This is a genomic window from Spirosoma terrae (genome assembly GCF_010435915.1).
Taxonomy (GTDB): domain Bacteria; phylum Bacteroidota; class Bacteroidia; order Cytophagales; family Spirosomataceae; genus Spirosoma; species Spirosoma terrae.
Genome location: NZ_JAAFZH010000010.1, coordinates 57,672 through 173,014 on the forward strand (window position 1 = coordinate 57,672; position 115,343 = coordinate 173,014).

Annotated in this window: 101 protein-coding genes, 1 tRNA gene and 1 riboswitch (2 of these 103 cut by a window edge); of the genes, 38 read left to right on the top strand and 64 right to left on the bottom strand. The window is 46.3% G+C overall.

All coding sequences use genetic code 11. The annotated features are described in order from the left end of the window. Nucleotides 1-534: the 5' portion of a hypothetical protein gene (locus GK108_RS20045; protein ID WP_163952402.1), read on the bottom strand. 126 nt of this gene lie to the left of the window's left edge; 534 of the gene's 660 nt are visible here — the first part of the coding sequence; the start codon lies at nt 532-534; its stop codon lies beyond the left edge, outside the window. A gap of 279 nt (nt 535-813) precedes the next feature. On the opposite strand from GK108_RS20045, the gene GK108_RS20050 reads away from it, so the two are divergent. From GK108_RS20050 to GK108_RS20105, 12 genes are all read left to right on the top strand, one after another. Next, entirely contained in the window at nt 814-3,069 is a 2,256-nt protein-coding gene (locus GK108_RS20050; RefSeq protein WP_163952404.1) for a putative Ig domain-containing protein, read from the top strand. A gap of 28 nt (nt 3,070-3,097) precedes the next feature. Then, on the top strand, nt 3,098-3,475 hold the full coding sequence (locus GK108_RS20055) for a hypothetical protein (RefSeq protein ID WP_163952406.1): 378 nt from the start codon (nt 3,098-3,100) through the stop codon (nt 3,473-3,475). 3 nt (nt 3,476-3,478) lie between these two features. Continuing rightward, nucleotides 3,479-4,096, top strand: coding sequence for a hypothetical protein (locus tag GK108_RS20060; RefSeq protein WP_163952408.1), 618 nt, complete (start codon nt 3,479-3,481; stop codon nt 4,094-4,096). A gap of 41 nt (nt 4,097-4,137) precedes the next feature. After that, nucleotides 4,138-4,617: a hypothetical protein gene (locus tag GK108_RS20065; protein WP_163952410.1), complete on the top strand. Its 480-nt coding sequence runs from the start codon at nt 4,138-4,140 to the stop codon at nt 4,615-4,617. Beyond that, nucleotides 4,610-5,590 (top strand): hypothetical protein, encoded by a 981-nt coding sequence (locus tag GK108_RS20070; RefSeq protein ID WP_163952413.1) that lies wholly within the window; start codon nt 4,610-4,612, stop codon nt 5,588-5,590. The genes GK108_RS20065 and GK108_RS20070 overlap by 8 nt, the downstream gene beginning before the upstream one ends. Further along, nucleotides 5,587-5,847 (top strand): hypothetical protein, encoded by a 261-nt coding sequence (locus GK108_RS20075; protein WP_163952414.1) that lies wholly within the window; start codon nt 5,587-5,589, stop codon nt 5,845-5,847. Before GK108_RS20070 ends, GK108_RS20075 begins: the two co-directional genes overlap by 4 nt. A gap of 12 nt (nt 5,848-5,859) precedes the next feature. Next, entirely contained in the window at nt 5,860-6,588 is a 729-nt protein-coding gene (locus GK108_RS20080; protein WP_163952416.1) for a glycoside hydrolase family 19 protein, read from the top strand. Between the two features lie 62 nt (nt 6,589-6,650). Next, complete coding sequence (locus GK108_RS20085) at nt 6,651-7,376, top strand: terminase small subunit (protein ID WP_163952418.1); 726 nt, start codon at nt 6,651-6,653, stop codon at nt 7,374-7,376. Continuing rightward, nucleotides 7,373-8,947: a hypothetical protein gene (locus tag GK108_RS20090; protein ID WP_163952420.1), complete on the top strand. Its 1,575-nt coding sequence runs from the start codon at nt 7,373-7,375 to the stop codon at nt 8,945-8,947. The genes GK108_RS20085 and GK108_RS20090 overlap by 4 nt, the downstream gene beginning before the upstream one ends. A gap of 12 nt (nt 8,948-8,959) precedes the next feature. Continuing rightward, entirely contained in the window at nt 8,960-10,396 is a 1,437-nt protein-coding gene (locus tag GK108_RS20095; protein WP_163952422.1) for a phage portal protein, read from the top strand. Between the two features lie 11 nt (nt 10,397-10,407). Further along, on the top strand, nt 10,408-10,731 hold the full coding sequence (locus tag GK108_RS20100) for a hypothetical protein (protein WP_163952424.1): 324 nt from the start codon (nt 10,408-10,410) through the stop codon (nt 10,729-10,731). After that, the gene (locus tag GK108_RS20105) at nt 10,728-12,515 is read left to right on the top strand and encodes a hypothetical protein (RefSeq protein WP_163952426.1); all 1,788 of its coding nucleotides are present in this window, start codon (nt 10,728-10,730) and stop codon (nt 12,513-12,515) included. Before GK108_RS20100 ends, GK108_RS20105 begins: the two co-directional genes overlap by 4 nt. Here GK108_RS20105 and GK108_RS20110 read toward each other — a convergent pair. The 3 genes from GK108_RS20110 to GK108_RS20120 form a co-directional block, all read right to left on the bottom strand. Further along, nucleotides 12,502-12,780: a hypothetical protein gene (locus tag GK108_RS20110; RefSeq protein WP_163952428.1), complete on the bottom strand. Its 279-nt coding sequence runs from the start codon at nt 12,778-12,780 to the stop codon at nt 12,502-12,504. The two genes, GK108_RS20105 and GK108_RS20110, sit on opposite strands and share 14 nt — an antisense overlap. A gap of 260 nt (nt 12,781-13,040) precedes the next feature. Continuing rightward, entirely contained in the window at nt 13,041-13,328 is a 288-nt protein-coding gene (locus tag GK108_RS20115; RefSeq protein ID WP_163952430.1) for a hypothetical protein, read from the bottom strand. Between the two features lie 225 nt (nt 13,329-13,553). Further along, nucleotides 13,554-14,000 (bottom strand): LuxR C-terminal-related transcriptional regulator, encoded by a 447-nt coding sequence (locus GK108_RS20120; protein WP_163952432.1) that lies wholly within the window; start codon nt 13,998-14,000, stop codon nt 13,554-13,556. A gap of 615 nt (nt 14,001-14,615) precedes the next feature. Here GK108_RS20120 and GK108_RS20125 point away from each other — a divergent pair. Continuing rightward, the gene (locus tag GK108_RS20125; RefSeq protein WP_163952434.1) at nt 14,616-15,209 is read left to right on the top strand and encodes a hypothetical protein; all 594 of its coding nucleotides are present in this window, start codon (nt 14,616-14,618) and stop codon (nt 15,207-15,209) included. On the opposite strand, the gene GK108_RS20130 is transcribed toward GK108_RS20125, so the two are convergent. The 12 genes from GK108_RS20130 to GK108_RS20185 form a co-directional block, all read right to left on the bottom strand. After that, complete coding sequence (locus tag GK108_RS20130; RefSeq protein WP_163952435.1) at nt 15,206-17,104, bottom strand: NACHT domain-containing protein; 1,899 nt, start codon at nt 17,102-17,104, stop codon at nt 15,206-15,208. The two genes, GK108_RS20125 and GK108_RS20130, sit on opposite strands and share 4 nt — an antisense overlap. Before the next feature lie 221 nt (nt 17,105-17,325). Further along, a complete protein-coding gene (locus GK108_RS20135) occupies nt 17,326-17,697 on the bottom strand; it encodes a hypothetical protein (RefSeq protein ID WP_163952437.1) in 372 nt (123 codons plus the stop codon). Between the two features lie 3 nt (nt 17,698-17,700). Then, nucleotides 17,701-18,237 carry a hypothetical protein gene (locus GK108_RS20140; protein ID WP_163952439.1) on the bottom strand — a complete coding sequence of 179 codons (537 nt, stop codon included), beginning with the start codon at nt 18,235-18,237 and terminating at the stop codon, nt 17,701-17,703. A gap of 99 nt (nt 18,238-18,336) precedes the next feature. Then, a complete protein-coding gene (locus GK108_RS20145) occupies nt 18,337-19,215 on the bottom strand; it encodes a P-loop NTPase family protein (protein WP_163952440.1) in 879 nt (292 codons plus the stop codon). Continuing rightward, the gene (locus GK108_RS20150; protein WP_163952442.1) at nt 19,109-20,119 is read right to left on the bottom strand and encodes a hypothetical protein; all 1,011 of its coding nucleotides are present in this window, start codon (nt 20,117-20,119) and stop codon (nt 19,109-19,111) included. Before GK108_RS20150 ends, GK108_RS20145 begins: the two co-directional genes overlap by 107 nt. Nucleotides 20,120-20,207: 88 nt before the next feature. Then, entirely contained in the window at nt 20,208-20,933 is a 726-nt protein-coding gene (locus tag GK108_RS20155; protein ID WP_163952444.1) for a hypothetical protein, read from the bottom strand. A gap of 49 nt (nt 20,934-20,982) precedes the next feature. Next, entirely contained in the window at nt 20,983-21,357 is a 375-nt protein-coding gene (locus tag GK108_RS20160) for a hypothetical protein (RefSeq protein ID WP_163952446.1), read from the bottom strand. A 130-nt stretch (nt 21,358-21,487) separates the two neighbouring features. Then, nucleotides 21,488-22,153: a hypothetical protein gene (locus tag GK108_RS20165; RefSeq protein WP_163952447.1), complete on the bottom strand. Its 666-nt coding sequence runs from the start codon at nt 22,151-22,153 to the stop codon at nt 21,488-21,490. A 127-nt stretch (nt 22,154-22,280) separates the two neighbouring features. Next, nucleotides 22,281-22,532: a hypothetical protein gene (locus GK108_RS20170; RefSeq protein ID WP_163952449.1), complete on the bottom strand. Its 252-nt coding sequence runs from the start codon at nt 22,530-22,532 to the stop codon at nt 22,281-22,283. 135 nt (nt 22,533-22,667) lie between these two features. Continuing rightward, entirely contained in the window at nt 22,668-22,943 is a 276-nt protein-coding gene (locus tag GK108_RS20175; protein ID WP_163952450.1) for a helix-turn-helix domain-containing protein, read from the bottom strand. Then, complete coding sequence (locus GK108_RS20180; protein ID WP_163952452.1) at nt 22,940-23,137, bottom strand: hypothetical protein; 198 nt, start codon at nt 23,135-23,137, stop codon at nt 22,940-22,942. Before GK108_RS20180 ends, GK108_RS20175 begins: the two co-directional genes overlap by 4 nt. A gap of 14 nt (nt 23,138-23,151) precedes the next feature. Then, a complete protein-coding gene (locus GK108_RS20185; protein ID WP_163952454.1) occupies nt 23,152-23,406 on the bottom strand; it encodes a hypothetical protein in 255 nt (84 codons plus the stop codon). Nucleotides 23,407-23,503: 97 nt separating this feature from the next. Here GK108_RS20185 and GK108_RS20190 point away from each other — a divergent pair, with 97 nt between their 5' ends. The 7 genes from GK108_RS20190 (at nt 23,504) to GK108_RS20220 (ending at nt 30,285) form a co-directional block, all read left to right on the top strand. Continuing rightward, nucleotides 23,504-24,364 carry an XRE family transcriptional regulator gene (locus GK108_RS20190; RefSeq protein ID WP_163952456.1) on the top strand — a complete coding sequence of 287 codons (861 nt, stop codon included), beginning with the start codon at nt 23,504-23,506 and terminating at the stop codon, nt 24,362-24,364. 11 nt (nt 24,365-24,375) lie between these two features. Continuing rightward, the gene (locus GK108_RS20195) at nt 24,376-25,125 is read left to right on the top strand and encodes a hypothetical protein (RefSeq protein WP_163952458.1); all 750 of its coding nucleotides are present in this window, start codon (nt 24,376-24,378) and stop codon (nt 25,123-25,125) included. Nucleotides 25,126-25,203: 78 nt separating this feature from the next. Then, nucleotides 25,204-25,920, top strand: a complete 717-nt coding sequence (locus tag GK108_RS20200) for a hypothetical protein (RefSeq protein WP_163952459.1) — start codon at nt 25,204-25,206, stop codon at nt 25,918-25,920. A gap of 6 nt (nt 25,921-25,926) precedes the next feature. Beyond that, entirely contained in the window at nt 25,927-27,282 is a 1,356-nt protein-coding gene (locus GK108_RS20205) for a B12-binding domain-containing radical SAM protein (protein WP_163952461.1), read from the top strand. Nucleotides 27,283-27,356: 74 nt separating this feature from the next. After that, entirely contained in the window at nt 27,357-28,883 is a 1,527-nt protein-coding gene (locus GK108_RS20210; RefSeq protein WP_163952463.1) for an ATP-dependent nuclease, read from the top strand. A 24-nt stretch (nt 28,884-28,907) separates the two neighbouring features. Continuing rightward, nucleotides 28,908-29,384, top strand: coding sequence for a hypothetical protein (locus tag GK108_RS20215; protein WP_163952465.1), 477 nt, complete (start codon nt 28,908-28,910; stop codon nt 29,382-29,384). A gap of 1 nt (nt 29,385) precedes the next feature. Next, on the top strand, nt 29,386-30,285 hold the full coding sequence (locus tag GK108_RS20220) for a hypothetical protein (protein WP_163952467.1): 900 nt from the start codon (nt 29,386-29,388) through the stop codon (nt 30,283-30,285). Nucleotides 30,286-30,596: 311 nt separating this feature from the next. On the opposite strand, the gene GK108_RS20225 is transcribed toward GK108_RS20220, so the two are convergent. The 3 genes from GK108_RS20225 to mgtA all read right to left on the bottom strand — a co-directional run bounded on the left by GK108_RS20225 (nt 30,597) and on the right by mgtA (nt 35,552). Beyond that, the gene (locus tag GK108_RS20225; protein ID WP_163952469.1) at nt 30,597-31,376 is read right to left on the bottom strand and encodes a hypothetical protein; all 780 of its coding nucleotides are present in this window, start codon (nt 31,374-31,376) and stop codon (nt 30,597-30,599) included. Between the two features lie 21 nt (nt 31,377-31,397). After that, nucleotides 31,398-32,723 (bottom strand): site-specific integrase, encoded by a 1,326-nt coding sequence (locus tag GK108_RS20230; RefSeq protein WP_163952471.1) that lies wholly within the window; start codon nt 32,721-32,723, stop codon nt 31,398-31,400. Between the two features lie 228 nt (nt 32,724-32,951). Then, a complete protein-coding gene (gene mgtA / locus GK108_RS20235) occupies nt 32,952-35,552 on the bottom strand; it encodes a magnesium-translocating P-type ATPase (RefSeq protein WP_163952473.1) in 2,601 nt (866 codons plus the stop codon). Nucleotides 35,553-35,876: 324 nt separating this feature from the next. On the opposite strand from mgtA, the gene GK108_RS20240 reads away from it, so the two are divergent. From GK108_RS20240 to GK108_RS20250, 3 genes are all read left to right on the top strand, one after another. Then, complete coding sequence (locus GK108_RS20240) at nt 35,877-38,258, top strand: phosphoketolase family protein (RefSeq protein ID WP_163952475.1); 2,382 nt, start codon at nt 35,877-35,879, stop codon at nt 38,256-38,258. Nucleotides 38,259-38,352: 94 nt separating this feature from the next. After that, nucleotides 38,353-40,449: a phosphate acetyltransferase gene (pta, locus tag GK108_RS20245; RefSeq protein WP_163952477.1), complete on the top strand. Its 2,097-nt coding sequence runs from the start codon at nt 38,353-38,355 to the stop codon at nt 40,447-40,449. 50 nt (nt 40,450-40,499) lie between these two features. Further along, nucleotides 40,500-41,699 carry an acetate/propionate family kinase gene (locus GK108_RS20250; RefSeq protein WP_163952479.1) on the top strand — a complete coding sequence of 400 codons (1,200 nt, stop codon included), beginning with the start codon at nt 40,500-40,502 and terminating at the stop codon, nt 41,697-41,699. Between the two features lie 19 nt (nt 41,700-41,718). On the opposite strand, the gene GK108_RS20255 is transcribed toward GK108_RS20250, so the two are convergent. Beyond that, complete coding sequence (locus tag GK108_RS20255; RefSeq protein WP_163952481.1) at nt 41,719-42,021, bottom strand: winged helix-turn-helix transcriptional regulator; 303 nt, start codon at nt 42,019-42,021, stop codon at nt 41,719-41,721. A gap of 183 nt (nt 42,022-42,204) precedes the next feature. On the opposite strand from GK108_RS20255, the gene GK108_RS20260 reads away from it, so the two are divergent. Together GK108_RS20260 and GK108_RS20265 are read left to right on the top strand one after the other, a co-directional pair. Beyond that, nucleotides 42,205-43,116, top strand: a complete 912-nt coding sequence (locus GK108_RS20260) for a ClpXP adapter SpxH family protein (protein WP_163952483.1) — start codon at nt 42,205-42,207, stop codon at nt 43,114-43,116. Nucleotides 43,117-43,533: 417 nt separating this feature from the next. Beyond that, complete coding sequence (locus GK108_RS20265; RefSeq protein ID WP_163952485.1) at nt 43,534-43,734, top strand: hypothetical protein; 201 nt, start codon at nt 43,534-43,536, stop codon at nt 43,732-43,734. Nucleotides 43,735-43,783: 49 nt separating this feature from the next. Here the strand turns inward: GK108_RS20265 and GK108_RS20270 are convergent, their stop codons facing one another. Both GK108_RS20270 and GK108_RS20275 read right to left on the bottom strand, forming a co-directional pair. Next, nucleotides 43,784-45,586: a serine hydrolase domain-containing protein gene (locus tag GK108_RS20270; protein ID WP_163952487.1), complete on the bottom strand. Its 1,803-nt coding sequence runs from the start codon at nt 45,584-45,586 to the stop codon at nt 43,784-43,786. Nucleotides 45,587-45,725: 139 nt separating this feature from the next. Further along, the gene (locus tag GK108_RS20275; protein WP_163952490.1) at nt 45,726-47,273 is read right to left on the bottom strand and encodes a right-handed parallel beta-helix repeat-containing protein; all 1,548 of its coding nucleotides are present in this window, start codon (nt 47,271-47,273) and stop codon (nt 45,726-45,728) included. 489 nt (nt 47,274-47,762) lie between these two features. On the opposite strand from GK108_RS20275, the gene GK108_RS20280 reads away from it, so the two are divergent. Further along, nucleotides 47,763-48,155, top strand: coding sequence for a hypothetical protein (locus tag GK108_RS20280; RefSeq protein WP_163952492.1), 393 nt, complete (start codon nt 47,763-47,765; stop codon nt 48,153-48,155). On the opposite strand, the gene GK108_RS20285 is transcribed toward GK108_RS20280, so the two are convergent. The 24 genes from GK108_RS20285 to GK108_RS31560 all read right to left on the bottom strand — a co-directional run bounded on the left by GK108_RS20285 (nt 48,152) and on the right by GK108_RS31560 (nt 82,640). After that, nucleotides 48,152-48,694, bottom strand: a complete 543-nt coding sequence (locus tag GK108_RS20285) for an RNA polymerase sigma factor (protein ID WP_163952493.1) — start codon at nt 48,692-48,694, stop codon at nt 48,152-48,154. The genes GK108_RS20280 and GK108_RS20285 overlap by 4 nt on opposite strands. Nucleotides 48,695-49,066: 372 nt before the next feature. Continuing rightward, on the bottom strand, nt 49,067-49,873 hold the full coding sequence (locus GK108_RS20290; RefSeq protein ID WP_246225026.1) for an endonuclease/exonuclease/phosphatase family protein: 807 nt from the start codon (nt 49,871-49,873) through the stop codon (nt 49,067-49,069). Between the two features lie 54 nt (nt 49,874-49,927). Further along, nucleotides 49,928-51,256, bottom strand: coding sequence for a purple acid phosphatase family protein (locus GK108_RS20295; RefSeq protein ID WP_246225028.1), 1,329 nt, complete (start codon nt 51,254-51,256; stop codon nt 49,928-49,930). 12 nt (nt 51,257-51,268) lie between these two features. Continuing rightward, complete coding sequence (locus GK108_RS20300) at nt 51,269-52,999, bottom strand: RagB/SusD family nutrient uptake outer membrane protein (RefSeq protein ID WP_163952495.1); 1,731 nt, start codon at nt 52,997-52,999, stop codon at nt 51,269-51,271. Between the two features lie 21 nt (nt 53,000-53,020). Then, nucleotides 53,021-56,608, bottom strand: coding sequence for a SusC/RagA family TonB-linked outer membrane protein (locus GK108_RS20305; protein ID WP_163952497.1), 3,588 nt, complete (start codon nt 56,606-56,608; stop codon nt 53,021-53,023). Nucleotides 56,609-56,642: 34 nt separating this feature from the next. Continuing rightward, nucleotides 56,643-57,656: a FecR family protein gene (locus tag GK108_RS20310; protein ID WP_163952499.1), complete on the bottom strand. Its 1,014-nt coding sequence runs from the start codon at nt 57,654-57,656 to the stop codon at nt 56,643-56,645. A 202-nt stretch (nt 57,657-57,858) separates the two neighbouring features. Beyond that, nucleotides 57,859-58,440 (bottom strand): RNA polymerase sigma factor, encoded by a 582-nt coding sequence (locus GK108_RS20315; RefSeq protein ID WP_163952501.1) that lies wholly within the window; start codon nt 58,438-58,440, stop codon nt 57,859-57,861. Between the two features lie 222 nt (nt 58,441-58,662). Continuing rightward, complete coding sequence (locus tag GK108_RS20320) at nt 58,663-59,538, bottom strand: DUF1684 domain-containing protein (RefSeq protein ID WP_163952503.1); 876 nt, start codon at nt 59,536-59,538, stop codon at nt 58,663-58,665. Between the two features lie 34 nt (nt 59,539-59,572). Further along, nucleotides 59,573-61,294: a tetratricopeptide repeat protein gene (locus GK108_RS20325; RefSeq protein WP_163952505.1), complete on the bottom strand. Its 1,722-nt coding sequence runs from the start codon at nt 61,292-61,294 to the stop codon at nt 59,573-59,575. 64 nt (nt 61,295-61,358) lie between these two features. Further along, the gene (locus GK108_RS20330; protein ID WP_163952507.1) at nt 61,359-62,819 is read right to left on the bottom strand and encodes a RagB/SusD family nutrient uptake outer membrane protein; all 1,461 of its coding nucleotides are present in this window, start codon (nt 62,817-62,819) and stop codon (nt 61,359-61,361) included. 157 nt (nt 62,820-62,976) lie between these two features. Then, nucleotides 62,977-66,168, bottom strand: a complete 3,192-nt coding sequence (locus tag GK108_RS20335; RefSeq protein ID WP_163952509.1) for a SusC/RagA family TonB-linked outer membrane protein — start codon at nt 66,166-66,168, stop codon at nt 62,977-62,979. Nucleotides 66,169-66,414: 246 nt separating this feature from the next. Further along, nucleotides 66,415-66,512, bottom strand: a riboswitch (SAM riboswitch). Between the two features lie 281 nt (nt 66,513-66,793). Beyond that, complete coding sequence (locus GK108_RS20340) at nt 66,794-68,068, bottom strand: YeiH family protein (RefSeq protein WP_163952510.1); 1,275 nt, start codon at nt 68,066-68,068, stop codon at nt 66,794-66,796. A 50-nt stretch (nt 68,069-68,118) separates the two neighbouring features. Beyond that, complete coding sequence (locus GK108_RS20345) at nt 68,119-69,621, bottom strand: SLC13 family permease (protein ID WP_163952512.1); 1,503 nt, start codon at nt 69,619-69,621, stop codon at nt 68,119-68,121. 5 nt (nt 69,622-69,626) lie between these two features. Then, nucleotides 69,627-70,877 carry a sulfite dehydrogenase gene (gene soxC, locus GK108_RS20350; protein WP_163952514.1) on the bottom strand — a complete coding sequence of 417 codons (1,251 nt, stop codon included), beginning with the start codon at nt 70,875-70,877 and terminating at the stop codon, nt 69,627-69,629. A 1-nt stretch (nt 70,878) separates the two neighbouring features. Continuing rightward, a complete protein-coding gene (locus GK108_RS20355) occupies nt 70,879-71,484 on the bottom strand; it encodes a c-type cytochrome (protein WP_246225030.1) in 606 nt (201 codons plus the stop codon). Next, entirely contained in the window at nt 71,477-73,198 is a 1,722-nt protein-coding gene (locus tag GK108_RS20360; RefSeq protein WP_163952517.1) for a hypothetical protein, read from the bottom strand. Before GK108_RS20360 ends, GK108_RS20355 begins: the two co-directional genes overlap by 8 nt. A 13-nt stretch (nt 73,199-73,211) precedes the next feature. Then, nucleotides 73,212-74,594, bottom strand: coding sequence for a DoxX family protein (locus tag GK108_RS20365; RefSeq protein ID WP_163952519.1), 1,383 nt, complete (start codon nt 74,592-74,594; stop codon nt 73,212-73,214). A gap of 24 nt (nt 74,595-74,618) precedes the next feature. Beyond that, nucleotides 74,619-75,971, bottom strand: a complete 1,353-nt coding sequence (locus tag GK108_RS20370) for a RagB/SusD family nutrient uptake outer membrane protein (RefSeq protein WP_163952521.1) — start codon at nt 75,969-75,971, stop codon at nt 74,619-74,621. A gap of 60 nt (nt 75,972-76,031) precedes the next feature. Next, on the bottom strand, nt 76,032-79,073 hold the full coding sequence (locus tag GK108_RS20375) for a SusC/RagA family TonB-linked outer membrane protein (protein WP_163952523.1): 3,042 nt from the start codon (nt 79,071-79,073) through the stop codon (nt 76,032-76,034). 253 nt (nt 79,074-79,326) lie between these two features. Beyond that, nucleotides 79,327-80,145, bottom strand: coding sequence for a phytanoyl-CoA dioxygenase family protein (locus tag GK108_RS20380; RefSeq protein WP_163952525.1), 819 nt, complete (start codon nt 80,143-80,145; stop codon nt 79,327-79,329). Nucleotides 80,146-80,156: 11 nt separating this feature from the next. Further along, entirely contained in the window at nt 80,157-80,594 is a 438-nt protein-coding gene (locus GK108_RS20385) for a DUF4395 domain-containing protein (RefSeq protein WP_163952527.1), read from the bottom strand. Between the two features lie 505 nt (nt 80,595-81,099). Next, nucleotides 81,100-81,345, bottom strand: coding sequence for a hypothetical protein (locus GK108_RS20390; protein ID WP_163952530.1), 246 nt, complete (start codon nt 81,343-81,345; stop codon nt 81,100-81,102). Between the two features lie 653 nt (nt 81,346-81,998). After that, nucleotides 81,999-82,421: a hypothetical protein gene (locus GK108_RS20395; RefSeq protein WP_163952532.1), complete on the bottom strand. Its 423-nt coding sequence runs from the start codon at nt 82,419-82,421 to the stop codon at nt 81,999-82,001. Nucleotides 82,422-82,442: 21 nt separating this feature from the next. Then, entirely contained in the window at nt 82,443-82,640 is a 198-nt protein-coding gene (locus GK108_RS31560) for a YodC family protein (protein ID WP_163952534.1), read from the bottom strand. Nucleotides 82,641-83,094: 454 nt separating this feature from the next. Between GK108_RS31560 and GK108_RS20405 the strand changes: the two genes are divergently transcribed. From GK108_RS20405 to GK108_RS20415, 3 genes are all read left to right on the top strand, one after another. After that, the gene (locus GK108_RS20405) at nt 83,095-83,313 is read left to right on the top strand and encodes a hypothetical protein (RefSeq protein ID WP_163952536.1); all 219 of its coding nucleotides are present in this window, start codon (nt 83,095-83,097) and stop codon (nt 83,311-83,313) included. 275 nt (nt 83,314-83,588) lie between these two features. Then, nucleotides 83,589-83,933 carry a LytTR family DNA-binding domain-containing protein gene (locus GK108_RS20410; RefSeq protein ID WP_163952538.1) on the top strand — a complete coding sequence of 115 codons (345 nt, stop codon included), beginning with the start codon at nt 83,589-83,591 and terminating at the stop codon, nt 83,931-83,933. A 183-nt stretch (nt 83,934-84,116) separates the two neighbouring features. After that, nucleotides 84,117-84,383, top strand: a complete 267-nt coding sequence (locus tag GK108_RS20415) for a hypothetical protein (RefSeq protein WP_163952540.1) — start codon at nt 84,117-84,119, stop codon at nt 84,381-84,383. Between the two features lie 9 nt (nt 84,384-84,392). On the opposite strand, the gene GK108_RS20420 is transcribed toward GK108_RS20415, so the two are convergent. Beyond that, nucleotides 84,393-84,722, bottom strand: a complete 330-nt coding sequence (locus GK108_RS20420; protein ID WP_163952542.1) for a hypothetical protein — start codon at nt 84,720-84,722, stop codon at nt 84,393-84,395. A gap of 1,234 nt (nt 84,723-85,956) precedes the next feature. On the opposite strand from GK108_RS20420, the gene GK108_RS20425 reads away from it, so the two are divergent. Together GK108_RS20425 and GK108_RS31415 are read left to right on the top strand one after the other, a co-directional pair. Continuing rightward, complete coding sequence (locus tag GK108_RS20425; protein WP_163952544.1) at nt 85,957-86,490, top strand: TetR/AcrR family transcriptional regulator; 534 nt, start codon at nt 85,957-85,959, stop codon at nt 86,488-86,490. A gap of 148 nt (nt 86,491-86,638) precedes the next feature. Then, nucleotides 86,639-86,770 (top strand): hypothetical protein, encoded by a 132-nt coding sequence (locus GK108_RS31415; RefSeq protein ID WP_262887444.1) that lies wholly within the window; start codon nt 86,639-86,641, stop codon nt 86,768-86,770. A gap of 733 nt (nt 86,771-87,503) precedes the next feature. Here the strand turns inward: GK108_RS31415 and GK108_RS20435 are convergent. The 7 genes from GK108_RS20435 to GK108_RS20465 all read right to left on the bottom strand — a co-directional run bounded on the left by GK108_RS20435 (nt 87,504) and on the right by GK108_RS20465 (nt 93,510). Next, a tRNA-Ser gene (locus tag GK108_RS20435) sits at nt 87,504-87,590 on the bottom strand. 64 nt (nt 87,591-87,654) lie between these two features. Next, nucleotides 87,655-88,722, bottom strand: a complete 1,068-nt coding sequence (locus GK108_RS20440) for an asparaginase (protein WP_163952545.1) — start codon at nt 88,720-88,722, stop codon at nt 87,655-87,657. Between the two features lie 63 nt (nt 88,723-88,785). After that, complete coding sequence (locus GK108_RS20445) at nt 88,786-89,607, bottom strand: TatD family hydrolase (RefSeq protein ID WP_163952547.1); 822 nt, start codon at nt 89,605-89,607, stop codon at nt 88,786-88,788. Between the two features lie 56 nt (nt 89,608-89,663). Next, on the bottom strand, nt 89,664-90,668 hold the full coding sequence (locus GK108_RS20450) for a glycosyltransferase (RefSeq protein WP_163952549.1): 1,005 nt from the start codon (nt 90,666-90,668) through the stop codon (nt 89,664-89,666). After that, nucleotides 90,655-91,302 (bottom strand): polysaccharide deacetylase family protein, encoded by a 648-nt coding sequence (locus GK108_RS20455; RefSeq protein WP_163952551.1) that lies wholly within the window; start codon nt 91,300-91,302, stop codon nt 90,655-90,657. The genes GK108_RS20450 and GK108_RS20455 overlap by 14 nt, the downstream gene beginning before the upstream one ends. 130 nt (nt 91,303-91,432) lie before the next feature. Next, nucleotides 91,433-92,551: a glycosyltransferase gene (locus GK108_RS20460; RefSeq protein ID WP_163952553.1), complete on the bottom strand. Its 1,119-nt coding sequence runs from the start codon at nt 92,549-92,551 to the stop codon at nt 91,433-91,435. Next, the gene (locus GK108_RS20465; protein ID WP_163952731.1) at nt 92,548-93,510 is read right to left on the bottom strand and encodes a lysylphosphatidylglycerol synthase domain-containing protein; all 963 of its coding nucleotides are present in this window, start codon (nt 93,508-93,510) and stop codon (nt 92,548-92,550) included. Before GK108_RS20465 ends, GK108_RS20460 begins: the two co-directional genes overlap by 4 nt. Nucleotides 93,511-93,557: 47 nt before the next feature. On the opposite strand from GK108_RS20465, the gene ruvC reads away from it, so the two are divergent. After that, complete coding sequence (gene ruvC, locus GK108_RS20470; protein WP_163952555.1) at nt 93,558-94,163, top strand: crossover junction endodeoxyribonuclease RuvC; 606 nt, start codon at nt 93,558-93,560, stop codon at nt 94,161-94,163. A 36-nt stretch (nt 94,164-94,199) separates the two neighbouring features. Continuing rightward, nucleotides 94,200-94,655, top strand: coding sequence for a secondary thiamine-phosphate synthase enzyme YjbQ (locus GK108_RS20475; protein ID WP_163952557.1), 456 nt, complete (start codon nt 94,200-94,202; stop codon nt 94,653-94,655). Nucleotides 94,656-94,716: 61 nt separating this feature from the next. Here GK108_RS20475 and GK108_RS20480 read toward each other — a convergent pair whose 3' ends face one another. Then, nucleotides 94,717-96,759, bottom strand: a complete 2,043-nt coding sequence (locus tag GK108_RS20480; protein WP_163952559.1) for a thioredoxin domain-containing protein — start codon at nt 96,757-96,759, stop codon at nt 94,717-94,719. A 189-nt stretch (nt 96,760-96,948) separates the two neighbouring features. Beyond that, nucleotides 96,949-98,412, bottom strand: coding sequence for a BNR-4 repeat-containing protein (locus GK108_RS20485; RefSeq protein ID WP_163952561.1), 1,464 nt, complete (start codon nt 98,410-98,412; stop codon nt 96,949-96,951). A 280-nt stretch (nt 98,413-98,692) separates the two neighbouring features. On the opposite strand from GK108_RS20485, the gene GK108_RS20490 reads away from it, so the two are divergent. Then, on the top strand, nt 98,693-99,541 hold the full coding sequence (locus GK108_RS20490) for a hypothetical protein (RefSeq protein ID WP_163952564.1): 849 nt from the start codon (nt 98,693-98,695) through the stop codon (nt 99,539-99,541). Nucleotides 99,542-99,655: 114 nt separating this feature from the next. Here the strand turns inward: GK108_RS20490 and GK108_RS20495 are convergent, their stop codons facing one another. Together GK108_RS20495 and GK108_RS20500 are read right to left on the bottom strand one after the other, a co-directional pair. Then, complete coding sequence (locus GK108_RS20495) at nt 99,656-100,570, bottom strand: helix-turn-helix domain-containing protein (RefSeq protein WP_163952566.1); 915 nt, start codon at nt 100,568-100,570, stop codon at nt 99,656-99,658. A gap of 55 nt (nt 100,571-100,625) precedes the next feature. Continuing rightward, nucleotides 100,626-101,489, bottom strand: coding sequence for an SDR family oxidoreductase (locus tag GK108_RS20500; RefSeq protein ID WP_163952568.1), 864 nt, complete (start codon nt 101,487-101,489; stop codon nt 100,626-100,628). A gap of 360 nt (nt 101,490-101,849) precedes the next feature. Here GK108_RS20500 and GK108_RS20505 point away from each other — a divergent pair, with 360 nt between their 5' ends. Both GK108_RS20505 and GK108_RS20510 read left to right on the top strand, forming a co-directional pair. Next, nucleotides 101,850-102,656: a GntR family transcriptional regulator gene (locus tag GK108_RS20505; protein WP_163952571.1), complete on the top strand. Its 807-nt coding sequence runs from the start codon at nt 101,850-101,852 to the stop codon at nt 102,654-102,656. Nucleotides 102,657-102,757: 101 nt separating this feature from the next. After that, nucleotides 102,758-104,053, top strand: coding sequence for an esterase-like activity of phytase family protein (locus GK108_RS20510; protein WP_163952573.1), 1,296 nt, complete (start codon nt 102,758-102,760; stop codon nt 104,051-104,053). A gap of 82 nt (nt 104,054-104,135) precedes the next feature. On the opposite strand, the gene GK108_RS20515 is transcribed toward GK108_RS20510, so the two are convergent. Further along, on the bottom strand, nt 104,136-104,840 hold the full coding sequence (locus GK108_RS20515; protein WP_163952575.1) for an SGNH/GDSL hydrolase family protein: 705 nt from the start codon (nt 104,838-104,840) through the stop codon (nt 104,136-104,138). Nucleotides 104,841-104,918: 78 nt separating this feature from the next. On the opposite strand from GK108_RS20515, the gene parS reads away from it, so the two are divergent. Together parS and GK108_RS20525 are read left to right on the top strand one after the other, a co-directional pair. Beyond that, complete coding sequence (parS, locus tag GK108_RS20520) at nt 104,919-105,383, top strand: type II RES/Xre toxin-antitoxin system antitoxin (RefSeq protein ID WP_163952578.1); 465 nt, start codon at nt 104,919-104,921, stop codon at nt 105,381-105,383. A 12-nt stretch (nt 105,384-105,395) separates the two neighbouring features. After that, complete coding sequence (locus tag GK108_RS20525) at nt 105,396-105,857, top strand: RES family NAD+ phosphorylase (protein WP_163952580.1); 462 nt, start codon at nt 105,396-105,398, stop codon at nt 105,855-105,857. Nucleotides 105,858-105,867: 10 nt separating this feature from the next. On the opposite strand, the gene GK108_RS20530 is transcribed toward GK108_RS20525, so the two are convergent. The 5 genes from GK108_RS20530 to GK108_RS20550 form a co-directional block, all read right to left on the bottom strand. Further along, entirely contained in the window at nt 105,868-106,797 is a 930-nt protein-coding gene (locus tag GK108_RS20530; protein ID WP_163952582.1) for an alpha/beta hydrolase, read from the bottom strand. Next, a complete protein-coding gene (locus tag GK108_RS20535) occupies nt 106,794-109,607 on the bottom strand; it encodes a glycosyl hydrolase (RefSeq protein ID WP_163952584.1) in 2,814 nt (937 codons plus the stop codon). Before GK108_RS20535 ends, GK108_RS20530 begins: the two co-directional genes overlap by 4 nt. A gap of 9 nt (nt 109,608-109,616) precedes the next feature. Then, nucleotides 109,617-112,355 carry a glycosyl hydrolase gene (locus GK108_RS20540; protein WP_163952586.1) on the bottom strand — a complete coding sequence of 913 codons (2,739 nt, stop codon included), beginning with the start codon at nt 112,353-112,355 and terminating at the stop codon, nt 109,617-109,619. Nucleotides 112,356-112,466: 111 nt separating this feature from the next. Next, complete coding sequence (locus GK108_RS20545) at nt 112,467-115,007, bottom strand: hypothetical protein (protein WP_163952588.1); 2,541 nt, start codon at nt 115,005-115,007, stop codon at nt 112,467-112,469. Nucleotides 115,008-115,107: 100 nt separating this feature from the next. Next, nucleotides 115,108-115,343, bottom strand: the final stretch of a protein-coding gene (locus tag GK108_RS20550; protein ID WP_163952591.1) for a PVC-type heme-binding CxxCH protein. It continues 3,250 nt past the right edge of the window; 236 of the gene's 3,486 nt are visible here — the last part of the coding sequence; the start codon falls outside the window, past its right edge; its stop codon occupies nt 115,108-115,110.

Here is a 115,343-nt window from a genome sequence, read left to right on the forward strand (position 1 = left end):
CGATTTCAGATCTTCCGTGAGCTCACCCATGTAGTTTGTAAAGTCCTCCTCTTTATCGAATGTCATTCGATTGAAGGCTTTTAAAACCGTCTGTTTGTAGGCTTCTGGTGCATCTTTCAGCGCCGTTTCTAACTGACTTTTACGGGTATCCGTGGCTTTACCTGTTACAATCCCGTTGACCGTCCCCGCTAATGCTTGCACATTCGTTGACAGCGTGTTTACCGTCGTAAACAGCGACTTTGCCCATTCGGGTGTTTCAGCTGGAGCCTGTTGCTGTTGAGGTTCCGGCTTGGCTGGTTCCTCTTCTTTTTTGCCCCCTTCTGCCTTCGCTTTAGTCACCGCTGTGTTGACTCGCGTGTCAACTTCACTTTGAAAAGCTTTGAGCATGGGTTCGACTGCTTTGATAGCCCCCTCGATTTCGGATTCCTCTTTTACAGTTTGTTCCAGATAAGCTAGAACCCCCTGAATTGCCTTATCACTGAACCCTAAGTTTTTGTACGCTGCCAGCAATGCGGCTAAAAGTTTGTCCTTCATGATGTACGGTTGCTGTGTTTAAGTCCGTGGCAAATATATTTCAAAGTACTTCTATTTCAATTACTTTCTAATAAATTTACAGCTCATAACTATCTATCAATCAGATATTTACAGTGTTCTTAAAGCAAAAACACGCGCACTTTTGCACTCACTTTTAACCCTGCCGGATATGAACACAAATCACTGATTGACTTGGATTTACGGGATTGTATTTAGACAAGAATTAAGACAAAAAATTGGACATGTTTTTAGACAAAAAATTAGACGAAAAAAAACATCATGAAAGCACGACTTTTTAATTGGATCGGGGGATTATTTCTGTTTTTACTTGCTACGCCTTCGCTTTTAGCCCGATCCGTACCGGCTGATACGCTGCCCGCTGGCACAAAAATTAGCCTACAGATTCAATTACCAGGCGAAACCCAGACTACCCGGATTACCTATACGGTACCGGCTCCGGCTGACGTAGTTACGCCAATCCCGGAAATACCTAAGCCCGATAACAGCGTGTTTTACGTTGTTCGCTCAATTGAAACTCAGACAGCTGTAGTCAATCAGCCGTACACGTTTTCAGTACCAGAAAGTACTTACAATACAAGCCCTTCTAGTGTTGACGTGTCCGATTTGCCGCCGGGCTTACGCTGGAATTCTCAGACACGGACGATTTCAGGAACACCAACGCAGACCGATATACGTACCATTACCGTCAGTGCGTCAAAAGATGGTAAGCTGGTCCAAACCAAATTCATTTTGGATGTGGTCGATAGGTCTACGGGTGCCCCTGTCAAACCTCAACCGGATCGGGATGACAATACCGTTCCGCCCCCCGCACCTACAGCCTACGCTGAGAGAAAGACCGTACCATTTGTATTTTCCAGTAAACCGAACGTAATCAACCGGATGCAGGCTCAAACCATTCCAGATTATCAGGATGGTTGGCGCATGAAGACCAGTGATATTGTGGTGGGTGGTAACGATGGCAAGGTCGAAACACCAGACGAGCTCAGAAAGCGCGGCCATAGTGATTTCAACGCCCTGTGGTTTTATGGCGATGAGGGAATGCCATCATGGGGTTTACCCAAATCGACGGATCGGCTGTTCTACGAATACACGGGCAACTTTTGGGGACCGTGGCACCAGACCGCCTACCTCAGTGTAATTGATGATTTTGATAAGATTGTCAACACCACCCTTTCCAGAATGCCAGCCTGGAATACATCGACCCAAAATGGTCTTATTGATGGTGTGCCTACCGTGAAATTAGGCCATTTCAATATTGAGTACAATTGGTTTCTTCAGTCGGATTGGGACAAACTAAGTCAAGATCAGCGGAATGTTCAGTACTGGAATTATGCTTTAAATCGCCGTGAAAGCCTTCAGGATACGTATAACCGTGGAGGTATAGACGCGATTCAACAGGCACAACATCAGAAATGGCGCAACATTATTGCCATCAGTGTAATGTATTTGGATAGGAACAATCCGGGTATGAAACACTTCTATGGCGATATGCATGGGCTGACGGTTTTCAAGTCGCTTACAGGCTGGAATCATCCGCTATCGCCAACGGATTTTTTGACGGCGGATGTCAATAACGCGGGCCTTTACCCTGAAGCGAATGAAACCGCCAATCACGGGCTAATTACGCTCTGGAATGGTCAGGTCTATAACGTATCGGGCAACCTCAACTTAATCAATGGCCATCGGCACACATACCATTACGAATGGGAATTCTTCATGAAGCGAAAAGACTATGAAGAATACTTTTCCATTACGAAAGACTCTCCAGCTGATAAAAAGGACATCCGCCAGTGGTATGATAAGTTCTATCCGAATCTGGCAAGACCGTATGAACTGGTTTATCACATTTTGTCCAATTGGTCAATTGAGCAACGTAAGGGCTGGGCACACATGCCATTGGAGTTCCAGACTGAACCAATTTTTGAGCAGTTCATTCGGGATAAAGACAATTACCAGGTGCTAAATGGATCTTGGGTGCCGTGGACTCTCAACGCTCAAAACCAGCGCCCAACTAAGGTGCCTGTGCACCCTGAAATATCGGAGTATATAACCATCTACAGTCGTATGCACTATGATGGCAAATTCATGTGGGGTTTGGGTTGTTGCAGCCGGATCAATCCTGCTGAGGGACAAGGCGACAACGTGAACCCAAATGTTCACCAGGTTGCAAGAGAGGCCGAACAGTTGGCTTTGACCGAATTAGGCCAATATAATAACACAGTGTTTTTAGCCGATAAGCGCCAACATATTGGGGATATTCCCATCTATAACCCCAACACAAAGCAGTACGTTACTGGCAATCCAGACCAATTGTTAAAGGCCGCTGGTGGACCTGTTCCCTTAGTTACCGCTGTCGATTCGCCATCATCGGGTTGGGAACTATACGCTGTGTATTTCCCTCACGCCGAACGCAATCAAGAGTCAACAGTACGTTGGAAATCCCCTATCGATGGTGCCGAACTATCCGGTAATGCTCATGGCTGGTCGGTTCGTCTGTATGCCCGTAAACGTTAATTCTTTCCTTTCAAATCAATCAAATTTCATGAACGCAATCAAAGCATTCTTTCAAAAGGATAATGCCACGGCCAAACTATCTGGCTGGCTCATTCTACTGGCTTCATTGCTGACCTTAGCAGGCCAACATTTCCATTTTCCGCCCAAAACGTACCTGATCATGACGGTAGTTGCGGGATCATTAACGGCAATGGCCACCGTATTCAAGACCAGCAAAGTAATTACCTGGTCATTGCTATGGCTGCTGATTTATACGGTTGTCAACTACCTGTCCAACAATCTTACACAGGTATGGCCAGAGGCACAAACGATTGTGGCTTACATCGGTGGAGCAATCAAACTCATCACGGATTATTCGGCCCATCAGAGCGGTGACGAAACACCCCCAACTACGCTAACCAAATAAGTCATGATCTGGAAAATCTTAACTGGCGTTCTGGGTGTTGCCCTTCTATTTGTTCTGCTATTCTGGTTTGTACCAGACCTACGGAGTTGGGGGAAATCGCAAAACTCAACGAATAAGGAGCTATCCGACTCGTTGAAGTCCGAACGAACAAAATCGTTTAACCTGGCTAATGAGCAGGCGAAACTAAGTGCATCACTCGCACGGATTGAACGTGAATTTGAGGATGCTAGATGGCGTAACGCAACGGTTGTGCCGAACGTAAAACTAGAAGTTTCGGGCCTGTCTGCCATTGCTCAACGTCAATCCAACCTGGAAAACCTCATCTTATCTGGTTATCTGAAGCCCCCAGATACAGCGAAAGTAACGCCGGTTGTCACCTATAACGTACCGACAAATGAAGCGCTGACGATAAAGCTACGTGTGTGTGATAGTATGCAAGCTCGAAACAGCTACGTTGAACGTGGTTATGCTGCATTGAAAGAAGCGTATCGGTTGAGAGGTGATTCACTGAAAGAGTTGCGGGAATTCACAGATGACGGAAAGGATCTGGCTCAGCAAAAAGGCTGGTTCACTGGTCGAAATAAAAGGCTACGCCAACACGCAAAAACACCTCCTTTCTAATCTAATCGCCTATTCGTGTGAACCATATTACCCACTCAACAATGATGAAGACCTACGTAGTCCATGCAATGCCCGCTTATGTTGCCGCGTGGACTACGCAGGTTATGGCAACGGCGCTATTCCTGAACGTACCAAGTGAGTTTTGGGCGCAAGTAATGGCCGTGTTTGAGATTCCTGAACAGATCATTGTTGGCACATCGCCTTTGATTGGCGCAACTGTATCGACACTCGTTGAGGTACTGCAACGGGTCTATAATCAGGATAAACAACGACGTAGGGGCAAGCTTGATACAGAATACCACGATCCGACGGCTAAGTACTGGCCAGCTAAAATATTCGTGGGTACGATGTCAGGCTTATTCCTGATGAGCTGGTTTGCTCAGGCTGTTTTAGCCGTGATACCCAAAGCGCCCGAATGGACGATCGGGTTTATCGCTGGCTATGCAGGGTATTGGTTCGTGTCGAAAAAGCTGCCAAAGCTTTTGGAATCTGACGTTAAAAAAGATCAAGATCATGATTGATGCTATTCAGCTCGACTACTCGATGTATATTGAGATAGCCGGGCGTTTTATACAAATAGGCTTATACGTACTGTTTGTAACAGGTTGTTTTTTGCTATGGCGGTTTACGTGCCGGATGTCATGGGGGCATGACGTTATAGGCCGGATCGTGTTTATCATCCTTGTTTTAAACGGGCTGTTATTATGGAAACAACCTCATCGATTTACGTTGTTTCTCGTCATGCTATTAGGCCCGTTGACCTTTTGGCTATTCTTCAATGTGTTTTATTTCAGCAAATACCCTATACCAGCTGAGGTAATAAAGGAGTTGAAAAACCCCAAAATGCCGGGTTCATCTGTGTTCATTCCTAAGCTGGCATTAGCAAAGTATCTGTTGCGAGATAGCCCAGAATTATATCGGCCGTGGTGGTTTTCCCAGATATTCCGAAACGTTGCGCTGGGTGCAGGCGGGCTATTCCTGCTGTTATTTGGCTTCAGCGAGTCGATTGAAGGCTACACATGGGGGCTACAGCTGGCGGCTAAGGTTCGGCAGGAAACGACAGCCAAAACCGACAGTACGGTAAAAACCGCCGTAAAAGCCGCTGTCGATTCGACCAAAAAGACGTTCTACGCGGTCGCTGATACCATCAAACAGGGTCAGGAACAATTAAGCCAGAAAGTTGATAGTACCAGGCGGGAATCAGAGAAACGAGCCGATGAGGTAAAACGTGGCTTGAAGCGAACCAATGCTCGCTTTTCGCGTCCTATGCCGCTTATATTCAACAAACCCGAGCCGGTGGGCTTACCACAACCGGTGTTTCCACTCAAAACGGATCGGGTAAATAGGGCATGGTATATTCCCGATCAAGGCCGGGCAGATCCGGGCTACCCTTCACCGATTTGGACACGTTATAATTCCCAAGATTATAAAGAGCCGAACCCACTCCCTGAAAACCCTGACAGTTTAATCATCGCTAAACACTTCATGCCATGACATTATTCGGATTGATTGACTGGATTGTAATAAGCCTGATTGGATTGGCAATATGCTTTGTCGTGGTCTGCCTGATGCTAATGCTTTTGTACGATTTGTTCTCATTCAAACCGCCGATCAGTTACCGGCCTAGTACACGGTTTGAGGACAAAGAAGGTAACGTGCACATCGTTGAAGCGCCCAACCTATTCAACCGATATTGCTATGAGCGCGGATTAAAAACTAAATGGTATATCCGCTTTATCGTTGACCCTTAAACACTCAATACTATGAAAATCATAACATTGCCAATCCTGCTGGCTTGCGGTGCATCGCCCAAAACAGCGTCGCTTTACGTCGATCCGATTAACCGCTACGTCGATGAATACGCGGTAACAACCCATGTGCGGTTGAGCCACTTTCTATCACAGGTTCTTCATGAGTCCATACGTCTGACTGCAACAGTTGAAAACCTCAGCTATTCGGCTGAAGCCTTAGTACGTACGTGGCCATCGCGGTTCTATGCTGGTTCAGAAGTGAAATACGATTGGGTAGAAAAAAGAAAAGACCCAGAAACCGGTAAAACCTTAAATGTTTTACAACCCAGACAGGGCAAGCCTGCTGGCATGTATGCCCGTCAACCTGAGAAAATAGCGAACTACGTATATGCTAATAGGTTAGGGAATGGCACGGAAGAATCGGGCGATGGCTGGAAATACCGGGGTCGTGGTCCTATTCAGAATACGGGCAAAACCAAGTACATCCGGTACAAAAAGCTATTCGGCATTGATTACGTCAACCATCCTGAATACATGCAGCGGCCGGATGATGGTATGCACACGTCTTTTCAGTTTTGGGCAGATATGAACCTCAACGTCATTGCTGATAAAGACAACGTTGAGTTGACCACGCGGAAGGTGAACGGCGGAATTAATGGCCTGGCTGATCGTACAAAGCTATTGGCCATCTGTAAAAGTGCACTTCGACCGATTTTCTACGAATCTGATAAAGTTGCTTAATCAGAATGAACAGGTTGCAGTGCAAATAGGAAAAAGCTAAAAAGGTAACGTTAAGTAACGGTATGTCTGATCTGGAGCAGAAGTTTGTCGAAGAATATCCGAAGGATTGTAACGGCGCTAGGGCGGCTGTACGGGCTGGCTTTGCGAAAAGCCGCGCGAAACAAACTGCCTGGGATCTGTTGCAACGAAAGGACATCCGAGACGCTATAGAAGAACGTTTAAAGCTGTTTACGATTTCAGCCGATGAAGCCGCTAAGAATATCAGTGATATTGCCCGTACACGCCTGAACGACTTTATTAAGGTCCGAAAAGTACTTAAAACAGAAGTAGTACGTAGGCCGCTCCAATTCCTTATCGATAAAGCTAAAAAAGAACTGGAGTTAGAAAGCGCTATTCTATTTGAACTAGAATGGGATGGTGATGAGGATCGGGATAAAAAACGTCAGGAAGCTAAGGTTAAGGACATTGAACGTAGGATTCAACGATACACGATTGAATTACGGCATAATGCTAAAGCCTATCGGGACGTAGACGACGAACCTAAATGGGTTGAGCAAGCCTATTTTGATCTGGTTGAATTATCCCGAGCGTATGATGTTGGCAATATTCACGAATACTCTGTTGGTGAATTCGGACCGAAAATCAAGATGTATCCTGCTGATAAAGCGAATGAAATTATTCTAAAGCTTAACGGCAAGTTGGTAGATCGGACAGATCATACATCTAAGGGCGAGTCTGTCAATAAGGGTTTTTATGATTTCCTCAAAAAAGTAAACACCAAGAAATGACAGTAGAGGAGGAAATACAGGCAGAATCCGTGGTACGGTCTTTTACTGAAGACTGGAATTACTTTGCGTATGAGGTGTTAGGCGCACGGCTGGATAAAGAACAACAGGATATCCTTACCAGTGTTCAATTCAACCCGCGCACATCGGTAGCCAGTGGAACGGCACGGGGGAAGGACTACGTAACAGCTGTTGCATGTTTCTGCTTTATGTTTCTTACGCCAAAGTGGAATGAAGAAGGCGACCTCATCGATAACACGAAAGTAGCCCTCAGCGCTCCTACTGATCGACAGGTAAAAAACATTATGATGCCCGAAATTTCGCGGCTGTACAATAAAGCGAAACGTAACGGTGTCATTTTACCCGGCCGGTTGAATGTCTATGATATACGTACCGAGTATGAGGAATGGTTTTTGACTGGCTTCAAAGCGTCTGAACATAACCATGAAGCATGGTCAGGTTTCCACGCAGTAAACACCATGTTTGCCATTACGGAAGCATCTGGTATATCAGATGATACGTTTGGCGCTATTGAAGGGAACTTGCAGGGTAATTCTCGTATCCTCATCGTTTTCAACCCGAATAACACTGTTGGTTATGCAGCACGTAGCCAGAAACAGGATCGCTGGAGCAAGTTCAGGCTTAACTCGCTGACAGCTCCCAATGTCATCGAAAAACGTCAGGTGATACCCGGTCAGGTCGATTACGAATGGATAACTGACAAGTTGAAGTTATGGTGTGAGGAAATTGAAGCCGACCAGGTTGATATAGCTCAGGATGATTTCGAATTTGAAGGCCAGTGGTATCGACCTACTGATATTTTCCGAATAAAAGTACTGGGCAAGTTTCCCAAAGCTGGTAAAGATGTCCTCATCCCTCAACAGTGGATTGAAGCCGCACAGGAACGTTGGGTACGTTATCACAAAACGATTCGTGTTGATCCATATCCAAAACCGCTACGTTTAGGTGTTGACGTTGCCGGTATGGGTCGGGATAGTACGGTATTTGCTCACCGACATGGCAACATTGGAAAAGCCTTCACGAAAAGCAACTCAGGAGGTGAAGCTGACCACATGGAAGTAGCTGGGCGGATAGTTCACATTCTGAAGAACGACAAAAAAGCAACGGCCTTCATCGATACCATTGGCGAGGGCGCGGGCGTGTATTCCCGAACAAAAGAATTAGGTTATGAATCGCGGGCGCTGTCGTGTAAAAACAGTGAAGCCGCAACCGATAACAGCGGGGAACCTCTAACCGATATAACTGGCCAGCGAACATTTGCCAATATGCGGGCGTATCTGGGTTGGGCCGTTCGTGATTGGCTAAACCCGAAAAACTACCCGGACAACACGCCAGATGTGTATATGCCCATGCTTCCGCCTGGAGGTGGCTTTTTAGAAGAAGCGACTGAGATTAAATACAAATGGCTCTCTAATGGCTCGATCATCCTTGAAGATAAGGACGATGTGATTAAACGCCTAAAACGGTCGCCGGATGAGTTTGACGCTATGGCTAACACATTCTATCCGTTTGAGCCAACCTCAAAAGTGAAGGATTTATCAGGATATTTTTAATCATAAACGTGTATGACTCTCAAAGAACTTAAAGAATTACTGGCGAGCACAGGTGCTTCAAATAAAAGTATCAGTGATATTATAGCCAAATTGAAATCACGGCCGGAAGCTCTTGATCTAAAGACATTCCGGGAGCAGTATTCCCCGAAGGGCCATGATACGATGAGCACAGTAGAACGGCCGGATAAACAGATCAAAAAGCCAAACCCTGAAGACCCGGAAAAAACGATTGATGCTATAGAGAAAGTCAATCGACTTGCATTGCCAATGCAGAAGATTATCGTAAAACGGGCTGTCAGTTTCTTGTTTGGGAATCCGGTTAAGATTAACTCAGAAGCGAAGAAAGAGCAGGAAAAACAGGTATTAAACGCATTGAATCGAATTCTGAAGGACTGTAAAATCAATTCGTTCAACCGTCGGATTGCCAAAGACCTGTTTCGCTCGACTGAAATAGCAGAATGCTGGTACCCTGTTGAAAAACAGGAGAATCATAGTACCTACGGATTCGATACGAAATTCAAGATCCGTGTAATGGCCTTTAGCCCCTGGGATGGAAACGATTTGTATCCGTTGTTTGATGATACAGGGGATATGATTGCTTTTAGCCGCGCTTATACCCGTAAAGATGATGAGGGTAAGGAAGTCAAGTATTTCGAAACCTATACGGACGATGAAAAACTAGTCTGGGTACAAAAGGATGCAACATGGGAGGAACCTCAACGTACCCCGAATATCATTAAGAAAATCCCCGTCATCTATGGCAAACAGGATGGTGTAGAATGGGCCGACGTGCAAACGTGTATTGAACGGCTGGAATACCTGCTATCCAATTTTGCCGATACCAACGATTACCACGCATCGCCTAAAATCTTTGTTGAAGGGGAATTGACTGGTTTCAGCAAGAAAGGTGAATCCGGTGCTATCCTACAGGGAACATCTGGCACTAAAGCGTATTACCTCAGCTGGGATCATGCTACGGATGCTGTAAAGCTGGAGATAGAAACGCTGTTGCGATTTATCTACACATTCACCCAGACCCCGGATATTTCGTTCGACAGTGTGAAAGGGCTCAGGGAAATCAGCGGTGAAGCGTTGAAAATGCTGTTTTTGGATGCACATCTAAAGGTTCAGGAAAAACGGGAAGTTTTCGATGAGTATCTGGAGCGACGTACGAATATTATCAAAGCGTATTTAGGCTACGTAAATACCACACTAAAGACTTTTGCGGATAACATGGACATCGAATCAGAGGTGCAACCATTTATCATCAACGACGTAGCGGCTACGATCAAACAACTAACGGAAGCGACTGCGGGCAAAGCTATACTATCTCAGCGTACGGCCGTTGCTCAGTCAGGCTTGGTTGATAATGTTGATCAGGAAATGCAGTATCTACAGGAAGAACGCGACCAGGCCGCTGAACGTGATGTATTTGAACGCACTGTCTAAGTCTTAGTAACATGATAAACGAGTCAGACGAAAAGAAGTGCACGTACTACATTGATGTGATTGAACGTGCACCCAAACCAGGCGAGTATATGGTATGGGTTGGAAAAAAGGGGATCAATCAGGTACTAATGATCAAGTCGGTAAAAGCGGTTAAACATAAAGTGGTAACAGATACACAGGCTTATCATTTAAAACTACAGCCGATGAATTACTTAAAAGAACTGACCGTGATTGATGAAAAACGGCGCATGGGTGTTCCTGTCAGCTGTCGGGTTTGGGTACGAGGAGAAGAAGCCTGGCCTAGTTACTGGCATCCTAGAAGCAAAAAACGATGAGCTACCGTAAGTTTTCCCCGCAGGAATATAACGACCGGCAACTGAAGCGGGTAGAATCATTCACCCGTAAAATCGACCTCATCTATTACAGCGCCATTATCGAAGCGGCTCAGATTGCGGTTAATGTCGCTGTTGATACGGAAAAGCAGTTTTCCTTTGATGATTATTCCCAGACCACAGAGCGGGTAGAAAGCCTATTCCGGCGCATGGCGCTGGATATGCTATTCACAATTGAATCAGGACAGGATGAAGCCTGGTCGTTTTCAAATGATAAGAATGACGCACTTGTCGATTTAGTGTTTAGCAGTCCTATCCAGACCAACGAAACAACACCCGCTCTAACACCGCCACCCCACTATAAGGTCAGGAATCAGGAAGCATTAGCCGCGTTCAAAGAACGTACTATTGATGGATTAAACCTGTCGGATCGAGTCTGGAGATACACCGGCCAGTTCAAGACTGAATTAGAAATGGCCATCGACGTTGGATTAGGTGAGGGTAAATCCGCTCAGCAAATGAGCCGGGATATACGTAAATACCTCAACGACCCTGATATGTTGTTTCGCAAAGTGCGGAATAAACGGGGAAACCTGGTTCTATCCAAACGGGCAAAGAATTATCATCCTGGTCAGGGTGTCTACCGTAGCAGCTACAAAAATGCGATGCGATTGACCCGAACAGAAATCAATGCAGCCCACCGGGAATCGGATCATGTACGGTACCAGACATTAGATTTTGTCGTGGGTTTTGAGGTTCGGCGCTCGAATAATCCGGGTAATTGTGAGGTATGCGCTAAACTAAAAGGACGTTATCCTAAAACGTTCAAATTCGTTGGCTGGCACCCGCAATGCCGCTGTCATGTGGTGTCTATTCTGGCTACTCCGGAAGAGCTCAGGCAGCTGAACCAAATGATTCTTAATGGTGAAGATACTACGGCTTTCCGAAGTGTCAATGAGGTAAATGATGTTCCTGAGAATTTTAGAACGTGGGTTGAAGACAATCGAAAAAGGCTGGAAAACTCACCCAACAAACCTATTTTCATTCGAGACAACTTCACGGGTAAAGACTTTGCAAAGGCCAAATTCACGATTTCAGAGCCGGTAAAAAAGGCTTTTTTGGGAATCGATCTATCAACCCTTATTAAAGGTGATGTGCCTACGAATGCTGAAATGAAGGCCGTTATTATGGCATTTGCCAAGCAACATCCAGAGCATTTCGCCAATGGGTTGGAAAGTGTCAGTATTCTGAAAAGTAAATCGTATTTAATGCAGCATTCCAGGCTTTACAACCCGTCCACCAATCAATGGTCCTCCCAATCGAGTATTAGCCTTTCAACGCATAGCTTTTCTATAGGAGGGCAGCTGTTTAACCCTACAGAAGAACTTAGGGGAGCCTTTGCCGCAATGAAGGCAAACACTCCCCTAACCTTTAATCAGGAATATTCTGTAGAAGCGCTTTGGCATGAGATATTACATGCCAAATCAAATACCCCTCCTCGAAAGCTGAATGCATCCCGGTTGGAGCGTATGGAAACACTCAACCAGTTCACAGCCCGTCACACCTATGATGAGTTTCTAAAAGCATTCAATTCGAATGCCCTCCACAAACAACAGGTGCTCGAAAATGGCTATGGGTATAAAGGTTGGGTTAAAAGTTTCCGTGATGACCTTAAAAAGCTTGGTATCGCTGAAGAGAAAGCGGTAAAAGACTTGATGCCCGTGTTAATGGGCGATTACGCAGAAATATTGAAAAAGCTTAGGGACTATATGGCTACTCCTCAATAACCTGGTAATCCATACCTCGTTTGAATTCCGCTACTTTGTCGGGAACCTGTGACCAGTAGACCTCAGCTTTAGCCTCATCTCCACGATTTAAGTACAAAAGCCCTAAATCAAAAAGTGCTCCACCTGGGGTAATGGTAGCCCTGTAGCCTTCCTCAGTGTAAGGCTCAGGGAATACCAGATTATGGCGAACGTTAATCCATCGGTCCAATACCCCCAGCTCGTCTATTTCGTCTGGTGTAAGATTATGATCAAATACAGTTTCCATTACTTAAAGGTTTGCGTAGTACTCAGAATCATCAATAGTAACTTCAACATACACCCCATCATCATTTGAAGTCCAGGCAACATACTTCACGTTAAAAGATGATTGAAGAAATATTTTCTTTACAGGTAGCTTATCTGAATCATACTCAGAGCTAATCAACGAATACAGCCACTCCGATTGTATTATATGACCGATACTAGGTACTACAGGTAGTTCAAGGAAAACGGCGAAATCCGTATTGTATAACACAAATAGAATTCTCATCGATTAGGCTGTTTTAATTTGACTCCCAAAAGCACCTCTTTCGAGCATTCCCCTTTCACGTAGTCCACTGCCAGAACAGCAATAGCCCTACCCTGTAACGTTGTCAACTGATCAATACCATCATACGTTATACGATGCTGAGCCAGCACGTTTATTGATTCGCTATAGCCTTCTTTTACCGGCCGGTTAATTTTTTGATTAATTAACGGATCCGCTAATCGCTTTTGCAAATCCTGAATCGTTTGTTTTATCTGGCCTTCTGTTGGCGGCATGAGTGTTTCCATACTGAAATTTACGTTAAAGTTATCTGGAACCAGCTGCAACGGTCCCAGATAACCAGGCAATGTTTTAGGATTAAAGATTTTCTAAGTCGTTCTGTAGCTCCTGTACTTTGACTTCACAGTACTTCACATCTGGGCTATCAGTACACTGTTCGTCAGCTAATAGATTGGCTAGTCGTTCCCACTCATCAATCTGTGATAGAGTGAGTTTTATAATGGAGCTCTTGTTCATCGTAATTGCTCCATGTTATTCACAGCGAACTTAGGAATATCTTTCACGCTACCCAGCTTCAGTTTAGCCATAATGTGGGTTTTGTGATTGGTTAATGTTCGCAGCGATATGTTCAGTAAGTCAGCAATGCTTTGATTCTGGTGCCCCTGACCAATCAGTCGTAGCACCTCCAGTTCACGCTCGGTAAGCGTTGAAATCACGTCCCAATCTCCCTGACTGACAACACGCATGGTTGCACGTCGGCTACGTCGCTCATCCTCTTCATAAATCTCTTTTCGGATCGCCCAAATGTCAAGGTTGGAAATGGGATCAAGTAGCGTTTCGACCACGTAAAGCCACGGTTTGGCTAGTTCAGGATCATTGGCCTGATGTCGTTGGTAGTTGTCCAACGCTGTTTTTAGGACGAGTAACGTACGCCCGTCAAATTGGTGCAGTTGTCTCATGACCATTGGCAGTTTGCGCCAAAGCCACGTAATACGTAGTTTTGTCCGGTGAACATAATGAACTGTGTTTACAGCCCCTTTGCCTGATCCTCCACGATTGCAGCATTGGGGCTTTTTTATCTGAGAAATATACTTTAAATACAAGTACTTTGTGGGTAAAAATTAACTCAACTCATTAATCAATTCATTTCGGATCGCTTCAAGCTTTACCAATTCCTCATTGTTGAACCGCTTATACTGAACCATATTAAGCTTATTAGAAAATAAGCTTACACTGATACCTAACCGTCTGGCAATTTCAGCCTGCTTTATAGCCGGATGCTAAGCCAATCTAATTCAAGCATTATCATTTGTCTCTTTATTAGTACTGCAAAGGCAGGCAAATAAAAATATACTTATTGATTAAATGGTAGAAACTATTCATTATTAAATATAAAGCGCAGCTCTGCTCACAACTATAAACCTCAATCCATATATTCGTATTAAAAATCTATTTAAAGGTCTAATATTCAGATATAATAGACACAGTATTAAAAAAATGCAACAAGAGCTAAAATTTAATCTTTAGTTAAGATCCTGCCAAATAAAGTACAGAAAATTACCAAAAAAGACACAATGGAAAGAGACCAGAAAATAGCAAACCTCCTGAATAGAATTCAATATCATTCAATTAATGTCCCCTTCGATTTATCTATTTATTTAAGAGAATTAGGCGAAGATACAAATGAAATAGATGAAATATTAAAGCGTGTAATTGATGAAAATTTTATAATACCGGCTACGGCATATGGAAACAATTTTTATTATTTAACACATGCAGGAAAGCGAATGGGTTTATCAAACAGTTATGTAAATGATCAATTAAAAAAAGATCAGGAAATAATTAAATTAAAGGATCGTGAGAGAATATTAGCTGAGCGTGAGAATGAAGACCGAAAGTGGAAAAACCTTAATAACTACATAACAATTATAAGTGCTTTAGGAACATTAGCTATAGGTGTGTGGAATACATCCCTAAATAACGACATGGATGATGTATTGCAAAATCTAGATACAGTTAAACTGAAGTTAGATTCTTTAACATATAATATAGAAATTTTAAAAAAGAACTCAAAATCATCTACCATGGACTCTTCTAAAAAGAGTGAAATTAATAAAACTATGTCCACAATCAATAAAGAAAATAAGAAAAATTTGCCAGTGCATTAGGTAAAATCATATAAATATTCAGTATCCCTCCCAGAAACGATTTGTCTTATTTCATTTAGTTTATCAATTATGGCATCATAATTATAAACAAAATCCGAATTCACCAATTGATTAAAATACAAAAAATTATTTTTTGTATTTAATAAATTATCTTCTTTAAAATCATAGGAGTAAACTTTATCATGTTCCAAATATACATTTTCAAGTATAACGTTAGGCGGTTGATTATTTATAAAACTTAACATTTTTGGATATTGTTTCATAATTATCTTTAATAAACCAGTATTTTTCATTTGTTGGTTAATAAGTGAAACTAGCGTTAAGTCGTTAGGAAGAGAAAAAAAATATACTTTACATTCCTTATAATCTTCCAGTGAAATTAAATCTTCTTTAAGTAACACTTTAAATACTTTATTCTCATCACCATTAAATTCCGAATCAATAACAACTACTTTATTTGTTTTATAAAACAACTTACCTATTCTATCTTTTCTCATCTCCAGCGGAATATCACTAAGTATATTAATATACTTATTGGCAAAGACTTCAAATTCTAAACAGAACCAATATAAAAAAGTACATTCAAATACTTTAGGCTCTAACTCATAAAACAAATCAATTAAATTGTTAAATTGTTCTCGCCTAGGATGATGATAAATCTTATTCAGCAGAGGTTCTTGGTCATTATTAGCATCCAAATATAAAAATTTTGCAGCAAAATAATCCTGCAATGACTTATGTGACCATTTAATATCTGTGCCTTCTCTTTTAAATAAGGGTACAGTTTCTAAAAGATCGTCTATAAAATCTTTAGGTTTAAAACTAAGGTTGGGAATTTTGGCTAATATAATATTTAACAATTTATGCAGGTAATCTATTGAGTATTCGACCTTATTCTCTTTTGCTGACAAAAAAGCTAAATATCGCAGTACTTTCTCGAAATCATCTGAATGAAGCTGAGAATATTTTTCACGTCTATAGTAACCCTCTTTTGTAAGGTCGTGAGCTTCGAATACCGCATCATATATCTGTCGGTAAAACAATGTTTTTTTCAGTGGAATATCTTTTTTGTAATCAAAAGACTTAAACAATAAAGAAACTAATAGAGGGTTTCTCAAATATTCACTGATTGTATGGTCATTATCATCCAATATCTTACTAATAAGCATTGCAGCTATTGGACGATAACTATAAGCATCATATCGATGTAACAATGCAAATGCTTCTTCATTCTTAAGCGGATTAATCCTTGCTTTTAAAAATGTCCCATAGGATTGGAGGGAAGGTTCTGATCTAGAAGCAATGATAAGAAAGTTACCAGCACAAATATCAATAAATTCATGAAGATTTTTAGTTGTAAAATTTCGATTACTATTGGGTATTTCATCGTACCCATCAAATATAATTAATGATCCACCACTTTTCAGAATATTAATTATTGTAGTAGCTTCTAAGCCATTTTCCTCATTTTGATTTACTTGCCTTTGAATCTCCTGTATAATTGTATTGTCTTTATTAATATGACGTAATTCCACTAAATAAGCCATATCAATTGCTTTCTCTACAAATAAATTAAATATTTTTTTCACAACTGTTGATTTACCCATACCTGCGGTATCTTCAATTATTATCCGTTGGTGGTTAAGTAGCAGATTATGAAAACCATTTGAATTATCAATTTTATATTTATTCCCCCCTTGAATCAAAGTTAATGGTTCATAAAGCTTATCAAAATCTATTTGCATATTAGGAAAAGCTAACGTATCAATTGTTGAGAATTTCCGGTATCTCGTTTTTAAATAATTTTTAAAGGAAATATAGATAGGTGAATCAATCTTAACCGAAGGAAACCTTTTCTTCAATAAAGCATCAAAAATCGCATCAGGATTATTCATCTTAAAAAGTTTTTTGTTAAATTGATTGCTGGGCACTCTTGGTGAGTTAGCAAGTGTTTTCCTCCAATAAAATCAATCCTTGTTAATTCTGCTTAACTACTAATTAACGAATTTATTAAGGATATAAAAGCTCATTCCAATGGTCGTATACCGCTAAGATAAGTTATGCTGAATCATACCCCATTCCTTAATCTGCGTCTGGGCAGCTAAATATACTGAACTTAGTTCGATGATTTACGATACCCGAATGAATACTTAATAAAACCCAGATCGATGGCTCGCTTGTCGAGTGATTTGAAGACGTAGGCAAAGCCGAAACGCTCATCTTTTAGGGGGGATGGCTTACCCGTTTTCTGATACGCCCGTACGGTATCCCGGATTACAGTGAGCAATTCAGCATTCTCAATGCAGTTAATCAGCCGGACAAACTCATCGGGTTGAATAGTGGCCATATTCGGTTTCTCCAGCTTCGGCCCCGCTACCGCAATCAGCGTATCCATGATGCCGGTTCGAAACTCGATGTCCGTAATGGCTCCATTGGTAAAATCGTTGATGAGGCCGTCTATCTCATCAGTAAACTCTTCGATAGTCATGGCTTACCGGCGAAATGAGGTGTCGATTGGGAGACATTCGCCGGTGTATTCCCAGGCGTCGATTTTATACGCTTCAATCTCTTCGGCCGTCGCTAGTCGAAAACTACGGCCTCTAGCGAATTTGGCCCTACCTTGCAAATGCTCAGTGATGTGCGATTTGTCCATATAGTACTTATGGGCCGCTTCTTCACGGGATTCGAACATTTTTCCGTCGTTGAGGCAGATGATATACTCCTTGCGTTTGCGGGATTTGGTAACAGTCACCTCGACCTTGACTGGTTTGGGCACATCTACTGGCTGACCATCAACAGTGTAGGCCTGGGGGATTCGAAGCGTACGACCTAGGGCAGCATGCTTTTCAAGGGTTGCCACCAATCGGTGGGCAGGAATGTAGAACGTGGTATTGTTGATCAGATCACCCCCATAAGCCTGACAGGGAATCAGCCCCGAAACGTCGGTTGGAGGCAGGTGTTTTTGGCCCTGCGGGGTAAAGCCTTTTCCGTTGAATTTCGTAGTTGTTTTGAATATTTCGCGTGACATAAAACTTGATTTTAAAGGTGATTATGAACGATTTGGCATGAGCGCTCCCAAAGCAGGCAAGCCCGCTGACTGGAAGAATTAAGAAGTGGATTTGTAAGCTTAGGACCGACGGCGGGATTTGGCCGTAGGCGGAAATTCGATTACATTGAACATTTCATAAAACCGGTCTTCAATACGAGGTCCGTAGATTTTGCCGATTTCGTCCAGGGTATGATTGGAGGTAATATGGGTACGGAAATAGTTGCCGTACCGATGGCGATTATCAAGAATCTGAGCCATGACGTTTTGCCGTTTGGTGTAATGAACACCCTCATCCTCCTGTCCCAGATCATCATAAAAACGGCCTAACACCTCATGGCCAAAGGTTTTATCGGGATTGTCGGCCACGGTGTCCTGCGAATAATAGTCGATCACCTTTTGCCCCCCTTTCTTCTCGTCCGAGAATTCACCGACGATGACCTGACAGGTATGGGGCGTGTAACTGGCCAGTGGGTTGGTATCGCATAGCTCCATTAACTGCGTTTTACCCACACCCGTTGGCCCTGCCAGAAAAATACCTTTTCGAAACGAATAGCCGGGTTTCACCTCTTCAAAGCGCTCGTCTTTGGTAAAATACAGGGCGAGGATTTTTAAGACATTTTCATTGTCCTTATCCACGTCGAACCCCTTCCAGCCCAAATCTTTGGCCCGGGCCTGCCCCCGTTTGGTGATCCACTCCCGAAACTCTTTGGCCGTTAAGGTTGGGAATGTGCGGATGCCTTTGGCCTGTTTACTGTAAGCCAGCGAATAAAGCGCCTGTCCCTTTTCGCGCCGGGCCTTGAATACCAGCTTCTCCAGCTCCTCCTGAGTTAATTCGGGATATTGGGGCGGCTCAGAGGTCCACATCGCAAGTGCTGCCTTCTCCTCGGTAGTCAGGTTGACCGAGGGACGTAGGTCTAAGAGTGCCTTGTGTTCGTTTTCCAGAATGGTTGTTGCCATGGTTTTTTCGTTGATTTCGAGCCTGATTCTCTTTTTGTTGAGCAATTTCACCCCGTATCCAGTTGTTGCAGTGATACAGCAAATCGCGGTGTCGGCGGTCCCGGAGGTTGTAGGAGGCCCATTGGAGATGAACAAACTGGGCAATCCAACGTAGGGTTTCTTCATCGGTCAGATCGTTCTGGCTCCGGACGTACTTAAAAATCCGGTGATCGTTTTGCAGCTTCAGCGTAAACTCTTCCAGCTCGGCGGTATCGGCATCGGGCAAATCGTCAGGGGAAGGGGGCGGCCGGAACTCGGGACGGTCCGCCGCGCGGTTGGGGTCATTTTTTTCAGCGTTGACAGACTTCTGAATTTCACCAATCGTCAAAACGTCGTTTCCCTCCTTATTTTTTTTTATAGTTTGGGTTTCATTGTTTCCGGTTTGGTATTCTATATTATTATAGGACTTATCCGAAAACATCTCCGTTTTTTGGGTATGTTCCTGGAGATGTTGTTGGAGAAGTGGCCGATTAACCTCTCCGTTTTTTGGAGAAGTAGTTGAGTTAACATCTCCGCTAACATCTCCGTTTTTCGGGTATGTTAACGGAGATGTTGGAGGGAAAAGTCTTTCTTCTGATGCCAGAAAATACGCTCGACCCGCCCGGCTCCCCTGCCCAAAACTCTTGACCTTTATTAGTCCCCTACTCTCCAACTGTTCCCGTGCTGGCTGCACCGTTTTTACGTTCACACATAGCAAACCGGCGATCGCCCCATCAGTCCATTGACAGGATTCCGGCCAATCGCTCTTATGGCCTTTCTCGCTAAATTCATTGAGCAAACACGTATACATGTGGGTCGCTCCAGGGGGAAAACCCTGTTGCCTGTGCAACTGCCAGAACCGATTCAACAGGGCTATGTAATTCATACGAATAGTCTATTATAAGCAGGGTAATACGGTTGGTTGAAGTATTACCCTGCCCTATTTACTCACTAACGACCATCTATATACGCAACTATTTTTCAATGATCACAAATGGCTCAAAGATGGGTCGTTGCTCGTCAAACTTTGCCTTCACCGCATCGTCGTAAAACTCCTCAAATGTTTCCGAAACCAGATAGAGTAAAACAGATCCGTTGTTGGGTTCAATCTCAATGCTGAGGTCAATTACAGCTGGCTCGTAGCCGTCAAAAAAGGGAACAAACAACTGAAACTGATAGCCAGACAATTTCGACTGAGCTTTGGTGTACTGGTGATTCTCGATTGAGCCTAGCCGATCATTGGCGGATTTGTGATCCGATTCCGTTTTGACCTCGAAATTCATCAGGCCATGAACCAGGCTTTTATGCTCTTCCCGGCTTTTGAAATAGTGCGGTTTGTATTTGATGAGCTGAAGCAATTCCGTGTTCCGATAACCCCGCCCGTTAATGCTGAGCGATTCCAGGAACGGATTCTTTTTGAGTTTCCCTCCTACGGTAATTGTATCCCGCTCCTGCTCACCAGCAATCAGGGTAATCGACAAATCACTTTTGTTAAAATAAACGTGACAGTCACTAACGTCAAATCGATCCAGCATTTTCACGGATTCAGTATAACGCTTACTGACAAATTCAGCGGGAGCGCCGAAATTCCCAACCAGGCTAATAGCAGGTTCTAGATGAATCTTGGCAGCCTCGCCGTGCCGAATCACCAACTCATTCTCATCGAGTGATTCAATTTTAAGATGCAATGTATCGGTCATAGTATTGATAAACAGCTAAAAATGAACGAATTGAAATTGAGTATTAGGATTAATCGGCCGATTCCAGCCGCTTTCGATTGAAAGGAATTCGATGCTGACGACGCTCGTCAATCGTCAGAGCGCGAGCGTGAACAAGCTGAGAGGTTTCATCGTAGAATTCGAGCGTAGCCTCCTCTTCATTGACGTACTCGTAGACATTTACGACCTTGTTTTCAACACCGGTTCTGAGAATAGAGAGGTTTTTGACTTTCTCCTTTTTGATGGGCTCCGTAGCCCCTTTGTGAATGCCTTTAGCCCGTTCAAACTCCTCGGCCGCCACTTGCAACTCAATGTCGATGTCAGCATTTCGTTTCTGGAGTTCCGCTCGTTGCTCATCCGTTATTTTGACGGGGAGCTCCCGTTTTTCAAAAAAGAATTGATCCATAGATCTATGATTGGTTAAAGTGATACGTAGCTACACCCGCTTGTCTTTCTGAGCCTTTAATCGGGCTTTCCAGTCTTTAGCTTCCTGCTTACGATTGGCTTCGTACTGCTTGTTTGCCTGTAATTCGGCTTTACGCGCTGGCTTTAGCATGAGCTGGATAAAATTTCTTTGTATCTGGATGGAAAGCGAGTCCCTTTTCATGGGCGATTCGTTTCATCTCCCTAAACAGCTCTTTCTGAGAGTCTTCATCCTGACCCGGTAAATCCTTCAGCTTCACCGCATGCGCTGTCCAGTCGTCTGGCTTTTTGGGATTGAGCATCGGCACCGCATCGACCCAGGCTTTGCGTTTATGGCTGGCATCGGCAAAATCTTGTGGGGTTTTGGTTTGCAGCTGATCAGCCGTAACCAGTGGCTTTTGCCCATTCGACTCCAGATGCTTATTGACCTCATCGACGGGGTTAATCGTCAGAAAGAAAACTTGCAGGATAGACAACTTTTGCGCCTTTAGCAGCAAGTCATTACTGAGCTTCAGACAGGGTAGAACGACCACCGCCCGGGATACAATCGCATCCCCGTTACCAAACCGAAACGTCCACTCGGCCCCCAGCTGAAGTTGTTCGCCAGACTGAATCGTATCCTGTACACTACAGGTAGCCAGCAGACTATTGGCAAATAGACTGGCTTTGAGTTTATCGTATACCTCATCCAGACTCAGCGAGAGATTGGCGATCTCTTTGGTGCTGGCCTGAACGGCCGTCATGGCCATAAATAACGTAGTTGGGCTTTTTGTGCTCATGGCAGCGTAGAAACAGGAAGTTTAGCGAAGTGAACGAGCAGATAATGATAAACCAAGTAGAGTATACAGGCTCCCATGATGGCGATCTTAAACCAGGCTAACCGGCTGTACGTTGATTTTGGGCGTATCATATCCGGCTCAAAAACAGGTTATACAAACCAAACGCGATGGCGAACAAGGCCATGAGGAGTACATAGGTCGTAACCCAGACGGCACGGGCCGTGCTGTGGGTGTAATTCCACCGGCCCGTCCAACGGTACACCAGCCAGCCTTCCAGCTTGAAAAGTCGGCTCTTAGCCCAGCGAACCGGGCGTGACTGAGCGATCGACAGGGCAATAACTGCCCAGGGTCGCATTTTGAGAATTGCGAGCTTAATCATAATTTTGTGTTGAATTTGAACTGTTGCACTAGCCCTGGCCATGCCGGGGTTTGTCATTCTACGGCGAGTAGAATAGCTGGGAGCATCGCCCCCACCCATTGCGTTACCACCGTGCCTCCCTTAGCGGGACTATCGTTAGGCGTACACCTTCCGGCGATGCCGTTCTATGAATCGATCTAATTCCGAACGGGTGATCCAAACCCGGTTCCCAAATTCAGAGGGAACAATCTGATTACTTTTCACATAGGTGTGGAGCGTTGTTCGCGATACTTTCAGGTATTTAGCGGCCTCCTCAATACTCAGTGGTTCATTGCCCTGCTCCCGATCCTTGGCCTTTTTAATTTCTAACCGAGCCGCTTCCAGGGTTGCCTGTAAGGTCGATAAAAGCTCGATATCCACGGATACTTTCATACCGATGCTAGTTTAGAAATCCCTCCAATTCGTTTGGCGATGTTGTAAATTGTCGATCGAGACACACCGTACTTTTTAGCGACTGCCAGTTCACAGGCGGTAGGCATTGAGCCGGGCAATGCTTTGAGCTTAAGAAGCTCGGCGTAAATCTTCTGATCCCGCTTCTGCTTACGTTTTTTGGTAGGCGTTTTCATGGTAGTCTAACGGGTTAATCACGGACAATCACCGGTTTGTACTTCTCCAACCACTCGCACTCGGCCACTGTCACCAGATAGCCCGGCTGACCAGACCGTTTGGCCCGAAACGTATCGTCGCTGCACCCCCAATACTCACAGAAATCACGACGGGCCAGGATTCTGAACGCCTTGGGTATACCGTTAAATGCATGCATGAGCCGATTAGCCAACGGATGCCCCGTCTGTACGCCATTTTCTGGACTTACGTCTAGTTTTTGTCCTACCATTGTGCTATTGTTGTAGTGTTATCGTGCTACAAACTTAGTTGCAACTAATTGCAATTGCAACTAATTGCAAAAATATTTTTCATATACCTCAATTGTCTTGAAAAGTACAACTTTACAAATGGACACCTTTGGAGACAGGCTTAAGTATTTGCTTGATATTAAGAAAGTTACCCCTTATATGCTGGCTAAAGAACAAGACCTATCAGCGGGAACTTTAAGTCGTGCAATTAATAACAAACACAAAGCGACTAAGGCAACAATCATTTCCATTTGCAATGCTTTACTCAAGTATGAGGAGGTTAAATTCACTCAAGTAGAGGTAGATTGGCTTGTTAAGGGCGAAGGAAAAACACCCCAATTTGACCGAATGGGATTTTATAAGCCCAAGATTTCCAAAGAGCCAAATCCGAATGACGAGGTAGTACCTCTTGATTTAGTTGATGAAACTGCTGTTACCACTACACCCTCAGGTAGTGAGTTCCGGGAGTTGGATAATGGTTCAGTGTTGCTAACCATACCACTCGTTCCGGAATATGCCTATGCCAGTTACGCACACGGGTGGAAGGATCCTGAATACCTGGAAGAGCTACCCAAATATTCAATTGTCTTACCGCAACCCGAAAAAGGCCGGTTTCGCGCTTTTGAGGTAAAGGGGGATAGTATGAATGACAATAGTTTAAATGCTATTTGCCATGGCGATGTAGCGATCGGAAAGTTTATCGAACCAGATCACTGGGGCTATAAACTCTACACGAATGGCGGCACTGATTACGTGATTGCGACGCACGACGGGCTGATCATCAAACGCATTGTAGGTCATAACATCAAAGAAGGTATAATCACCTGTGCATCAAAGAATCCAGATAAAAATGAATATCCCACTTATGAGGTACGCCTTTCTGAGGTGTATGAATTATATATAGTGCGTAAAGTTGATCGGGATTGGACTAAAAGGTAGTTTATAATTATATGACTGATGATGAGATAAAATGGATCCTAAAACACCAAGGCAAAGTAGCCGCGATCCATTCAGTAATAAAAAGCCATAACCTCAAGTTCGATCAAGCCGAAAAATATGTAGAAAATCTTATTAATGGTTACCAATCTAACGATGATATAAAAATTGATGTAGAAGAATTAGAGAAATATGTCCCTAAATTTATAATTGATGACCGGTCTTTAAAAAAACTAATGGCCGCAAAACAAAGCTCAAAACATTATGCATATATAAGTAAAAAAGACTATCAAATAATGGTAGAAAAGAAACAGGTCTATGATGAAACAGGAATAGTGCCTGATATAAAAAGAATTGATTATATACCTAGGCCTAAAATTAACCAGCCAACTAAAAAAGAAATACCAAATAAGTATCTTTACATAGGGGCCTTTTCTTTGTTTGCTATTGTTATAATTTTCATGATTTTTATAAGCAATTCTACAAATAAACAAGACAGTTCAAACAACGATACACTTACAGATGCACAAAAGGATACTGCCATGAAGTATGCCATTGAAAGCAAAATGTCATCACTTGGTCAAACGTGTTTATCTGTGATCTATGAGGGCCATTCTTGTGTTTGGGTTTATACGATTGAAGATGGAGATAATAAGGATGGTCTTGCTAGGCTTTTATGTCCAACTGCCCAAGAATATGGGGCTAAATGTGTATCTATATACAATTCGAACCAAAAAAGATTAGGTCGATCCTTTTGCGATTAACCAACCTGTTGTCCATTACCCCCATCCAGAACCTTTAATATCTATCCTAATCCTAAACGTTCACATCAATAGAAAAACATGGCGACTTTAAAAAATGTAAAAGTTACAGCTGCAAATATTCTAGCTTTTTCCGTTCCATTATTAACTATTGTCATTGCTAAAATTACCGGAATGATTTCCGGCAAGGATCAGCTTTTGATTTATACCTTTACAGTAGGGACAGCTATAGCCATGTCTTTTTTAGCCTTTTTCATATTAAAAGAGCTATTTGACGTTCCCGATACCGCTAAAAATATATCAGAAATGGCTAATAATCTACTTGAATCCATTAATGAAACCAATAAACGAGAGAAATTATTAGTGCCTAACAATCAATTAAAAAGGATAGAAAGTAGTGCAGATATTATTCGTATTATTAGTCCAGATCTATATGATGATGAACATGAATTTCTGGACACTATAGTTTTAAATATTAAGAATGATAAAAAGTATGAATATATTATACCAGACAAGCCAGAAGTAGTTAACCGCATGATTCGATTGATAAAAAAAGTGGAGCACAAATCTGGCAAGAAAAGTGAGGAAATTAATATTAATTATAGAGTTATTCCGCCCAATCAAGCTCCTATCGTAACTGCATATGGTATCTATGACGGCAAAGAGATCAAGAGTCTAACTGCCTATGTAGAAGTACGGATCGGTGATGTAAAGACAGAAACCTCACATATTCAGCTCAACAAAGACGAAGCCCATTCGTTAAATCATTGGTTTGAATCTTTATTTCATCAACAGTAGACCGGTATGAGTTTTAGAAGAATTGCATTAATCAACCCCCCAATTGATGAGGATAGGATACGTTGTATTGATGCGGGTCATTGGCAACCGCTTAACCTTCTTGCTCTTGCCTCCCATATCAAACATTCCGATTATGAGTGCGATATAGTGATCTATGATCAGGAAATAATGTCCAAAGATGAAATCTATCACTCTTTGGCAAATTTTCAACCAGACTTAGTAGGGATCTCCCCCAACATTGATTCCTACCAACAAACTATCCATATAGCAAAACTTTGTAAGGCAATCAATGCAAAGGTTGTACTTGGAGGGAATTATGCCTCTTCACTCGGAAGTCGTATATTATTTAACAGGAAGGAAATAGATTATATCATTAAAAGAGATGGTGAAATTCCTTTTTTAGAGCTAATTAAAGGCAAATCACTAGCAAACATTAAAAATGTAATCTATAGGCAAGGCAACAATATTTTTGAAAATGATCTAGCCTACAACAACAGCGCCACAATAAGTGAAATAGATTATTCTTTAGTTGATCTTGAAAAGTACTTTAACAATTATGCTCTAAATCGCAACAAAGGCCCCTTCAATCGTCCACTTGCGTTTCTTTCCCAGCGAGGGTGCGTTTGGAAAGACAAAACTGGAGGTTGCACATTTTGCAGTCGAGAGCTCATCAGCCGATTCGACAACACGAAACAAGTTTGGAATCGAATCAGAAAACTTAAAGAGCAATTTTCAATCGATGCCATCATGGATGTAGGCGATGACTTCTTAGGCAATCTAGATTGGTTTACTTCTTTTTATGAAAACAAAACAAACTTCAACGATGAGTTTGGTATACGATTTATCTATTCTAGGGTCAACCACATAAACGATACAACCGTCAAGATGCTAAAAGATTTAAATACCTTCGAAATCTTTCTTGGTATTGAGTCTGGAGATCAGTCAATTTTAAAAAATACTATAAAAGGCAATACCATCGACCAGCAAAAACGAGCCATTAAATTGCTCGAAAAAAATAATATTAATGTAGCTCTTGGTTTTGTATTAGGGTTACCTGGAGAAAACAGGAAGACTTTAGAGGCAACTTCTAATTATATTGAATCACTTCTCAATCATACTAATATCACTGAAGTGGTAGTCTCCATAATGACTCCATTGCCTGGTTCACCATCTTATGACCTAATGTTGGATCATAACAAACTTGGCCATAAATATCTCAATTCAGACATGTACGATTTAATTGATCTGCAAAAGGATTGGGTGAATAATTTTTGCGATGTTTCCTTCGATGAAATCATACATATATCCCATAAACTCAATCAACTCAAAGATAACGTAACTGTTGAATTTGATTATGCCTAACAGTCAAATTAACGGTTACACTATCTTAATAACGAGTCAACAATTCCCATCCAGTACCTTCCTACACCATAACCATGAAAATTACATCAATTGAGCTTAAGAACATTAGAGGGTTTAAATACTTACCACAAACTGAATTTTCATCAACAATAAATCTATTTATTGGTCCCAACAACTCAGGTAAGTCTACAATATTAAACTCATTACTTCAAATACAAGATTATAGGCTTAATTATACAGATATAATATTCGGGCAAACAAGTGGTCATATCATACTAAACCTTTCAGATTTTTTTTATAAAGAAGAATTTGATGCTAACCCAATTTCTTATGATAGGGTAACTATTCTTATTAGTCGACCTTCTTATGAAAGACACTTCCAATCTTCAGTTATTTCTCAATCGAGGCAATTTACTATTCAATCTAATGTTGAACCTACCAATATTTTCTACCCATATTTATCAAAAAGAAAAGTTACAACTTTCAAACATGATATAAATGCTGTTAATTCTAATGCAGTAACTGGGGATCTTGCCAATATAATAAGTAAAATAGATAGATTGAATGACAGGTCATTTGAGCCAGGGCATACAGCTTACGTGTGCGCCTGTAAGTCAATTCTAGGTTTTGAGGTAACAACATCATTCATTCCCCAAGGTAAAGAAGCAGTTTACCGTATCAGCAATTGGGAAAATATTCCCATTAGTTCGATGGGTGAAGGTGTTGTAAATATGCTTGGACTGATTGTTGACTTATGTATAGCTGAAAAGAAAATATTTGTTATTGAGGAAATTGAAAATGACATTCACCCCAAGGCCCTTAAAGCTTTACTGGAGTTACTTATTCAAAAGTCATCGACCAATCAAATCTTCATTTCTACGCACTCCAATATAGTCATGAAGTATCTGGGGAGTGTACCGGATGCCAAGATTTTTAATATTATCAATAGTCTTTCTGACCCTGAACGGCCCAGCTTATTCATATCTCAACTTACAGAGGTAGCCAATACTCCACAAGCAAGACGGGAAGTACTTGAAGACTTAGGGTATGATTTATTTGACTTCGGTTTGTGGAAAGGCTGGTTGTTTTTGGAAGAATCCTCAGCGGAACGTATAATCCGGGATTGGCTAATCCCCTGGTTTGTAGATCCTTTACAAACAACGATTAAAACCTTTTCAGCAAGTGGTGTTACCAACATCGAACCTAAGCTAAATGACTTTGATAAGTTATTTATATTCCTACATCTGGAATCAATGTATAAAAATCGAGTCTGGGTGTTAATTGATGGTGGAGAGCATGAAGATAAAATTATAGAGGGTTTAAGATCTAAGTATGTAAAATCCGGATGGAATACTACAAACTTTCAACAGCTTAGTCAACATGATTTTGAAAAGTATTACCCAGATCGATTTCAGGAAGAAGTAGATGCTACACTATCCATTATTGATGATCAAAAGAAACGAAAGGCAAAAGAGAAGTTGCTCTACAAGGTATTAGATTGGATTAAGAATAATAAGGATGAAGCACAGGCTGAGTTTGCTGAAAGTGCCAAAGAGGTGATTGAAATACTTCAAACCATTAATAGTCAGTTAAATTCCTAAGTACCCCCTTTCGACACCTAACCGATGATTTTGTACTCTACGAATTGTTATTTAAAGTACTTTATTCAGAAGGAATTCTACAAAGATGTCCACTACATATGGTGTAGTGAAATATTTGATAGTAAAACGTTGTCCACCTATTCAGCTGGTCATTTTTTGCCTCCTAGCTCCAATCCAGCCGATATTTATAAACAGTTACAGGGTGAATGTGTACGCCCTGACCGTCATAGTTACAAGATCAATGAACAAAGAGCATCCTTTAAATCGTTAGCTATGAGATTTGCTGCATCTGGCACTATTAGTGATTTTGACAGAGATGAGATCATCTCATTAGCAGATAGTAACGAACAAGCTTATTGGAGGCCACTTATATATCTAATACCCCAGGAAGCGGTAATGGGTAGAGTTAAACTAGTACCAATTGCCAAAAGGGCAAGTATTGCCAAAGAATATATTATTGAAGATTTAAAAGGTTCTGAATTTCAGATAATCGAGCTATAACATGTTACAAGCATTAAGAACAATCCCACCAGCAGAAGCGCAAAAGGTTCTTGTGGTTTTAACAGAACGATTATTACCTAATCCCTTTGATCAATATTCTTACGATATTGATCCTGCTCTGTTGACAATAACCCAGAAGGAGGTTAGAAATCGTGTTTACGTTCAAGATAATGATAATTCAGATAAAGCAAGGTCCAAAATGCTGACTTTTATTTCAAATGAAATAAGCACTCAAATCTTGACTTATGATCGAAAACAAAATGCCAAAGAAAGATTATTAAAAAAAGGCCTATTACCTTTAAATAAATATGAATTAGTATTTAATCCAACTTTTAAAGAATTCGAGCAATTCTCCATAAGGAAATCACATGTAGAATCAAGCTTTGCTAAGCCTGATTCTGTATATCATGTTCATATCGATGACAAGGTGACTATTATTCTCTTTGCAACTATTTTTAATAATGATGACCCAAATCACAAGTTTATGTTATTATCAATAGGCATTACAGATAAAAATAAGATTGTCATCACTAGTGCCCTCCGAATATATTATTCTGACATTGAATATTCAAACGATTTTAATCTCAACCAAATGCTTATTGCATTTTTAGAGAAATATGCCTTACTATCTCGTACACCAAACGAGGATAGTTCAATGGAAAGAATACTGGTAGATTATGCAGTTATCAATACATTTGATATCAAAAAATTTAAAGGAGGAGAAACATTTAATTTCAATATACTTAAGAGTTATAACCCAGAAAATAGCAGGTATGCTTCAGCTGCATATGTTTTTAAAACTGAATTTAAAACCACAATTAAATTATACTATGCATTTATAATTAACGCTGATAAATATACTCAGGATTTGTCCAAGCATGGTGTTCTAGTTTCACTTTAATTCTAATCTCCATTATTTATGATATTATCCAGAGCAATCTTTAAGTTGAAAGGTGAAATTTTACTTATTTCTTGCTTATCTTACGCTGACGCATTGAATATGCTATCAATTAGAGCACAAATTGATAACATTATACCATTAGGTATAGTTGAGCATGATTCTATTAAAAACTATAACATTAAAGTACAATCGAACCTTTCAGGCATATTAACTGATGAGGAGTTAATGGAAATTTATTAGTGTTTTTCCTGGCAGAACGACCTCCGGTCCCCATTGAAAACTTTTAATACTGTTATTATTTGGCGTTAGGCTTAAAAGTCTCCACCACAATCACATTCAACTACATAATCATTTTCATAAAAATTAATAAAATCCCTTACAGCATGTAGTACCTCCTCATATCTAAATGTAAATGCTAATTTAAATAAATGCTCATAAGGGGTATTCCCTTCATTACTGGTTTTTGTGTGGATTATAGAATCTCTAAAATTCTTAAGATTTTCTATAAATTGATATTTATTTGGATGCGCTTTTTGGAAATCTTTATTTGTAATTTCTTTAAGTATTCTTTTTATCTTAGTATCAAATGAAATAAATCTCTGAATTTGTTCTTTATTATAAACCTCAACTCTATTACTCTTAGGGTCGCTGAAAAGATAATCATCTGGTATAATTTTATTCATAAAGGCTTCAATAGAGGTAAATAAAGAAGTAACAAAAACCACACACAATTCATAATGGGTATAAAGCTTATGAACGTCCAGTTTCATATCTGATGTTTCAATATCAAAAGCTTTGATTATCTCTTTCTTTTGCTGAGCAATAGACTTATAATGCCGTTGAGCGCTGTCAAAATAAATTAATATAAGATCAGGTTCAGGTATGTAGTAATATTTGCCGTCTATTCTTACCTGGAAGGCTTCCACAGCCATATCTGAATCCGTATGCAAAAAGCATACTAATCCTTTCGCATGCTTAATTGATCTAAATTCTTCACGATTACCATTTAGATCAATTACATTATATTTTTCTTCGAACTCCTTTGCATCGGACTTAAACTCGTTTCTAAACTTCCGTTTTATATGTTTCATTTTTCTAAATCACTTAATTATTTAGTCATCTCCAAATATCGCATCCATTGCAGTATCCAGACTTTCCTTATCAAACCCGTTGAGGTAGCGCTGGGTGGTATCCAGCCGCTGATGACCCAAAGCCTGCCGGATGTCGTCTATACTGATATTCTTGGATTCCTTCATTTTCCGGCGGGCTTTGTCGGCAAAGGAGTGGCGTGCCGTATGAAACGTTAAACGCTCGGTTATCCCTGCTTTTTCGGCTAACGTTTTCAACTCCCGGTTAATGAGCACCTGCACCGACGAAATATCATTAAAGAGCCGTACGGCCAGCTCCCTGGGCATTTTCTTCTTTTGCTCATAAGTGAGGTAGTGGGCATATTTAGCCTCGTTCGATAACAACCCAAAAAGGTAATCATGAGGCCTGTAGTGATCTGTTCTAAAGAGCTCAATAATCTCTCTGGCTCGTTTATTGATCCGGGTTGACATCTGTTCCCCCGTTTTGGACATCTGGTATTCTAAGCGCTCAGCTCCTTTCTCCCCAACTATATTGCTCCAGCGCAGTTGGAGCACGTCGCGCGATCGAATACCCCCCATGTGATAGGCAAACAGATACAAGTATTTCGCCCGAAACAACCAGATTCCCTGATCGTAGCGCCTGCCCTTCGCATCGATCCGCTTCCCCCCTACCTCCACAGCTTCAATGGCGTCGACTTGACCATCGGAAAGTTTAAGTCTCGGCGCTGGTTTATCGGAAGGCATATCGAAATGGGCGAACGGATCCTTCTGGATATATTCCAGCTTCAAGGCTTCCAGCATCATCCGCTTGATCCGGTTGAAGTAGGTATGCCGGGTACCGGTCATCGTGCCCTGCGCCTGTAAATGCCGCTTGAAGCGGTTCAATACGTCCAGATTGATAGCTCTCAGAGGCAGCTCTTTTCCAGCAAAGTCAACAAAGACACTTAGCCGGGATTTGAGATTGCGCTGGTAGCCGACGCTGTTGGAGGCCGCATCATTGATTACCTTCTGGGCAAAACTGCCCAGCGTCCACCCCTCATCGGGCATTGGGTTATGCAAAAGGTTGATCACCTCGACCGGCGTGGCTACGCCCGTTGCATCGATCATATCGGCCGTTTCCTCGGCATCCCGAAGTACCTTTTTAAGCTTGGTATTATATTCCTTATGGTAGAGGTTTTTAGCAGCAATCCATTTGCCCCACTTGGCATCCTTATCAAATTCGTCTGGTTTTACGGCAACGGTCGTTTTAATTTTCCGGTGTTTACGGTTTGCCGTTACGCGCAGGAATATTGTATGTCGTCCGTCTTTGTTGGGCCGATAATTTAGCTCAAATTTGTAGGTGATATTCATACCAATAAAGGTACGTTTTTCAGAAACAATACAGAAACAATAGCCCGATACGATTTTGTTTATCCCTGTAAAATACTGTTCAGATGGCTTATTTACAGGGGAAATAATGCAATACTAGTCAGAAAATAAGACCTCCCCGTGGTCACATTAGAAAACGCTCAAATCACACCGATTTGGGCGTTTTTGTTTTTTGCAGGAGTCTTAATGGCAACTCACTGGACCTTATTCTCAATGCACTGATCGGCTTTTGTATGTCCTGTAAAACCAGTGTTTGAGTCCTTCGGCAGCTATAACATACGCACCCACAATACCCAGAAGTGCTCCATACATAGAGACTGGTAGTGGACGGAATCCAAACATAGGTGCCAGTGGCGTAGATGGTAATACTATAACGGTCAATATAACGAAGCCAGTAGCGATCATCAGCCATCGGCCTGGTAATGTTCTGTAAAATACCCGACGCGTCCGAACGACCAGTACAATGATCGATGCCGATAGCACCGACTCGACAAACCAGCCGGTCTGGAACGTTTGCTCGTCTGTATGGAACACCCAGAATAATAAGCCAAAGCTAAGGTAATCGAAGACAGAACTAAGTGGTCCAAATGTCAGCATGAAATGCCGGATAAAGCGTAGATCCCACCGAGCAGGCAACATGACGGCTTCAGGTTCAACATTGTCCGAACCAATGGCCATTTCGGGCAAATCGGTAAGCAGATTCGTTAGTAAAATCTGAGTAGGTAGTAACGGCAGAAATGGTAAAAGCAACGAAGCTCCCGCCATACTGAACATATTGCCGAAGTTGGCACTAGTAGCCATAAAGATGTATTTCATCGTGTTGACAAATGTTCGGCGACCTTCCCGAATGCCATCGATCAATACGTTCAGATTTTGTTGTAATAGCACAATATCCGCCGACTCCTTGGCAACATCCACTGCTGAATCGACTGAAATACCGACATCGGCAGCATGGAGAGCGCTAGCATCATTAATCCCATCGCCCATATAGCCAACTACAAAACCTGCTTTCTGCAAGGCCAGTATAATACTTTCTTTCTGGTTGGGTTCTACCTCTGCAAAGACATGCGTGTCCACTACTTTTTGGCGTAAGGCTTCAGGAGATAGTTGCCGTAGAGCCGTACCCGTCAGCACATCAGAACATTGAATTCCTATACGGTCGGCTACGCAGCTCGCTACAAGTGCGTTATCACCGGTAATCATTTTGAGTTGAATGCCCAGCCCATTTAACTGCCTCAACGTTTGCTGAATGTCTGCCTTCGGAGGATCGAACAGCGTAATGAATCCTAGAAACGTCATGCCGGATTCGTCATGTTTATCGATATCCCGTTTGCCATTGGTATCCTTACAGGCTAGCCCCAACGTCCGAAACCCCTGGCTACTAAGTATCTGATAAGTCTGTTCAATTTTCGTCCGTACCTCATTCAACGCTAGGGCAGGTTCCGTCCCCTTATCCACAAAGGCACAGACATCCAGCACATTTTGTACCGCACCTTTCGTGATCATGATCGCCTGTCCATTGATTTCCGTCAGAATCGTTAGGCGTTTGCGAATGAAATCATATGGTATTTCGTCCACACGCGGATAAGTTGATACGTCTATTGTGGTATCAAACGTCAGAATAGCTTCGTCGATGGGATTACGAAACCCCTGCTGTAACTGCGCGTTTATGTTAGCCAGCAATCGTATTCGTGCAGAAGGTTCCCCCCAAACGTCGATCATGCGATCAACCCGGACACGGCCTTCGGTGAGCGTACCAGTTTTATCAGAGCAGAGTACATTCATACTGCCGATGTTTTCAATGGCCGATAATCGTTTAATGATAACCTGCTGCTGTGCCATGCGTCTGGCTCCTTTAGCGAGATTAATACTAATGATAGCGGGCAGCAGTTGTGGAGTTAGCCCCACAGCAATAGCCAACGAGAATAAAAGTGCGGTCAAAACAGGTTTGTGTAAGCCAACATTAATTGCAAAAATCAGGATAACTAGTAGCAGGGTGATTTCCATAAGCAGGTAACCAAACTGTCGAATGCCCCGCTCAAAATCAGTTTCGGCTGGCGTTTGGTTAATTCGTTGAGCAATCCGCCCTAACTCTGTTTGCACTCCTGTTCGTACAACCACCGCCCGCCCGCTTCCACTAACGATGTGCGACCCCATGAATAACGTATTCTGCCGCTTAGCAATGGGTATATTGGCTGCCAGTATTGCAGGCCGTTTGTCAACTGGATAGGTTTCGCCTGTAAGCGTTGCTTCATTGACAAACAGTTCATTAGAAGCGATCAAATAACTATCAGCAGGTACCAGATCACCCGCCCGCAGGCTCACCACATCGCCTGGAACAAGTTGCTCAACTGGCAGGTCCATTTCCTGTCCATCACGCCATACCGTTGTTTTCACGGTTACCAGGGCCAGTAACTGCTGCATAGCGTCAGACGCTCCTTTTTCCTGCCAAAAGCCAAGCAATGCGCTCAGGACAGTAATTACGAAAATGATGACGGCATCGGTTGTATCTTGTAGAAAAAAAGACAACAAAGCTGCTGACAGCAGAATGATTGAAATCGGACTCTTAAACTGGCTTAACAGCAAACTGACAGCCGAGCCATTTTGGTGAGCCTGGAGTTGGTTCACCCCTACTTTTCTCCGAATCTGATTCGCCTGGATAGTAGTCAACCCATCACCAGTGGTTTGTAGCTGCGTCATCACTTGATCAGCCGACAAAGCCCAAAAGGTTGACAAATTGGATGGACTCTCAAATCGGTACGCTGATTCGCAATCAGCGTAATAATCGGCCACAGAATCAATGGAGTTCATGGAAGAAAATGCTACGATAGTATTTACCCACAAGGTAGTCTCTCATTTAGGGTTACTCCCTGACAATCATCAGGCTAATAGATGACCCTAGTCAGCCCGGAGCCTCTCTTTTGCCTCTATCTTTGTTTATACAGTGGTCAACAGCACATACTATATAGTCTTACTTTCACATAAACGGACCTTTCTACTTGGCTAGTTAAACCTACTACGTCCCTTCAGATACGTAACAGTACCCGCTAGCCTGCGCTGCCGCTATAGAAAACCGTTAGTTTGCCCAGTGCTACGTAATCCATCCAGAAACAATCCTCTTCCTCTATTAAAGCAATGACTATCAATCAAACTGAGTCGATTAACCCCACTCCCGAACAGTTAAATGCCATCGATGCCTATTGGCGGGCAGCAAACTATCTGTCTGTGGGCCAAATGTATTTACGTGATAATCCACTGTTACGTGAGCCACTAAAACCGGAGCATATCAAGGCAATGCTGTTGGGCCATTGGGGAACCACACCAGGCCAGAATTTCATCTATGCCCACCTAAACCGATTGATTCAGACCCATGATCTAAACATGATTTATCTATCGGGCCCTGGGCACGGAGGGCCAGCTCTGGTGGCCAATACGTATCTGGAAGGCACCTACAGTGAAGTATACTCAACAATCACCCAGGACGAAGCAGGCCTCAAAAAACTATTTACTCAGTTTTCGTTTCCAGGTGGTATACCCAGCCACGTTTCGCCCGAATGTCCGGGTTCTATCCACGAAGGGGGCGAGCTAGGCTATTCGCTGAGTCACGCTTTTGGCGCTGTTTTCGATAACCCGGATCTGATTGCAGCCTGTGTCGTAGGCGATGGTGAAGCCGAAACCGGTCCCCTGGCGACGGCCTGGCACTCGAACAAGTTCCTGAACCCGGTGACCGATGGCGTCGTGCTCCCTATACTGCACCTGAATGGATACAAAATTGCGAACCCGACCGTACTGGCCCGTATCAGTCATGAAGAACTTCAGCAGTTATTTTATGGCTACGGGTGGATTCCCTATTTCGTCGAGGGCGACGATCCTACCGCAATGCACCAGGCAATGGCCACGGCTCTCGAGGAGATTATTTTGACTATTAAGACCATTCAGCATAAAGCAAGGGTAGAGGGCGAAACCAGTCGACCACGCTGGCCTATGCTCGTATTACGTTCCCCAAAAGGCTGGACGGGACCCAAAGAAGTAAATGGTCTCATGATAGCCGGTACGTTTCGAGCCCATCAGGTACCGATTACCGATCCGGCGACCAATCCGGCTCACCTTGCCCAATTAGAAAACTGGTTAAAAAGCTACCGTCCCGACGAACTTTTTGACGAACGAGGTCGGTTACGCCCGGAACTGCAGGCCCTGGCACCGCAGGGACCTCGCCGGATGGGCGCTAACCCGCACGCCAACGGTGGCTTGTTGCTCAAAGATCTGCTCCTACCCGACTTCCGTGATTATGCCGTTCCGGTTACGAGTCCCGGTGCAGTGAACGAATCCGACACAATGATCCTGGGTAAATTTCTGCGTGATGGTATCAGGCTTAATGAATCGCAACGGAATTTCCGAATTTTCGGCCCCGACGAGACATTATCGAACAAACTAAACGCCGTTTTTGAGGCTACGAACCGCCAGTGGGAAGGCGATCAGCTTCTAACAGACGAATTTCTGGCATCCGACGGTCGCGTTATGGAAATGTTGAGCGAACACCAATGCGAAGGCTGGCTGGAAGGATACCTGCTAACGGGGCGTCATGGGTTGTTCAACAGCTACGAAGCCTTTATTCATATCGTGGATTCAATGTTCAACCAACACGCCAAATGGTTGAAAGTCACGCGTGAGATTCCCTGGCGACGTAAAATCGCTTCGCTTAATTACCTGTTGGCGTCGCATGTCTGGCGGCAGGACCATAACGGATTCACTCACCAGGACCCCGGATTTATCGACCTGGTTGTCAATAAAAAAGCGGAAGTGGTTCGGGTCTATTTACCACCCGACGCCAACTGTCTGCTGTCGGTAATGGATCACTGCCTACGTTCGCGGCATTATGTCAACGTAGTTATAGCCGGAAAGCACCCGGCACCACAATGGCTGGATATGCAGTCAGCCATCATGCACTGCAGCCGGGGAATTGGTATCTGGACCTGGGCCAGTAACGATATCAATGACGAACCAGACGTAGTAATGGCCTGCGCTGGGGACGTACCAACCCTGGAAACCCTGGCAGCGGTCTCCATTTTGCGTCGGAGCCTGCCCGATTTAAAAATCCGGGTCGTGAATGTGGTCGATCTGATGCGGCTTCAATCCAGTACCGAACACCCACATGGATTGGACGACACGGCCTTTGACTTACTTTTCACCGAAAATAAACCGGTCATATTTGCTTTTCACGGCTATCCGTGGTTGATTCACCGACTGACGTACAAACGAACCAACCATCGGAATATTCACGTTCGGGGTTATAAAGAGGAAGGGACCATTACAACACCGTTTGACATGACCGTTCTCAACGAACTAGATCGCTATCATCTGGTACAGGATGTGATCGACCGACTTCCTCAGCTCCGGAATCGGATGGCCTACCTGAAGCAGGAAATGCAGGACAAGTTGATTGCCCACCGGCAGTACATCAATACGTACGGCCAGGATATGCCCGAGGTACGTAACTGGACCTGGGAAAACAGATAAATCTTTCGACAGAATTGACAAGATTAACAGGATATACAGCGGTTTTAAATCCAGCAATCTTGTTTATCCTGTCGAAAAAGTTTAAAAGCGTACTATGACAAAATCCATATTTATCGCGTCGGTAGAGCCCTATACGGGGAAATCCTTACTGGCGCTGGGGCTGGTTAACAGCCTGCTAGGGAAAACACAGAAGGTTGGTTACTTTAAACCCATTATTACGCAGCAACCCCCAGGTCAGAAAGAAATCCACATCGAAGCCATTCTGGATTACTTTGCCTTACCGATCGCCTATGAAGATACGTACGCCTTCACTCGGCAGGAAGCCCTTCAGCACATGGAGTCGCAAGGGCGGGGTGAGATGCTCAACACGATTATCAGTAAGTACAAAAAACTGGAAGAGACCTGCGACTTTACAATCATTGAGGGTAGTGATTTTCTTGGTGAAGGCATCGCTTTCGAGTTTGAGTCCAACGCCGTTATTGCTAAAAACCTGGGAGCCCCCGTCCTGATTATCATTACTGGAGAAGGTAAATCGACCGCCCAGATCATCAGCTCAGCCTTAAGCGCGCTCCAGGGTTTCGAAAGCCGAGAGGTACAGGTACTGGGAATGGTCGCCAATCGGGTAAAACCGGAACAGGTTGAGGATGTTCAGGAACTGCTACGTATGCAGCTTCCCACCGATATGATGCTTACCATTATCCCCTGGGAAAAACAGTTGCAAAGTCCAACGATGAAGGAAATCCGCGACGCACTGGGAGCTAAAGTACTGGTGGGCGAAAACCTGCTTTCCAATCAGGTCGACAATTTCGTCACGGGAGCGATGATGCTGCCAAATTTTCTGAACTACATCAAAGACAACGTACTGATCGTGACTCCGGGCGACCGGGGTGACATTATCATTGGCGCGTTGCAGGCTAATCTATCCGCCAACTATCCCAAAGTAGCAGGCATTGTCCTGACGGCCGACACTGTGCCCGACGAACCCGTTACCCGGCTGATTTCTGGACTTCAGACGGTCATTCCCATTCTGACCGTGCAACAGGGAACGTTTGGTACCACGACCGCTATTGGCGCCATTCACTCCCGCATCACAGCCGACAACCGACGAAAAATTGAATTGGCCATTACAGTATTTGAAACCTATGTGGACACCAAAGCGCTAGACGACCGGCTTGTTACGTTTCATTCGGAAGCCATCACGCCACACATGTTTCAGTATCAGCTCGTCAAAGCGGCACGTAGTCAGAAAAAACACATTGTTTTACCGGAAGGAAATGATGACCGGATTCTGATAGCAGCAGCCCGACTGGTTGCCCAAAACATTGTTGAGTTAACCATTCTGGGCGACGAGACCGAAATTCTAGCCTCGGCCAAGCGACTGGGCTTAACGCTTGACACCAGTCTGGTGACGATCATTAACCCGGCCACCTCAAGTTATTACGATGCATATGCGGCCACACTTTACGACTTGCGAAAGGCCAAAAATGTGAACCTCGACATGGCACGGGATATGATGCTGGACGTATCCTATTTCGGTACGATGATGGTTTATCAGGGGCACGCCGATGGCATGGTATCAGGAGCTGTTCACACAACCCAGCATACGATCCGGCCCGCGTTGCAATTTATCAAGACTAAACCAGGGGTATCGCTGGTGTCATCGGTCTTTTTCATGTGTTTGCCCGATCGCGTTTCCGTCTTTGGCGACTGTGCGGTAAATCCTAATCCAACAGCCTCTCAACTGGCCGAAATCGCCATCTCGTCTGCCGAAAGTAGCGCCCGGTTTGGGATCGAACCACGTATCGCCATGCTTTCGTATTCGTCGGGAACATCGGGCGAAGGCGAAGACGTAGAGAAAGTGCGACAGGCCACGGCCATCGTTCGGCAAAAGCGTCCTGATTTAAAAATCGAAGGTCCTATTCAGTATGACGCGGCCGTAGATCCGCTGGTGGGCAATCAAAAACTCCCCAATTCGGACGTAGCCGGTCGGGCGAGTGTGTTGATTTTCCCGGATTTAAACACGGGCAATAATACGTATAAGGCCGTACAGCGGGAAACAGGCGCTCTGGCGATTGGCCCTATGTTACAAGGACTCAATAAACCTATCAACGACCTAAGCCGGGGTTGCACGGTAGATGATGTGTTCAATACCGTGGTCATTACAGCCATTCAGTGTCAGGATAGCGTATAGTCTTTTCAACTGATTTCTACCTGACTCAATTCTGTCAGACTACCCAAAGCATGTACATCTTAGTTATCAACGCGGGCAGCAGCTCCCTGAAATACCAACTCTTCGATATGCCCTCCGATAAGCCCCTGTGTACGGGGCTCATTGAACGAATAGGCACGAACGAAGCCCTCATCCGACACAAAATCCTGACGACGGAACCGGGTCTGACCATTGAGCGAAAAGGGACTATTGCCGACCATGCAGAAGGGCTTGAGCAAATGCTACAGCTCTTGTCAGATACCGAGACGGGCTTAATTCATTCGGCTGATGACATTCAGGTTGTGGGCCATCGGGTTGTGCATGGGGGCGAACGCTTTGCTAAACCTACGCTGATTACCCCATCGGTTAAAGAAGCGATCAAAGTCCTGTTTCCGCTAGCTCCTCTGCATAACCCCATCAATTATCAGTGCATTGAAATTGCTGAAAAAACGTTTCCCAGGGCGAAACAAATCGCCGTTTTCGATACGGCTTTTCACCAGACACTACCCGCCTACGCATTCCGTTACGCTATTCCAGATACGTTGTACGTACATGAAGGAATTCGTGTTTATGGATTTCACGGCACCAGCCATAAATATGTGTGCGGTAAAGCCATGACCTGGCTACAAAAGCCCGATGCTAAACTTATCAGCATCCATCTGGGCAACGGGTGTAGTATGACGGCCGTACGGGCAGGTCAGTCTATCGATACCAGCATGGGTTTCAGCCCGCTGGCAGGGCTGGTTATGGGTACTCGCTCGGGCGATATTGACCCCGCCATTATTTTCCACCTGATTTCGCTTGGCTATAGTACCGATGACGTCAATACGCTCCTTAACAAACAATCGGGTATGCAGGGGCTGACAGGGTTGAGCGATATGCGCGATATTGGTAAAGCCGTGGCAGCCGGAAATCGATCCGCCGAATTAGCCCTGGAAATTTATGCGTACCGGATTCGCAAATACATTGGTGCTTATGCCGCCGTTTTAAATGGCCTGGATGCCTTGATTTTTACCGCTGGTGTGGGCGAAAATGACAGCGCCATGCGCGAACGAATCTGCAGCGCTCTCGACGTACTGAACATCCACCTTGACAGCTCAAAAAATAGTGCTCATTCAAGCGAGATACGAGACGTTAGCCGCGACCAGGCAACGGTTAAAATCCTGGTGATTCCTACCAATGAGGAGCTGGAAATTGCAGTACAGAGCTACGAACTCTTACATGAACGTTAATATGCTCAGGCAGCCCCATCTAGGTTGACGATACTGCCTCTAGTTGCTGAAAGACAGGAATTAATGACTTCCCTTTTTCCGACAACGAATATTCAATGTGCAACGGTTTTTGCTTGACTACAAGTTTATCCAGATAGCCTTCATCGACCAGCTCCTTTAACGACGTAGCGAGAGACTGCTTATTAGCTCCCTCAATGTCACGTAGTAGTGCATTGAATCGTAAAGGCCCATTCACCGCCAGTCGAATAAGTTGTGGTTTCCACTTACCAGAAAGCAACTTAAGTAGTTCTTCGGCAGGACAACCTTGCTCAGTTTTTTGCATTTTATATATAGTCAACTTTTTTTGACTAATTGACTCCATGCCAGCCAACAGACCATTTTTGTGGGGAAGTTACACAATTCAAAAATGAGTTTTCATACTACTAACACAAGGCGTTTATTATTTTTATCTCTGCTCATTCTGTTTCTGACAGAGGTTAGTAACGCTCAGGTAAACCACAACACTATGCAGACAAACACAGCAAACCCACTTTTGTGCGACATAACCACTGGCATGTGTGAACTCCCCGATTCGACGGCATCAGAAAACGGCCCTACTCCAGTAGCCAAAAAAGCAGTCAAACTAATTTATTATACCGACCCGATTTGTTCTACCTGCTGGGGCATCGAACCGCAGCTACGTAAGCTAAAACTCGAATACGGACACAGCTTTGAGGTAGAGTACCGGATGGGCGGCTTATTACCCGACTGGAGCTACAATAGTGGCGGAATCAGTAAACCCTCTGACGTTGCCCACCATTGGGATGAAGTCAGTCAGTATTACGATATGCCAATCGATGGCGACGTGTGGCTGGAAGATCCTTTGAGCTCGTCTTATCCGGCTTCCATTGCCTTTAAGGCCGCTCAACTGCAAGGCGATGACAAAGCCCTTCTGTTCCTTCGCGAAATTCGAGAACAGGTTTTCCTCCGAAAAAAGAATATCGCCAAATGGGACAATTTGTTGGAAGCCGCCCGAACAGTAGGTTTGAATCTGGATACGTTTACAGCCGACTATCAGGGCAAAGCACAAGAACTTTTCCAGCAAGACCTTGCTTTGGGGCGCCAATTAGGGGTTCGGGGATTCCCCACTATGTTTTTTGTTGATGAGGCTGGTAATCAGGAAAAAGTATACGGTTTCAAACCTTATGCCGAATTTGAAAAGGCACTACGTAAACAACAGCCTTCAGCCCTAAAAACAGTTTTTGCAACGGATTGGCAACCTTTATTTGCGACCTATCATACCCTGACATCCCGTGAATTTGCTGAGCTATCGGGAATGAACCGGAAAGAAGTCGATAGCTATCTGCAACAACTCGCTGACAGCGGTAAACTAGCTAAACTTACGACGAAGAACGGCTTTTTGTGGATTCGTCAATAATGCTGCTTCGACAGTTGGTTGATGCCAGATTTAAAAGACTGACAATGATCCTAAAATAAATGTCACAACAATTGATTTTAGCCATTCAGGATCAGATAGTTATGCCCACAAACCACACAGGCTCTATTTTTTTATTACAAAAAAACTTAGCACAAAAGAGTATCAACCCATCATTCAGTCATTATAGTAGTAATTAACTTAGGTTAAGGGTTTAGGAATAATCAAGTAAACGCCCGATCTGCTGGATCGGGCGTTTCTCTTTTTTTGCGCTCACACAAAATCTATAAATCTACTAATCAATAACTTACGCTCACAGGAATGACATTTCCCATGTAAATACACGAAAATAATATCTTACGTAAACTTACCTATCGTCGATAACGTTATCTGCTTACTATTGATATTAATCCACTCACTATGATAGCGAAATATCTACTTGGCTCTCTTTTTGTTGTCGTCTTCACGATTCTTCCCCTGCTCGTTTACGGCTTGTCGGACATTGCCCTCTGGTTAACCGAAGGAAAGGCTCAGTTTGCTCTCTACGCCAGCTTTCCTCTGTATTGCATCGTTCTGTTATACGTATCAAAAGCCTGGATAAATTGCCATAATCAGCAATAAAGCGTAGCCGTTACCATTCTGGCGCAAAGTCTTTGTTGATAAGATCAATCTATTTTGACGTAGTACGCGTAACGGCCTCATAAAAAGTATCCAGGATCATCGCCCGTATATTCATGGTTGGTTTACCATAGGTTTTGCTGTCGTCGGGATACACTCGATTGGTCAAACAGATGTAGACCATGTTGTATTTTGGATCAACCCAAACGTACGTGCCTGTGTATCCGCTATGACCGAAAGCCTGCGATGACGGATACGGCCTGGCTGCCAGATCAGCGGGTTTAGCCCGATCAAATCCGTACCCTCTGCCACTACCCGCTGACTGCTTAGCTGTGAACAAATCGATCGTAGACGGTTCTATATACTGTACCCCGCCATACGTACCACGGTTTAAGTACATCTGGTACAGAATGGCCAGATCGTTGGCATTACCAAACAGTCCGGCATGGCCTTCTACCCCACCGGCCATAGCCGCCCCCGGATCGTTCACATAGCCCTGAACCAGCATATTTCTGAACCAGTTGTCGTTTTCAGTAGTTGGAACAATCCTCGACCGGGGGAACCGATTTCTGGGCAGATAGCCCGTAGACCGCATGCCTAACGGTAGGTAGAACTCATTCAGCACGAACTCATTTAAGGGTCGATGCGATGCCGTTTCCACCACCTCTTTCAGCATATACATGCTTACGTCACTGTATACAAATTTTCCTCTGGTCTCAACCGTTGACCGTAGCGTCACGGGCCACATTACGTCAGCAAAATAATTGGCTCGTAGAAAGTAATGATCGGCAACTTTCGTCGGATAAGCCGCTGATGAGTCCGTGCTGACATCGGTCGGTTTCAGGCTTTCGTAGAACTTAATGTAGGGTGTGTAACCAGCTTCATGCAACAGGGCCTCCCGTATGGTTATGGTCGCTTTATCGGGGATCGTTCTGGTTCTGGCAACGTATCGACTTATCGGATCGGTCAGGCTCAGTCGTTTTTTATCATACAGCCGCATGATGGCCGGAGTAGTAGCACTAACTTTCGTGACCGAAGCCAGATCGAAAATGTCATCCAGTTTCGTTGGCTCAGTTGCGGCATACGTGTGACTACCGTACGCTTTATGGAAAATCACATCGCCATCCTTCGCCAGAAGAACAACAGCACCGGGCGTAACGTGAGCGGCAATACTTGCCTGAACCAGCGAGTCGATTCGGCTGAGCTGATCGCTTTTTATCGAAACCGTTTCGGGCGCGGCATAGCCCAGTCTGCTCTTGGTTGTTGAATAGCCACTTCCCCGTTTAAACACGTTTCCATACGTAGCATCTAACCGATTGCTTATCCCGATTCCACCGAAAATTACTTGAGCAGCAACCGATGAAGCTTCGGCCGTATTAGCTTTACACCAGATAACTGGCACCTTCAAAGCCTCCAGCCGGGCCAGATTATTCCCGTTTCCGGCCAGCACAATCACGACGTTGGAAATGCTACGCTGGTCGTTGATAAAGTCGATCAGTTGTTTACTCAACGGCGCTTGGTCAGACAACGTAACAAGAACCAGATTGTAGAATTTCAATTTGTCGTGCAGCGCAAAAAAAGACGTATCACGTTGCTGACTGTTGATATAGAATGGTGATGTAGCCCAGTATTTCGTCGTTATACTATCAAAGACCGCATGATGGGGATAATCGACGTGCACGCTGGCCATGTTTACATTCGTAAGCGATGTCAGAGGAATTTGCCCCGACTGATTCGCCAGCAGAACAGTTTGCCGCTGAGCTTCCCGCATACGTTCTGCATGGACACTACCAGATTGAGCGTAAGCTACACGAACGCCCAGCGCTACCAGAATACTGAAGAAAAATACTTTCATACAAACGTGCCTAAATCAGAATAGACCAAAGCAGGTGCTACCCGTACAGGTGCTTTTTAAAAAAGTCAGTTCTGCAAGTTTACTGGAAATCGCAACCAAATTGGCGGTTCGTACCCCGATTTATTTGTCTGAATCCCTCCTAGCGTCGACGCACAGAAAAAGGAATGCACAGAGAAGGCGGGCAACCTGCGGCTTCATAAGCGCCCAGATCGATACGTCCGCCCTGAATACGCGGCTCGCCAGCAAGGTCATTAGCCGGGAAATTGCCAACAATAGTCTCGCCGGCATTAATGGCTGGACTTTTCGCCCTCAATCCAAAGCTACCAGTGGCCGGGTTAACAAACAGAGGATCGACAGGCAGGTTGTTGCCCCCATTGTACTCAACAGGCACAGCGGCATAATCCTGGGCCAGGAAATTCCCCCCAACAATTGAATTTCGTATGGCAGGAAACGAATTATAGCCGAACGAAATTGACTCTTTGTTGTAGGATACGTTGTTCCAGATGATGCAGTTTCTGAATACGGGATGGGGCGAATGAAGCGAATTTGATTGATTGTAGCCATCTCTATACGTACTATCCTGAATGGCAATGGCGCCACCCAGATGAGAGGCTGCTCGATTTTGGGTGAGGGTACAGTTTATAAATTCGGGAGTACTTGTACCGTTAAAAAACGAACCAGTAAAGACAGCTCCTCCACTCGTAGCCTGATTTTTGGTAAACAGGCAATTGTAAAAAACAGGGTTACTCTGCTGATTGAATGCGTCGATAAATACACCGCCACCACTTCCACCACTATTGAAACCGGCCTGGTTACCAGTGAAAATACAGTTAACCAGTTGGGGATTACAGTTAAATACAAAAACGCCACCGCCCCAAAATGCTTTATTATCAATAAACGTGCATTTTTCCAGTAGCGCATTACTCAAATTATCGATGTACACGGCTCCCCCACTTCCTAAACCAAAGGTTTCGTTGGCCGTAAACAGACAGTTTCGAACGATGGCTAATGAGGCTGAGCCGCAACCATTTCCTCTACTGTATAACCCGCTGCCAAAACTGCCTCTGTTCCGTTCAATAACACAATTGCTAATGGTTGGGGTGCTACATTTGGTAATACTTCTGTTAATAATTCCGCCACCGACTTTCCCTAAATCATTATTTTTAACACCTTCTCCCAGCAAATAAGAAGACGTACCATTGTCCAGATTGGCCACCCCTCCACGGATAGTAACCCCATCAATTAACGTCGATGCATCCACATCCCGAAACGTAACGACGTGGTATACGTTATCAGCTGCCGAAGCCGGTAAGCTGGAAGAGTCTGTCAAGTCATCGGGGATTCCGATATCTCCAGAAAAAATTGTCTTGTTGATACGGTAGTTTCGCTGCTGCAACCCCGACTCATTGCCAGTGAATCCTCCGTAGACGGACACGCCCGTCGCAATACTGAACGAAGCCGCCCGGTCGATTGTGGTTGTTGGTTTATACGTACCAGCTGCGACCCAAAACTGCGTTCCAGGCAGCGCTACCGACACACGACCTGGGAGCAATGTGCCCGGCAATGAATTAGACCAGGATCGCCCTGACTGGTCTCCAGCTCCATCTGGTGTTACGAAAACAATAGACTGACCATATGCCCCAAGAACCAGCAATGACTTTATCAGCAACAAAATCAATCTTTTCATAGGCAGTTAAGCCATGTATTTACTATTGGGAGGACTAAATAGCTTCTGGAAATAAATACGAAGCCGCATTCTCAAAATATGATCATGGATAGAGTAGATACTCAGTTTGACCCGTAAATAGACAAACGGTCACACCATGTCCAGTTCCGAGTAGCCTGATAATTATCCATTCATTTATCAACCTCTGGCAGACTTACGGTAAAACTGGTTCAGTTTTTGCTCTTATCAGAGTGAAGCTTCCTACATATGATAAAACTCTTACCGATGATTATTCATATGCATTGATAGCCTCTGCATCTCATTTATTCATCTGAAACGACCATTATCTTTATTTAATCAATTCCAACAAAAAGTAGACATACAATAAACATATTATGCTATTTTCTTCTGCTTTTAGGAATTAACTAAACGGCATGGCAGCAACCATAACTAACTGATAACTTTGCTTTAGCTTCAGTTACTGCTAATGCCTTTAACCCTCTCAAATCGATGAAACAAACTGGTAACGGTAAACGGCAGAAAAATCAGGCAACTGTAATTGCAGGCAACATTGCCAACGTAATGAATTGCTGGTGTCAGGCCGTAAGTACGTTTCATGCCATGTATGCTACCCTGGAGCTTGCCTGTCATCAAAGCCAGGACAAGTCAATTGAAGCTCCCTACCCGATTAATAAACCATATAATGCGCGCGTACTCGATTACGTACGAAACTCCGTTGTACAGGAATTAGAAATGTTGTGTATCGATATAGATGAACCTCAGCACCACGAGTCAGAAAAAGAGCTGATTGAACATCTTCAGGCACACACATGGCGATTGCAAAAACATATCGATCGCATACAGTGGGCCCTTAGTATCAGTGGCATTAGCATAAGTCGTTAGCCGCCAGGCCTATTCTGGTACAACCCTGCGATTTTATCCCGCACTCGTTTCAAACGCATTTTAACGGCACTTTCAGAAAGCTGATATTGCTCGCTTAGCTGCTTAATCGTTAAATTTTGCTCGTATTTAAGTCGTAAGAGTTGCACTTCTGGCTGCGACAGCTCCTTCGTTACTTCTTCCAGGAAAAGCAGCTTTGCCTCTAGTAACCTGGGTTCATGTTCGTCAATTGCCAGAGCAAGAACCTCATCGGGCAATCGCTCCAATGGCAATCGCTTTTTGAGTTGCAACTGATCCAGGCAATAATTATGGGTTATGGCGTATAGCCAGGTCGAAAAACTGGATTGATTCTGAAAGCTATGCAACTTTGTGAACGCCTTCAGAAAAATATCCTGTGTGTAATCCTGAGCTGCGTCAAAGTCTTTTGTCATGGAAAGGCATTTTTTGTACACCTTCCGGACGTATTTTTTATATAGGGTGTCGAACGTAACGGTTGATGATGCTTTTAGACTGTCGTCACCCGATAAACTATGTTTAATCATAAACAGCTGGTGATCTGATGAGTACATAACCAACAGGTATTATCACTAAGCTGTTTTAATAATCCATAAGTACCTTTATCTAGCAGGCGGGTACGTTATGATAAAAATAAGTGACTATACAAAAGCAAAAATTAACCTATATAAATATTTACGTTATTTTTCTTGCATCGTGAGCGTGTTTTGTTTAGGAAATAGTAAACAAAACACGCTCACGATGCAACTGAATATTTATTAAAAGGTGTTACTTTAACAAAATCCGAATAAACAAAAGTTATACAGCGGTAACCAAATAATACTCTTCTCCGCCCGTTAAAATAGGTTTGTTGGGTCAGCTTACCGTCAACCTCCCCTCTTGTTACCGGCAACTTTTTATTACGGTACAGTCAATTCTGCTACAACCGGCAAATGGTCGGATGCATATTGTTCGTCGATAACCCGAGTCGTTTGGCTTTTAAAACCCCGGTCTGGCCTAAACAAAATGAAATCGATAGCCCGATTTGGATTGACAACCGGGATCGTTGGCTTACAGTCCTGGCAACTTCTCGAAAAATGCTGGCCCAGGAAACGCATAACTTGACTGTCCATCAGGGCATTAAAATCACCACCAAGAATCATGGGTAGTTTCGTTTCGCCAAAATGCTTCACAATTAACTCGGCCTGGCTGATCCGATTCTGTTCTTTCAAATCCAGATGGGTGCTGGCAAAAACGATCTTTTTCCCTTTCGCAACCTCCACCGTAATAGCCGCTATGGTCCTTACCTCACCACCAATAGCGGGATCGATTGGCAAAATAAACCGGGTAGAATCGAGAATCGGGAACCGCGATAATACGGCCACACCATAGTCTCCCCCCTGGTGGTCGATAGCTTTCGAAAAAAAGAAATGCATACCAGTCTGTTTGGCCAGTTCTTTTGCCTGGTTAATGCCTTTGCCCGATCGCTCGGTGTTTACATCAACCTCTTGTAAAGCCACCAGATCAGGATTTTCTTTAGTTATGACCCTGGCAATAGCATCGATCTCAATTCGAGTACCAGCCGATGGTGGGTTGCAATGGTGAATATTGTACGTCATCACCCGGATCGTATTTTTCCTGGCCGGTGGATTCGTCAATCCATACGCTACGTTGCCGATCAGTTCCACTATAAGGAGTGCGGCTAAAAGGTACCAACTTCTTCTCATACGTTCACTAAAAGGGCAGAACCCCAAAGAGGATTCTACCCGTGTTTCTATTAATCAGGTTCTCGACTTTTTAGGAATTGTGTATTTCCCCACGACTTCGCCATCGTCCCGTATCATTTTCAGATTCAGCTCTTTCGACGTAGCGTGAAGTTTGATCAGGGTACGATTGCCCTCCAGTGGCCCACCACCAATCACAATTGGATAATTATGGCTGCTATCGGGATCGTAAGTCCCGTACCGATGCGTATGACCTGAAATCTGAAGATCAATTTTTGCCTTATTCAACAACGGGCCAAATTGTTCGCGACAATGCAACGTACCGTGCCAGTCGCCGGAGTGGTAGGGCGAAATATGAATTAGTACGATTCGGAAAGCCGCTTTTTTAAATTCTGGACTGTCAATTTCTTTTTCCAGCCATTTTTTCTGCGTTTCCCGATACCGATCAAACGCCGACAATCCACCGTATTCAACGCTATCGTCGGTTTTGTCCTCACCCGAATCCAGAATAACAAACCGAACGGGACCACGCGTAAAGGCGTAATAGTAGTTGGCTTCAGGATACCTGAAATAAGCCGGAAGATGCCGGGAAAAGCTGCCCCGACACTCATGGTTACCCTGCGTTAGAATAAACGGAAATTCGGTAGCAAAAATATCGACCGAGGGCTTGATCAGGTGATCAACTACCTGCTTTTCTTCCGTCACCCAATCGAAGCAATCACCGTTGAAGACGACAAAATCGTAGTCGCGCTTATTGCCCGTATAGCCATGCCGATAAAGCAATTGAGGAATAATTTGTGGCCGGTCATGAATATCGTTGAACACGACCATCTTAAACTCATCCTCGTTCTCCGCTGGCGTTTTAAAGCCATACATCGGACTGCTGATCGTCTCCCCAAATTCCACCTTCGATCCCTTGTAGCCCAATACCTCCGTTGACACAATTTTGTACTTATGCTCAGTACCGGGTGTCAGACCAGTGAGTGTGATTTTGTTGATCCGGTTGTTGGCCTCGATTAACCCGTTATTATAACCAAACTCACGTTTGCTGGTATGTGCGCCAGCACCGTATTCAACCCAGCTAAAGCAGTTTTTATGCGTAAGCCACATGATGGTCACCTCGTGTGTACCCATATTTTGCAGGTAAGGACCGACTACAAAATGGTTTTTCTCCTCCGCCGGAGCAGCCCTAAAATCAGTAGCCAACGTAGCAGTTCCGGGCAGCACACTCAGCGCGCCAATCTGCGACATTTTTTCAAGAAACGATCGTCTGTCAGAAAGCATAGTCAGGGAAAGATAACGTAGCAAATCGCTCATGCTTCGAGTTGATACCGATGCCCGTCCACAACGTAGCAACGGCATCAACTCGAAGGCTAAAAGCGACAACTGTTCTTCTATTTACTCCCAGTTTGGGTTTTGCGTCAAGTTAGTATTCAGCAGTCGCTCCTGGGTTGGGATGGGATATAGGTAATCGCGGGTTTCGTTAAATTTCTTGGTGATATGCCCATTGACGACGATATTCCCCCCTTTATTCCCGTTTTCAAGCAAAATTTCGCTGCCCAATTTCAGCAGTTGAGCACCCGATACGTTCGGTTTCGTGCCTTCGTAAATTACCAGATCGACCTTACCATTTTTGTCCAGATCATAGCTACCGGGGCCAGGAAAATACATACCCTTATAGGTTTTGGTTAACAGCTGCCCTTCTTTCCAGCGAATAATATCGTCCCAACGGAAGAAGTTTTCCATCACCAGTTCAACGCGTCTCTCCCGGCGAATCTCCAGAATAATCCCAACATTGTTGCCAGTCAGTTGGGTGTATTGCTGCGCCTGATAGGGATCGGGTTGCGCATTGGCGGTTGTCATGTTGATATTCGGCATACCTACCCGGTCACGGATGGGCTTGATCGACCGATCCAGATCGGCCTGGGTCAACGTACCGCGTTCGGCTTTAGCTTCCGCGTAATTCAGCAACACTTCGGCATACCGGAAAATGGGCATATCAGTAATGTCCTTGTTAAACGTATCCCACTTCGGAGCCGATACGAATTTGATTAGCTGATAGCCGGTTACCGTAGCGCCAAATTCAGGAACCAAGGGCGTCGATTCACCGATACGTGTATAACCCGGCGTACGGATAGTTTGCGCCAATCGGGGATCACGGTTTTGAACCTCTTCGGCAAACTGCATGGTGTCGTAGCCTTTTACGTCCGTGAACCGCGATCCATCGGCCATCAGGTAGCTGTTTACCAGCTTTTTCTCAAGGCCTGGCTTTCCGTAGGATGCGGTCATGGTGTAATAGTTCAGGTTATGATACACCTGTAATTCGTCGCTGAAGTCGCGCGCCAGGATCACTTCACTAGGGATGGCATTGTCGGACGAAAACAACTTCATATAAGCCGTTTTGGGCGTATCGGTATAGATCGTATAGCCGCTGTTTTTCATCAATTCATCCGAAGCCGCAATACTCTCATCCAGAAATTTGTCGGCATTGGGCAGGCTGAACTCTTTATGATATTTCCGGAATGTGCCTTCGTATAAACCAATTCGGGATTTCAACGCCAGCGCCGTCCATTTCGTTACGGTACTTACCTGCCGCGATGCATCCAGATTGTCAATGGCGTAATTGATATCGGCCATTACGGAGTCCATTACCACCGTACGGGGATCGCGCGCTTTGGTGAGCATTTCCTGATCCATGACCTCAATTGGTTTTGAATACCATGGAACATCACCAAACCGCTTCACCATCCCAAAGTAGAAATACGCCCGAAAAAAACGAGCCAGCCCATTATACCTCGCTACGGCTTTCGTATCGGGGCATTTATACGAATTCTCCAGAAAATAGTTGATGTTACGTAGCGTTCCCCAACTCCAGCCGCCACCACTGGTTGGCACAATACGCGTGCCCTGCAACTCATCGCGGAGGCTGTTTTTCACTACGTTGTCGACATCTTCGTTATACACGTCTTCGGCCGAAGGCAACGCATTGTAAAATGAATTGGTATACAAAAGCAGATCGTTCTCCGTCTTGAAAAACGTTTCGGGCGAAATGGCGTCCAGCGGCAATAAATTCATATCGCACGACACCAGAGCCAATGCCAGGGTTATGATACTGAGTAGTTTTTTCATCTCGTTACGTGATAAAGCGTTTTAGAACGTGATGTTCAGACCAGCAGAAAATGTTTTGGAAAGTGGGTAAGTGCGCCCGTTGGTACCATCGCCATCCAGTTGCTCGGGGTCGATGTATTTGGTTCTCAATGGCGTATAGGTCAGTAAGTTTTCGCCACTCATGTAAATCCGGGCTCTGGCAATCCGCACTTTTTTCGTCAACGATTCCGGTACGGTGTAGCCAAGCACTACGTTCTTCAGCCGCAGATAACCCACATTCTGGATATACCGATCATTGGCATCGCGTAAGTCGCCCCCGTCGTTGAGAGCCGTATAGCCACGTAGCACGGGAAAATAGGCATCTGTATTCTGCGGTGTCCAGACATCGTCCTCAAATTTTTCCGGAATAAAGGAGTAGTAAGGCCGAGAGTATGGTCCCCAGAATTTATCCGCATTGTTGCCTGGATACCAGTTTTTACGAAGAATTCCCTGAGCCAGCAGCGAAAAGTCGAAGCCACTCCACGAAGCCCCCAGGTTAATACCGTAGCGATAACGCGCCCGGTCGTTACCGATTATTTTCAAATCACCGTGGTTGGCCAGCGTGTTGGCCCCTTTGTCGATTTTACCATTGCCATCCAGATCAATAAACTTCAGATCACCGGCCTGTAGCTTGCTCCAATCGCCCGGCGCGCTGAGTCGCTGTTTGTTCACAAACGTCTGATCGACGGTGTAGCTTTGCGCTTCTTCGTTTGACTTGAAAAAGCCGTCAATGGAATAGCCCCAGATTTCGCCAATGGTTTTGCCTTCGTAATGGCTCGACAAAATCTTGTTCGGGTTGTCGTATTTGGTAATGACCGATTTGGAATCCGACAAAATGAACGAGACGTTGTAAGCCAGTGGTTTTCCGGCTACCTTCAACTGATCACGCCAGGCCAGCGCCAATTCAAAGCCTTTGGTCTGGAGGTTACCGGCATTCTGGGTTGGAACGGTAGCGCCATAAACCGCAGGCAATACCTGACCCGGAATCAGCATATCCGTCGTATTCCGAATGTAGGCATCGACCGTCAGATTCAATCGATTTTTCAGAAAGTCGGCATCCAGACCCAGGTTCGACGTAGTGGCTTTTTCCCAGGTCAGATCGGGTGAAATCGGGTTCGGACTGTTTACGTACGTCAATTTTTGACCGCCATTAATCCAGGTCGATTGCGCCGTTGGCATGATCGGTACGTATGGATAATAGTTGGACGAAGTCGTGTTGTAAGGAACTTGGTTGGTACCAGGAGGCAGTTGGTTCCCCAACGTACCATATGACGCTCTGATTTTCAGATTATTCACTACGTTACGGGCACTCCCGAAAAAGTCTTCTTCGCTAATACGCCACGCCCCCGAGAACGACGGAAAGAAACCAAACCGACGGCCTTTGCCAAAGCGCGATGTGCCATCGTAGCGACCATTGACTTCCAGCAGGTATTTACCGGCATAATCATAGTTAGCCCGGAAGAAGGCACCGAATAACGCATACTGAAATGAATCGCCACCCGAGAGTTGCTCACCCGTTCCCAGGTTCAGGTCGTTCAGACTTTCCGAAAGCAGGTTTTTACGGGCACCGAATAAACGCTGGTGTTTCCGGGTTTCGTAGTTCATCCCTGCCGTTGCGCTGAAGTAATGTTTGCCGAGCGTCTGGTTATAGGACGAATAGATATTGACAGAGGTCAGCGGATCGAACCAAAACGTACGTTTATACTGGTCAGTATTGTAGTTCGGAACGGTGGTCAGAATACCCGGCTGAATCGAATACTGCGCTACGGCCGAGCGGTACCAGTCGTCGGCGATGTAGAACGAATAGGAATGATTGGCAACCAGATTCCAGTTTTTCGTGAAGTCGATGGTCAACGAGTTAATCGTCGTTAGCTCGTGCACTTTTTTCTCACCACCCGCTACACCTTTCAGCAGATTGGCAAATAGCCCATCGCCAATGGAGTAATTGTTTTTCAGCGTATTATACGTAGCTGTACCATCCGGATTCAGGGGAGCATACGCGGGTAACGCGTGGACGGTTATCGCCGTAAAGTTGGCATTGGCACCGCCTTCCAGTCCCGGATATTTATAGTTAGAATCGAAATACTGCGTGTTGTTGCTGACTTTCAACCAGGGCGTCAGTTGAGCATTGATCTTCGAACGTAGCGTGTAGGACGTAAACTTGTCGGTATTCATCCGCATGATTCCCTCCTTCTCGTAGACCGACCCCGACAGAAAATAATTGACCTTATCGGTTCCGCCCGACAAATTCAGATTGTGTTGCCGCGACGGCTGCGAACTATTGAAAATTGTATTCCACCAGTCGTAATTACCGTAGTAGTTGTAAATGTCTTTCCCGTTTACGTTTTTAACCACTGTCCAGGGCCGGGCCGGATTCTCCACTTTATCGTACCGACGAGCTTCCAGTTCCTTGTAATCGTCTTCCGAATAGCGCGTGTACGTATTACCGGTAGCCCGTAAAAATGCCTCATCGTTTAAACGCGTATGTTCATAGCCATTGGTCAGGAAGTTCGTGCTCACCGTTGGTGTTGCCCAGCCAAAGTTGTTACTATAGGCGATAGTCGTCTTGCCATTTTTCGCCGTTTTGGTAGTCACCAGCACAACGCCAAACGCACCGCGCGCACCATAGATCGCCGAAGCAGCCGCATCTTTCAGCACCGAAACACTCTCTACGTCGGCTGGATTGATCCGGTTAATATCGCCCGGCACGCCGTCAATCAGCACCAATGGACCGCCCCCATTGATCGACGTTTCGCCCCGAACGTTCAGGTTTCCGCCCTGACCCGGCTGGCCGGTCGTAAACGTAATGTTCAGGTTAGGAATCATGCCCTGAAGAATCTGCGACATGTTGTTCAGCGGGCGGTTCTCCAGATCTTTAGCCTGCACCTGCGAAATGGCTCCCGTCAGGTTCACTTTTTTCTGCGTCCCGTACCCAACCACAACCACCTCATTTAACGAACTTTGCGACTCTTTCAACGCTACGTTTGCGGTTGTCTGATTACTGCTTATGGGCACTTCCATCGGTTCATAGCCGATAAACGAAAACGACAATACGACGTCTCCACCCGTATCCGGAATCGTCAGCGAATAACGTCCGCTGGCATCAGTCGACGTACCACGCGTCGTTCCTTTCACCACAATACTCACGCCCGGCAACGGCTGGCTACTGGCAAAATCTTTTACGACACCCGACAAAATGCGATTGGGTTGTTCAAAAACGACGGGCGTATTTATCTGAAAAGCAGGCACCGAAATCAGGCTGCTTTGCGAGTCCATTCGTTTGAGAATAATCTGACCATTTACGACCTCCCACGATACGTCTAATGAACCAAACAGTCGTTTCAGCACACTGGCCAGTTTTTCATTGCGGGCACTGATGGAAATCCGCTTATCGGCACCGATAACGCGCGGACTATACACAAAGTGCACATCGACCGTTTTTTCCAGTTGCTGCAGGACGGAACGTACCGTCTCTCTTTCGACCGTTATCGACACGGGTCGACTCATGAGTTCCTGAGCCGCAATAGGCAAAGCTCGCACTAGACTACCACTCAGCAGGATGCTGAGCAATAGCGAAAATAAACGTTTCATAAAGTATAACAGGTTGTAAGTAAGTAGTTTGATTTTAAGAGCAACCTCGCCCGCTGGAATTAATGCGGATGCGAGTTCCATTGGTCTGATACGTAGCACCAATAGACAAACAGATCATGTCTAATTGGGCTGGTAAGGAAAGATTGGCCAGATTGGCCGTGAGCGTGCAGTTGACGAGTGCCTGCTCGTCGAAGGAGATATGTACGCCATACACATCATCCAACTCCCGAAACACCCTGGCAACGGGCGTATCGTCGAATACAAAATGCGTCCTGATGGCTTCCGGTTTTAAGACAACCGGGCGGTCGGCCAGTGCCTTCACGATTCGACTATCTGACCGAAAAAAGGTGGCTTTTTCATTAGGTTTCAGTACTACGTCCGACTCCTTATCCTCGCTATCAGTTTGTCGATAAACCGCTACGCGCCCCGTCCGAACGACCACTTCGGATGTGGGCTTACCGGCGTGGCCAATAATAGTAAAACTGGTTCCCAATACTTTCGTAACCATTCCATTAGCGTAGACCAGAAATGGTTTGTCTGGGTTTTTGGCCACCTCAAAAAACGCTTCACCGTTTAACCGAACTTCCCGTTTGCGTCCTACGAACGTAGTGGCATAGTACACCGTGCTACGTGGCTGTAACGTAACAGCACTACTATCACTCAGACTGATACGTAGCGGCTTGTTCGACTCATTCGTTCGGCTAACGATCTGCTCATCTGACTGGTGGGAAGCTAGCTCGGTCTGATTGGACGTAGACCGGTTCAGAAAAAAGTATCCACCTAAACCCATTACCAGCAAAACGATGGCAGCAGCGGCAACCCGATAGAATATAGTCGGCAGTCGACGTAATGGTGCTTCTGTCGAAATCTGCGGGGCAAGCTCCTGCCAGTATTTTTCAATAAATGCGTTCTTGTCAGTTGCCGACAAAACGGATTCGGCAGGACCATCCAGATTTTCATACCAGGCTTCAATCTGCGCCCGCTCTTCGTCGGTCGCACTTCCGTTCTGGTATCTGGTCAATAAGGTTACAAGCGATTGAGGAGTCATCCGGCAATTCGGCAGAAACATGTTTTCTCCGCTGAATTCATGGTCATGACGGGCAACTCGAAAAATACCCTAAGCCGTCAATATTATGGTTTTGTTAACGACTTACGTGATTACCCCATTTAAACGGTAGTTTCCCACAGAGGCATAGAAGTAAGAATCAATCCGCTGTGTCCGCTGCGTCGCTGTGGGAAATAAACCAGCCTCAGTTTCTTAACAGAACAGCTATTACAACGGCAGTAGCATAGTCGTGGAGGTGGGTACGCAGAAACGCCAGCGAACGGGATAAATGATACTCGATCGTTTTTTCGGACAAATCAAGGCGGGTGGCTATCTCGCGAATGGTTAGTTGCTCAAAACGACTCAGCACAAATACCTCACGGGTTTTATCGGGCAGTTGCAGCAAGGCCTGATTGAGCGAATCGGTTAATTCGCTGTATTGCACCAGATTAGATGTACTTAACGTATCGGTCGGCGGTGTATATAGGAAATGGATCGCATACTGTTCGCCCTGTACTTGCGCTCGAACGTGGTCAATGATAAGATTTTTGAGGGACGTAGTGAGATAAGCCTTAATGCTACTGATAAGCAACGTATTACGTTTTTGCCAGAGTCTCAGAAATAATTCCTGCGCCAGATCGGCAGCAACGGCATCATCGCGAAGTTTCCGCTTCGCCATGGCAAAGCAATCGTACCAATGGCGTTCATACAACGTCCGGAATGCCCCCTCGTTATCATAACGAAGTAGATTAACTAGCTCGTTATCGCTTAGCTCCTGCTCAGACATGATCACAAAATTCGCACGGATGCCTAGCTATGTTAGCGAAAGCCGGGTTAAGATTTTATGAAGTATTGCCCCATTAACATCACAATTACTTAGAAAACGGATCGAAAAAACCCTAATTTTTTCCAGATAAAAATTAAAAACTTGACTTCATAGCGCACAAAAAAGCCGCTTCCCATTGGTCGGAAGCGGCTTTAAACCATTGCTTAGATGGAGCGGACTATATCAATGATCACCATATCGTTTTTCTCCGGCGGTAATCGATACGGTCAGCTTATTCTCTTTGGGAGGTGTCGGGCACGTAGCATACGGCGTAAAGGCGCAGGGCGGATTAGTTGCTTTGTTAAAATCCAACCAGGTGTTTCCCTCCGCATCGGGGCCCGGTGCATCTAAAAAGCGGCCTCCGCCATACGTATCGTGTTTGTTGGTCTGGTCGGCGAATACAAAATGTAGTCGCTTGGTTGTTCCGGTCGCAGCCAGACTTTGCTCTTTCCCGTCAACGGTAAACAGTAATCGTCCCGGCGAATCCTGTTCGCTTACCCGGCCCGTAATGTCGGTGATCGAAATTTTCTTACCCGGCGTCGGTACAAATTTCGCTTTCACCCGCCAGTCGGTACTGATCGGATACGTATCGATGCCTTTGAATTCTTTCAGGTACGGGCTTTCCAGATCGCGCAGTCGAATGGCATATTTATCGCCCCGCTGAATCACAAACCAACGTAGTGAGTTATGTTTCAATACGGTCGGCTTGCCCGTGTACGGAAATATCTCCAGATTGGTTACGGGTTTTTCACCCTCAAAAATCTCCGAACCGGGAGCGGCTTCAACGCTCACCCGGCCTTTTTTCAGAATGATCTTTCCCAACGTAGCCTTACTATGTTCTTCGGGAAATACAATGATATTTTTATCACTTCCGCCAAACGTATTGTCACCTTCGTTCAGCCAGAACAACCCGGCCAGGTTGAGCCAGCCTTCTTCTTTTTTGAGATCTTCAACTCGTTTTTCGTGCCACGTTTTTAATTCGGCCTCATACGGCGTATCGGCCCTAAAAGCCAGCAGTAACAGGGGCAATGCCAACAACCAACTCGTTTGCTTTTTCATGGTTATACGTGATTAACTGTTTGTATTTATTTGATTATAAAGGAAATAGTGTTTTGTCACCGAACTGCGCGATATGCTGTACATGCGTGGCGTATTCTTTTGTTTTGGCTAGGTCGCCCTTCTGCTTGTAGACTTTATACAGTCCCCAGTACGCATTGGCTGTATTCGGATGGCGCTCCAATAACTCCTGATAGGCTTTTATCGCTTTATCGTACTGATTGGCTTTCAGATGTGTTTCGGCCAGACTGATCAGTACCGGACGAGCGTAGGACGGCGGCTCACTATAACCCAATTCGTCTTCCTTTACTTTTGCTTTTTCCAGCAACGTAACGGCTTCGCTGTAGTTGTTTTCTGCCGCCTTGATCAATCCCTGCAATTCCAGCGACGCTACGTTCAGATCATTCAGCCGCCGAACCGTAATCACATCGCCCGTCGCTTGCTGATTGGCATTCCGCCAGAGTGATGCATCTAAAGCGTCAGCAAAGCGTTTGGCCTCGTCAACCCGGTTATTCTTCACCGCTTCCATACCCGATGCGAAGTAGTATAGCCCATCTTTATAAGCCATAGCCTTGGTCGTGTACAAACTATCTTTATCGAGTTTGATAGCGGCCAATCGGTCGGCCGCTTTCCGATAAAAACCAAAACAGAGTTCCATTTTGGCCGGAGCAATCACACCCTGATAGAAAAAACGCCCTTCGTATTTCCGTTTCCGCTCTTTGGTGGCAGACATGTTTTGCAGCTTTTCCGCGTAGTACAATGCCGTAGCATAACGGCCATCTTCGGCACAGTTCGACAATAGATAGTTAATGTTGTGGATGTAATTCCAGGCGTCCACCTCCGGAATATGCTGTTTCTTCATGTAGGCCGAATCAACCGCCAGAGAAGCCACAAACGAGTCATAGGCCTTTTTGTAATCACCCACTTTATAGTAAATATGACCGGGCATATGCACCATGTGTCCCGAATTTGGCGCCAGTTTGGGCAGGATAGCGGCACTCTGCAAAGCCTGCTCGGCACAGCAGTTTTCCATCAGATGAATCCAGTAATGATGGACAGCGGCATTGTTAGGATGCGTTTTCAGCAAATCGCGAAGCAAGTATTCGGCATAGATCTGGCCTTCGCGGGGATTCATGTTGGTGTCGTACCCACCCATTTTACTCAGCGCCAGAAACAGCTTGGCATCTACATCATCAGGGTATTTATGCACGATGATTTCGAGCTTTTTCTGATACTCCCGTTTGCCATTCTCACTATCCGAATCACGGGCCAGAATGCCCTCCGCATAGAGACGCTCCTTTTCGGATGTGGATGCCTTCAGGGCTTTCAGTTTCTGAACGGCTATTCGTTTATCGGCGGCAAAATCATTGCCTTCGATGGCTCCAATGGCGCTATACAAACCCCAATACGGCATAATGGCCGTTGAGTCATGCCGAATGGCTTCTTTAAACGCCCGATACGCTTCAAAATCCCAGAAGCAATGCAGCAGCGCAACGCCCTGATTAAACAGCGCCTGCGTTTTTGGCGACGACGTTTTAATGGCTAAATCGACCGTACCAATACCACTGATTAGTTCAGGAATCGGTAAATTATGCACAAAGGCCGTCTCTTTGCGGTAATCCTGAATGTGACTTAAATGGCTGTGATTCAGGTCGTGGCTGTCGCCATCGTGCACATCGTGCTGATGTTCGGCAGGCCGAACTCGCTGTCCCAGCGCGCTACAGGCGATCAGACAAAAAATTAAAATACGAAATTTCATATACGTGATTGAAGATCGATCGTCTGCCAGAACGATATGTCCTGGCAGACTACAGGAAGGTTCATTAACTCAGCAATAGCTTGTTGGTTGTAATCTCGATGTTCGGTAACGGAAACGTATAGTTGCTCTGCGAGGGCAGAACCTGGGGGGCACTATTCGAGCTGCTTGACTTAGCGGGCAATGGCAATAAATTACGTAGCAGATCATTCGACCGGAATCCCTCACCCAGCAACTCAATCCGGCGCTCCTTCAGAATGGTATTGATCAACGTAGCCTGCGTACTGACGGCACTCGTCGGGAACGTATAACTCGCATCGGAACGATTCCGAACCGCTTTTAGCAAGTCGGTTGCTTTCTGCAAATCGCCTGTACGGGCCGCTGCTTCCGCGTAGTTCAGCAATACTTCCGAATAGCGGATAATGGGCAGATAATCCAGAAAGGGCGATGGTTTGTTGTATTTGGTCAGAAACTGAACCCCCGATGCTGTCCGCGAAAACGTCCGGCGCAGATCCGTTGACTTCCATTCCGTGTCGCCCCAGATACCGCTCGGATTCAGGTTATACTCGGAATTGGCGTTGAAGACATACGGAAACGATGATTGTCCCGTTACGTTATCCAGCTCGGTCATGGGCACCGATAAAATGGACTCGGTACTGGTATAGTTGGTCGTAAAAATCTCGACAATGTTCTGGAGCTTATGATTAACGCCCGTAGCCGCCGAATACGGGGCCGTTGCCGATACGATTTTCTGGGCTTCGTCAATTACCTTGGCCCAGTTGCCGCTGTTCAGATAAACACGCGTCTTCAGCGCAATCGCCGTATTCCGGTGCGCACGCGTCGTATTCAGTAACGCCGTCGAATAGTTGAGTGGCAGGTCGGGCTCAGCTTCATTCAAGTCTTTGATAATCTGAGCATATACCTCAGCCACGGTGCTACGTTTCAGGTCGTTATTGGCGTTGGTTGTTTCGGCCTGCAACCGTAGTGGCAATCCAGGCGACGTACCCTGATTTTCAGTAAAAGGCCGCGCATACAACGTAACGAGACTAAAATAACTCAGCGCCCGCAAAAATTTGGCTTCAGCAATGTACTGTTTCGTCAACGTAGCACTCAGCTTATTCGGGTTATCCTGCAAACCCTTAATCAGGATATTGGCATTATTGATAGCCCCATACGCCGACGTCCAGAAACCAGCCACAAAGTTCGACCCGGAGTTTAGCGTCTGGTTCCAGGCTTCATAGGCGGTGAACGTATTGCTGGTCCGATTAATGAACTCTTCCCCACGCGCTTCCTGGTACGTGAAGTAATTGCCCCCGTAGTAATTGCCGCTTTTTATCGCCTTGTAAATACCGTTCACAAGACCAGCTATCCGGTCGGGCGTATCGAAGGCGTTAGCGCCACTGATCGAGGTTTCTGGCTGAGGATTAAGTAATTCCGTTTCGTTACATGCCGACACGGTCAGGACCAGTCCCAAACTTAGAAACCCTCCCAAACGATGTACTGATTTAATCAAATTATAGGTTTTCATACTCATTTCTGTTGTGTTAACGTAGCTTATGGCTGTCGTTCACAGCGATTCGATCGCGGCCTGCAACTCGCTCACTAAATCGTTGACTTTCTGAAAGTTCCATAAACGACAGACCATAAACTACAAGCTCTTTGTATTGAGAAACGTACTGTTTTCGTTAGAAACCGAGGTTTAGCCCTACGGTGAATGTTCTGGCCTGACCGATTGAGTTTTTCTCTACGCCCGGTGTGGTGTTTGAGTTACCGTTCGACGATGATTCAGGATCGGCGCCTTTATACGCGGTTAGCAGGAATAGATTCGACCCTTGCGCATAAATCCGAAGCGAGCTGATACCCGATTTTCCGAAGATCGTGGCGGGTAATCGGTAGCCAATCGATGCATTTTGCAGACGGAGGAAATCGCCTTTTTCGGCATTGGTCGACACGGGGAACGATGAGCCACTCGATGTCTGATCGTTGTAGACCAACCGGGGTACGTCGGTAATATCACCGGGTTTCTGCCAGCGGGTCAATACTTCCGTCGAGTTGTTGTAAGCGCGCTGATCGAGCAACGTAGCGCGGGTGCCGTTCATGATCAGGTTGCCACCGGAGTAGGTCAGGTTGAGGCTCGCATCGAAATTCCGGAACTTAAAGTTGTTCGAGAAACCACCGTACCATTTTGGTAATGCATTACCAATCAGATAGTAATCCGCCCCCGTAATGGCCGGAGCGGGTTTCCCGTCCAGATAGGTCCACTGGCTGCCGCCCGGCGCAACCACCTGACTGTATTGCACCTTCTCCCCTTTCGCATTGATGAAAATCCGCTGGCCATTATCGGGATTCACCCCGGCCGTTTTGGCACCATACAGACTACCCACTGAATAGCCGACGCGCGTTACGTTAGTTGTTTCATAAGCCACCATCGTGGTTCCGACGATATCGGTGTTGCCATCAGACAGGGCTGTTACCCTGTTCGTTATATTGGAATAATTCAGCGATGCGTTCCAGGAAAAATCACCCCTACGTAGTAATGTACCGGTAATTCCCAGCTCAATTCCCCGATTATACATAGCCCCTACGTTGCCGAGAATGGAGCTGCCCGGAATGCCTTTTGACACGGCTTGCGGAGCGCTCAGAATCAGACCATTTACGTTGTTATTGAAGTACGTCAGCTCAACCTGAAAGCGGTCGTTCAGGAAGCCCAGATCGGCTCCAATGTTGGTCTGATCGCTGGTTTCCCAGCCCAGATTCGGGTTACCCGCCTGCGATATGGCCCAGGTTGGTACGTTGCCATACAATGAGCCACTGTACAATTCCAGCGAGCTATACGAATCGCTTAAATTACCGTTACCGACCCGTCCCCAACTGGCCCGAAGCTTGATATTGGTAAGAGCAGTCGCCAGTCGTGAATTCTTGTAGAAAGGTTCTTCCGACAACGCCCAGCCCGCCGATACGCCACCGAAGTTTCCATATTTCTTACCAACGCCAAGAGCGGAGTTCCCATCCCGTCTGAAATTGATCGTCGCGAAGTATTTCTTGTTCAGATCGTAGGTCAGCCGCGAAAAGAACGACAGATAAGCCCGTTCGTTGATGTCGTTGCCCGAGGCTGTAATCGATCCCCAGTTGCCCTGATAATTCTGAAAGAACGGATCGGACGTTTGCGTACGGGTAGCGCCCCACGATGAGTTATCAAATTTTTGCACATCATAACCCGCCAGTACCGATACCGCGTGCTTACCGCCGAACGTCTCGTTATACGTTAGCGTGTTCGCCCAGTCCCAGTTGTCGCGCACGGCACTCACATTGGTAGCCGAACCCCGACTCGAAAAGCCGTTCCCCTGAATGGGACTGTCGAAACTCACGTTATCGGTCCGCAGCCGATCAATAGAGTAGGTGGTCGTAAAATCCAGATTTTTCAGGATTCTGGCATTCGCACTGAAACTGCCGATAATTCGGTCATTCTGGGATGAATAGCGGTTCAAATCCAGCAGCGCAACAGGGTTTCCGAAGTTGCTGACCACCTGGTTATTGCCCATGCCAATCGTATTTGGGTTCGACGCACTGATGTTATAGCTGCCGTCTGGGTTATAGGCCGGTACGTTTGGCGGTAACGCAATCGCCAGACGCGCTGCCGATACCAGCAGGAACGTAGTGTTCGGCGTTGAACCGGAATAGGGCGACAGGTTAAAGCTCGTATTGTAGGAAACGCTGGCTTTTAGCTTCAACCAGTTGGTTATTTCCTGATCGATATTAAAGCGGGCACCTTTCCGGTTAAAATCATTCCCTCTCAGAATACCCTGCTGCTTGGTGTAGTTAGCCGAGAAAAAATAACTCGTCGATTTGGTACCACCCGATACGCTGATGTTATGGCTCTGCGACACTCCAGTACGGTAAATATGATCGTACCAACGCGTATCGATCGGCGTTCCGTCTGGATTATTATTTTGAAAAAACAGTGCCGACGCTACGTTGTCGTTGTTCTGGTTTCCCCCCAGGATTTTAGCGTTCAGAACCGCTTCATTCTTGATCGCAATGTATTGTTCGGCATTCAGCAGTTGGGGCAACCGAACCGTTTCGGATACACCGGCCCAGGATTCGTAGTTGATCCGTGGTTTGCCTTCTTTTCCGCGTTTGGTCGTAATCAGTAACACGCCCGCTGCAGCCCGGGAACCGTAGATCGCCGTTGAAGCCGCATCCTTTAATACGTCGATCGACTCAATATCAGCCGGATTGATATCTCCCAATGGATTATTCGGGACAGCCGTGCTGGCCGATACGTTGCCGGTGTTGATGGGAATGCCGTCGACCACGACCAGCGGATACGAACTCAACGAAATGGAGTTGACACCCCGAATTCGAATCACGGGCGGGTTGTTCAGCACACCGTTCGGCTGAGCGATGCTGACACCAGCGGCCCGCCCCTGCAACGCCTGATCGAAACTTTGAACCGGCTGTTGTTTAATGGCATCGCCACTGACTCGCACTGCCGAACCGGTAAATTCAGCTTTTGTCTGCGTACCATAGCCGACAACCATTACTTCGCTGAGTTGCTTCGTATCAGCACTCAGTTCAATGGTGAATGATGTACGGTTTTGTATCGGCTGTTCGATGGTTGCATAGCCAATGAAGGAAAAAAGCAACGTAGCGTTTGCCGGAACATTCAATTTGAAGCGGCCTTCCTGATCAGACGTAGTGCCCGTTGTGGTTCCTTTCACAACAACCGACACGCCGGGTAAAGCCTCACCCGATGTCTTGTCTTTAATGGTTCCCGAGACCGATTGCCCCTGGGCAAAAGTCTCTCCTGTTAGCAATAAAACGACAGCCAGAAGCTGTAGACTGCCGTTCAAATGACGTAGAATTCTGTTTATCATGGTTTTGTTCTTCGGTTGTAAATCGGTTGGTATATTTACAAGTACTATTAATACATATACTCTATATATTTAGTAGAATATAAACATATAGTTAACATTGAAAAAGCGATATCGTATGGGTGCAAGCCAGCCTATCCGATTATCAGGCAACTAAAATCAACAGAGGCAGTCGTTGGATGGCTTGTTAGCGATACGCCCACGACAATGGGGGCAGGAGACTAATTCTTGGGCAATCATGAGGTTGTAAATTTATAGTTCCTAATAAGTAGGCAGGTTAGCACTACGCCAACTGGCAAGTTGCTAAGGGTTCGTAGAGTCTGTCTCTCCCCCTTTCGGTATAAATCCACAAATACTTTGCAGGTAGTACGTGTAAGACGCTTCAAAGATAGAATCTTCATTTTCAAAAAAACAAGCAAACACTATTTAATCTATAAGAAAAGAATACTTTCCTTAGAAACGTCCTATTTTCACGGCTGGTCAATGTGAATTTTGGGACTTGATTTTGATGATTAGGTAATCGTACTGAACCCGATTCGGATTTCGCACCTGCCATTTAATAAGCGAAAACACTGTCGATAAATTAAATGGATTTACCCTCTTTGTGTCCTGTGGGCAACAAATACACTTACGAAAACAACAAATAAGCGATCGCCAGGGTAATGAAAATGTTGAACGTCTGCGCGATGAGAAATGCATAGAGCGGACGACGATTATCGGCCTTGAACAGATCGGCAAAACGAGTTTCAAGACCAATGCTTGTAAACGCCAGCGCAAACCATAATCCCTGCAGACTTTTCAAGCTTCCTTTAACGGCATCGACCGTGTCGGCACTCAGCACAAACGAGAAAAGCAGCGAGGCAGCCAGAAAACCCAGAATAAACTTCGGGAAGCGCTCCCAGATGACACCTAAAGTCGGTTTGCTGGTTTGCGCAGCTTCGGTTTGATTTTTGGTGTAGGTCCAGTATACGCTGATGGCAAAAGCCGCTACACCCAGCAGTACGTTCTGCGAAAACTTAACGATCGTACTGATTTTCAACGCTTCTTCACCTGCCAGCGATCCAGAAGCAACAACGGCTCCCGTTGTATCGATCGTCCCGCCGAGCCAGGCTCCCGTTACTTCGGGCGATAAACCAAGTGCCTGAGCGGCATACGGCATTAGCAACATCATGGGTATCGCCGTAATCAACACCAGCGAGATCACGTAAGACAGCTTTTTGCTATCACCCTGAATGGCCCCCGACGTAGCAATCGCTGCCGACACCCCGCAAATCGACACCGCTGACGCCAGCATCATCGTTAATTCATCGTCGATTTTCAGCCGTTTACTGACCCAATAGGCAAAATACCAGACGGATACAACAACAACCAACGCCTGAATCAGTCCCAACGAGCCTGCCTTCAGAATATCGCCAAAAATGACCGTTGTCCCCAGCAGTACCAATCCAATCTTTACGAACAGCTCGGTTGCTAGGGCCGCCCGAAGCCAGTTGGGTAATTGAATCAAATTACCAACGATCAAGCCAATACTTAAACTGAAAATAACCGCTTCCAGATTGAGGTCTTTCAGGGTTTTGTTGCCAGCCAGTATCAGCGCTAGTAGGGTTAGTCCAAAAATGATCGGAAACCCAAGCAACGTAGCACGCACCGGTTTATTCAGGAGAGCCGAGCCAATCAGGGCAATGCCGTACGTAAAAAAGAACTGCGCCAGTATTGTCCCTCCATTTTTAACCGCGAACACGTTCGTGAACAATTCATGTCCATCTTTCCAGCCAAACGAAGGAGCCGGAATGAGCAACCCCGTAAGTGACAGAGCGATAATTAATAAGCCCAATACGACGACTGTCCAGTCTTCAGTTAAGGCAAATTTGGTTTTAGAAACAGGAGATGCAACAGCCGACATACGTAAAATATTGGTTAAGAAACATATACAAGAAACTACTTATGTTTACTTTAAATAGCCATCCATTTATAAGCATTACCAAAAATAACCAGCAGCAGAAAGCCTACTAACACCAGTAAGAGCCCCGCTTTAATCATATCGCGAATAGTAACCTGACTGGTTGCCAGCACAATTGCATTCGGTGGTGTCGACATTGGCAATACAAAAGCAAAACTGGCCGCAAACGTAACCGGAGCCCCAAGCAGTATTGGATCGATTCCGGTAGCTGTTGCGATACCAAATACCATTGGGAGAGCGGCTGTTGCCAGTGGTGTATTTGCAATGATAATTTTCAAAGCCAGGGTAATAATAACGAGTGTGACCACCAAACCGCGATAATTATACACTTCTGATTCGGCTACTTTATCCCCAATCAGCCCGATAATCCCCGAACTTTCCAATGTTTTAGCCAGTGCAAGTCCACCGCCAATCATAAATAAAATTCCCCAGGGCAATTTGTTCATGCTACTCCAGTCGAACAGCAAGCCCGATTTACTGGTCGGATCGGGCATGACAAACAGCAACAGAGCACCGGTCATACCAATAATGGTATCGTTCAGGAAGGCTACACCTAGCCATTTTTCGATGACTGTCCGAAAAATCCAGCCAGTAGCTGTCAGTAAGAATAACGTACTCACCGCATACTCAGGAAACCGTACAGGCCCCAATTTGATCAGCTTCTCCCGAATAATAACCGACGCGTTGGGTAACGATTTTCCTGACACGGGAAATAATAAACGGGCCAAGATTACGTAGGCCGCGATCAACATCAATACAGCCAGGGGAAACCCAACCATAAACCAGCTAACAAACGAAATATCTGTTTGATAGGAATCGCGTAGAAAAGCTAATAATACCCCATTTGTGGGGGTGCCAATGGTTGTTGCAATACCGCCAATACTAGCGGCATAAGCCAGTCCTAACATCAGACTTACGGCAAACGGCCGGAATTGTTTTTCTTGACCAGTCTGACGAAAATCATCTTCCAGCAAGCTCAGCACCGACTGCGCAATTGGCAGCATCAGCAAAGCAGCCGCCGTATTGTTTACCCACATACTGACGAAAGCCGTCGCGACCATAAAGCCCAAAACCAACTGATGGCTTTCTGTTCCGATTAGCTTCACAATATGGAGAGCAATACGAGTATGCAGATTATGACGCTCAACGGCCAGCGCAAATACAAAACCGGATAGAAACAATAAAATGGTTGGGTTCGTATAGTTTGCTGCAGTAGTAGGTAAATCCAGTATGCCCAGGGCAGGAAACAGAACGATCGGTAAAAAAGCCGTGACGGGCAGAGCGACAACCTCGCTAATCCACCAAACCATCATCCAGGCTGCAACCCCAATCACTAATTGCATCTTCGGTGCAACAGGCAATACACCTCTATAAGCGAATATACCAAACAACAATGGCCCAATCAGTAGCAGACCATAAGTGAACCAAGGTGTCGCCAGCGAAGATGTTCGGACTGCACCGGGTTGGGCCGATCTCGGGATTGTTGTATTCTCCATTATGCTTATCGGACATTTTCGGGTTTATTCAGCACACGCCCATCGGCTTTTAGTTGCCAGGCCGTAATGGGGTTGAAATGGTAACCGCTGTCAGCCCCTCGCGCTTCGATAAGCTGTTTAAAGGTTGGCTGAATGTATCCCGTTTCGTCCGTTACCCGGCTCATGATTTCTGTTTCAGCACCGTTCCAGTGCCACAAATACCGGAACCGTACATGTGCTTTATCGAGAACTGGCTCCTGCAATTCGGCAATATGCCAGCTTTTCCCAGCGTCGGTACTGACCTCCACCTTCACGACCTTACCCCGACCACTCCAGGCTAATCCCCGGATTTCAATCCACCCTTTTTCGACCTGAGCCGGAAAAGCCGGGAACGTAATGATCGACCGGGCATCAATGTCGAAACTGAACTGTCGGATTTTTCCGCCTTTGATACCTTCGCTATACTTGGATGTTTCCTCGCGCGTTTGCCAGGGAGCATCGCCTAACTCAAGCCGTCGGAGCCATTTTATGCTGGTATTCCCCTCCCATCCGGGCAGGAATAGACGTACTGGATACCCTTGTTCGGGACGTAGCGCTTCGCCATTCTGTCCATAGGCAATGATGGCATCGTCCCACCCTTTTTTGACGGGAATGCTACGGGTCATGATGGCGGCATCGCCCCCTTCGGCTAAAAACCAACTTGCGTTGGGCTTAACGCCCACTTCGCGGAATAGTGTTGACAGTTTAACGCCCGTCCATTCGCTCTGGCTGGTCAAGCCGCAAATATCCTGCGGACTCATGGCTTCTTTGCCCGTTCGAAAATTCCCTGAACACTCCAGAAACGCAATGCGTGACACGGAAGGAAATCGCTTCAGATCAGCCACTGTAAAGACCATTGGCTTATCGACCAGGCCATGAATCACCAATTCATGCTTATTCGGATCGATGACCGGAATGCCCGCATGATGCCGCTCAAAATGCAGATCAGACGGCGTAATGATCCCGTAAAAATCCTGCAACGGCGACCGGGATGAAATGTCGGAAGGCTTCTTGATGACCTTCTCAAAGCCCGACCGCGTGCCCACTTCACCAGCCAGTGTTCCCACTTGCTTTGTAGGATCGTCGGGTATTAATTCGGTAAACGAGAGGCCTTCCTGCACCGCTTTTCCGTGGGCTGTCTGGGCAATAGCCATCGCTACCGTGGCCGATCCGCCCAGCATAGCCCGACGAGAAAGCTTCCCTGTCAGTTTGTTGATATGGATGATTTTCTTTGTCATATTACTTTATTTCCGGCCCACCTTTCCGGTCGTCGGGTACGAATAATTGTTGGGCAGGCATCACTACGTTCGGTAGCGTTTTTGCATTTACGACTGCCTTATCGTCGATAATCCCATTGGCATTCAGCAGATAAGCCGTCAGATTATAGACCTCAGCATCGGTCAGCGAACCCGGTTCGCTAAACGGCATGGCTCGCCGGATGTAATCGAAAATAGTGGTAGCATAAGGCCAGTAATTCCCAATCGTTTTTTCGGGCCGTTTTTTAGTTGGGTCGGTGGTAGTCACCAGTGACCCATTCGGCCCGCCAACTCCCCCTACACCATGACAAGCCGCACATTTCTGCGCAAAAATTACTTTCCCGGCAACAGGTTTTCCTTCGCCAGCAGGTAATCCTTTCCCGTCAGGGCGGATATCGATGTCCAATCGGGCAATTTCTGTCGACGTAGCCACTCGCCCAAAACCAAAACGTGCCGGAATAGAGTCAGATTTAATGAGATAAGTTATCTCCTGTGCTCTATCTCTATCAGGAAATAAGACCGTATTGATTGGCCTTTGACTCATCAACAAACCGGCTTCCAGTATCCCAACAAGCCACAGTTTATTCATACGTACCGGCGTTTAGCGTGCTTTTCGACAACACATACGGGCGCTCTACCCGGTCCAGTACTACGTAGATGGAATCTTTCTTTTCGTCGATACCGCGCAGAATTACGCGATCGCCACCCTGTTCGGACGTATAGCTCAGAATCATCCGATTCCGTTTTACAGGCTTACTCTCCGCTTTGATTCCTTTCGTCCGTCGGGTCGACCGGGCAAGTGGGTCAATTTTCGGGTCTTCGTCGCCAATAATTGCCAGGGCTTCTTTAGGAATCCAGTTGTCTGGTTTTTCCTCATTTTCTTTCTTCCGATCCCCTCTTGAACGGCCTCTACCGCCCTCGCCATTACCCCCTTCTCGAACATTCCCTAAAAACTCCCGGTTTTCGGCGTTACGGGCTCCCCGATTTTTGTCCTGCAGATACAATACGTGGTGAACACTATCCGCTTCGTAATAAAATACACGTTGCCCACCCGACACGCCTGTTAACTCAAAGGTGCGGTTAATGTCGCGCATGGGCGATCCGCCCCCATTCGACAAATCAAGCTCAACAGGTTTATTGACTTTAAACGTGAGCGTGGTCCAGTTTTCGAACGTAGCGTGTTGCCAACGTATCGAATCCAGGGGAGAATACGGTAGTTCTTTTCCATTATGCCGGAATTCCGTTACGTTATAGTTGCCTCGTAATTCCTTCAACCCTTTCTGGGCCGGTTGCTTATAGGGATCATACCGGAAATTGGTGTACTGCAACCAAAACAGAAGGATCAGAAATAGCCCGATCGTAACGGTTTTCAGACTGACCCGTGCCCATTGTTTCCAGCCATCGAACGTCGGTACGTAGTAATTGGGAATCGTTAAGCGTTCCCGAATAAGAAGATTATAGAGATCCTTAACGTAGTAGATTAACAGAAAGCCGGAGAGAAGCACAAAGTAGGAACTATAACCATGTACGCCCCCATCGTAGGCAAAATTGACGTATACAATATCGGCCAGTGCGCCAAACAGCAGAACCGATCCCCAGAACGTAGTAGCCCGGAAAAATAGTAAAGCACCTGCCAGCACTTCCACTACGCCCGTAAAGACTTCGTACCAGGGCACGATACCAATCGAAAGCCAATAAATTTTCTGCGCGGTCAAATCGCCGAAATTGGTATTCAGTACGCCCAGCGATGGATAGGGTAACTGCGTGGGCATCAACTTGGTAAACCCAAAGCCAATGATTCCTATGCCCGCCCGATACCGTACCACCACCCGTAGCCAGTAGTACAGCAGTTCGTAGTTTCGTACTTCTTTCTTGCGCAACTGAACAACTGCCGTCCAGATCAGTCCAACGACCGTAGCAAAAATGAACGTAATGATCCAGGTGGCATAACCATTCAGCGGGCTACCGAACAGTTTATTACCAAAAATGGTTAGGCCAGAGCCAAAACGAGCCACATCGTAAAGATCCCGATAGTGCAGATGCAGCCAGTCGAACGCTAGCACCTCTTTATACCATTCGACGCTGTTGGGCAACGACATGCTGATAAAGAACACAAACGCGATACGGAACAGTGTTTTCTGCGTAGCGGTCCATCGGGTCGCGGTGGCCGAATTAGGGTTTGGCGTAGTCGGCTCGCTATCTTCTGCTACGTTGCTCTCGTTTGCAACCGGTTTGCCAGTAATTTCTTCGGGCGACACCAGCCCTAAATCAGTACGTTCGGGAGTTATGTTGGGAATTGCCATCGTACAGAGGAAGTTAGAGTTTGAGTGATCCGCGCCGACCAGCTTTAGCAGCCTCGTCGATCAGGTATTTTTTGTTGATTTTGTCGAGCACTGCATAGATCGAGTCACGCCCCTGATCGATTCCCGCGAGCACAATCTGTCCGTTTTGCTTGCGGTCGATTGACAGCTTTAGTGACTCAGTCGGATAGTTTGGATTGGCGTTTTTCAGCGTTAAGACCCGGCCGGTTGGGTCCACGGTGTAGCGGTAGTAATGGCGGCCCTGTGAGCCAGCGTACTCATAATCCCGGTCGGATTCAGCCGAGGCAATCTGCTCTGTATTCGTAGTAACCAGCTTAACGGGCCGGTTCGACTTGATGCTGATGGTATTCCAGGTTTCGAAAACGACGTCCTGCCAACGAACCGGATCTGTTTTTGAATACGGTAATGATTTACCCCCGAGCCGAAACTCACTTACATTATACAGTCCGGCCGTATTTGGTATGCCTGGCGTTTTAGGGAAGCGAATCGACTCTCTATTTCGGTAGGCAGCATACGTACTCACGCCATAGAACAGCACAACAACCAATACAAATGCACTTTTCAAACCCAGGCGTCCATATTGTTGCCACTGTTCGGTAAAAGCAGGGTGAAACCGATTGGGGCTGGCTGCCTCTTCCAGCGACACTAGTTTGAACAATCGAATCGCATCAAAGGCAAACAGAGCCAACGCAAACGTGATCAATAAACCACTATAGACATATTCGCCCCCTTCGTAGGCCAGATTGGAGAAGAAAATATTACCCAGAAATGGAAGCAGAATTAACGTAGCAATCGTTGCCGTTTTCCGATGCAGCAGCAATAGGCCACCCGCCAATTCGACCAGACCCAGAAACGATTCATACGACGGCACAATCCCCAGCGACAGCGAGAACAGTTTCCAGGCCGAATGATCACCATAGGGCGTATTGAGGTTACTGAGGGACGGAAGTGGTGCCTGCAACGGAAAGAGTTTAATAAATCCATACACAATGACACCGAATGCCAACCGATAACGTAACACTACGCGAAGCCAGTAAAACAGCGCATCGTAGTTCGTATTTTCAGTATCGCGAAACGACCAGATAATCGAACCAATCAAAGCAATAACCAGCACAATTCCCCAGTTGGCAAAGCTGTCTTCTGCCCCTACAAATCGGGGTGCGTAATGCGACAGGTTAAACAGATAGCGTGTAAAACCGCCGTCAACATCAGTCAGGTTCCGGAAGAACTGGGCATCGAGTGGTAAAGCCTGGATCAGCAGATACAGAAAAACGAATCGAAAGATGGCTTTCTCGGTAGCGGTCCAACTCCCATCGGAAACCGGGAGGGCATGCCGACCGCTATGAGGCATTACGTAACTTGTGTCGGAATAACTCATGGTACTATCGATTGAGGTAGTTGATTAATATCCTGGGTTTTGCTCCAGCGCTTTATCCGTCAAAAGTTGCTGCACTGGGATGGGCAGTACGTAGCGATTGGCATCGCTCAGGTTGAAGACGGCAGCCGCCCGGCCCGTCCGCACAATGTCGAACCAACGGTGTGGCTCCAGCGCAAATTCAACGCGTCGTTCGTTTTCGATGGCCAGTAGTACCGCATCTTTGGTAGCTGTTGTCGCGGCTGTGAGTGCCGTCAATCCAGCGCGGTCACGCACAGCATTGAGATCCGTTAAGGCATCAGCAAACTTCTCCTGCTGCGCACGGGCCTCCGCCCGAATCAGATAGGCTTCGGCAATGCGGAAAATGTAGGAAGGGTCTGAGCCAGGATTGCGATAGTAGAGATTACCATACCAGCGATTTTGGTTGTCTTTGGCCACCAGCACCGACCGGTTACCGCCAATGGCCGGATTATTCAACAGCGCCACCAGGGCATCGTTTGGCGCCCATTGGCGCGTACCGCCATTAGTCTGCGGCTGCCATTGCCCCCGGTGGCTGTTTACTTCGGTGGTGCCATTATAGAACACTTCAAACACCGACTCAGCCGTACCGCGCACGTCATTTTGAAAGAAAGAACCATACGGTTTCAGCAGCCGGTAGTTGGTGGCATCACTAATCAGTTTAGTGGCGTATTCCTCCGCTTTCACATAGTCTTTCTGATAGAGATAATACCGCGACTTCAAGGCAAACACCGTTTTCTGCGTCACCCGATAGCGGTCGGTTGTAGTCGGTAATAGCGGCTCGGCAGTTTCGAGGTCTTTCAGTGCCTGGGCGTAGGTGTCAGCTTGGGTACTACGCTTGCCGCCCGAATTATCCGTTGGTTTCGCCGTAGGATTGAGAATAATGGGAACGCCACCAAATGTCCGGGCCAGATCAAAATACGCCAATGCCCGAATAGCATACGCTTCGCCGAGGTATTGATTTTTCAGCGCCGTCGTTAAATTCGGGTCCGTTACGGTTGGCACCTTGGCCAGTACGTTGTTGGCCCGATTGATGGTTCGATAGATAGCAACCCAGGCGCTCGAAATGGTCGAGTTATCGGCGTTGACGCGTTTGTTGATAAACTCCTGCACCTGCGACTGTGAACCCGTCCACTGGATATTATCGCCCGACAAATACCCAATCGACTGAAAGCTGGTACCATAGTAACTCCCATCAGCCAGGGCACTGTATACCCCACGGAGGGCAGTTAAGGCCGAGTTTTGGTCAGTTATCGTCACCGCATCGGAGATAGATTCCAGCGGTTTTACGTCTAAAAATTCCTTGCAGCTACTGACTGTCACCAGCAGTACCAGCGAAAAAATGGTCTTGATATGCTTCATTATTAAATTCGTTTGGTTCGTGAAAGGCAGCCCATCACTACGTTGATCGCGTGTAATTGATTATAACGTCAGGCTGATACCACCCTGAATGCCAACTGGTTGTGGTGGTGTCCCCAGATCAATACCCTGGGCGTTCTGATCACTGCTTGAGCTGGATTCAGGATCAAGGCCGGAATAGTTGGTTAATAACCAGAGGTTCGTTCCAACGGCATAGACCCGTAATCCCTGAATACCTACCCGACTCGTCCACTCTTTCGGAAGCGTATAGCCAATTGTCAGTGATTTCAGGCGTAGAAATGAGCCATCTTCCAGCCAGCGGCTACCACCATCCCGGTAGTTGTTGACGTTGATTCCGTCGGGGCGCGGTACGTCGGTGATGTCACCTGGTTTTTGCCACCGAGCCAGATTCGAGGCAAAGATGATCCGGGCGGCATCGCGGGCGCCACCACCCTCGCCAAAGAATTTATTGTGGTTATAAATTTTGTTGCCGTACTGATACGAGAAGAACAGATTAATATCGAAGCCTCTAAAGGTCAGGCTGTTCGTTAAGCCACCGAAGAATTTCGGCCAGATGCTGCCCACTAACTGCCGATCATCGACCGTTATTTTTCCATCTTTGTTCACATCGTCGTACACGACGTTACCCGTTTGCGGATCTACGTACAGCTGTTTGTAGACCCAAAAGGAATAAAGCGGAGAACCCTGCTGCTGAAGAATCAGATCGCGGCTACCGTAGCGGAGCGGAGTAGCCAGTTTTTCAATCCGATTGATGTTCTGCGCTACGTTAAAGCTGGTTGTCCAGGTAAACCCGTTACGTCGAACGTTAACGGTATTGATACCCAGCTCGAAACCCTTGTTGCTGATTTCGGCCGCATTGCTCCAGTAGCTGCTGAAGCCGGTCGTTCCCGCCAGCGCGATCTGTAACAACCCGTTTGTAGTGTATTTATCGTAGACGTTGACTTCCAGACCAAGCCGATCGTTGAAAAACGAGGCATCGATACCGGCGTTGATTTGCCGGGTGCGTTCCCATTGCAAATCGGGGTTACCCAACTGTTGAGGAGCAATACCTGGGCTCCCCTGATACCCGCTGCCGCCCGTCCAGAGGCCCTGAGCCGCGAAATTTCCGATGCCGTTCTGGCTACCCGTAACGCCCCAGCTCGCCCGTACTTTAAGGTCCGACAGGAACGTAGCATTTTGCAAAAAACCTTCCTGTTTAGCGCGCCAGGCTACGCCCACCGATGGGAAATAACCCCACTTCCGCGACGAGCCAAACCGCGACGAACCATCGGCCCGTACGCTGGCATCAATCAGGTATTTACCCGCGAAGTTGTAATCGGCTTTGGCGAAAAACGACGCTAGCGTGCTCTTGCTCCAGTTTTGTGAACTGGCTGTGGTGGCCGCCGATGAAATCTGCGTAAAGTTGTCGTTTGGAAAACCGCGCCCTTCGGCGTAAGTACGCGTCAGGTTATCACTCTGTAACGTATTGCCGACCAGTACACCAAACGAATGGTTCGATCCAATTTTCTTCCGATACGTCAGCGTTTGTTCGTTGAGCCAGGTTGTATACTGAGTGATACTCGACGTAGCGTATCCGTTCGGGCTACCCGAAATCAACAGAGAATTCCAGTATTCCGACTCATTGTAGTTGTTATAATCCAGACCAAAACTGGTTCTGAATTTCAGGCCGGGTAGCAGTTGAGCATCTGCGTACAGATTGCCGATATACCGGATGCTCGTCGTATTGACATCGTAATTATTGATCAATAAGGTCAGGTTATCAAAGCCCGCCCGACCAACCAGTACGCCCTGATCGTTGGTTGGCGACAGATACGTTGGCGTATGCAAAGCGGCCTGTAATAAACCACCAGCCGGACCATCGCCCGCCCGTCCCTGATTTCGATACGTCCGGGTAAACGTATTGCTGACACCAACCTGAATTTTATCGTTTAACTGCTGATCCAGATTGACTTTAAAACTCGCCCGGCTAAAATCAATGGGTCGAATAATGGCTTGCTGCGTATTGTAGCCACCGCCAATGTAATACTTCGTTGTCTGCGTACCGCCCGACAGCGAAATGTCGTAATTACGAAGTTGGGCAGTACGAAATAATTCGCTTAAGCGATCATACGTTTTCTGTTCTTCTGGCAAACCACGCCCCCCTTCCGAAACGGGCCGAAATGGGCGATTGGCGGACGTACGATTCAACGTCGGATCGTCTTTGCCGGTATTGACCCACCATTCGTTTACCAACGTAGCGTGTTCAGGTCCCGTTGTCAGATCCCACAGTTTAGCCGCTTTAGCTGCCCCGGCCGACGCGTCGACTTTGACGGTAGCCCGCTGTCCATAAGCGCCCCGTTTGGTCGAAATCAGCACAACCCCGTTGGCTCCACGCGATCCGTACAGGGCTGTCGCTTCGGCATCTTTCAGCACCTCGATGCTTTCAATATCGGATGGATTAATGTCGGCAATGGGCGACGTAGCTTTACCACCCGTACCAATACTTTGAAGACTGTTACTATTGATAAAGACACCGTCTACTACGTAAAGCGGGTCATTACTGCCATTGATCGACGTAGCACCACGGACCCGTATGTTGACGCGCTCGCCCGGAACGCCCGTAGCACTGGAGATCTGAACGCCCGGCACTTTGCCCTGTAACTGCGCATCGACGCTGCCAACCGGGATATTTTTTGTGTCGGCAGGATCAATTTTAGCAATTGAACCAATCAGATTTTTCCGTTCAGCCGTACCGTAACCCACCACAATAACCTCGTTCAGCTGGCGAGTGTCGGCCGTTAACTGAACTCGTACGGGCGCTGTCCCAGTGATTCGAATCTCAGCATTTTTGTATCCAATGGCTGACAGAACAAGCTGATCACCCGGTTTGGCGGATAAATTAAATCGGCCTTCCGCATCGGTAACCGTCCCTTTTGATTGACCTTTTAAAACAATATTGACACCGGGGAGGAGTTCACCATTATCGGCTCGAACGATGCCGTTAATGGTATTGATTGACGTAGTTGATGACCGATCTGACTGCTGAGCAACCAGATCGGGTGAAATGAGTAATAGAATTACCCATAATGCATAAAGTTTTTGCATTACTTTGCAATGGTTACGTGAGAAAACAAGTTGTTGACTTCTGAGCGTTGCTGCGCCCAGAGGCCAGTTCATCATCTTGTTGTGACCAGCCGAAACGGTTGCCGCCGTTTCGGCTTTTTTATACCAAGAATCCGAATATTGAGTTTATCCGTCAAATTGCTTCAGCAGGTTGCCGCCTGCCAAAAACACGGAATTGATAAATACGTACTGATTTATGGGTTATGAAGCATTGTGTCGAACATTCGTTTGATTGTTAATCCTGAATACGTTTCGCGAAACGGTGATAAAATGGCGTTTTGCTGCTGGCATTTTTAGGTTTATAGTCGCCGGTAATAATGGGAATGTACATCACACGCCGACGACTGGCTGCCCCCGTAAATGGCGATTGCTCCACCCGGTGCCATAAGCTTCCGTTATGAATGGTCAGATCACCAGCTTCGATGTCAAACCCCACTTCGCGCGGATCGGGCCGATGATCAACAAATTGCCGCTTGCGGAAAAGTGTCAGAAGCGTGTTCTGCTTGTGCGTTCCAGGCAAAACCCGTAAGCCCCCGTTTGTTTGCGGACAATCGTCCAGATGAAGTCCAACGTTAAGCATCGGGCGAATACGTTGACCCAGGAAAAGGTCGCGCGGGCTGTCGGTATGCCAGCCCATCCGCGAAAAATTACTTTCGGGCGTCCGAACGTAGTGATTAACAACCAGCCCATCTTTTTCTTCCGGACTGATACGTCCTTCGTAGGGAGCCAGTAATTGGGTCAGCGCCAGAAGCCGCGGATCATCCAGGAAATCGCGCAGGATCGGACTAAACAACGACGTAAAGGCAAACCGCTGGACAATACGATTCCCGTTTTCATCCTGGCCAAATTTAATCGGCGTACCGTTAATCTTATCGACTTTCTCGGCCAGCCAAATCGACTCAACCCGCTGAATTTCAGCAATAAACTGTTGTACTGTGGAGCGATTTACGAATTGTTTGATATGAATAAACCCGTTTTGATCAAAAAACTGACGCTGTTCGGGCGATAGCAATTCAAAAAGTTGATGTGATGTCTCGTTTGTTACTGTAAGCATGGATAACTCGATTAAGCAGTTTTGACAAGGCGGATATAATAGGTATACACGTAGCAACCGGCGCAGAAGCCAGCCAGTGACTCCAGAGCAGCAAAAACAGCCAGCGTGGCAACCGGAATTACCGTTGATATACCGAGCAGATGTAGCCCGATAATCAGCACTGAAAAACCAAGTCCAATCCGGGCGGCAAAGCGTTTGGGTGCCTGATCAGTGGGTTTATTCGGTAGCGTTATAACGCTTAGGATACCATCTGCTACGTTGCCCAACGGACTGTACTTCCCTGCATCGGCGCTTCTCAAGGCAAAATCGATCAGGAGCAGCACCGGCAAAAACAACCAGTTGGTGATTAGGTATATCAAAGCCGTTACCAAAACGAGCCCGGCTACTACCCTCACCTTCGATTCATTTATCTGTTTCCCATCAACGGGACATATAAGATTAGTGTCCATTCGTTTTTTATTCTACTATTAATATATATATCCTACCGAATAACTATATTAATATTCATTGTACAATCCTTATACAAACTGTTCATAAAGAACTCATCCTGTAAAAGACAGGAAGCCAACAATACAAGCTATGGCTTATTGGAAAAATCCGGGAGAAGACTTTAGCTGCAACAACAGCACCGATGGGATGTATTCATGGTTTAAAAACGCTAAGACTCAATTAAAACGGCTGATTGTCCATACATTTTAGGCTGGTTTAGCTAAAACCTGACAATTCACTGCTTAACTGATAGACAAAGGTGAATAGCCAATTTTATTTTTCCAAATTTTATCTAAAATATTGACCAACAACATTTTACACAGAAGTCTATAGAGATATACCGTTATTCATTCCGTTTTTAACGAACAGATTTATACTGAGGTATATACAGTAACCGTTAGCGGCCAACTTCCCACCAACGGACAGGTTGCCCCTAATGCTAACGTCATAATTCTTGACTCGTAATCAAACTAAGCTATGATCGTACGGATCTTCGGTCAGCAGTTGCACCTTGTAAAAATGATTACGGCAGCGTGTGCATACATACGCTTTAACGGGTAGCTGTTTGTAAATACCTCTCCGGGGAACCCGATTAGGATCGTCATAGCCACAGGCCGGGCATCGTTTTCGAAAGCTAAATTTTCGATAGATCGCTACCAGGATGCCCACGATCAGAAGTACACCGACAACGCGAATGACAAGAGGAAGCATGGTTTTCTCAATTAGGCTGTAGAACGAATTTACTCAACATCAAAGAACGTAGTACATCCCTCGACGGGCGAATTGATTATCCGGCAGACAACAAAAATCCCCACCAACAGCGTCGGAGGGGATTAAAAGCACTACCTGAAACCCGTTCGCCTTGTATGAACGGGGGTTAAACTGTCTATAATTAGAATAGGAATTTAAGTATCAAACCCAAGTACAGCACGGATATCAGTAATACACTGAACCAGGTTATTGCTGACGTAGGATCGTAAATAGCGATTTTATGTTTTACCATTACGGTGCGATTTCTTATTGTCCAGCAAAGCTACTAGCGAAATAGCAGACTGTATTTATACTTAAGTAATTATAATCAAAAATTAACACGGACTAAAAATCAGTTAAATAGATAGGGCGTTCAATCTCACTGCTCCGACTGTGTACGCAGTTATTTAAAAACTAACCACAATAGCCATGTCCCCAGGGCCAGTGCGATGATTATCACTACTATCCAAGTTACCGCGACAACTGGATCAAAATGTCGTTTGCGCTTAAGCATGACGTCAAAACTAATACGTTCCCCGATCCTATATAAACAAAAAAGCGCAATAGATTGATTTTTCTAGTGCGCCTGCTGAACAATGCTGTAATAAGTCGACTCAGGACCTCTTTCGCCAAACGTAACAGTTGCCTGTTGCTGATTGACTCCTGGTTAGGGCATAAAACCTGGAATGTTTTTGTTGGGCCTGGCAAGTTGTAATAACCTTCACGATCAATCCTTGGGAAGCACTAACCAGGCTATCAGGAATAGTAAATTTGTTAATCCCCTGAATAGCTAGTTTCTTGTCATTTGGCGTCCAGCCCCAGCTTTCCGACGTATCTTTAAGGGCAATCACATTCCACTCAAACCCATCCGGCGAATCACCATAGTCGGATGCGGTTAACGCTAATCCCTGCCCCGCATAACAGTCCGAATTCACATCAATCTGGTGAGCAAACGTACAAGGTTGCGGCTTTTGCCTGCAGGCCATCATCATTACCCCACAGGCAAACTTAAAAAACGTATGTACAGTAGCTTTCATAAGGGATAAATAACAGCGGTATTAATTTTCAACAGACGCTGGTTCTACTGGCTTCAGGGCTGCGGGATAAAACTGCGCTGATTTATGATGGTATAATCCATTCTCCTTATCAAACCATACGCACATTACCTGATTACTGATAAACCCATTGACAGTCATTATTGGTCCGCCTGAGTTTAACATCACCAAATCTCCCGTTTTTATCTTGCTGGCTTCCATTGCTATTCTTAACCGTTACTATGTATCAATCAGACAATCGAATAAGCCACGGTATCTCTATTTCTACCGTTTCGATTGTAGACAGTACCCTCCCCCGCCCGGAGAACGTTTCCAGCGTCGACGATTTATGTCGGCCTGCAAAAACAAAAAAGCCGCTTCCCAGCAGGCAGCGACTTTCAATGAATCATCCACTTTTACTTTCAACAAATCACAGTAGAAACCTAAGGGCTTCCGGGTTACTCTATTGTCAAAGTTGCACAACAATTTAACGATACAACCCGGTGTGTTAACTGTAATTTATTTATCGGAATAAGCAGTTTAATAAACAGTCACAAACGTATCATGGGTATGTATTACGTTACGCATACGATGCCAACATACACTCAAGGCAAGTGCCAGCGATAATGTTATTGACGAGCGAGTAATTTCTATAATACGTTTACTTTACCAGTCCATGATTCTATTTTATCTCGCTTCTGGCCTGATTCTGATTGGCCTTCTTGTTTATTTATATCTGCATATCAGCTTGTCAATGCGCTGCCCCAAATGCCGTAAAATCAACAATGAACGAATACCCCGGTCATCGATAGCTCGCCTGTTTTCCCGCTTCCTGCCCTTGAAAGCCTATCGGTGTCGTACCTGCTGGAATCAGTATGTTGTTATTAGCGATTGACCTACTAAAGTGATCACGTTCGTAATTGTGTCCTTCCCACTAAAACGGTCATACTACGTCATTTTGCTTCATTAACCTGGATACGGTAGTTAGTTAGTTAGCCTGATGTGCCAGCTAGCGCATAATTGGCTCTACACTTCATTTATTACCAATATACTATTTTGATAAAATAATATTAACCAATAAACAAAGTATAGTATCTTTTCAATCTACCTCAATCAGTAATTCAATATATATATAAATTGACGTATCCACGATCCAACCATATATTCTACATGAGCTCCATTCATGCTGCCGGTGTCAGACATCAATTATGCCTCGATAAAATTATAGCTATTACGGCCTCTATCAACTATAGCTATATTCATTACACCAATGGGACAACCCAGCTCCACAGCCGTACTCTCAAATGGTTTTCGGACCAGTTTCCGTCGTTAATACGTATCCATAAAGCCAGCCTGATCAATACTGCCCAAATTTATCACTATCATCTTCCAGCCATTAAAAACTCGGGCGGTTATGTGATCATGAAAAACAACATGCGGCTGGACGTATCACGACGTTTAAAGGTCAAGGTTAGAAACCACCTTCAACCCCAATCGACTGTTGTCTATGCTTAAAAGGCTGGCGAGTTCCACAACCAAAAGTAGCTCGGAATTGCTGCTACGTCTCCTGCCATCCAGGCTGATCCAGTAAATTATTCAGGTAGTGTTGTGCTCAAAAAAAGTAGAGCAATTGACTAAAATTTTTCAGTCTGACCTAATAATAAACATCTACTCCCATCTATTATCCGTATGTAGGGCATGCAAACTCCTTTACTAACTCGTAACGTCCAGACAACGCAACAATTACCTTTTGTGGCAGACGTAGTGATAGCGGATGGCACTGTAGTCGTCAAACTAGTCGATGAATTACGGGTTGTTTTGTCTGATCAGCTCACAGAAATCAAAATTCCCGAAAAGGATTTCTCTATTGGCGAGGTAATTACACAATACGCAATCATTGTGGAGCATTTGCAGCATCAGGCCAGTCGAGCCAGGCAGCTATTAAAAAGTGTAAGAGCCTACTGATTAATACGTTTAACAGCGACTGGCTATGGCGCGTAGTTTTCTTACTTTCTCCACTAAGTCAAACGGCAGCGGTTTAGGATAGCTTAGTATTACGTTATAAATCAGATCCCACTCTTCCAGGCAAAGCATCAATTTTCCGGTTGTTACTTCTTCCGACAGCTTTTCCTCAACGTACGCCATTTGATAACGATACATTTCCATAATTACCCCTTTCTGGCGTGCTTTCACCTCGTAGGAATAAGTCACCTCAACAGCATGGGCCTGACCCGCTTTTACAAATATTTCGTATAGCTCTTGCCAGCTTAATACATCAGGAGGTAGTTCATGGCGATATTTCATAGGACAGATAAACGCAATAGACATACTGGTGTGGCTATAATAACTAATGCGGAAAACAAAGTACAACATTAGCACCAACACCTTTAGAAAAACAACCTAGAATTTATGGATCGGCAGAATTCAGCTCATTTCAAAGCACAAGCCTGAACACGATTGTGCTAAGCTTATTTCATCAATATAGCATGCAGCGTTTTACGTAAGGGCAATATAGACCCCTCTGGCTTTAAAGGAAAGTGAGTTGAAACCTGACCATAAAGTCAATAAATAAACCTTGGCGAAACAGCCAATTGTTTTTGATAAATGAGGGAATGGAGACGTATCACGCGTGTTTTATCCATCTGGGCAGAAAAGATATAACCGCTAACAAAGAAGCCAGACTCAATGAGAATCTGGCTTGCCGTTTACACACCTAAGTGTCACACTAAAACATAACAAATACGGCAGAAACTAAAAATAGGCTATTACCTACAGTTTAGTTGTACCCAACCTTGTAGTATATACGTTGCGGTAAGCAAGCTGACGGGCTACGTCAAGTGCGTATTAGACTTATAAAATATATAAGAAAACAAGCCAGACCGCAAAGCAGTCTGGCTGTATGTGTTGTCCTTTACGTTCAATTAGCGTAACCAACTAATGAACTGAACAAATGTATATATAAAATATTAACTCATATAATTATTTATATAAGTTAATATTTTATCAATGTATTTATTGGCTTATATAAATTTAAAGTATTATTTATACTATAACCTGTTTCATGAAGAGTGTCGAATGACAGTAGATATGTACTCTCTAACGGTGAATTTAAGCCGTTTACATCAAGGCTTAAGCGAAGAAGGCACTTAAGCTCCTAGTTAACACACGAGCATAGTAAAAGACAGCCAGCAACAGCAGATAATTATTTTTAGGCCCATATTTAACTGTTACAAACACCAAAGACCCAACTTTTCAAGTAATCAATTCCCTCCAGCCACCTGTCTTTTTTTTGTCTGTATCAAGCAGCTTACAAATAGCGTGAATTGGCGAATAATAGACCATAAACCGACAGTTTTCCGGTCACAGCCTAGTGTCCGTATGCACGACGAGCGCCGGTAATGGGATTTAGCTGTAAAATTACTACTGTACTGTAAATCCTACGAGAGTTTGAGAATATATAGTCTAGACAGCGAATTTGCTCATCCTGTATCTTCTTTGTGAGCGAGCTTTATATTTGAAGCAGACAATACTAAACAGAATGACACCAGCGAAAGAAATCTGGATAAAGGCCGGGTATGAAATTTTTGCTATTTCAGGTGACGTAGCGCTTAAAGTCGAGACATTGGCAAAGAAGCTCAAAATAAGTAAGTCTTCATTCTATCACCATTTTGCGGAGATGGGAATCTTTATTAATCATTTGCTGGACTACCACTTATCACAATCAGCAGTGATTGGTGAAAAGGAAAACAATGCCAAAAAAATCGACCCTGATTTGATCGCTATTTTAGTAGAACACAAAATAGACCTGTTATTTAACCGCCAGCTTCGCATTAAACAGGAAGTCAGCCCCTATAAAAAAACGCTGGTACAGTCTAATCAAATTATTGGTCAGGGGTTTATAGAGCTTTGGAAGAAAGACTTAAATGTAACGCTTAGCCGTAAACAGTTAGAAGGGCTTTTTGAGCTGGCTTTAGAAAATTTCTTTCTTCAGATTAACTACAACACTCTAAATACCGAATGGCTTAGCGAGTATTTTACCAATTTAAAAAAAATAGCCCAATACTTTGAATAGGCATTGTACGGTAGCGTCTAAAATATAGGCAACGGCGTCATTACGTTTGCGAAAAGTTTCATCAATGACGCACAATGCCCACAAAGCCTATCTAAAAATTACAGCCCTAGTAATCGGGTCTTTTGGACCGATTTTCTTTTTAGGCACAATGCTACCTACATCCGAGCCGGCCAGATGGACGTTGGATTTGTTGAGTTTGCCGCTCGATGGGGTGCAGAACTACGAAGCACCTACCACACGATTTTTGTCGGCTTTAACTGGCGGCTTCCTGTTTGGGTAGGGTGTTTGCATCTGGTTTCTGCAAAAATTAGTCTATGAAAAAGCCCCCGATGAAGTAAGGAAGGCTGTATTGGCAGGCGTTCTGGCGTGGTTTTTTTTAGATAGCGCAGGTAGCATTGCCTCCGGTAATACGTCAAATGCATTTTTTAACATCATTGTGCTTCTTATCGCCGTAGGTCCACTTTGGAAACCGGCAAAAAATTAATTCAAAAATTGAACATGGAGAATAATAATTTCCTGAAAGGCTTACTCATTGTACAAACCGTTCTAGTACTCGTTTACACAGGCTTAGCATTCAAAAATGACGGTACAGATCTATTAGGCGTATTTTTGTACAACATACAATCTGTCAATTGGAATGGTCAATTTAATCTCGATTTCAGCTGCTATTTAGTACTGTCAGGGCTGTGGATCGTCTGGCGAGATAAATTCTCCACTAGCTCCATTATAGTTGGATTAGTAGCTTCAATAATAGGAATTATCGTTTTTGCACCCTATCTCTTGTATCTCATCATCAAGGAAAAAGGGAATCTGAAGAAGGTATTGCTTGGAGTACGATAAATCAGTACAACCCTGTTTTGACTAAATAAAACTAAGATCTGGGAATTAGCCTTATTTGCATCTATTAAGCAACAGTTCCTATCCAGCTTATTTCGTTTTTGAGAATAAAAACGAAAAAAAAAAGCCCAATACATGTGTGTATTGGGCACCTTGGCTTAAACAACAGCTCATTGCAGAGAGCGAGGGATTCGAACCCCCGGTACCCTTGCGAGTACTTCTGATTTCGAATCAGACCCGTTCGACCACTCCGGCAGCTCTCTTCGTCGTTTGGGAGTGCAAATATGCACGATTACCTCCTACAACGCAATAAAGAAGACGCAAAAATTATTCGCTCATTTCACCACTCATGGATTTCGCCAATAACAAGCGAACTTGTATGGGGTCTTGTTCACGACCCAACAGAATCATCAGTTTGGTAATGGCCGCTTCAGTTGTGATGTCGGCACCGCTAACCACTCCTATCTGCTGCATCATCTTGCTGGTTTGATAACGCCCCTGCGTCACCCGGCCTCCACTACACTGCGATACATTGAAGATGACAACGCCCCGGTCAATCGCTTCTTTCAGCGTATCTAAAAACCAGCTGTCGGTCGGTGCGTTACCGGCTCCAAATGTCTCCAGCACCAGGCCTCGCAACTTGGGTATATTCACAATCGATTCTACAACGGCTTGCGTAATGCCCGGAAACAACTTCAGTATCGTTACGTTCGTATCCATCACTGCCCGGATACGTAACGAGGCATTAGGATCATAAGCGCGAATAAAAGGTCGATTATAATCAATGCTAACACCAGCAGTGGCCAGATGTGGGTAATTCTCCGACGCAAACGCGTTAAACTGAACACTTTCGTGCTTCGTCGACCGATTGCCACGCAACAACAGAGAGTTAAAATACACGCACACTTCGGGCACGATAGGCCTGCCTTCCTCCTGCGCAGCGGCAATCTCCAGCGCCGTTATAAAATTTTCACGGGCATCGGTACGGGCCGTACCGATGGGCAACTGGGCTCCGGTCAGAATGACTGGTTTGTTCAGCCCAATGAGCATATAACTCAAGGCTGAAGCGGTATACGACATGGTGTCTGTGCCATGCAGTATAACGAAACTATCGTAGAGGTCATAATTTTTCTCAATCAAACGAGCCAGCTCAATCCAGACGGCGGGTTTCATGTTCGACGAGTCGATAACTTCGTTTAGAGAAAGTATGGTAATCTCAAAATCAAGGCGATTTAGCTCCGGTACCCGATCCAGCACCTGTTCAAAATTGAAGGGAATTAATTGGCTCGCTTTGGGATCATAGACCATTCCGAACGTCCCACCCGTATAAATGACCAATACAGAAGGTTGCTGTTTCGCTAAAGTGGGCTTGATTTTGACAGTTTGATAAGGCATTCAGTGGTATTAATTAGAATAGTTTGTTGATAATTAGTTAGGCAACCTACGCCAGATGTTCTCTCATCTAGGCAGTAAGTTGGCATACAGAGCTGGCAATAAAGATAATGCGTTAGCGGTGGTATGTCGGGCTACATCATCGATGCTGATCTGCTTCAGATCGGCAATACGTTGTGCAATTAAACGCAGGTAGGCGGGTTCGTTACGTTTGCCCCGGTAGGGAACCGGAGCCAGATAAGGTGCATCAGTTTCGAGCACTATATGATCCAGACCAACATGCGGCAATACCTTATCCAGACCGCCATTCTTAAATGTACTTACCCCACCGATCCCCAGCTTGAAACCCATCTCAATGGCACGATTCGCTTCGTCCAGGGTCCCGACAAAACAGTGAAAAATACCGGTCAGATTGGGCAGGGCTAGGTTTTCGATCAGATCGGCAGCTTCGGCAAAGGCATTACGTTCGTGCCCCGACCGTGTGTGCATCGACACGGGCAGCTTTTGTTCGGAAGCCCAGCGCAATTGCGTTTCGAACGCGACGAATTGTTGCTCAACGTACGTCATGTCCCAATAAAAGTCCAGTCCAATTTCGCCAACGCCCATAAAAGCGTTTTCATTCAGAAGGCTTTCAACCGATCGTAACTCATCCTCGACCGTATCGTTGACGTAAGCGGGATGCAAACCCATCATGGGCAAACATCGGTCTGGGTATTGATTAGCCAGAGCCATCATACTATCTACGGTTTCACGAGCGCAGTTTGGCATCCAAATTTGGCTGATCTGCTCTTTTTCGGCCCGAGCCAGCATGTCCTCACGCCCATCCGGATGGGACTCGTCGACGTATTGCGGATCGTAAATATGAGCGTGGGTGTCAATTAAAACCATTGTAATCCTAATATCCGTTGATGCTAGTTAGCGTTATTTACCAAGCTAACCTACCCTTATTGATACGTTCTTCCTTTCCAATTAATTCGTGTCGGCAGAAAATAATACAGAACGGACAATGGGCCAATAAATAGCAAATAGGGCTCAAAAAGCAATCCATAGGGCCACAACCGGGCTTGGTTCAGACGGCTAATACCAAACGAAATAATCAGCGTTTGAAAAAAAATCTTCGTAGCGTATAAACCAATAGCCAGCCATGGAAAAAAGAAACTCAGCAACAACAGGAAGGGTGCTGCCAGATATTGACCATAAAGCGCTGTTACCATCCAGGCCGGCAGTTGCATGGCCCCGTGCATCCAGCGCTTTCGTTGCTGCAAAAACGCGTGCATTGTCTCAACAGGCTTCGTTTGGGCCAGCACTTCCTTATCCAGCAGGTTTCGGAAGGAATACTTTTTCTTAACGATAGCCTGAAATAAACCGTAGTCTTCTACCACCGAAAAAGGGATCGACTCATAGCCACCAACGGCATCATACGCTTTTCGGCTCACCGCCATGTTGTTTCCCATTGCCGTAACGGGCTGACCAAACAGGCTCAGTAAATGGGTCAGTGTCAGATTATACAGCCAATCGATGGCTTGCAGTTTGTGAAATAACGTCGGGCCATCGGGTAACGTAATGCCGGTCACGACCCCGGTGTTCTCCCTCAAATAATGACTCATAGCCGCAAGCCAGTTGGTTGATACCGTGGTGTCGGCATCGGTAAAGAAAAAAAACTGACCGCGCGCCTGCTTAGCCAGTTGGGCTAGTACGTTTGTCTTCCCACGTAGTGCTCCGCTGCCTGGTAGAATCTCAATAAGTCGAAACCACGGCTTATCAGCGCTAAACTCATTCACCAATGCAGCCGTACGATCTGTCGACTGGTCATTGCCGATTAGCACTTCGACACGATTAATCGGATAATCCAGCCGCTCAATCGCTTCCAGACAGTTTATGATCGATTCTTCTTCGTTTCGGGCGGCAACAAGAATGCTGATCAAGGGCGTCCGGTCAGTATCCAGCATAAACGGGTTGCGGTACGGCCCGAAACGAATAACCCCGTTCGGCGAAATAGGCCAGCATTCGCGGCAGAACGTAGCGCATAGTCGGCCACGCTTTCAGGCTGTCATGAAAGACAACGATGGAGCCCGAATGCGTATAATGAATTGTTTTACGCAGACACACATCAGCGGGTAGTTTCCGGTCGAAATCACCCGTCAATACGTCCCACATGACGATGGAATAATTTTCGATAACCTGAGCCGCCTGTGTTTTTTTGATACGTCCGTAGGGAGGTCGAAACAGCGACGTTTCTACGCCGAGCTGCTCCTGGCATTTTTGGATATTTTCCAGATAGACGTTATCGTCCGTTTTCCAGCCGTTAAGGTGATTAAACGTATGATTACCGACCATATGCCCTGCCTCAAGCACTTTATACAATACGTCCCGGTGCTTCCGCACGTTATCGCCAATGCAGAAAAATGTTGCCTGAGCCGCGTATTTATCCAATTGTTCGAGAACAAATTCGGTTACATCCGGGATGGGTCCGTCGTCAAACGTCAGATAAATTGTGGGATCAGCTTCCTCATCAATCTTCCACCAAAACTCTGGATAGACCGTCCGAAGCAGGAAATTTGATTTATGTAGAAAGAAAGACAAAGCCTTTTTTAGTTTATGGTTTACTAATCAATCGATTTAGTTTACGTTTTTTGCTTACAGCACTTTTTATAAAACAGACGACGCATAGAACCATCAGCAATAAACCAGGAACGACAAAACCACAATTTACTTAAGTCAGCTTCCTTCCTTTCCACTGATACCCCTTTCCCTGGGCAGCCAATCCGAAGAACACAACGTAGAACGGATAAACCAATTGCGTCAGTGGGATAAAGACGACAGACTTATTTTTTTGTAAAAAAACAAGAACCTGACGTAAAAACAAAAACTCCGGTATCACCTTCAGCACAACAACGAAAATTGCCGTGCTTCCGTCTAAAAAATTGAGCAACCATCCGACTACGGCAACCACTGGGGCCGCATTACTCAAAAAAATAAAAACGGCCAGTATCATCGGCACCCAACTCTGGTATGTACGCCATTTGCTGGCCCACCGTTTCCGCTGATAGTAAAAAGATTGTAGCGAGGAATGCGGCTGGGTCTGAACGATAGCTTCAGCACATTTCAAAAACTGCACACCGTCCGGATAGCGATCCGCAATCTTATGAAGCAGGAACTCATCGTCGCCCGAGGCAATATGATCGACACCTGTAAAACCGCCTACTTCCGTAAAGACCTTTTTTTCATAACAAAGGTTGGCTCCATTACACATCGTTGGCGAACCCAGTGCCATCGTACAGGCTCCTGAGCCAATCAGGCTGGAAAATTCAACGGTTTGCAGGTAGTCAAAAACGGTACGTTCTGCCGTAAACGTAACGGGGCCAGAAATTAGTTTGGCGCCAGTTTTCTGATAAAAGCCCGCAATAGACGCCAACCATTGGCTCCCCACCCGACAATCGCCATCGGTCGTAACAATCAGATCACCGCTGGCTACTGTAATGCTCTGCGTAATGGCTCGTTTCTTGGGCGATTGGGATCGCTCATCGGCTAAGGGCAATACCCGGAGAAACGTAACGGTGCTAGCATACGCCTGCACAATACGTAACGTATCATCAGTCGATGAATCGTCAGCAACGATGACGTCAAAATTTGTGTATGTCTGTGCTTTGAGATCGTCCAGCAACGGAAGAATGTTTTCGGCTTCGTTCCGGACGGGTATAATTACCGTGATACGGGGTCCCGCAGCCAAATTCGATGCAGATTTTAATGAAGGAATTCTGAGCCACGTCACCCAGAGAACAATCGTAAAAAACGCGTATAAAAGGCTAACCGCCAGGAGCATTATAGTCATTCAGCGGTCCATTTCAGTTTCCATACCCAAATTAATCCGACCAGCACTGGCATTAATACGTTGGTGAGCCATAGGGTCAGGGTAGCCATCAACAGCACAGGAGCCGGAATCGCAAAGGGCGCAAAAACCCAAAGAGATGCAGCCTCCCGTACGCCCAGATCACTCAGTAAATTAAACGCAGGCGTCATCGTTTTCACTAAAAAAACAAGCCCGATCCCCGAAGCAGCAATGTCTAATGGCAGATCAATTCCCAATAATCGAAGAGCCAGGTAAAATTGCGTTGAAAAAATAACGTAACGTAAGGTTGCGGCCATGAGCGCCCAGCCTATTTCCTGATTAGTGTATTGCCCAGCTATAGTCCAGTACGTAGCGAACGTTCGGTTCCGCACCTTTCGTTCTAACCAGCCAATCAATGGTCGACGTATCATGCCAAATACAATCCCCAAAGCAGACAGAATCAGTAATACGGCCAGTAACAAACGTCCCGCGCTTGTATTTCGATCCGGTAAACTAGCCAGATGATGCATCCAGGCGAACGCCCCGAACACCAGAGCGACGTAGAACTGCATCCCGCCTGACACCAGCGATGCGCCCACTGCGCTTGCCCGGTTAGTACGTAGCGACAGTACTCGGCCTGCCGTATCGCCAAGCTGGGCGGGCAACGCAAACCCCAGCGACACACCCGCTAACACGCCTTGATAGGCACTCCAGAACGTAACACGATCCAGCCGTTGGAGCAGGATTTGCCATTTCAGTGCTTCGAACCCCCAGTTCACTGGGGTCAACAAAAGTAAAGCAATAGCCCACTTGCCGGGCTGACGTACCGTCCGAACCTGTTGCTGCACGACGCCCCAATTGAAGTTCTGATTTCGTATGACGTGAGCGATATACGCTACTAATACGACCAAAACCACAATTTTACCCCAAACGATGATTTTTTTAGACAGTTTCAGCGACAAAACGTATAAGAACACGTTACTTTTGTAAAGAGCCCAAAGCCAAACCCATGATTGCTACTCCCCCATCCGCCAATAACCGTTCCGAAAGCTCAACACCCGAAAAAATCATTTTGGGTGTCGACCCAGGTACGCAGGTTGCCGGTTACGGTATTATTTCAGTGAAAGCGGGAGCCATGAGCATGATGCAGTATGGCGTTGTTCAACTGAGCAAATATACAACCTACCAGTTGAAGCTCCAGAAACTTCACGAAACCATCCTCCGCCTGATCGACGAATACCATCCCGATGAAATGGCTATCGAAGATCCGTTCTTCGGTAAAAATGTCCAGGCCATGCTGAAACTGGGCCGCGCTCAGGGCGTGGTCATGGCCGCAGCCTTATCGCGCAATATTCCGATTGTTGAATATGCACCGCGACGGATCAAACAGTCGGTGACGGGCAACGGAAATGCGTCGAAAGATCAGGTATCTCAAATGGTTAGCACCCTGCTTGGCGAAAAACTGGAACCTAAGTTTTTCGATGCTACGGATGCGCTGGCCATTGCCGTGTGCCATCATTTTCATGAAAATGCGCTACCAACCGTTTCAAGTAAAAAAACTAAAAAAGGCGCCTGGGGCGCTTTTGTCAGCGAAAACTCGAACCGGATTATGTAGCCAGCCGGCAGCGTCGATACTTTCTTGCTTACTGGTATGCCTACGTTTCAGCAAACAATTCATCTCCCTGCCTATTCCCGTGGGTTTCATCTGATTACTCGTACGATCGAGCGGGAGTTCAGGGACTTATCCGCCATTAAGGTAGGCTTGCTGCATGTCTTTATTCAGCATACATCGGCCAGCCTTACCATCAATGAAAACGCCGATCCGACCGTTCGGGGCGACTTTGAGCGCTTTTTCAATAAAGCAGTCCCCGAAAATGAGCCTTATTATCAACATGACTACGAAGGCTCCGACGATATGCCCGCTCATCTGAAAGCCGCCATGCTCGGCCATTCCGTCACGATTCCGATCACCAACGGACGTCTAAACCTGGGTACGTGGCAAGGGATCTACCTGGGTGAACACCGCAACGACGGTGGCCGCCGAACGCTGGTTCTGACGGCCTGGGGGAAGGGTATTAGTTTATGGTTTGTGGTTTATAGTGGCTGACGCGCCAGCAAGTGTCTCGCGTCAGCCACCATAAACTATAAACCACAAACCATAAACTGATTTACTTCAGCATTTGCCAGACTTCGGCTACGCTGGTTACTGGCAGTTGGCAGGCGCGGTTGTAACATACATAGACGGCTGTTTTTCCGTCGATTGGGCCGCGTTGTTGCAATAGAGGCAGATCGCTTTTCTCGGTTGTACCCGACAGCACTTTATTGGGGTAAAATTCAGCATCTAATTCAATACGTAACGAGTCGGCTTCGGGACCAACAATTGCTATTTCGGCCGTTGGACGAACGCGAAGAGCAAACTGTGCCGCCCAGTTGGTCAGATAATCAGCATTTTGCTGAACCAACGGCTGCACACGACCCAGCATTCGATCGGCCCGCTCGGCATAGGCCGATCGTTCCAGTAACAGACTCAGTACGTATAAATTTTCGGCCATCATGGAATTCGAGGCTGGGATAACGTTATCGAACAGCTCTTTCCGCCGGGCAATCAACTCTTCGCCATTCTTATCCGTAAAAAACAGCAAATCATCCGCCGATGGATCGGGATCGGCAAAATTAGTCAGTACGTATTGCGTCAACTGATCGGCTTCGGTAAGCCAACTTTCCGTAAACGTAGCCTGATAAAGTGCCAGCAATCCATCGATCACGGCGGCATAGTCGTCCAGAAAACCGGCCTGACGCGCACGCCCCGCCTTATAGGTATGCCACAGTCGCCCGTTCCGGCTATCTCGCATTTTCTTCATCAGAAAATAAGCCAAACGTAGCGCCAGAGTCAGGAACTCAGGCTCGTTAAAGACACGGTAAGCCGTGGCCAGGCCTTTCAGCATCAGCCCGTTCCACGAACACAGGATTTTATCATCCAGGCCAGGCCTGATCCGTTCGTTCCGGACACGTAGCAAGCGGGTATGCGTAGCATCCAGTCGTACGTTTAAATCGCTGATCGACCAGCTCATCCGCTCCGCAAACGACTCGTCGGATTCAGTGCGGTGAAGTATATTTCTGCCGTGTTCCCAGTTTCCCTCTTCGCTTATTGAGTAGAGATCGGCAAACCACTTGTAATCGTCACCCAGAATTTCTTTCAGCTCGGTGGTTGTAAACGTATAAAACTTTCCCTCTACCCCCTCACTATCGGCATCTAGGGCTGAATAAAAACCACCTTCGGGACTTAGCAGTTCGCGCTGAGCAAAGGCAATGGTTTGGTAAACCACGTGTCGATACAACGGACTTTTGGTCAGGCTATAGGCTTCGGAATAGAGCGTCAAGAGCTGTCCGTTGTCATAGAGCATCTTCTCAAAATGGGGGGCAAACCAGTCGGCGTCGGTAGAGTAGCGGGCAAACCCTCCGCCCAACTGATCATAAATACCGCCCAGCGCCATCCGATCCAGCGTCAACTCTACCTGACGTAGTGCGGCTTCGTTTCCTTCGCCAGAAGCCAGGGTAGCATCGTAATAACGTAGCAGAAAACGCCAGATACTGGGGATTGGGAATTTGGGAGCCCGGTTCATACCGCCTTTTTCGTCATCCGCCTTAACAATGACCTTCCGATACAGTACGTCCAGACTTTCCGGCGAAAACAGCGGGTCGTTTTGCGCCAAACCATAGCGATCGGCATCGGTCAGGTTCAGCTCCCGCGCAAACCCTTCAGCCGACTGCTCCAGATCGCCACGGTGCTCCTGATACGCATCACTGATACTCGCCAGCAGATTCACCCAATTACGGGGCGGCAGATACGTAACGCCGTAGAACGGTTTGGCGTCAGGCATCAGAAACACATTCAGCGGCCAGCCTCCCTGCACACCCATCGCCTGAACAGCATCCATATAAATCGCATCGACATCCGGACGTTCTTCGCGATCCACTTTGATGCAGACGAATTTCTCATTCATTACGTGCGCAATCTCCTCTTTCTCGAACGATTCCCGTTCCATCACATGACACCAGTGACAGGCCGAGTAACCAATGCTAACCAGAATTGGTTTGTCTTCTTCGATAGCTTTGTTCAGCGCTTCTTCGCCCCACGGATACCAGTCAACCGGATTGTGTGCATGCTGGAGTAAGTAAGGACTCGTTTCGTATATAAGTTGATTAGGCATATGGTCTGTACTCTTTTCCGGCGTATTCAGGAACACCAGCCACGTAGTAACTGTGGTATTGATGACAAAAAAATGAAGCTATTCTACCAACAGACAGCTTATTCTATATCGCTGAACGGGCGAAAAATGTTCAGAAGGGGGCAAAATTACCACAAATACCACGCGAACTTCCCAAAACCTTGTTCAGGATCATTTTACGGGAATCGGTTTCTCGAAATCAGCTTTCATCTCAGCGGGTAATTGGAAAACGCGTCCGTCTTTATCACAGAAATACAGAAATGAAGCGGATGGCTTTCGTGCATTTCCGTCCGCCCAGAACGCATAAAAACCTGGATGTGCCGCCACTGGCCGACGAGGATAGGCCTGATTCCGATGAGGATTTTGGGTCACAGCTTTGACGACTTTCCACTGTTTACCCTGGTCTGTACTCTCCAGCATCTGTAAATCACCACCAGTCCCGTAAGGTTGCGGTCCCGAAGAGATAGGCCCAATAATCCGCCAGCGATTGCCTTCAACATATAATGAGCCCATATCATAGTTATGGTCCGACTGAGCAACAGACTCAATTGCCCAAGTTGTACCCGTCCAATACGCTGTATGCCACTCATGCGGACCGTTGGCAGAGCCAGGGTCCGGTCCTTTGCTAGTGATATACAGAATGATAGGACGCCCGGATGCATCGTAATTCACGTCGCTGACGTATACATTCAGCCCAAGGTTTTTGTAATCCTTCACCAGCGCTGCATTGGTTACGTCGGCCAGTGGAAGCGATACAGGTTTTCCATTAGCGGTATGCCAGCTACGTCCAAAATCGCTCGTTTCGACGTAGTAGAGGTTGGTGCGATAATCAAGCCCTGCTCCTACTTTCGTATTCGGGTGATAATTGAAAGCACTGCCAATTTTAGTACGCCATTGCCCGCTGGTCTGATAATGGCCTTCTTCAATCGTCCCAATATCCTTCCAGTCCGACCACGTAACGCCATCGGGACTGGTAATAAACGAAATAGTTCGACGCGGCTTGTTTGCACCATACACCAATACGCCCCGGTCATAATGGGTCATTAGGTTTAAGAAACCATGTTCGGGCTGATAATACGTCTGTACATACGAAAAGTTGTCGAATGGCACCCGATTGCCCTGCTTGTCCAGCCGCGTAGCGTCGATTTTGTCGAACGAACGGATGTCGTATGGCTTACGGCTCCGATGGATGAACGAAGGTCGTTCGGTGCCGTGCGACGTAGAAAACACCCAGACATAGCCTTTACTATCTAGTTGTATAACCGGATTATCATGGGCGTCGTCGGTTGCTTTATTCAGCAACAGCGTCGGTCGCGACACCTTCCCAGTATTATGATCGAAGACGCCAACCATATGACACAACTCACGCGATGTAGAGTCCGTTACGCCACCAAAGCAAAAAAAAGTCTGATTAACGGCCGGCGCGTACACCGAAAAAGGGTAATGATTGGCCGGATACGTCCCAAGCCCACCACTGTACTTGTAGGCAAATTCATTTTTTGTTGGCCCAATAAAATACCAGATACCCCTGTAACCGTTTGCTTTCTGATTGAGCGTCTCGGCTTTATCCTGAGCCTGCACCGAATGAAGGATTAAAAAGTATAGGCAGGCTACCAGGCTACGTAAGATTATCATGCAATAGTGAATGGTAAAATGAGTCTGTATGCAGTCGGCCTGGTTTCTATTGGTCGACCACCTGATAAAAACTGCTCGGCTAACGATTTCTACCTATGTAGCTTTATGAAACGAACCTATATGCTTACGATATATGAGCTTTGCAAAAGGGCGTTACCGTTCGTTGGTTGAAGCCTTGTGAAAAGCTTTTGTACGTATTGCGGGTTTGAAGCATACATATAGAAATTGATCCGTAACCGAGTATTTCGAGGATTAGCTGAATTTTCCATTCTATCTCGTCATGACCAATCGACAAGCGCTTATCCGCTTCTATCTTACTCTGGTACCATTCTTAGCCGCTGCAATAGCCCTTGGCCTTGGGCACAGCAAACCCCAACATTATCTACCAATCTGGCTAGTCCATACAGTTATGATGGCCAGTGCCGTCTGGCATTTGGGAAAGAATTGCTTCAAAAATCCCAACCCTGAGCAAAAGCAAATCGGTACCATTGCGCTATTGGTAATTATTCCCTGGATCGGTTTTACCAGTTTTGCCGGAATGGGGCCTCCACCTACCTCCATACCTGAATGGGTGGCTACCGCTACCGAACAACGGCTCCGTTATGCACTGCTGATAGCAGGGGGCATACTGATCACGATTGGATTTACCCTGTTAGCCAACAAACTCCGCCAGCACGGTGAAAGGCACTATTGGTTATTGGGTTTGCTAGGAATAACCATCGCTCTGCCTTTATTTATTGCCAATATGGCTTATTGGGGGAGCTTTTTAGTCGAATCGTTTACCAACTTTTCGGCAGCTTCAATTGCCAAAAGACCAGATTGGTACTTGGCCATGCGTGCCCTCTTTACCTGGATTAGTGGAATAGAAGTAGCACTCTTTTATTTGTCTACGGCAGCTTTTGTCCTTGCGTTGCAGTCGGTTGGTTGGTTCAAACCCAGAGCTTGTCTTCTCTATAAACTGTTCAGTTTAGTTGGCGCTCTGCTGAGCATACTTCCATCAATTTCTTTCGAACCAATCGAGATTGCTACTTATTTGGTATCCATACCGGCTTTCCCATTCATCTTACCCTATCTAATGGCGCTTAATTTGTTGAACTTGTCCAACCGCTTTCCCGATACGTATCAATGAGCAACGTTTGTCTTACGTGGTAGCTTTTATGAGAATATAAATTCTATACGCAGGCAAAGAAGTACCCATACCGTTGATAATAAACAACTTAGCCAGTCAAAAATTCAGCTCTTTTTAATGGAATGAATCGCGGAACATTACCGGAGATGAATCAGTCTTGGTCTTAAACAATTTGCTAAACGATTGCGGATGCTCGAAACCTAGTCTAAAAGCAATCTCACTAATCGATAAGGTAGTTGTTGACAGCAGCTCTTTAGCCTTATCGATGAGTTTATCATGAATATGGTGCTGGGTGTTTCGCCCGGTCAGCGTTTTTAGCAAACTGCTTAGGTAAGTAGGCGACAAATTGAGTTGTTGGGCCATATAACCCACCGTTGGCAAACCCGTTTTCATCAGTTCATCACCACTAAAATAAGCCTCCAGCAAAGCCTCGAACCGGTCCAGAAATTCGTGATTGACGATCTTACGGGTAATAAACTGCCGCTGGTAAAACCGGTCAGAATAGTTGAGCAGTACTTCGAGTTGAGCACTGATGATGCTCTGACTGAACTTGTCAATAGGCGTTTGATATTCACGCTGAATCTGCTGGATGAGGTCAACGACCATTAACTCCTCCGTGGCTGACAAAAACAGGGCTTCCCGAATGGAGTAGTCGAAAAACTCGTACCCTCGAATTCGTTTAGCCAGGGAGGACCCCCATAGAAAATCGGGGTGAATCATTAACAACCAACCCGTATGGTCGTGTACTTCATCATCCGAAACCGAAAGCACTTGGCCGGGAGCCAGAAAAACCATCACCCCTTCCTGGAAATCATAGGGCTGCTGGCCATAGTTCAGTTGACCGTTGAAATTGCGTTTCAGCGCAATTGAGTAAAAATTATTGATAAGGCTCTGGGGCTTCTCTCCTTTCCCTCGTTTACTATCTTCGAACCGAACTACACTAATGAGTGGATGAGTCGGCGGGGGAAGATTAACCAGTTGATGATAGGCAGCTATAGTTTCTACCCGGTAGATCAGCTTGGCAGGCATTAGTTGATGGGTTTACGGCCTTAATTTTCGTCAAAGTAAAGATAAGGCGTTTGGCTTACAGGCCATATAACAATCTCAACCCATCAAGGAGTGTCGTCGGCTTTCGGCCCAGCAATCTTTCCAGATCAGGGCTTACCAGGTCTTCCTGCCCGTTAGCAATGTCAGTGATAAATCCAGTGATCCGCCCAGCTAGTATAGCGGGCAAACCCCGCTTGATTAGTTGGGCATCAAACGTGGCTGGCTCAGCGGGTGAGTAGACAACCGACTGGCCGGATAGCTTGGTTAAGGCAGCAGCTATGTCATAAAACGAGTACGACTCACTACCTGTTAACCAATACGTTGTGTTGCCTTCATGGCTCGCCACAAGAGCATTCGCGATGGCTTCACCCATTTCGCTTCGTAGCGCCAGAGCAACGCGGCCCTGCCCAGCCGGCAGATCGATGCCACGCTCAAAAACAGCATTCCCGCCCACAAACTGGGGAATAGCATCCATATAGAGAATGTTTCGAAATAGGGTATAAGTCAATCCACTTGCTACGATGTACTCCTCGGTTTGAAAATGTCCTTTCATTAATTGGTTAACCAACGTAGCAGGGTCTTTCATTGCCCGGCTTGTGTAAGCGATTCGTTGAACAGCTGCTTTCTTGGCGGCATCCACAACATGCTGATGTTGGCTCACTCGATTTTCTTCATCCGTTCCTGCGACCAACAAGACGGTGTTAATACCCTGCATGGCATAGTTAAGGGCATTGATATCATTATAATCCCCCTTACGTATCGTTATACCCTGTTTGCTTAAATTAGCGGCTTTTGTTTCGTCTCGCACAAAGGCAGCAATCTGACTAGAGGGTACTTTTTGCAGTAGCTGGTGAATAACGGCGGCCCCTAGCTGGCCGGTAGCTCCGGTTACTAAAATCATGGTAGTACTCTGTTTTGGTTGGCATAAAGGTCAGCTTATGTCATGATAGATACGTATCCAGATTTGTGAATCTTGTAGTCGAATTAACTATTTGCTACCTGTTCCATCAACGCCCGACTGAGTTGACAAAACAGTTTTTCTCTCACAGGAAGGCGACGACTGACGGTGAATATTCCCCTTTCCGCAACACCATACAACTATTCATCACTATAGGAATGTTACTACCACTACCATGGATTAAGCCCAATCAGCACTAATCCTGAAATGAACCCGTATATTTACGAACCAGGTATATTTGTTAACAGAATCTACAACAGACACCGACCACACACCAATCATGTAGTAGATCAACTGAGCTGAATGAAAAAAGAAGAAGTAACCCCTGAACTCCGAGTCGACAAGGCAAAGTTTATTGCGCTGAGTGAATTGATTATCGATAAAATAAAAACAGGTGAATTACAGCCCGGCGACCAGATTCCGTCTGAAAATGAGCTAATCAAGACGTTTAACATCAGCAACACCACCGCCCGGAAAACCTTACTCGAAATTGAATCGAAAGGCTGGGCGCGTCGGATCAAAGGCAAAGGAACCTACGTACTGAACCGCACTGAAGACCATCACCTGCTACGTACGCTCGGCTCTATTTATGCCACCCGACGCGGTTTCCACGACAGCCTGATTGCCGAAGGATTTACGCCCAAAAATATCGTGCTCGAAAAAACGGTTCTTCCGGATGGCGTTTCGTCCGAAATAAACGGTCGGCATTTTATCATTGCCGGACCCGTTATGAAACTCCATCAGCTTCGCTACGCCGACGAGCTGCTGATTAAAGATGAAGTCAAGTACATTTCCCTGACGCTTTGCCCCAAAATTAATCGGGTACCAACGGAGATTTCGTACTTCAAAGTGTATGAGGACAACTACCGTCTGAAAATCATGGAAGTCCAGCAAACACTGGGGGTTAAAATCCTGGAGCCCAACACCACTAACTTCGACCTGAGCAAACCCACACCGGTGTTTGTCCTCGATAGTGCGGTGATTTGCGAAGGTGACCAGATTGTAGAAATTGAGCAGTCATATTACCACGGCGACAAATACAAATTTGCCGTCATCGCCAATCCAGAGCATGCACCCCGACAAGTCAATCCGTTTCCTGACATAAACTGATTACCCTTTGTTCATAAATGCTTTATTTTCCAGCTATTGATTTAACAGTTTGACAATAATGGGCGATATAGTTTTGCGTGAAAAAACCCAACACGGTATTCATGCGAATAAATCTATACGTCTTAGGCGCATCAATTGGCTTATTCACAAGCCTTTTTAGCTGTAGCGACCACCTGCTTCCGGCTTTCGATTATCCTGAATTTGCGGAAGCCAGCAATCCCGCTATCCTGAGTGATGTCAACGGTGTAAAGGTCTACAATGGTGGGTTTGGATCGGCGATGGTGAATGACCCAACCGACCCCAAGGTATTCTATTTGCTAACCGATCGGGGGCCCAATATCGACGGTACTACGTCGAACTCGAAAGTTTTTTCAAATCCCGATTTCACCCCTCAGGTTGGTAAGTTCCGACTAGTGAACAATCAGTTGGTGCTCGAAAAAACGATTTTCTTAAAAAACGAAAATGGCGTTAAGCTAACGGGGCTACCTAACCCGGTTGGCGTTGGTTCTACCGGCGAAACAGCATATGACGTTCAAGGGAATACGTTACCGACCAGCGTTGACGGGCTTGATTCGGAAGGAATGGCCATTGCTCCCGACGGTACGTTCTGGGTTAGCGATGAATACGGCCCGCATTTGGTTCATTTTGATGCCAACGGCAATACATTAGAACGGATCAATCCGTTTGGCAGCGGTAAAGGTGGCCGGACAATACCGGCTGTTTTCGCCAAACGACGCGCGAACCGGGGTATGGAAGGATTAACGATTACGCCCGACGGCAAAACGTTGGTCGGAATCATGCAGTTTCCTCTCTATAATCCATCCTCGACTGCTATATCGGGTTCACTGGTCACACGTATCCTGACCTACAACATTGCCAGTGGAGCAAGTAAAGAATACGTTTACCTGATAGAACGGGCAAATTTGCAGGCAATCAGCGAGATCGTGGCTATTGATAACACCAGGTTCCTCGTTCTCGAACGCGACGGCGACTATGCAACCAACGCCACGAAATCGGTGGTTTTCAAGAAAATCTACAAAATTGACATCTCGGCAGCTACCGACATTTCCGATCCGGCCAATGGAGCTAACGGAAAACTGTTTGGCGGCAAAACGGTGGAAGAACTTAAAACCGCAGCCAACCTGAGCGCCAACGGCATTACGCCGGTAACTAAAACGCTGGTGGCTGATCTGATGACGGACGTTACGTCGCTCTACCCACACGACAAAGCCGAAGGGTTGTCGATCATTAACTCAACACTCATCGCGGTTTCGAATGACGATGATTTCGGCGTAAACGGCGATAATGGAAAATACATTGCTAAAATTCTTCCTTCGAGCAACACGATTGACAAGAATCGGATTTACTTCGTGAAGCTCAAGCAGCCTCTCTGGTAAGATCGTCTGACCAGCAATACGTCTACCATATCATACACACAACAGCCCTGATAAGCTTATCAGGGCTGTTGTATTTTACCGATCACTTCAGCCATTTAACTAGCTCATTGACGATAACCTCATGCCCGATTTTATTGGGATGGTTCACGTGCGACATGTAGTTTTTCAGCTCACCCCGTTTGGCAATAGCCTTAAACTGTACATAGGGATCAGCCAGTCCTGTATGGTATTTTTCGGCCAGTTGGTGAATCATCTGTACGTACGGTTCGAGCGGATTTTTCGCATCCAGAATGTCCAGTCGCTGATCAGGCGAAGGTGTTACCAGAATCGTTTTAATTCCTTTGGCCTGCGCCGATTGAATCATTTTCTCCCAGGCTTCGCGTACTTTGTTAATGTCCGAGAAACGGTCATTCAGGGCGTAGTCGATAAACAATACGTCGGGTTTATGAACCAGTACGTCCGACTCAAAACGCGTTTGTCCTTTTATCGAATTTTCGCCACCGATGGCCGTAACGATGGCGTTGACAACCGCATATGGATAGTGTGTTTTCACCTTGTCCAGCGTCAGAATCGGGTACGATTCCATCGTGTGCACTTCGTGGTCGTGCCAGTAACCAGCCGGAACGGAATGCCCATGAAAAACCAGATTGATCGTCCGGTTTTTAGGCCATACTACGTTCAACTCTTTCTTAACATCAGCCAGATACGTAGCAGAATCGGCGATTTGTGCCATACTGGCAATGGAAAGGCCAAGCACACCGATAACAGTAATAAAATAACTCTTCATGTGTATAAAGCATGTTTGCAAAATAACAGTTGACTAACTGTTATTTTGCAGTTATATTTGTTTTAATCGTTTCTGACTATGACTACAGTAAGCACCCGAAATACGTCGGCCAACAAGTCTCGTCGTCCTCTAAGTGCACCGGACTCGGCTGCATATCGGCCAAATAGGGCATCAGGTTTGAGCATCATTGAAAAGGCTCGTCAGGGTGTTTCGACCCTACAAGTCGATCAGGTAGCGCAGCTCCTGGCAGTTTCTCTCAAAGAAATGGCAACGCTGCTTCAGATTGCCGAACGTACGCTGCACCGGTTTCGTAGCGAAGGGCATCTGGACGCACAGGCTTCCGAAAGACTGCTCCTACTGGAAAACCTGGCGGCTCACGGCCTGCTCGTGTTTGACGATCGTGCTGATGCACTGGCTAACTGGTTACGTTACCCGTTACGGGAATTAAAGAATCAAACTCCTCTTCAGCTATTAACCACTATTTCTGGCTTTGCACTGGTCGATGATGTATTGACGCGCATTGAATATGGTGTTTATTCATAAGTATTTTATTTAATGCTGGTTTATCGATTATACAAAAGCAGCTATATCCATGAGCCATTGTCGGCCGAAGGTGCCCGCCGTGCGGGTGGCCGCTGGAACCCAAAAGGATTTCCAATTCTCTATACATCTGCCACACCTGAACTGGCCCTGCTGGAAGTTATTGCTCATCTGAATCCTACCTTTATTCCTGATTTTAATTTACTGGTTCTGGAAATTCCGGATGTGCATAAACTTGTTTCGTTAGATGAACTACCTGAAAACTGGCAGGACGAGTCCCCCGGAGGATCACTGCAAACCTACCTAAACGATTGGCTAGAGCACCCAGACTTTGTAACGGTATCGGTGCCATCGGCCATTGTCAGCCGGTCGCGCAACTACCTGCTTCATACCTTACACCCTGATTTTCAGAAATCAGCAAAAATCATTGAGAACGAGCCATTCCGGATTGATTTTCGAGTTGTAAAAGGCCAATAAGCGGGACGTATCAGTTCTTCTTCAGATACGTATCAAACCAGTCGGCTACAACACCCAGGTCCGACTCCCACATTTCAGCCCAGCCGTGCGCACCGCCCTGATGAATGATTAGCTGCGCCGGTATACCGGTTTCCTTCAGTTTGGCAATAAACCGTTCCGACTGTTCGAGCGGCACCAACGGATCGACGGTACCGTGTAAAAGCAACGTCGGTGGCGTTTCTTTGGAGATAAAATGGATCGGCGACAGTTTTTGCATCACTACCTGTTTTTCCTCTCGCGACTTACCGTCAACGCCAAACTGCAGCCAGAACCGACGTACCGTATCGCATTCGACAAATAACCGGTTCGTATGGCCATAATTGACCAAATCGGCGGGCGGAAAAAAGCAGGCAACAGCCTGAACTCGACTCGACACGTTATCGACGGGGTCCGATGTTTTCAGTGAATCAGGCCGACCAGCACCCGTACCGATGGAAACCGACAAATGCCCGCCCGAACTCATCCCCGATATGCCTAATCGGTTGGGATCGACACCGTACTCAGCCGCGTGATAGCGAATGAACCGCACCGCCCGATGCATGTCCTGCACTACTTCGCCCACCTGATAACGCGGAGCCGACCCGTGTAGAACCAGAAAAACGGTTTGCCCCCGATCCGTGAAATAATGAAAATGCTTCAGTCTCTGTTTGATCGTGCCGTAGTCAGAATACCAGCCACCACTCATGGCATACACCACGCCAATGCCGTTGGGTTTGGCCGGTTTCAGCACCTCCATCGTCAGAGCCATACCGAATTTTCGACCATACACTACGTCCTGAATCCGCGTAACGCCGTTGTTGGTTACCTGCTGAACAACCTGATTCGTTGCTGGAAGCTGACTCGTTCGCGAACAGGCTCCCGTTAGAAAGAGATAGAATATAAACCAGACGTAGCGTTTCATGGCTTTGTTTTTACAGTTTGGATAGTCACCGGCCCCAACAATCCCGATTCAATGAGCGGGACTTGCTTCCAGGGCACACCTTTATATCCAATAGCAATATTGCTGTTCGTGAATTTTTCGCCCGTAATGGCATCGCCCGTGAGTCGGTTCGACCACGTATTGGAAACCTCTACTTTCAGTTGATTTTCCCCCTTCCGCACTACGTCCGTAATATCAAACCGATACGGTTCAGCCCACGTAATGCCCAGCTGCTTTCCATTCAGCCACACATCGGCGATTTCCGATAGGTTTCCGAGATCCAGATAAACCCGGTCGCTTCGGGAGTCGAAAGACGTAGTGAATGAGAACATTTTCTGATACGTACCAGTCCCCGAAAAATACTTGACTCCCGACTGTTCTGACGCTGTCCACGAGATTAGCTCAGGCAACGTAACAGATTCTGGTGCTCCCCAATTCGCAGGAAAATTCAGTTGCCACGAACCAGTTATAAGTTGCTCCACCATGTCGGTTTTTATGCGTTCCGGCACTTTGGTTTTGCCAATCAACGTAACGGTGCCTCCTTTAAGAAGCCGTACACCATCGGCCGTATACTCGAACAAAGGCAGTTTTTCGGATTGTATTGCTGTAAAATGAGGTTTGGCAGCGGCTTTTCGAAAAACGACAAAATACGAACCGTAGGGCGGCAACGTGAGTGGCAATCGCAGTTGCTGGCCTTTCTGCTCATAAATCGAAACGGGTATAATCTCTCCCGTTATCGGATTCCACAATTCCGGTAGTTTACCTGTTTGCCGAAACGAACTTTGGGCCGAAATCCACTCGTTGGTGGTGTTACGAATCAGATAAAAATCGGTATCCTGCTGGCGATAATGCACGTAATCCAGCGTCGATGGCAAAGCGCCCGAAAAGCTAAAATCCGGCCCTACTGATTGTTGTTGAAGAAGGGCCAGCGGAGACGATTCTGAGAACGTAGCACCGCTAATGACACCACCTTGCTTGGCCAACTGACGAAGTTTTGCCAGTACTACGTCCGGTATTTTATCCGTTTTGCTCAGCGCCAACACCTTAAAGCGAGCCCCGTTCGACAACGCCCATTGACCGTCTTTTACCGTTAGGTCATTCAGCAGAATATCGGTATTAATGATCTCGTAATCATAGCCCGGCCCCACCGTGAAGCGCGTGTTCTTGGGCGCTACGAAATTCGGGACTTGGTCGCCATAGTAATACACCACCTCGGCCACAAAATCCGTGTTTTGCAGTACGTGCGATACGCGACCCAGGTAATCCGTAAACGGTTTCACCTTCGGCCACCACGTCTGTTTGTCGTTGAAATGCGTACCGGCGCTGTACACAATGCCCGGAAAACCCGTACCCGTTGGGTTGTGGCTAAATCCGTGAATCACGACCCGATTCATGCCTTCGCAAAAGGCCCGGTCGGCAATGGGTTTCAGATCGAACGGGCCTTCCTGCCAGTGATGAAAACTCGTAAACGACTCCTCCTCAACCATCCGGCGTTTGTAAATATGAGCCGCAGCCGCAATTTCCTTCACGAGCCACATAATGTCCACGCTGTCGGGAGCCATGTATTGATACCGACTCCAGAACTCGCCACGCGGTACGTCGAGTGCGCCCAACGCTTTCAGGGTTTCGACCGGTACGTTGTGAAGCGGAGGTCCCGGCCCACCCGCTTCCGACGCAATCTGTAAGCCATTCTCGTGACAGATTTCACCCGCTTTCCGGTAGTGGTTCTGAATCATCAAATCCGACAACGTCCGGTTAAAATCCTGCTGAAAATCAGCCGCCAGAGCTGGGTTTAGCAGCGTTTTATCGAAAAGCGCCGGAAGAAATTTATCGATAGAATAGCCGTGAATTTTCCTGAACATGGCGGGCAAGGTCGGCGTCCAGACAAACCCGGTTGCTTCATAACTCGCCAGATACAACGTCTTTAGGGTCGTCTTCGAAAAATCGCCCAAGCGCGGTTTCAGCTTACCAATAAAATATTGAAAATGTGCCCGCGTAGCCGACGAATCGAAGTGATCGATGATGGGCCCTTTCGAGTTTTCGCTGGGTAACTTTAGCTGCTCGCCCGAGTTGGAGCAGACGTAGCGGTAGACCTCCCATTTACCCGCCGGTACGTTCCAATTCAGAATTTCTTTGGTCGTATCGAACTGCCGCGACAGCGAAACGATCTGATTTGTATCGAGCGTTGTTGTCTTGTCGTGAACGGGTAAGGCGACAACGGCGATTTCCTGATGATAAACGGGGCGACCGTCGGCACCGAATTCAATGACGCGGGGCTTTCCACGCTCGTCCAGTTTCGAAATGTCCGGGAAGGCCAATTTAATAGCTTGTTGGCTTCCTCCATCGACCACTGTTTTGGAGAAATAAATCGACTTGGCCGCATGTTGTGGCCTAATCCAGCTACCGCCCGCATTCCAGCTACTCGCCAGATTCAAGCCCACTTCCAGCTTCAGCCGTGTTGCTTCGCGGATGGCAACTTCAATGGCTTTCAGTGACTCATCGCTCATAAACGGCGGACCGGCTTTCACCATTCCCTTCGGATTATTACCTGCTGATACGCCAATTTCAAAAATATCGACGCCACCAATTCCGGCCGCTTTCATGGCGTTCAGTTCCTGCTTGAGCCGAACCGTGTCGACATTGCCATTGAGCCACCACCAGTACGTTTTGGGCCGCGCCTGTTGCGGAGGATTTTTGAATCCCTGCTGGATTTGCTGATACGTAACGTTCTGCGCCATTCCCGACAAAGCCAGTACGGTCGACAGGAAAACAAAAGCGAGTATAGTCTTCATCGGCCTGGATTAACGGGTTACGGTTTGGATGGTCACCGGCCCTAACAATCCTGATTCAATCAGCGGCAACTGCCCCCACGGAACCAGATTTTTATTGGCTTTGGTGATGTTGGTTTTGGTAAATTTCTCGCCCGTAATGGCATCGCCCGTCAACCGATTCGACCACGTATTGGCCACCTCTACTTTTACTACGTTGCTCCCCGATTTCACTACGTCCGTAATGTCCACCCGATACGGGGGCGTCCACACAACGCCCAGCGATTTACCGTTCAGCCACACCTCGCCCAGTTTCGACACCTGCCCCAAATCCAGATATAGACGACCGCTTTTGGCCGCTGTAGGCTTGTAATCAAACGTCTTCTGATACGTAGCAATGCCCGAGAAATACTTGATCCCCACCTGTTCTGACTGCGTCCACGACATCAGTTTGGGGAACGTAGCGGATTCAGGAGCCCCCCAGCCTTTGGGGAAATTGAGTTGCCACGAGCCATCCAGCGTCTGTACCGTTTTACTCTGTTCCGCACTCGCCAAACCATCACTACCAATGTTACCAGAAATCGCTCCGGTCTCTTTACCAAACACCACAAAATAGGCGCCGTTGGGCGGCAGCGTAACCGTCAGGCTGGTACGTCCGCTGTTAGAGGATGACGTAGCAATGGGCACGACGTTACCCGTCACCGGATTCCAGATTTCTGGCTTCTTGCCCAACTGCCGGAAGGTGCAGGTTTTCGTAATCCACTGATTCGTCGTGTTACGTACCAGATAGAAATCCAGCCCATTTCGTTGATAATGAATGTAATCGATGGGCGTATGACGCTGGTCAGCTTTCTGATCGGCATAGCTAAAGTCCGGCGCTACGTTCATCGCTTTCAAGGCATCAATAGGTTTAGCCGATGGCTCCACCAGACGGGCTCCTTTCTTCGCCAGTTGGTTTAGCTTACTACGTACCTCGGCCGGAATTCGTCCTTCGGTACCGATGTTCAGTACGCTGTACGTTCCAACGCCCGGCAATACCCATTTACCATTCTCGACCATCAAATCACGTAGCAAGACCTCCGTATTAACAATCTCATAATCATAGCCCGGTCCCACAGCGAAGCGCGTATTTTTTGGGGGAACCAGATTCGGCACGTTGTCGCCGTAGTAGTGCAGCACATCGGCCACGAACTGAGTCTTTTGCAGAATGTAGGAGATGCGTCCCAGGTAATCGTTGAAGGGTTTACTTTTGGTCCACCAGCCGTTGCGATCGTTGTAATGGGTACCCGCGAAATACGCCAGACCGGGATAGCCCATCTGAGACGGATTATGCGTAAATCCGTGGATCACCAGCCGGTTCATCCCTTCGCAAAACGACCGGTCGGCCAGCGATTTCAGATCGCCCGGACCTTCCTGCCAGTCCCAGTAACTGGTAAACGATTCTTCTTCAACGATGCCGCGTTTGTAAATGTGCGAGGCAGCGGCAATCTCCTTCACCAGATAAATCATATCGACCAGACTGTCTTTATCATTCTCCATGAAGAATGTCCGGTTATACCAGAACTCGCCACGCGGTACGTCGATAGCACCCAGCGCTTTCAGACTCTCGACCGGAATATGATGCAAATGTCCCGGCCCACCCGATTCCGAAATAATTTGCAGCCCGTGCTGATTACAGATCTCCTTCGACTTGCGGTAGTGGTTGTTGATCATCAGCTCGGAAAACGTCTTGTTGAAGTCGAACTGAAACGCCTGCGCAAGCTCTGGTTTATACCAGTTTTTATTGAAAACGGCGGGCAGAAACTTATACAGATCGTAACCGTGCAGTTTTCTGAACGTAGCGGGTAGCGTTGGCGTCCACGTAAACTCCTTGGCTTCGTAGCTGGCCAGATAGAGGTTTTTTAACGGACTTTTTTTGAAATCGCCGAGGAGCGGTTTCAGCTTGTCGATGAAATACATGACGTGCATCCGCGTGGCCGTCGAGTCAAAATGGTCGATAATTGGGCCGACGGAATGGGGCGTTGGCCGTATCAACTGCTCGCCTGAATTGGAGCAGATGTAGCGGTACACATCCCATTCACCCGCCGGAGCTTTCCAATTTAGTTGCTCGGTTTTCGGATCGAAAAAGGCTGATACGTTAATAATTTTCGCGGTATCCAACTGCGTTTGCTGCCCCGCCGGAAGCGCGATCACGGCAATTTCTTCGTGATAGGCTGGTTTTCCATCCGGGCCGTAAGCAATCGGACGTTTGTTACCCTGTTTATCAGGTGTGATGGTCGGGAAAGGCAGTTTGGTGGCTTGTGAAGCATCGCCACGTACCGTTGTTTTCGAGAAATAAATGGTTTTGGCGGCATGTTTGGGCGTCACCCACGTACCGCCCGCATTCCAGCTACTGGCCAGATTCAGACCCACTTCCAGCCCCAGTTTACCGGCCTCTTTGATGGCCATGTGGATCGTTTTAACGGACTCATCGCCCATGAACGCCGGACCCGCCGGAATCACCTGATTCAAATCGCTGGCAGGCGGTAATCCAATCTCAAAAATATCGACACCACCCAAACCCACGTTCTTGATGGCCTGCAATTCTTCTTTCAGCCGAAGCGTGTCGACGTAGCCGTTGAGCCACCACCAATACACTTTCGGTCGGGCGTGCGTTGGCGGATTTTTGAAGCCTTGTTTTAACGTAGCGTAGTTGATTGGCTCAACCTGCGGAACTGAAGACGCCATAGCAATCACCAGACCCAGCCCTGATAGCAAGGAAATGAGTTTCATAATAGAGAAAGGCTATTCCTGATGGAACGCAGATTTTTATGATACATATGATTGGCACTGATTAAATCATATGTATCATAAAAATCCGCGTTCCATCAGCTTAGAAATGAGTTACCAGAACACCACCAGATCGCCCGTTGCATTTTCGACAACGTAGTGATTGCCGAACTTTTTATCGCCAGCTTTAAACACAGCCTGCGGCTTTTTCCCCCACGGATAGCCCGTGTTCGCGTACACGTTTAGCCCCTTTTCGGTAATGCCCTCGTCAGGATAGATACGTACCGTAGCGTTTTTCAGGCCCGTCAATTTCACACATCGGTTTATGTGCTGAACACCCGACGTCATTTCCTGACACGAGATCATTCCCTCCTTCTGATCGACGAAGAAACGGCTCTCCCGATGCCAGGCTTTGGGCAGGTTGTAGACCGAGTAACCATCGGCCAGTTCGGTTTCGTAACCCGTCAGGATGGGTGCACCCTGCGGCATTTTGAACCGATGCGTAATGGTGGTGTTGGGGCAATAGCCGGAGAAGAAAAAGCCGTTGCTACCCCGCGAAATAGTCAGTACCGGATTCTTGACCGACGGATTCCGCTTGTCTATTCGATAATCCAGCCCAAACTCGTTCAATACGTAACGCATCAGCAGCGGGCCGGTAAACAGTTCGTCGGGATTGTCGGGCGTAAGGAGTTTGCCGCCCGTAAATTTGCTGGAATTGGTGCCGCGTACATACGCTACTTTTCCGCCTTTCCACTCGGGTTTGCTACGTGTCCAGACGACGTCGCGGCTGTTGCTGCCCTGCTTCATAGTCGCCAGTACGTTGGTCGATTTGTCGGCTTTGTCTTTCACCGACGTAGCAACGCCCCCACCCGAAAACAAGGCCTGGTGCGTGATTTTAGTGGGATACGCTTTCGTCAGCCTGTCGAACGTAATACGCGAATTAACCTGAAAATCACCTTCCAACGCCGACCCATTCTGCAAATTGAGCAGGTTCAGAAACGCTTGTCCGGCATGATCGGCAGGACCGTAGACGAGCAGTTTACCACCGTTCTGTACGAAATCAATCAGTGATTTTTCGAGCGACGACCCGGCATCCGGTACAATGCTTACGAGAGTCGATTCATTGAAAAACGTTGGTTTAGACGTAACGACTTTCTGGAACGAGTTGGTCGAAATAATCGTGTTCAGCGGGAAACCGTTGTTGATAGCCTGCCGAATGAGCCAGTCGCCGTAGTAGATTTCGGGCAATCGCTTTCCATCTTTATAAGCCCAGGTGTGGTATTCCTCAAACGGATATACCCAAACCAGCGGACCCGGAGCCGTCGGTGAATCGTAGCGCGCTTTCAGGATGTGGGGCGTCACCTCGTCGGGCACCTGAGCGGGCATTTCGCCATACGTATTGTCGGCGGTCAGGAAATTTAGGTGCGTCGGCAGTTTGATTTCGCCTTTGGCATTGATCCGCGACACCGCCATTGGCAGATAAATATCGTGCGGCTCCTGCCCGTACCGATCAAGCCAGGGGCTGTTTACCCACCAGGGATCGTGCGTGTAATACCGGAACAGATACCGCTCGTCGGGCAGCTCGGCCATCCGCGACATATAACCGACCATTTCCAATCCAAAATCACCATCGAGGGCGGCCCAGGGCGAGTTGGGCGGGGGCAGCATGTTGTATTTACCGCCGTAAATCTGCTTCAGATCAACACCATCGCGGGCCAAGTCAGCCCCTGCCGAGAGGTTCGTACCGCGTGTCTGAATCTGAAAATCAGGGCATTCTTTGCGAAAACGATTCCAGAAATCAGCGATCAACTCCCGCGTATTCGCCAGTTTTTCGGCCGCAAACTCTTTCCCGTTGAAAATCGCGCCGGTCGATGACCAGCCTTCTACGCCAAAGCCAAATCCATTGCTGAGCCAGATGAAATCGTAGCCTATGTCGGTCAGGAAATGCTGACTCTGGCGACCCAGAAACGTACCAAATGGCGTATTGGCCGGAATACCTTTCGGGAAGCCCGCATACGGCTGACTGTCGGCATTCAACGTAGCGTAGCAGCTCACCATCGTTTTGTGCCCCATCGCGTTACCGCCCAAAATTTCGGTGTGCTTCTTGTATTTAAAGTCCGACTTGGCAAACTCCGGCCCCGGATCGAACGTAGCGCCGACGCGGACAGGCTTTCCGGTTATGCGTTGCCCGGCTTCTTTCAATGCCTGCACAATGAATTTCAGATCGCCATAGTTGTACGCTGGCGGATTGTCCATGTACACCAGTGCGCGTTGGTGCAGCGACAAATCGGCCGGGCCGGAACCAACTTCGTGGTCGGTGTTCGGGTTGCCCATATACTTGGCCCATTCGAGCGGCTGGTTCATCTTGCCGGTATAATCCAGAATCTCCGAACCGTCGGACGTCCACATCATGACAGACACCGTATCGGTATGACGTAGCAGCGATGCCCATTGGGTGAATAATTCTGTGGCTACCTGCTGAATATAGGCTTTGTCGTTCTTCTTAAATGGCTTGAGCGAAAGTTCGAGCGTTACGTTGTTGAAGTTTTTACCACGTAACGTCGAGTTGTCGAGGTTAGGCGTATCAATACTGGTTGTAAAGCCGAAGATGGCGATACTTAGAGCACTGACAAAACCGATGAGTTGCGTACGCATACGTTGAAAAGTTTAGACAAAAAGCTTTCTGGCCTGCCGAAAACCGGAGCTTTCGGCAGGTAAATTGTATAGCAAAAAATGAGTTATTGATTAGTGATTTCTATCGTCCCATAGTGAGTCGAATTTGAGCGGGCGACTGCTGTGCATCCTGAAGCTGAATAGCCAGTTGTCCGTCTTTAAACTGCGATCTGTCGATGGCCAGCGTAATGGTCTGCATACCCTGCGGCAGGTCGGCCAAAATACCTTTCGCATTCATTTTCAATGGTTTCTGCCCAGCCCAGGCTGTTACGCCAGCGGTTGAATTGAAATCCAGATCGACGTTTCCTTTGCTGACCA

Bases quoted from the DNA above. Each gene is read 5' to 3' on its own strand.
- GK108_RS20050 (WP_163952404.1), top strand. From the start codon at position 814: ATGAAAGCACGACTTTTTAATTGGATCGGGGGATTATTTCTGTTTTTA.
- GK108_RS20055 (WP_163952406.1), top strand. From the start codon at position 3,098: ATGAACGCAATCAAAGCATTCTTTCAAAAGGATAATGCCACGGCCAAA.
- GK108_RS20060 (WP_163952408.1), top strand. From the start codon at position 3,479: ATGATCTGGAAAATCTTAACTGGCGTTCTGGGTGTTGCCCTTCTATTT.
- GK108_RS20065 (WP_163952410.1), top strand. From the start codon at position 4,138: ATGATGAAGACCTACGTAGTCCATGCAATGCCCGCTTATGTTGCCGCG.
- GK108_RS20070 (WP_163952413.1), top strand. From the start codon at position 4,610: ATGATTGATGCTATTCAGCTCGACTACTCGATGTATATTGAGATAGCC.
- GK108_RS20075 (WP_163952414.1), top strand. From the start codon at position 5,587: ATGACATTATTCGGATTGATTGACTGGATTGTAATAAGCCTGATTGGA.
- GK108_RS20080 (WP_163952416.1), top strand. From the start codon at position 5,860: ATGAAAATCATAACATTGCCAATCCTGCTGGCTTGCGGTGCATCGCCC.
- GK108_RS20085 (WP_163952418.1), top strand. From the start codon at position 6,651: ATGTCTGATCTGGAGCAGAAGTTTGTCGAAGAATATCCGAAGGATTGT.
- GK108_RS20090 (WP_163952420.1), top strand. From the start codon at position 7,373: ATGACAGTAGAGGAGGAAATACAGGCAGAATCCGTGGTACGGTCTTTT.
- GK108_RS20095 (WP_163952422.1), top strand. From the start codon at position 8,960: ATGACTCTCAAAGAACTTAAAGAATTACTGGCGAGCACAGGTGCTTCA.
- GK108_RS20100 (WP_163952424.1), top strand. From the start codon at position 10,408: ATGATAAACGAGTCAGACGAAAAGAAGTGCACGTACTACATTGATGTG.
- GK108_RS20105 (WP_163952426.1), top strand. From the start codon at position 10,728: ATGAGCTACCGTAAGTTTTCCCCGCAGGAATATAACGACCGGCAACTG.
- GK108_RS20110 (WP_163952428.1), bottom strand. From the start codon at position 12,780: ATGGAAACTGTATTTGATCATAATCTTACACCAGACGAAATAGACGAG.
- GK108_RS20115 (WP_163952430.1), bottom strand. From the start codon at position 13,328: ATGGAAACACTCATGCCGCCAACAGAAGGCCAGATAAAACAAACGATT.
- GK108_RS20120 (WP_163952432.1), bottom strand. From the start codon at position 14,000: ATGAGACAACTGCACCAATTTGACGGGCGTACGTTACTCGTCCTAAAA.
- GK108_RS20125 (WP_163952434.1), top strand. From the start codon at position 14,616: ATGGAAAGAGACCAGAAAATAGCAAACCTCCTGAATAGAATTCAATAT.
- GK108_RS20130 (WP_163952435.1), bottom strand. From the start codon at position 17,104: ATGAATAATCCTGATGCGATTTTTGATGCTTTATTGAAGAAAAGGTTT.
- GK108_RS20135 (WP_163952437.1), bottom strand. From the start codon at position 17,697: ATGACTATCGAAGAGTTTACTGATGAGATAGACGGCCTCATCAACGAT.
- GK108_RS20140 (WP_163952439.1), bottom strand. From the start codon at position 18,237: ATGTCACGCGAAATATTCAAAACAACTACGAAATTCAACGGAAAAGGC.
- GK108_RS20145 (WP_163952440.1), bottom strand. From the start codon at position 19,215: ATGGCAACAACCATTCTGGAAAACGAACACAAGGCACTCTTAGACCTA.
- GK108_RS20150 (WP_163952442.1), bottom strand. From the start codon at position 20,119: ATGAATTACATAGCCCTGTTGAATCGGTTCTGGCAGTTGCACAGGCAA.
- GK108_RS20155 (WP_163952444.1), bottom strand. From the start codon at position 20,933: ATGACCGATACATTGCATCTTAAAATTGAATCACTCGATGAGAATGAG.
- GK108_RS20160 (WP_163952446.1), bottom strand. From the start codon at position 21,357: ATGGATCAATTCTTTTTTGAAAAACGGGAGCTCCCCGTCAAAATAACG.
- GK108_RS20165 (WP_163952447.1), bottom strand. From the start codon at position 22,153: ATGAGCACAAAAAGCCCAACTACGTTATTTATGGCCATGACGGCCGTT.
- GK108_RS20170 (WP_163952449.1), bottom strand. From the start codon at position 22,532: ATGATTAAGCTCGCAATTCTCAAAATGCGACCCTGGGCAGTTATTGCC.
- GK108_RS20175 (WP_163952450.1), bottom strand. From the start codon at position 22,943: ATGAAAGTATCCGTGGATATCGAGCTTTTATCGACCTTACAGGCAACC.
- GK108_RS20180 (WP_163952452.1), bottom strand. From the start codon at position 23,137: ATGAAAACGCCTACCAAAAAACGTAAGCAGAAGCGGGATCAGAAGATT.
- GK108_RS20185 (WP_163952454.1), bottom strand. From the start codon at position 23,406: ATGGTAGGACAAAAACTAGACGTAAGTCCAGAAAATGGCGTACAGACG.
- GK108_RS20195 (WP_163952458.1), top strand. From the start codon at position 24,376: ATGACTGATGATGAGATAAAATGGATCCTAAAACACCAAGGCAAAGTA.
- GK108_RS20200 (WP_163952459.1), top strand. From the start codon at position 25,204: ATGGCGACTTTAAAAAATGTAAAAGTTACAGCTGCAAATATTCTAGCT.
- GK108_RS20205 (WP_163952461.1), top strand. From the start codon at position 25,927: ATGAGTTTTAGAAGAATTGCATTAATCAACCCCCCAATTGATGAGGAT.
- GK108_RS20210 (WP_163952463.1), top strand. From the start codon at position 27,357: ATGAAAATTACATCAATTGAGCTTAAGAACATTAGAGGGTTTAAATAC.
- GK108_RS20215 (WP_163952465.1), top strand. From the start codon at position 28,908: ATGATTTTGTACTCTACGAATTGTTATTTAAAGTACTTTATTCAGAAG.
- GK108_RS20220 (WP_163952467.1), top strand. From the start codon at position 29,386: ATGTTACAAGCATTAAGAACAATCCCACCAGCAGAAGCGCAAAAGGTT.
- GK108_RS20225 (WP_163952469.1), bottom strand. From the start codon at position 31,376: ATGAAACATATAAAACGGAAGTTTAGAAACGAGTTTAAGTCCGATGCA.
- GK108_RS20230 (WP_163952471.1), bottom strand. From the start codon at position 32,723: ATGAATATCACCTACAAATTTGAGCTAAATTATCGGCCCAACAAAGAC.
- mgtA (WP_163952473.1), bottom strand. From the start codon at position 35,552: ATGAACTCCATTGATTCTGTGGCCGATTATTACGCTGATTGCGAATCA.
- GK108_RS20240 (WP_163952475.1), top strand. From the start codon at position 35,877: ATGACTATCAATCAAACTGAGTCGATTAACCCCACTCCCGAACAGTTA.
- pta (WP_163952477.1), top strand. From the start codon at position 38,353: ATGACAAAATCCATATTTATCGCGTCGGTAGAGCCCTATACGGGGAAA.
- GK108_RS20250 (WP_163952479.1), top strand. From the start codon at position 40,500: ATGTACATCTTAGTTATCAACGCGGGCAGCAGCTCCCTGAAATACCAA.
- GK108_RS20255 (WP_163952481.1), bottom strand. From the start codon at position 42,021: ATGCAAAAAACTGAGCAAGGTTGTCCTGCCGAAGAACTACTTAAGTTG.
- GK108_RS20260 (WP_163952483.1), top strand. From the start codon at position 42,205: ATGCAGACAAACACAGCAAACCCACTTTTGTGCGACATAACCACTGGC.
- GK108_RS20265 (WP_163952485.1), top strand. From the start codon at position 43,534: ATGATAGCGAAATATCTACTTGGCTCTCTTTTTGTTGTCGTCTTCACG.
- GK108_RS20270 (WP_163952487.1), bottom strand. From the start codon at position 45,586: ATGAAAGTATTTTTCTTCAGTATTCTGGTAGCGCTGGGCGTTCGTGTA.
- GK108_RS20275 (WP_163952490.1), bottom strand. From the start codon at position 47,273: ATGAAAAGATTGATTTTGTTGCTGATAAAGTCATTGCTGGTTCTTGGG.
- GK108_RS20280 (WP_163952492.1), top strand. From the start codon at position 47,763: ATGAAACAAACTGGTAACGGTAAACGGCAGAAAAATCAGGCAACTGTA.
- GK108_RS20285 (WP_163952493.1), bottom strand. From the start codon at position 48,694: ATGATTAAACATAGTTTATCGGGTGACGACAGTCTAAAAGCATCATCA.
- GK108_RS20290 (WP_246225026.1), bottom strand. From the start codon at position 49,873: ATGAGAAGAAGTTGGTACCTTTTAGCCGCACTCCTTATAGTGGAACTG.
- GK108_RS20300 (WP_163952495.1), bottom strand. From the start codon at position 52,999: ATGAAAAAACTACTCAGTATCATAACCCTGGCATTGGCTCTGGTGTCG.
- GK108_RS20305 (WP_163952497.1), bottom strand. From the start codon at position 56,608: ATGAAACGTTTATTTTCGCTATTGCTCAGCATCCTGCTGAGTGGTAGT.
- GK108_RS20310 (WP_163952499.1), bottom strand. From the start codon at position 57,656: ATGACTCCTCAATCGCTTGTAACCTTATTGACCAGATACCAGAACGGA.
- GK108_RS20315 (WP_163952501.1), bottom strand. From the start codon at position 58,440: ATGTCTGAGCAGGAGCTAAGCGATAACGAGCTAGTTAATCTACTTCGT.
- GK108_RS20320 (WP_163952503.1), bottom strand. From the start codon at position 59,538: ATGAAAAAGCAAACGAGTTGGTTGTTGGCATTGCCCCTGTTACTGCTG.
- GK108_RS20325 (WP_163952505.1), bottom strand. From the start codon at position 61,294: ATGAAATTTCGTATTTTAATTTTTTGTCTGATCGCCTGTAGCGCGCTG.
- GK108_RS20330 (WP_163952507.1), bottom strand. From the start codon at position 62,819: ATGAAAACCTATAATTTGATTAAATCAGTACATCGTTTGGGAGGGTTT.
- GK108_RS20335 (WP_163952509.1), bottom strand. From the start codon at position 66,168: ATGATAAACAGAATTCTACGTCATTTGAACGGCAGTCTACAGCTTCTG.
- GK108_RS20340 (WP_163952510.1), bottom strand. From the start codon at position 68,068: ATGTCGGCTGTTGCATCTCCTGTTTCTAAAACCAAATTTGCCTTAACT.
- GK108_RS20345 (WP_163952512.1), bottom strand. From the start codon at position 69,621: ATGGAGAATACAACAATCCCGAGATCGGCCCAACCCGGTGCAGTCCGA.
- soxC (WP_163952514.1), bottom strand. From the start codon at position 70,877: ATGACAAAGAAAATCATCCATATCAACAAACTGACAGGGAAGCTTTCT.
- GK108_RS20355 (WP_246225030.1), bottom strand. From the start codon at position 71,484: ATGAATAAACTGTGGCTTGTTGGGATACTGGAAGCCGGTTTGTTGATG.
- GK108_RS20360 (WP_163952517.1), bottom strand. From the start codon at position 73,198: ATGGCAATTCCCAACATAACTCCCGAACGTACTGATTTAGGGCTGGTG.
- GK108_RS20365 (WP_163952519.1), bottom strand. From the start codon at position 74,594: ATGAGTTATTCCGACACAAGTTACGTAATGCCTCATAGCGGTCGGCAT.
- GK108_RS20370 (WP_163952521.1), bottom strand. From the start codon at position 75,971: ATGAAGCATATCAAGACCATTTTTTCGCTGGTACTGCTGGTGACAGTC.
- GK108_RS20375 (WP_163952523.1), bottom strand. From the start codon at position 79,073: ATGCAAAAACTTTATGCATTATGGGTAATTCTATTACTCATTTCACCC.
- GK108_RS20380 (WP_163952525.1), bottom strand. From the start codon at position 80,145: ATGCTTACAGTAACAAACGAGACATCACATCAACTTTTTGAATTGCTA.
- GK108_RS20385 (WP_163952527.1), bottom strand. From the start codon at position 80,594: ATGGACACTAATCTTATATGTCCCGTTGATGGGAAACAGATAAATGAA.
- GK108_RS20390 (WP_163952530.1), bottom strand. From the start codon at position 81,345: ATGCTTCCTCTTGTCATTCGCGTTGTCGGTGTACTTCTGATCGTGGGC.
- GK108_RS20395 (WP_163952532.1), bottom strand. From the start codon at position 82,421: ATGAAAGCTACTGTACATACGTTTTTTAAGTTTGCCTGTGGGGTAATG.
- GK108_RS31560 (WP_163952534.1), bottom strand. From the start codon at position 82,640: ATGGAAGCCAGCAAGATAAAAACGGGAGATTTGGTGATGTTAAACTCA.
- GK108_RS20405 (WP_163952536.1), top strand. From the start codon at position 83,095: ATGATTCTATTTTATCTCGCTTCTGGCCTGATTCTGATTGGCCTTCTT.
- GK108_RS20410 (WP_163952538.1), top strand. From the start codon at position 83,589: ATGAGCTCCATTCATGCTGCCGGTGTCAGACATCAATTATGCCTCGAT.
- GK108_RS20415 (WP_163952540.1), top strand. From the start codon at position 84,117: ATGCAAACTCCTTTACTAACTCGTAACGTCCAGACAACGCAACAATTA.
- GK108_RS20420 (WP_163952542.1), bottom strand. From the start codon at position 84,722: ATGAAATATCGCCATGAACTACCTCCTGATGTATTAAGCTGGCAAGAG.
- GK108_RS20425 (WP_163952544.1), top strand. From the start codon at position 85,957: ATGACACCAGCGAAAGAAATCTGGATAAAGGCCGGGTATGAAATTTTT.
- GK108_RS31415 (WP_262887444.1), top strand. From the start codon at position 86,639: ATGCTACCTACATCCGAGCCGGCCAGATGGACGTTGGATTTGTTGAGT.
- GK108_RS20440 (WP_163952545.1), bottom strand. From the start codon at position 88,722: ATGCCTTATCAAACTGTCAAAATCAAGCCCACTTTAGCGAAACAGCAA.
- GK108_RS20445 (WP_163952547.1), bottom strand. From the start codon at position 89,607: ATGGTTTTAATTGACACCCACGCTCATATTTACGATCCGCAATACGTC.
- GK108_RS20450 (WP_163952549.1), bottom strand. From the start codon at position 90,668: ATGCTGGATACTGACCGGACGCCCTTGATCAGCATTCTTGTTGCCGCC.
- GK108_RS20460 (WP_163952553.1), bottom strand. From the start codon at position 92,551: ATGACTATAATGCTCCTGGCGGTTAGCCTTTTATACGCGTTTTTTACG.
- ruvC (WP_163952555.1), top strand. From the start codon at position 93,558: ATGATTGCTACTCCCCCATCCGCCAATAACCGTTCCGAAAGCTCAACA.
- GK108_RS20475 (WP_163952557.1), top strand. From the start codon at position 94,200: ATGCCTACGTTTCAGCAAACAATTCATCTCCCTGCCTATTCCCGTGGG.
- GK108_RS20480 (WP_163952559.1), bottom strand. From the start codon at position 96,759: ATGCCTAATCAACTTATATACGAAACGAGTCCTTACTTACTCCAGCAT.
- GK108_RS20485 (WP_163952561.1), bottom strand. From the start codon at position 98,412: ATGATAATCTTACGTAGCCTGGTAGCCTGCCTATACTTTTTAATCCTT.
- GK108_RS20490 (WP_163952564.1), top strand. From the start codon at position 98,693: ATGACCAATCGACAAGCGCTTATCCGCTTCTATCTTACTCTGGTACCA.
- GK108_RS20495 (WP_163952566.1), bottom strand. From the start codon at position 100,570: ATGCCTGCCAAGCTGATCTACCGGGTAGAAACTATAGCTGCCTATCAT.
- GK108_RS20500 (WP_163952568.1), bottom strand. From the start codon at position 101,489: ATGATTTTAGTAACCGGAGCTACCGGCCAGCTAGGGGCCGCCGTTATT.
- GK108_RS20505 (WP_163952571.1), top strand. From the start codon at position 101,850: ATGAAAAAAGAAGAAGTAACCCCTGAACTCCGAGTCGACAAGGCAAAG.
- GK108_RS20510 (WP_163952573.1), top strand. From the start codon at position 102,758: ATGCGAATAAATCTATACGTCTTAGGCGCATCAATTGGCTTATTCACA.
- GK108_RS20515 (WP_163952575.1), bottom strand. From the start codon at position 104,840: ATGAAGAGTTATTTTATTACTGTTATCGGTGTGCTTGGCCTTTCCATT.
- parS (WP_163952578.1), top strand. From the start codon at position 104,919: ATGACTACAGTAAGCACCCGAAATACGTCGGCCAACAAGTCTCGTCGT.
- GK108_RS20525 (WP_163952580.1), top strand. From the start codon at position 105,396: ATGCTGGTTTATCGATTATACAAAAGCAGCTATATCCATGAGCCATTG.
- GK108_RS20530 (WP_163952582.1), bottom strand. From the start codon at position 106,797: ATGAAACGCTACGTCTGGTTTATATTCTATCTCTTTCTAACGGGAGCC.
- GK108_RS20535 (WP_163952584.1), bottom strand. From the start codon at position 109,607: ATGAAGACTATACTCGCTTTTGTTTTCCTGTCGACCGTACTGGCTTTG.
- GK108_RS20540 (WP_163952586.1), bottom strand. From the start codon at position 112,355: ATGAAACTCATTTCCTTGCTATCAGGGCTGGGTCTGGTGATTGCTATG.
- GK108_RS20545 (WP_163952588.1), bottom strand. From the start codon at position 115,007: ATGCGTACGCAACTCATCGGTTTTGTCAGTGCTCTAAGTATCGCCATC.